The 112,303-nt window shown below is 68.4% G+C and carries 109 protein-coding genes and 1 pseudogene (2 of these 110 running past the window's edge); 62 read left to right on the forward strand and 48 right to left on the reverse strand.

Going from position 1 to position 112,303, the window contains the following annotated elements; all coding sequences use genetic code 11:
- Together PQ455_RS17570 and PQ455_RS17575 are read right to left on the reverse strand one after the other, a co-directional pair.
- On the reverse strand, positions 1–522 hold the 5' portion of the coding sequence (locus PQ455_RS17570) for an AAA family ATPase (protein WP_273687578.1). It extends 324 nt beyond the left edge of the window; 522 of the gene's 846 nt are visible here — the first part of the coding sequence; the start codon lies at positions 520–522; its stop codon lies beyond the left edge, outside the window.
- Between the two features lie 182 nt (positions 523–704).
- On the reverse strand, positions 705–1,400 hold the full coding sequence (locus PQ455_RS17575; RefSeq protein ID WP_273687579.1) for a DUF6975 family protein: 696 nt from the start codon (positions 1,398–1,400) through the stop codon (positions 705–707).
- Between the two features lie 168 nt (positions 1,401–1,568).
- On the opposite strand from PQ455_RS17575, the gene PQ455_RS17580 reads away from it, so the two are divergent.
- The gene (locus PQ455_RS17580) at positions 1,569–2,855 is read left to right on the forward strand and encodes a dicarboxylate/amino acid:cation symporter (RefSeq protein WP_273687580.1); all 1,287 of its coding nucleotides are present in this window, start codon (positions 1,569–1,571) and stop codon (positions 2,853–2,855) included.
- A 178-nt stretch (positions 2,856–3,033) separates the two neighbouring features.
- Positions 3,034–4,251: a peroxiredoxin family protein gene (locus PQ455_RS17585; protein WP_273687582.1), complete on the forward strand. Its 1,218-nt coding sequence runs from the start codon at positions 3,034–3,036 to the stop codon at positions 4,249–4,251.
- A gap of 135 nt (positions 4,252–4,386) precedes the next feature.
- On the opposite strand, the gene PQ455_RS17590 is transcribed toward PQ455_RS17585, so the two are convergent.
- Positions 4,387–4,563: a hypothetical protein gene (locus PQ455_RS17590; protein WP_273687583.1), complete on the reverse strand. Its 177-nt coding sequence runs from the start codon at positions 4,561–4,563 to the stop codon at positions 4,387–4,389.
- A gap of 101 nt (positions 4,564–4,664) precedes the next feature.
- Positions 4,665–7,088, reverse strand: a complete 2,424-nt coding sequence (locus PQ455_RS17595; RefSeq protein ID WP_273687584.1) for a ligase-associated DNA damage response DEXH box helicase — start codon at positions 7,086–7,088, stop codon at positions 4,665–4,667.
- A gap of 113 nt (positions 7,089–7,201) precedes the next feature.
- Here PQ455_RS17595 and PQ455_RS17600 point away from each other — a divergent pair, with 113 nt between their 5' ends.
- From PQ455_RS17600 to aat, 7 genes are all read left to right on the forward strand, one after another.
- Complete coding sequence (locus PQ455_RS17600) at positions 7,202–8,200, forward strand: ligase-associated DNA damage response exonuclease (protein ID WP_273687585.1); 999 nt, start codon at positions 7,202–7,204, stop codon at positions 8,198–8,200.
- Between the two features lie 190 nt (positions 8,201–8,390).
- Positions 8,391–11,171: a [protein-PII] uridylyltransferase gene (locus PQ455_RS17605; RefSeq protein WP_273687586.1), complete on the forward strand. Its 2,781-nt coding sequence runs from the start codon at positions 8,391–8,393 to the stop codon at positions 11,169–11,171.
- Positions 11,172–11,208: 37 nt separating this feature from the next.
- Positions 11,209–11,988, forward strand: coding sequence for a TSUP family transporter (locus PQ455_RS17610; protein WP_273687587.1), 780 nt, complete (start codon positions 11,209–11,211; stop codon positions 11,986–11,988).
- Between the two features lie 73 nt (positions 11,989–12,061).
- Positions 12,062–12,355 carry a YggT family protein gene (locus PQ455_RS17615; protein WP_273687589.1) on the forward strand — a complete coding sequence of 98 codons (294 nt, stop codon included), beginning with the start codon at positions 12,062–12,064 and terminating at the stop codon, positions 12,353–12,355.
- A gap of 4 nt (positions 12,356–12,359) precedes the next feature.
- Positions 12,360–13,247, forward strand: a complete 888-nt coding sequence (gene folD, locus PQ455_RS17620) for a bifunctional methylenetetrahydrofolate dehydrogenase/methenyltetrahydrofolate cyclohydrolase FolD (RefSeq protein WP_273687590.1) — start codon at positions 12,360–12,362, stop codon at positions 13,245–13,247.
- A gap of 10 nt (positions 13,248–13,257) precedes the next feature.
- A complete protein-coding gene (locus tag PQ455_RS17625; RefSeq protein ID WP_273691438.1) occupies positions 13,258–13,893 on the forward strand; it encodes a MarC family protein in 636 nt (211 codons plus the stop codon).
- 77 nt (positions 13,894–13,970) lie between these two features.
- Positions 13,971–14,693: a leucyl/phenylalanyl-tRNA--protein transferase gene (gene aat / locus PQ455_RS17630; RefSeq protein ID WP_273687593.1), complete on the forward strand. Its 723-nt coding sequence runs from the start codon at positions 13,971–13,973 to the stop codon at positions 14,691–14,693.
- Between the two features lie 35 nt (positions 14,694–14,728).
- On the opposite strand, the pseudogene PQ455_RS21015 reads toward aat, so the two are convergent.
- The 3 genes and pseudogenes from PQ455_RS21015 to PQ455_RS17645 form a co-directional block, all read right to left on the reverse strand.
- Positions 14,729–15,211 (reverse strand): annotated as a pseudogene (locus PQ455_RS21015) (DUF2155 domain-containing protein); the annotation flags it as partial.
- Positions 15,212–15,213: 2 nt separating this feature from the next.
- Positions 15,214–15,711, reverse strand: a complete 498-nt coding sequence (gene mlaD / locus PQ455_RS17640) for an outer membrane lipid asymmetry maintenance protein MlaD (RefSeq protein ID WP_273687595.1) — start codon at positions 15,709–15,711, stop codon at positions 15,214–15,216.
- A gap of 1 nt (position 15,712) precedes the next feature.
- A complete protein-coding gene (locus PQ455_RS17645) occupies positions 15,713–16,102 on the reverse strand; it encodes an NADH:ubiquinone oxidoreductase subunit NDUFA12 (protein ID WP_273687596.1) in 390 nt (129 codons plus the stop codon).
- Positions 16,103–16,236: 134 nt separating this feature from the next.
- On the opposite strand from PQ455_RS17645, the gene erpA reads away from it, so the two are divergent.
- On the forward strand, positions 16,237–16,563 hold the full coding sequence (erpA, locus tag PQ455_RS17650) for an iron-sulfur cluster insertion protein ErpA (protein ID WP_273687599.1): 327 nt from the start codon (positions 16,237–16,239) through the stop codon (positions 16,561–16,563).
- A 26-nt stretch (positions 16,564–16,589) separates the two neighbouring features.
- On the opposite strand, the gene PQ455_RS17655 is transcribed toward erpA, so the two are convergent.
- Entirely contained in the window at positions 16,590–17,510 is a 921-nt protein-coding gene (locus tag PQ455_RS17655; protein ID WP_273687602.1) for a pirin family protein, read from the reverse strand.
- Positions 17,511–17,643: 133 nt separating this feature from the next.
- Between PQ455_RS17655 and PQ455_RS17660 the strand changes: the two genes are divergently transcribed.
- Together PQ455_RS17660 and rlmN are read left to right on the forward strand one after the other, a co-directional pair.
- Positions 17,644–19,026 carry an L-serine ammonia-lyase gene (locus PQ455_RS17660; RefSeq protein WP_273687604.1) on the forward strand — a complete coding sequence of 461 codons (1,383 nt, stop codon included), beginning with the start codon at positions 17,644–17,646 and terminating at the stop codon, positions 19,024–19,026.
- Between the two features lie 164 nt (positions 19,027–19,190).
- The gene (rlmN, locus tag PQ455_RS17665; RefSeq protein ID WP_273687605.1) at positions 19,191–20,375 is read left to right on the forward strand and encodes a dual-specificity RNA methyltransferase RlmN; all 1,185 of its coding nucleotides are present in this window, start codon (positions 19,191–19,193) and stop codon (positions 20,373–20,375) included.
- Positions 20,376–20,383: 8 nt separating this feature from the next.
- On the opposite strand, the gene PQ455_RS17670 is transcribed toward rlmN, so the two are convergent.
- The 3 genes from PQ455_RS17670 to PQ455_RS17680 are packed head-to-tail and all read right to left on the reverse strand — an operon-like array spanning position 20,384 to position 23,495.
- Entirely contained in the window at positions 20,384–21,364 is a 981-nt protein-coding gene (locus PQ455_RS17670; protein ID WP_273687607.1) for a M48 family metalloprotease, read from the reverse strand.
- A gap of 18 nt (positions 21,365–21,382) precedes the next feature.
- On the reverse strand, positions 21,383–22,549 hold the full coding sequence (locus PQ455_RS17675; RefSeq protein ID WP_273687609.1) for a S41 family peptidase: 1,167 nt from the start codon (positions 22,547–22,549) through the stop codon (positions 21,383–21,385).
- A gap of 19 nt (positions 22,550–22,568) precedes the next feature.
- Positions 22,569–23,495 (reverse strand): hypothetical protein, encoded by a 927-nt coding sequence (locus PQ455_RS17680; protein ID WP_273687611.1) that lies wholly within the window; start codon positions 23,493–23,495, stop codon positions 22,569–22,571.
- A gap of 76 nt (positions 23,496–23,571) precedes the next feature.
- Between PQ455_RS17680 and PQ455_RS17685 the strand changes: the two genes are divergently transcribed.
- From PQ455_RS17685 to nagZ, 6 genes are all read left to right on the forward strand, one after another.
- The gene (locus PQ455_RS17685) at positions 23,572–24,546 is read left to right on the forward strand and encodes a quinone oxidoreductase family protein (protein WP_273687613.1); all 975 of its coding nucleotides are present in this window, start codon (positions 23,572–23,574) and stop codon (positions 24,544–24,546) included.
- Between the two features lie 26 nt (positions 24,547–24,572).
- On the forward strand, positions 24,573–25,412 hold the full coding sequence (locus PQ455_RS17690; RefSeq protein ID WP_273687614.1) for an HpcH/HpaI aldolase/citrate lyase family protein: 840 nt from the start codon (positions 24,573–24,575) through the stop codon (positions 25,410–25,412).
- A 131-nt stretch (positions 25,413–25,543) separates the two neighbouring features.
- Positions 25,544–27,268: a M20/M25/M40 family metallo-hydrolase gene (locus tag PQ455_RS17695; protein ID WP_273687615.1), complete on the forward strand. Its 1,725-nt coding sequence runs from the start codon at positions 25,544–25,546 to the stop codon at positions 27,266–27,268.
- 56 nt (positions 27,269–27,324) lie between these two features.
- Positions 27,325–29,052, forward strand: a complete 1,728-nt coding sequence (gene argS / locus PQ455_RS17700; protein WP_273687617.1) for an arginine--tRNA ligase — start codon at positions 27,325–27,327, stop codon at positions 29,050–29,052.
- A complete protein-coding gene (locus tag PQ455_RS17705) occupies positions 29,052–29,843 on the forward strand; it encodes an SPOR domain-containing protein (protein WP_273687619.1) in 792 nt (263 codons plus the stop codon). Before argS ends, PQ455_RS17705 begins: the two co-directional genes overlap by 1 nt.
- Positions 29,844–29,860: 17 nt before the next feature.
- Positions 29,861–30,868, forward strand: coding sequence for a beta-N-acetylhexosaminidase (gene nagZ / locus PQ455_RS17710; protein WP_273687621.1), 1,008 nt, complete (start codon positions 29,861–29,863; stop codon positions 30,866–30,868).
- Between the two features lie 160 nt (positions 30,869–31,028).
- Here the strand turns inward: nagZ and clpB are convergent, their stop codons facing one another.
- The gene (gene clpB / locus PQ455_RS17715; RefSeq protein ID WP_273687624.1) at positions 31,029–33,608 is read right to left on the reverse strand and encodes an ATP-dependent chaperone ClpB; all 2,580 of its coding nucleotides are present in this window, start codon (positions 33,606–33,608) and stop codon (positions 31,029–31,031) included.
- A 79-nt stretch (positions 33,609–33,687) separates the two neighbouring features.
- On the opposite strand from clpB, the gene PQ455_RS17720 reads away from it, so the two are divergent.
- Positions 33,688–34,035 (forward strand): hypothetical protein, encoded by a 348-nt coding sequence (locus PQ455_RS17720; RefSeq protein ID WP_273687625.1) that lies wholly within the window; start codon positions 33,688–33,690, stop codon positions 34,033–34,035.
- A gap of 39 nt (positions 34,036–34,074) precedes the next feature.
- Here PQ455_RS17720 and PQ455_RS17725 read toward each other — a convergent pair whose 3' ends face one another.
- The 4 genes from PQ455_RS17725 to PQ455_RS17740 all read right to left on the reverse strand — a co-directional run bounded on the left by PQ455_RS17725 (position 34,075) and on the right by PQ455_RS17740 (position 37,855).
- Entirely contained in the window at positions 34,075–34,578 is a 504-nt protein-coding gene (locus tag PQ455_RS17725) for a L,D-transpeptidase family protein (RefSeq protein ID WP_273691441.1), read from the reverse strand.
- Positions 34,572–35,642 (reverse strand): GTP cyclohydrolase II, encoded by a 1,071-nt coding sequence (gene ribA, locus PQ455_RS17730; RefSeq protein ID WP_273687627.1) that lies wholly within the window; start codon positions 35,640–35,642, stop codon positions 34,572–34,574. Before ribA ends, PQ455_RS17725 begins: the two co-directional genes overlap by 7 nt.
- Complete coding sequence (locus PQ455_RS17735; RefSeq protein WP_273687628.1) at positions 35,639–36,442, reverse strand: exodeoxyribonuclease III; 804 nt, start codon at positions 36,440–36,442, stop codon at positions 35,639–35,641. The genes ribA and PQ455_RS17735 overlap by 4 nt, the downstream gene beginning before the upstream one ends.
- Positions 36,443–36,637: 195 nt before the next feature.
- Positions 36,638–37,855: an argininosuccinate synthase gene (locus tag PQ455_RS17740; RefSeq protein ID WP_273687630.1), complete on the reverse strand. Its 1,218-nt coding sequence runs from the start codon at positions 37,853–37,855 to the stop codon at positions 36,638–36,640.
- A 128-nt stretch (positions 37,856–37,983) separates the two neighbouring features.
- Here PQ455_RS17740 and PQ455_RS17745 point away from each other — a divergent pair, with 128 nt between their 5' ends.
- Together PQ455_RS17745 and PQ455_RS17750 are read left to right on the forward strand one after the other, a co-directional pair.
- On the forward strand, positions 37,984–38,745 hold the full coding sequence (locus PQ455_RS17745; protein WP_273687632.1) for an EF-hand domain-containing protein: 762 nt from the start codon (positions 37,984–37,986) through the stop codon (positions 38,743–38,745).
- Positions 38,746–38,878: 133 nt separating this feature from the next.
- Complete coding sequence (locus PQ455_RS17750) at positions 38,879–39,358, forward strand: EF-hand domain-containing protein (protein WP_273687634.1); 480 nt, start codon at positions 38,879–38,881, stop codon at positions 39,356–39,358.
- Between the two features lie 43 nt (positions 39,359–39,401).
- On the opposite strand, the gene PQ455_RS17755 is transcribed toward PQ455_RS17750, so the two are convergent.
- The 8 genes from PQ455_RS17755 to pyrE form a co-directional block, all read right to left on the reverse strand.
- The gene (locus PQ455_RS17755) at positions 39,402–40,454 is read right to left on the reverse strand and encodes a 5-(carboxyamino)imidazole ribonucleotide synthase (protein WP_273687636.1); all 1,053 of its coding nucleotides are present in this window, start codon (positions 40,452–40,454) and stop codon (positions 39,402–39,404) included.
- A 127-nt stretch (positions 40,455–40,581) separates the two neighbouring features.
- Positions 40,582–41,070, reverse strand: a complete 489-nt coding sequence (gene purE, locus PQ455_RS17760; RefSeq protein WP_273687638.1) for a 5-(carboxyamino)imidazole ribonucleotide mutase — start codon at positions 41,068–41,070, stop codon at positions 40,582–40,584.
- A gap of 5 nt (positions 41,071–41,075) precedes the next feature.
- Positions 41,076–41,762 (reverse strand): 2,3-diphosphoglycerate-dependent phosphoglycerate mutase, encoded by a 687-nt coding sequence (gpmA, locus tag PQ455_RS17765; protein WP_273687640.1) that lies wholly within the window; start codon positions 41,760–41,762, stop codon positions 41,076–41,078.
- Positions 41,763–41,805: 43 nt separating this feature from the next.
- Complete coding sequence (locus PQ455_RS17770) at positions 41,806–42,891, reverse strand: AI-2E family transporter (RefSeq protein WP_273687642.1); 1,086 nt, start codon at positions 42,889–42,891, stop codon at positions 41,806–41,808.
- A complete protein-coding gene (lepB, locus tag PQ455_RS17775) occupies positions 42,888–43,790 on the reverse strand; it encodes a signal peptidase I (protein WP_420542806.1) in 903 nt (300 codons plus the stop codon). The genes PQ455_RS17770 and lepB overlap by 4 nt, the downstream gene beginning before the upstream one ends.
- Positions 43,787–44,215 carry a holo-ACP synthase gene (gene acpS / locus PQ455_RS17780; protein ID WP_273687643.1) on the reverse strand — a complete coding sequence of 143 codons (429 nt, stop codon included), beginning with the start codon at positions 44,213–44,215 and terminating at the stop codon, positions 43,787–43,789. Before acpS ends, lepB begins: the two co-directional genes overlap by 4 nt.
- Positions 44,216–44,372: 157 nt before the next feature.
- Positions 44,373–45,101: a pyridoxine 5'-phosphate synthase gene (locus tag PQ455_RS17785; protein WP_273687644.1), complete on the reverse strand. Its 729-nt coding sequence runs from the start codon at positions 45,099–45,101 to the stop codon at positions 44,373–44,375.
- Entirely contained in the window at positions 45,098–45,682 is a 585-nt protein-coding gene (gene pyrE / locus PQ455_RS17790; RefSeq protein WP_273687646.1) for an orotate phosphoribosyltransferase, read from the reverse strand. Before pyrE ends, PQ455_RS17785 begins: the two co-directional genes overlap by 4 nt.
- A 153-nt stretch (positions 45,683–45,835) precedes the next feature.
- Here pyrE and coxB point away from each other — a divergent pair, with 153 nt between their 5' ends.
- From coxB to rutA, 14 genes are all read left to right on the forward strand, one after another.
- Positions 45,836–46,906 carry a cytochrome c oxidase subunit II gene (gene coxB / locus PQ455_RS17795; protein ID WP_273687647.1) on the forward strand — a complete coding sequence of 357 codons (1,071 nt, stop codon included), beginning with the start codon at positions 45,836–45,838 and terminating at the stop codon, positions 46,904–46,906.
- 3 nt (positions 46,907–46,909) lie between these two features.
- Positions 46,910–48,586, forward strand: coding sequence for a cytochrome c oxidase subunit I (gene ctaD / locus PQ455_RS17800; protein ID WP_273687648.1), 1,677 nt, complete (start codon positions 46,910–46,912; stop codon positions 48,584–48,586).
- 138 nt (positions 48,587–48,724) lie between these two features.
- On the forward strand, positions 48,725–49,639 hold the full coding sequence (locus PQ455_RS17805; RefSeq protein WP_273687650.1) for a heme o synthase: 915 nt from the start codon (positions 48,725–48,727) through the stop codon (positions 49,637–49,639).
- A complete protein-coding gene (locus PQ455_RS17810) occupies positions 49,636–49,767 on the forward strand; it encodes a hypothetical protein (RefSeq protein WP_273691478.1) in 132 nt (43 codons plus the stop codon). Before PQ455_RS17805 ends, PQ455_RS17810 begins: the two co-directional genes overlap by 4 nt.
- Positions 49,768–49,786: 19 nt before the next feature.
- A complete protein-coding gene (locus PQ455_RS17815; protein WP_273687651.1) occupies positions 49,787–50,344 on the forward strand; it encodes a cytochrome c oxidase assembly protein in 558 nt (185 codons plus the stop codon).
- Between the two features lie 33 nt (positions 50,345–50,377).
- On the forward strand, positions 50,378–51,199 hold the full coding sequence (locus PQ455_RS17820; protein ID WP_273687653.1) for a cytochrome c oxidase subunit 3: 822 nt from the start codon (positions 50,378–50,380) through the stop codon (positions 51,197–51,199).
- A gap of 95 nt (positions 51,200–51,294) precedes the next feature.
- Positions 51,295–51,672, forward strand: coding sequence for a DUF983 domain-containing protein (locus PQ455_RS17825; protein WP_273687655.1), 378 nt, complete (start codon positions 51,295–51,297; stop codon positions 51,670–51,672).
- On the forward strand, positions 51,669–52,316 hold the full coding sequence (locus PQ455_RS17830) for an SURF1 family protein (RefSeq protein ID WP_273687656.1): 648 nt from the start codon (positions 51,669–51,671) through the stop codon (positions 52,314–52,316). The genes PQ455_RS17825 and PQ455_RS17830 overlap by 4 nt, the downstream gene beginning before the upstream one ends.
- A gap of 164 nt (positions 52,317–52,480) precedes the next feature.
- Positions 52,481–53,458, forward strand: a complete 978-nt coding sequence (gene glpX, locus PQ455_RS17835; RefSeq protein ID WP_273687657.1) for a class II fructose-bisphosphatase — start codon at positions 52,481–52,483, stop codon at positions 53,456–53,458.
- Between the two features lie 243 nt (positions 53,459–53,701).
- Positions 53,702–54,436 carry a pyrimidine utilization protein B gene (gene rutB / locus PQ455_RS17840; protein WP_273687659.1) on the forward strand — a complete coding sequence of 245 codons (735 nt, stop codon included), beginning with the start codon at positions 53,702–53,704 and terminating at the stop codon, positions 54,434–54,436.
- A complete protein-coding gene (locus PQ455_RS17845; protein WP_273687660.1) occupies positions 54,433–54,939 on the forward strand; it encodes a hypothetical protein in 507 nt (168 codons plus the stop codon). Before rutB ends, PQ455_RS17845 begins: the two co-directional genes overlap by 4 nt.
- Positions 54,940–54,966: 27 nt before the next feature.
- Positions 54,967–55,347, forward strand: a complete 381-nt coding sequence (gene rutC / locus PQ455_RS17850; protein ID WP_273687665.1) for a pyrimidine utilization protein C — start codon at positions 54,967–54,969, stop codon at positions 55,345–55,347.
- Between the two features lie 88 nt (positions 55,348–55,435).
- Positions 55,436–56,293 (forward strand): pyrimidine utilization protein D, encoded by an 858-nt coding sequence (gene rutD, locus PQ455_RS17855; RefSeq protein WP_273687667.1) that lies wholly within the window; start codon positions 55,436–55,438, stop codon positions 56,291–56,293.
- Positions 56,294–56,296: 3 nt separating this feature from the next.
- The gene (gene rutA, locus PQ455_RS17860; protein ID WP_273687669.1) at positions 56,297–57,355 is read left to right on the forward strand and encodes a pyrimidine utilization protein A; all 1,059 of its coding nucleotides are present in this window, start codon (positions 56,297–56,299) and stop codon (positions 57,353–57,355) included.
- Between the two features lie 2 nt (positions 57,356–57,357).
- Here rutA and PQ455_RS17865 read toward each other — a convergent pair whose 3' ends face one another.
- Positions 57,358–58,263: a diacylglycerol/lipid kinase family protein gene (locus PQ455_RS17865; RefSeq protein WP_273687670.1), complete on the reverse strand. Its 906-nt coding sequence runs from the start codon at positions 58,261–58,263 to the stop codon at positions 57,358–57,360.
- A 77-nt stretch (positions 58,264–58,340) separates the two neighbouring features.
- On the opposite strand from PQ455_RS17865, the gene hemB reads away from it, so the two are divergent.
- Entirely contained in the window at positions 58,341–59,333 is a 993-nt protein-coding gene (gene hemB, locus PQ455_RS17870) for a porphobilinogen synthase (RefSeq protein WP_273687672.1), read from the forward strand.
- A gap of 325 nt (positions 59,334–59,658) precedes the next feature.
- On the forward strand, positions 59,659–60,867 hold the full coding sequence (locus PQ455_RS17875; protein WP_273687674.1) for a glycosyltransferase: 1,209 nt from the start codon (positions 59,659–59,661) through the stop codon (positions 60,865–60,867).
- Between the two features lie 3 nt (positions 60,868–60,870).
- On the opposite strand, the gene PQ455_RS17880 is transcribed toward PQ455_RS17875, so the two are convergent.
- Entirely contained in the window at positions 60,871–62,541 is a 1,671-nt protein-coding gene (locus tag PQ455_RS17880) for an MFS transporter (protein ID WP_273687676.1), read from the reverse strand.
- Between the two features lie 316 nt (positions 62,542–62,857).
- Here PQ455_RS17880 and PQ455_RS17885 point away from each other — a divergent pair, with 316 nt between their 5' ends.
- The 4 genes from PQ455_RS17885 (at position 62,858) to PQ455_RS17900 (ending at position 67,787) form a co-directional block, all read left to right on the forward strand.
- Positions 62,858–63,685 carry a helix-turn-helix domain-containing protein gene (locus PQ455_RS17885; RefSeq protein ID WP_273687678.1) on the forward strand — a complete coding sequence of 276 codons (828 nt, stop codon included), beginning with the start codon at positions 62,858–62,860 and terminating at the stop codon, positions 63,683–63,685.
- Between the two features lie 28 nt (positions 63,686–63,713).
- Entirely contained in the window at positions 63,714–64,466 is a 753-nt protein-coding gene (locus PQ455_RS17890) for an SDR family oxidoreductase (protein ID WP_273687680.1), read from the forward strand.
- A gap of 30 nt (positions 64,467–64,496) precedes the next feature.
- A complete protein-coding gene (locus tag PQ455_RS17895; RefSeq protein WP_273687682.1) occupies positions 64,497–65,285 on the forward strand; it encodes an SDR family NAD(P)-dependent oxidoreductase in 789 nt (262 codons plus the stop codon).
- Between the two features lie 201 nt (positions 65,286–65,486).
- Positions 65,487–67,787, forward strand: coding sequence for a TonB-dependent receptor (locus tag PQ455_RS17900; RefSeq protein ID WP_273687683.1), 2,301 nt, complete (start codon positions 65,487–65,489; stop codon positions 67,785–67,787).
- A 64-nt stretch (positions 67,788–67,851) separates the two neighbouring features.
- Here PQ455_RS17900 and PQ455_RS17905 read toward each other — a convergent pair whose 3' ends face one another.
- Positions 67,852–69,171 carry a spinster family MFS transporter gene (locus PQ455_RS17905; protein WP_273687685.1) on the reverse strand — a complete coding sequence of 440 codons (1,320 nt, stop codon included), beginning with the start codon at positions 69,169–69,171 and terminating at the stop codon, positions 67,852–67,854.
- Between the two features lie 129 nt (positions 69,172–69,300).
- Here PQ455_RS17905 and PQ455_RS17910 point away from each other — a divergent pair, with 129 nt between their 5' ends.
- From PQ455_RS17910 to PQ455_RS17920, 3 genes are read left to right on the forward strand one after another with little or no spacing between them, the layout of a single operon-like run.
- Positions 69,301–70,110: an IclR family transcriptional regulator gene (locus tag PQ455_RS17910; RefSeq protein ID WP_273687687.1), complete on the forward strand. Its 810-nt coding sequence runs from the start codon at positions 69,301–69,303 to the stop codon at positions 70,108–70,110.
- 50 nt (positions 70,111–70,160) lie between these two features.
- Complete coding sequence (locus PQ455_RS17915; protein ID WP_273687689.1) at positions 70,161–70,535, forward strand: antitoxin Xre-like helix-turn-helix domain-containing protein; 375 nt, start codon at positions 70,161–70,163, stop codon at positions 70,533–70,535.
- The gene (locus tag PQ455_RS17920; protein ID WP_273687691.1) at positions 70,507–71,226 is read left to right on the forward strand and encodes an RES family NAD+ phosphorylase; all 720 of its coding nucleotides are present in this window, start codon (positions 70,507–70,509) and stop codon (positions 71,224–71,226) included. Before PQ455_RS17915 ends, PQ455_RS17920 begins: the two co-directional genes overlap by 29 nt.
- Here the strand turns inward: PQ455_RS17920 and PQ455_RS17925 are convergent.
- The 5 genes from PQ455_RS17925 to PQ455_RS17945 form a co-directional block, all read right to left on the reverse strand.
- Positions 71,192–72,796, reverse strand: coding sequence for an SMP-30/gluconolactonase/LRE family protein (locus PQ455_RS17925; RefSeq protein WP_273687692.1), 1,605 nt, complete (start codon positions 72,794–72,796; stop codon positions 71,192–71,194). The two genes, PQ455_RS17920 and PQ455_RS17925, sit on opposite strands and share 35 nt — an antisense overlap.
- Positions 72,797–72,878: 82 nt before the next feature.
- The gene (locus PQ455_RS17930; protein ID WP_273687694.1) at positions 72,879–73,646 is read right to left on the reverse strand and encodes an enoyl-CoA hydratase-related protein; all 768 of its coding nucleotides are present in this window, start codon (positions 73,644–73,646) and stop codon (positions 72,879–72,881) included.
- A gap of 10 nt (positions 73,647–73,656) precedes the next feature.
- Complete coding sequence (locus PQ455_RS17935; protein WP_273687696.1) at positions 73,657–74,928, reverse strand: acetyl-CoA hydrolase/transferase family protein; 1,272 nt, start codon at positions 74,926–74,928, stop codon at positions 73,657–73,659.
- On the reverse strand, positions 74,925–75,815 hold the full coding sequence (locus PQ455_RS17940; protein ID WP_273687697.1) for an HpcH/HpaI aldolase/citrate lyase family protein: 891 nt from the start codon (positions 75,813–75,815) through the stop codon (positions 74,925–74,927). The genes PQ455_RS17935 and PQ455_RS17940 overlap by 4 nt, the downstream gene beginning before the upstream one ends.
- A 45-nt stretch (positions 75,816–75,860) precedes the next feature.
- Positions 75,861–77,027, reverse strand: a complete 1,167-nt coding sequence (locus tag PQ455_RS17945; protein ID WP_273687699.1) for an acyl-CoA dehydrogenase family protein — start codon at positions 77,025–77,027, stop codon at positions 75,861–75,863.
- A 124-nt stretch (positions 77,028–77,151) separates the two neighbouring features.
- Here PQ455_RS17945 and PQ455_RS17950 point away from each other — a divergent pair, with 124 nt between their 5' ends.
- The 8 genes from PQ455_RS17950 to PQ455_RS17985 all read left to right on the forward strand — a co-directional run bounded on the left by PQ455_RS17950 (position 77,152) and on the right by PQ455_RS17985 (position 85,985).
- Positions 77,152–78,324 carry a CaiB/BaiF CoA transferase family protein gene (locus tag PQ455_RS17950; protein WP_273687701.1) on the forward strand — a complete coding sequence of 391 codons (1,173 nt, stop codon included), beginning with the start codon at positions 77,152–77,154 and terminating at the stop codon, positions 78,322–78,324.
- Positions 78,325–78,403: 79 nt separating this feature from the next.
- The gene (locus tag PQ455_RS17955; protein ID WP_273687702.1) at positions 78,404–79,375 is read left to right on the forward strand and encodes an acyl-CoA dehydrogenase family protein; all 972 of its coding nucleotides are present in this window, start codon (positions 78,404–78,406) and stop codon (positions 79,373–79,375) included.
- Positions 79,376–79,379: 4 nt separating this feature from the next.
- Positions 79,380–80,189 carry an enoyl-CoA hydratase/isomerase family protein gene (locus PQ455_RS17960; RefSeq protein ID WP_273687703.1) on the forward strand — a complete coding sequence of 270 codons (810 nt, stop codon included), beginning with the start codon at positions 79,380–79,382 and terminating at the stop codon, positions 80,187–80,189.
- Between the two features lie 160 nt (positions 80,190–80,349).
- On the forward strand, positions 80,350–81,135 hold the full coding sequence (locus PQ455_RS17965; RefSeq protein ID WP_273687704.1) for an SDR family NAD(P)-dependent oxidoreductase: 786 nt from the start codon (positions 80,350–80,352) through the stop codon (positions 81,133–81,135).
- 2 nt (positions 81,136–81,137) lie between these two features.
- Positions 81,138–82,772 carry an AMP-binding protein gene (locus PQ455_RS17970; RefSeq protein WP_273687706.1) on the forward strand — a complete coding sequence of 545 codons (1,635 nt, stop codon included), beginning with the start codon at positions 81,138–81,140 and terminating at the stop codon, positions 82,770–82,772.
- Positions 82,773–82,776: 4 nt separating this feature from the next.
- Complete coding sequence (locus tag PQ455_RS17975; protein ID WP_273687708.1) at positions 82,777–83,946, forward strand: acyl-CoA dehydrogenase family protein; 1,170 nt, start codon at positions 82,777–82,779, stop codon at positions 83,944–83,946.
- Complete coding sequence (locus PQ455_RS17980; RefSeq protein WP_273687710.1) at positions 83,936–84,859, forward strand: acyl-CoA dehydrogenase family protein; 924 nt, start codon at positions 83,936–83,938, stop codon at positions 84,857–84,859. The genes PQ455_RS17975 and PQ455_RS17980 overlap by 11 nt, the downstream gene beginning before the upstream one ends.
- 1 nt (position 84,860) lies before the next feature.
- Positions 84,861–85,985: an acyl-CoA dehydrogenase family protein gene (locus PQ455_RS17985; RefSeq protein WP_273687712.1), complete on the forward strand. Its 1,125-nt coding sequence runs from the start codon at positions 84,861–84,863 to the stop codon at positions 85,983–85,985.
- A gap of 9 nt (positions 85,986–85,994) precedes the next feature.
- Here PQ455_RS17985 and PQ455_RS17990 read toward each other — a convergent pair whose 3' ends face one another.
- A complete protein-coding gene (locus tag PQ455_RS17990) occupies positions 85,995–86,819 on the reverse strand; it encodes a transglutaminase family protein (RefSeq protein WP_273687715.1) in 825 nt (274 codons plus the stop codon).
- 164 nt (positions 86,820–86,983) lie between these two features.
- Between PQ455_RS17990 and PQ455_RS17995 the strand changes: the two genes are divergently transcribed.
- Entirely contained in the window at positions 86,984–88,066 is a 1,083-nt protein-coding gene (locus PQ455_RS17995) for a ferredoxin--NADP reductase (RefSeq protein WP_273687717.1), read from the forward strand.
- A 22-nt stretch (positions 88,067–88,088) separates the two neighbouring features.
- On the forward strand, positions 88,089–88,838 hold the full coding sequence (locus tag PQ455_RS18000) for an SDR family NAD(P)-dependent oxidoreductase (protein ID WP_273687719.1): 750 nt from the start codon (positions 88,089–88,091) through the stop codon (positions 88,836–88,838).
- Between the two features lie 42 nt (positions 88,839–88,880).
- Here the strand turns inward: PQ455_RS18000 and PQ455_RS18005 are convergent, their stop codons facing one another.
- The 5 genes from PQ455_RS18005 to PQ455_RS18025 all read right to left on the reverse strand — a co-directional run bounded on the left by PQ455_RS18005 (position 88,881) and on the right by PQ455_RS18025 (position 93,430).
- A complete protein-coding gene (locus PQ455_RS18005; RefSeq protein ID WP_273687720.1) occupies positions 88,881–89,228 on the reverse strand; it encodes a RidA family protein in 348 nt (115 codons plus the stop codon).
- Positions 89,229–89,260: 32 nt separating this feature from the next.
- The gene (locus tag PQ455_RS18010; RefSeq protein WP_273687721.1) at positions 89,261–90,511 is read right to left on the reverse strand and encodes a D-amino acid dehydrogenase; all 1,251 of its coding nucleotides are present in this window, start codon (positions 90,509–90,511) and stop codon (positions 89,261–89,263) included.
- Positions 90,512–90,515: 4 nt separating this feature from the next.
- Positions 90,516–91,652, reverse strand: a complete 1,137-nt coding sequence (alr, locus tag PQ455_RS18015) for an alanine racemase (RefSeq protein WP_273687722.1) — start codon at positions 91,650–91,652, stop codon at positions 90,516–90,518.
- Between the two features lie 106 nt (positions 91,653–91,758).
- Positions 91,759–92,721: a UDP-glucuronic acid decarboxylase family protein gene (locus PQ455_RS18020; RefSeq protein ID WP_273687723.1), complete on the reverse strand. Its 963-nt coding sequence runs from the start codon at positions 92,719–92,721 to the stop codon at positions 91,759–91,761.
- Positions 92,722–92,863: 142 nt separating this feature from the next.
- Positions 92,864–93,430, reverse strand: coding sequence for an LbetaH domain-containing protein (locus tag PQ455_RS18025; protein WP_273687725.1), 567 nt, complete (start codon positions 93,428–93,430; stop codon positions 92,864–92,866).
- A 249-nt stretch (positions 93,431–93,679) separates the two neighbouring features.
- Here PQ455_RS18025 and PQ455_RS18030 point away from each other — a divergent pair, with 249 nt between their 5' ends.
- From PQ455_RS18030 to PQ455_RS18045, 4 genes are all read left to right on the forward strand, one after another.
- On the forward strand, positions 93,680–95,224 hold the full coding sequence (locus PQ455_RS18030; protein WP_273687728.1) for a lipopolysaccharide biosynthesis protein: 1,545 nt from the start codon (positions 93,680–93,682) through the stop codon (positions 95,222–95,224).
- Positions 95,225–95,300: 76 nt separating this feature from the next.
- Positions 95,301–96,410 carry an acyltransferase family protein gene (locus PQ455_RS18035; protein WP_273687730.1) on the forward strand — a complete coding sequence of 370 codons (1,110 nt, stop codon included), beginning with the start codon at positions 95,301–95,303 and terminating at the stop codon, positions 96,408–96,410.
- Between the two features lie 9 nt (positions 96,411–96,419).
- Positions 96,420–97,637 carry a glycosyltransferase family 4 protein gene (locus PQ455_RS18040; protein ID WP_273687732.1) on the forward strand — a complete coding sequence of 406 codons (1,218 nt, stop codon included), beginning with the start codon at positions 96,420–96,422 and terminating at the stop codon, positions 97,635–97,637.
- Between the two features lie 32 nt (positions 97,638–97,669).
- Entirely contained in the window at positions 97,670–98,470 is an 801-nt protein-coding gene (locus tag PQ455_RS18045; RefSeq protein WP_273687734.1) for a crotonase/enoyl-CoA hydratase family protein, read from the forward strand.
- Here the strand turns inward: PQ455_RS18045 and PQ455_RS18050 are convergent.
- The 3 genes from PQ455_RS18050 to PQ455_RS18060 form a co-directional block, all read right to left on the reverse strand.
- A complete protein-coding gene (locus tag PQ455_RS18050; RefSeq protein ID WP_273687736.1) occupies positions 98,467–99,867 on the reverse strand; it encodes an amino acid permease in 1,401 nt (466 codons plus the stop codon). The genes PQ455_RS18045 and PQ455_RS18050 overlap by 4 nt on opposite strands.
- A gap of 192 nt (positions 99,868–100,059) precedes the next feature.
- Positions 100,060–100,212, reverse strand: coding sequence for a hypothetical protein (locus PQ455_RS18055; RefSeq protein WP_273687738.1), 153 nt, complete (start codon positions 100,210–100,212; stop codon positions 100,060–100,062).
- 150 nt (positions 100,213–100,362) lie between these two features.
- Entirely contained in the window at positions 100,363–101,766 is a 1,404-nt protein-coding gene (locus tag PQ455_RS18060; protein ID WP_273687740.1) for an aromatic ring-hydroxylating oxygenase subunit alpha, read from the reverse strand.
- A 235-nt stretch (positions 101,767–102,001) separates the two neighbouring features.
- Here PQ455_RS18060 and PQ455_RS18065 point away from each other — a divergent pair, with 235 nt between their 5' ends.
- Positions 102,002–102,628, forward strand: a complete 627-nt coding sequence (locus PQ455_RS18065) for a carboxymuconolactone decarboxylase family protein (RefSeq protein WP_273687741.1) — start codon at positions 102,002–102,004, stop codon at positions 102,626–102,628.
- 102 nt (positions 102,629–102,730) lie between these two features.
- Here PQ455_RS18065 and PQ455_RS18070 read toward each other — a convergent pair whose 3' ends face one another.
- Entirely contained in the window at positions 102,731–103,219 is a 489-nt protein-coding gene (locus PQ455_RS18070) for a nuclear transport factor 2 family protein (protein WP_273687742.1), read from the reverse strand.
- A 220-nt stretch (positions 103,220–103,439) separates the two neighbouring features.
- Here PQ455_RS18070 and PQ455_RS18075 point away from each other — a divergent pair, with 220 nt between their 5' ends.
- Positions 103,440–105,134, forward strand: a complete 1,695-nt coding sequence (locus PQ455_RS18075; protein ID WP_273687744.1) for a thiamine pyrophosphate-binding protein — start codon at positions 103,440–103,442, stop codon at positions 105,132–105,134.
- A gap of 36 nt (positions 105,135–105,170) precedes the next feature.
- On the opposite strand, the gene PQ455_RS18080 is transcribed toward PQ455_RS18075, so the two are convergent.
- The 3 genes from PQ455_RS18080 to PQ455_RS18090 form a co-directional block, all read right to left on the reverse strand.
- Positions 105,171–105,743 carry a carboxymuconolactone decarboxylase family protein gene (locus tag PQ455_RS18080; protein WP_273687746.1) on the reverse strand — a complete coding sequence of 191 codons (573 nt, stop codon included), beginning with the start codon at positions 105,741–105,743 and terminating at the stop codon, positions 105,171–105,173.
- Positions 105,744–105,866: 123 nt separating this feature from the next.
- The gene (locus PQ455_RS18085; protein WP_273687747.1) at positions 105,867–107,033 is read right to left on the reverse strand and encodes a hypothetical protein; all 1,167 of its coding nucleotides are present in this window, start codon (positions 107,031–107,033) and stop codon (positions 105,867–105,869) included.
- On the reverse strand, positions 107,030–107,590 hold the full coding sequence (locus PQ455_RS18090; protein WP_273687748.1) for a UGSC family (seleno)protein: 561 nt from the start codon (positions 107,588–107,590) through the stop codon (positions 107,030–107,032). Before PQ455_RS18090 ends, PQ455_RS18085 begins: the two co-directional genes overlap by 4 nt.
- Before the next feature lie 207 nt (positions 107,591–107,797).
- On the opposite strand from PQ455_RS18090, the gene PQ455_RS18095 reads away from it, so the two are divergent.
- The gene (locus tag PQ455_RS18095; protein WP_273687750.1) at positions 107,798–108,709 is read left to right on the forward strand and encodes a LysR family transcriptional regulator; all 912 of its coding nucleotides are present in this window, start codon (positions 107,798–107,800) and stop codon (positions 108,707–108,709) included.
- Between the two features lie 77 nt (positions 108,710–108,786).
- Positions 108,787–109,239 (forward strand): MaoC family dehydratase, encoded by a 453-nt coding sequence (locus PQ455_RS18100; protein WP_273687751.1) that lies wholly within the window; start codon positions 108,787–108,789, stop codon positions 109,237–109,239.
- 6 nt (positions 109,240–109,245) lie between these two features.
- Here PQ455_RS18100 and PQ455_RS18105 read toward each other — a convergent pair whose 3' ends face one another.
- The 3 genes from PQ455_RS18105 to PQ455_RS18115 all read right to left on the reverse strand — a co-directional run.
- Complete coding sequence (locus tag PQ455_RS18105; protein ID WP_273687753.1) at positions 109,246–110,163, reverse strand: SDR family NAD(P)-dependent oxidoreductase; 918 nt, start codon at positions 110,161–110,163, stop codon at positions 109,246–109,248.
- Positions 110,164–110,182: 19 nt separating this feature from the next.
- Positions 110,183–111,409, reverse strand: a complete 1,227-nt coding sequence (locus tag PQ455_RS18110; protein ID WP_273687755.1) for a CaiB/BaiF CoA transferase family protein — start codon at positions 111,407–111,409, stop codon at positions 110,183–110,185.
- A 147-nt stretch (positions 111,410–111,556) separates the two neighbouring features.
- A protein-coding gene (locus tag PQ455_RS18115) for an FAS1-like dehydratase domain-containing protein (RefSeq protein ID WP_273687757.1) crosses the window boundary here: on the reverse strand, positions 111,557–112,303 show its 3' portion. 402 nt of this gene lie beyond the right edge of the window; the window shows 747 of its 1,149 coding nt (coding positions 403–1,149); its start codon lies beyond the right edge, outside the window; the stop codon is at positions 111,557–111,559.

A 112,303-nucleotide genomic window follows, 5' to 3' on the forward strand; every position in this document is an offset into this window, starting at 1 on the left:
GAAGAAGCAGCGACGCAGGAAGGCGTCGGGCAGCTCCTTTTCGTTGTTGGAGGTGATGACGACGATCGGACGTTCCTTCGCGGCCACCGTCTCGCCCGTTTCGTAGACGTCGAAGCTCATCCGATCGAGTTCCTGCAACAGATCGTTCGGAAATTCGATGTCGGCCTTGTCGATCTCGTCGATCAGCAGCACGGGCAGCTGGGGCGCGGTGAACGCCTCCCACAGCTTGCCCTTGCGGATGTAGTTGGAAATGTCGTGGACGCGGGGATCGCCCAGCTGGCCGTCGCGCAGCCGCGCCACCGCGTCATATTCGTAGAGGCCCTGATGGGCCTTGGTGGTGGATTTCACATGCCATTCGATCAGCGGCGCGCCGGCCACCTTGGCGATCTCGTGCGCCAGCACGGTCTTGCCGGTGCCGGGCTCGCCCTTCACCAGCAGCGGGCGCCGGAGCGCGACGGCGGCGTTGACCGCGACCTTCAGATCATCGGTCGCGACATAGCCGCTGGTGCCCTCGAAGCGCATATTCCGTCTCTCCACCTCTGCCTTGGAGAGAAGGGTTAACAGGGTGAGTCTTTGTTAGGAAGGCCGCACCGGCCCACACCCCCACCCGACCTCCCAATCAGGATATGCTATGGGAGGTCGGGTGGGGGTGTGGGCCGGTGCGGCCCGGAAGGCGCCGCCGGCGCCTTCCCACAAAGACGCCCTTACAAGCCCCGGCGGGCCGAGCGGCGGGCATCCAGCAAATCCCACAGGTGGCGATGCTGGGCCAGCATCTGCTCCGCGCCGAAGCGGATCGCGCGGGCGATGGTCTGGCTGGTCGCGGCCACCGTCGTCACCGCCTCCAGCGTCTCCGCCTGCCCCGGCAGGCGATAGGGCTGGAGCGCCACGTCGAAGCGCAGCGCGACCGCGTCGAGCAAGGGGCGGATCGCCTGCCAGTCGAGCACCAGGCCGGCCGCCGCGCCCAGCGCGCAGCCGGCGCGGTCGGATCGGGCGAGCAGCTCGATCGCCTGGCGCTGGCCGGCGATCGCCGAATCGGCGCTGGCCTGCCCCGGCGTGGAGGGCATCGGCCCCGCCGCGACGACAAGGCGGGTGAGGTACAGGCGCTCGCCCTCGAACCCGGCGATCGCCTGGCCGAACCAGCGGCCGACCGGCTCGGCACCACGGCGCAGGCTCGCCATATCGACCACGCCGGGGTGGCGGCCATGCAGCGACGAGAGGTAATGCGCGGCATCGGCCAGCACCCGCGCCACGTCCAGCGCGTCGGCGGCGTCGCGGGTCGGCACCGCGCAGCGCCCGGCGCTACCGTCGGTCATCACCATCGCCGCCAGATCGGTGGCCAGATAGCGTGCGCCCGTCTCGAGGCTGTCGCGCTGCGGTTGATCGTTGGTCTGCATGGACATCGGTATAGGCAAGGGAGGTGGTCAAACCGCTCAGAAGCATGGTTTACACGCCGTTTAGGGTCCATTTTGGAAGCGGTGGAACGGGTGCCCGCGCGCGGCCGCCCGGCGTGCATTGCGCTCCCGCCGCGCCTGCCGCACAAGGGTCGGGAAACGGGGGATTTCACGGGCATGATCGTCGATACGGCACAGGCGCCGGCGGGCCGGACACCGCTCTACGCCCAGCTCTATGTGCAGGTGCTGGTCGCCATCGCGATCGGCACCGCGATCGGCCATTTCTGGCCGGAAACGGGCGCTTCGCTGAAGCCCTTGGGCGATGCCTTCATCAAGCTGGTGAAGATGGTGATCGCGCCCGTCATCTTCCTCACGGTGGTGAACGGCATTTCGGGGATGCGCGAGCTGGGCGCGCTCGGCCGGGTCGCCGCCAAGGCGTTCGCTTACTTCCTCACTTTCTCCACCTTCGCGCTGATCGTCGGGCTGATCGTCGCCAATCTGTGGCAGCCGGGCGCGGGGCTCAACATCGATCCCGCTACGCTCGATGGCGCCGCCGTCGCCGATTATGCCCACAAGGCGCACGAGGCCACGCTCGTCGCCTTCCTGATGAGCATCATCCCGACGACGATGGTGTCGGCGCTGACCGAAGGCTCGATCCTCCAGACCCTGTTCGTGGCGATCCTGTTCGGCATCGGGCTGTCGCTGGTGGGCGAGCGGGCGCAGCCGGTGGCGGATCTGATCGAGCGGGTGGCGCTGGTGGTGTTCCGCGTCGTCACCATCCTGATGCGCGCCGCGCCGATCGGCGCCTTCGGGGCGATCGCCTTCACCGTGGGAAAATATGGCGTCGGCAGCCTCGCCAACCTCGGGCAGCTGGTCGCGGCCTTCTACGTCACCTCGATCCTGTTCGTGCTGGTGGTGCTGGGCACGGTGGCGCGGCTGACCGGCTTCTCGATCATCCGCCTGCTCGTCTATCTCCGCGCCGAGCTGCTTCTGGTGCTGGGCACCTCCTCGTCCGAAGCGGCGCTGCCCGCGTTGCTCCAGAAGATGGAAAAGGCCGGCTGCGCCAAGCCGATCGTCGGCCTCGTCGTGCCGACCGGCTACAGCTTCAACCTCGACGGCACCAACATCTACATGACGTTGGCGGCGCTGTTCATCGCCCAGGCCTGCAATGTCGAGCTGACTTTGGGACAGGAGATCGCGCTGCTGGCGGTGGCGATGCTGTCGTCCAAGGGGGCGGCGGGCGTGACAGGTGCGGGGTTCATCACTCTGGCCGCGACGCTCTCGATCGTGCCGACCGTGCCGGTGGCGGGCATGGCGCTGATCCTCGGCGTCGATCGCTTCATGAGCGAATGCCGCGCGCTCACCAATTTCATCGGCAATGCGGTGGCGACGATCGTGGTGGCCCGCTGGGAAGGCGCGCTGGATCGCGAGCAGCTGAACGCGGCGCTGAACGGGAAGGGCTGACCCCCATCCTTCGCCGTTCGTGTCGAGCGAAGTCGAGACACGTTCGTACCGCTTGGGGCACGCTCCTCGACTTCGCTCGACACGAACGGAGATGATATTGCCGACGCAATAGCAGCATCATGTTGTTCCGGGCGGCCCGGCGGCCTATGCCGCCGCGACCTGCCGGAGCCTGCCCCTTATGTTGAAGCGTCTCGCCGTCATCGCCCTCGCCCTGATGGCCGCCGCCTGCAACCGCACGCCCGATCTGGCCCCCGGCCAGTATCGCGCCGTGCTGAAGCTGCCGCTGGGCGAGCTGCCGGTCGGGCTGGAGGTCGCCGCCGGCGGCAAGGTCACTTTCGTCAACGGCGCCAACAAGGTCGCGGCCGAACAGGCGACGATCGACGGCGACACGCTGAACCTCGCCTTCCCCTCCTATGATTCGACGATCAGCGCGACCCAGCAGGATGACGGCACGCTTTCCGGCGTCGCCACGCTGCGCCGCCGCACCGGGCCGGTGCAGGTGCCGTTCGTCGCCACGCCGAATACCGCCTGGCGCTTCTGGAAGGCGCCCGCCCCCGCGACCGGCAAGCTCGCCGGCACCTGGCTGGTCACCCCCGCCGATCCCAAGGACGAGCGCGGCCTGCTGATCCTCACCGACGCCGGCAACGGCGTGCTGACCGGATCGGTGCAATGGCCGAGCGGCGACGAACGCTGGCTGACGGGGCAGGTGAACGGCGCCGAATTCGCCCTTTCCACCTTCGATGGCAATCAGGGCGGCGTGTGGCGCGGCAGATTGCGCGCCGACGGCAGCATCGCCGGCGAGAGCTTCGGCGCGACCAGCACCACCCCCAGCCGCTTCACCGCCCGCCGCCAGGGCGCCGCGCCCGAGGATCAGGTGGTCGCGATCGGCGAGGAAAAGCCCCCGGTCGATCGTATCGCCTTCACCTTCCCCGACATGACCGGCAAGCCCGTCAGCCTCGCCGACGAGCGGTTCAAGGGCAAGGTCGTGGTCGTCTCGATCGGCGGCACCTGGTGCCCGAACTGCCACGACGAGAGCGCCTTCCTGTCGCCCTACGTCAAGAAGCGCCGGGCCGAAGGGCTGGAGGCGATCGCGCTGCAATTCGAATATACCGACGATCCGGCGCGCTCGGCCGCGCAGGCGAAGAAATTCGCGGCGCGCTATGCGATCGATTATCCGATGCTGATCGCCGGCAAGGCCACGCCCGAGGACAGCGCCCGCGCCTTGCCCGACATCGGCGGGGTGAAAATCTACCCCACCACCTTGTTCATCGATCGCAAGGGCAAGCTGCGCGCGATCCATACCGGCTACGCCGGCCCCGCGACGGGCGAATTGAACCGCAAGGCGGTGGCGGAATTCGACGCGCTGGTGAGCAAGCTGCTGGCGGAGCCTGCTTAACGGTCAGCCACCCAGAACCCGTACGTCCCGAGCGAAGTCGAAGGACGTGCAACGGGACGCAGCGTTTGGGGCACGCCCTTCGACTGCGCTCAGGGCGAACGGATCAAAAGGGGATGAGTTGAGGGCAGCCGCCCCTCAACAAATCTGCCACATCATCCATTTCTCGACCGCGTCGGCCAGTTTCTGCCGCCCGCCCGCGCGCCACGCCGCGATCTGGCGTTTCGCTTCATACAAGGTGATTTCCGCTGCGGTGAGCGCCGCGAGCAAGGCCATGCCGTCGCTCGCATCGATATCGGGGCCGAGCATATCCACCAAATCCTCCACGTTTCGAATCTGCGTGCCCCCCTCTCCGCATCGTCTGTGAGACGTTGCGAGAGGGCCGAATCCGCATCTCCGGCAGGCGAGAATGAGGGTTAATCGATCCGCATCGCCTCCTGCGCGAGCGCCTCGGCCTCGATCAGCAGCGCGTCGTCGGCCGTGCCGGTGGCGACTCTCTCGCGGCCGATCAGCACCAGCACCGGCACGGCCAGCGGCGACACCCTCGGCAGATCGACATGGATGATCGTCTCGGCCGCGCGATCGAGCAGGCCGGCGAGGCGGCCGACATCGGTCATCCGCGCGCGCGCATCCTCCCATGCCGCGCGCAGCAAAAGGTGGTCGGGCTCATATTTGCGCAGCACGTCGTAGATCAGGTCGGTCGAAAAGGTCACCTGCCGCCCGCTCTTGCGCTTGCCGGGATGTTGCCGCTCGACCAGCCCGCCGATCACCGCCACCTCGCGAAAAGCGCGTTTCAGGAGGTGCGATTGCTGCACCCAATCGACGAATTCATGCTCCAATATATCGCCCGAAAACAGCGCGCGGGGATCGGTGATCGGCTGGAGCGCATAACAGGCGATGGCATAATCCGAGGCGACGAACCCGAGCGGTTGCAGCCCCGAAGTCTCCATCCGCCGCGTCACCAGCATGCCCAGCGACTGGTGCGCGTTCCATCCCTCGAAACTGTAGGCGACCATATAATGGCGCCCCTGATGCGGAAAGGTTTCGACCAGCAATTGCCCCGGATCGGGCAGGATCGAGCGCGCCTGCTGCGCCTCCAGCCATTCGCGCACATCGGGGGGAAATCGCGGCCATTCCGCCGGCGTGGCGAGGAACCGCCGCACCCGATCGGCGAGGTTGGTCGACAGCGGCATCCGCGCGCCGCCATAGGTCGGGATGCGCGCGGGTTTGGAGGAGGCGCGGACATAGAGGTCCTCGCCGTCGATGCCCTGCACCTCCATGCTCATGCCGGCAAAAAAGAAGGTGTCGCCCGGCGACAGAGTGGCGGCGAACCCCTCCTCCACCTTGCCGAGATTGCGCCCGTTCCTGAAGCGCACGTTGAGCATCGTCGCCTCGACGATGATGCCCGCGTTCATGCGATGCTGCTGGATGAAACGCGGGTGGCTGACCCGCCACATGCCGTCCGGGTCGCGGGTCAGCCGCTTGAAGCGATCGTAGGCGCGCAGCGAATAGCCGCCGGTCTCGATGAAGCCCAAAACCGCCGCGAACAATTCGTCCGACAGCGCCGAATAGGCCAGCGCCGATCGCACCTCGGCCAGCATGTCGCCCTCGTCGAACGGGGCGGCGCAGGCGCAGGCCATGATATGCTGCGCCAGCACGTCGAGGCTGCCGGGGCGGAAGATGTCCACGTCCAGCTCGCCATTTTCCACCGCGTCCAGCGCGGCGCGCGCCTCGAGATATTCGAAGCGGTTGCCCGGCACGATGATCGCCTTGCTCGGCTCGTCCAGCCGGTGATTGGCGCGGCCGATCCGCTGGGTCAGCCGTGACGAGCCCTTGGGCGCGCCCATCTGGATGACGAGATCGACATTGCCCCAATCGACCCCCAGATCGAGGCTGGCGGTGGCGACCAGGGCGCGCAACCGCCCGGCCGCCATCGCCGCCTCCACCTTGCGCCGCGCCTCGATCGAGAGGGAGCCGTGATGGATGCCGATCGGCAGGGTCGCGTCGTTCACCGCCCACAGATCCTGGAAGATCAGTTCGGCCAGGCTGCGCGTGTTGCAGAAGACGATCGTGGTGCGATGCTGCGCGATTTGCTGCATCACCTGGGCCGCAGCATAGCGCCCCGAATGGCCCGACCAGGGCACCCGATCCTCGGGCAGCAGGATGCGGATATCGGGCTCCGCGCCGGGATCGCCCTGCACCAAGGTAACCGCGTTGATATCGCCGTCGGGCGCCAGCCAGGCGCGATAGGCATCCGCGTCGGCCACCGTCGCCGACAGCGCCACGCGGCGCATTTCGGGCGCGAGCGTCTGGAGGCGGGCGAGGCACAAAGACAGCAGATCGCCGCGCTTGCCGTTGGCGAAGGCGTGGACCTCGTCCACCACCACTGCCTTCAGCCCGGCGAACAGAAAAGTGGAGTCGGCGTGGCTGAGCAGCAGGCTGAGCGATTCGGGCGTCGTCAGCAGCATCTGCGGCGGCTTCACCCGCTGCCGCGCCTTGCGATCGGAGGGCGTATCGCCGGTGCGCGCCTCGACCCGGATATCCAGCCCCATCTCGCCGATCGGATCGAGCAGGTTGCGCTGCACGTCGATCGCCAGCGCCTTCAGCGGCGAGACGTAGAGCGTGTGCAGCCCCTCGGCCGGATGGTCGATCAGATCGACCAGCGAAGGCAGGAAGCCGGCGAGCGTCTTGCCCGCGCCGGTGGGCGCCACGAGCAGCCGATGCTCGCCCCGCCGCCCGGCCGCCAGCATCTCCATCTGATAGCGGCGCGGCGCCCATCCGCGCCCGGCGAACCAGCCGGCTAGAACCGGGGGAAGAAGGGGCGCGGGAAGATCAGTCACGCCCGGCCAAACCCCTGCGATATCATCCGTCCCCAACGCCCCGTTTCCGCAAAGCGATCCGCAAACCGGCGGGCGCGACGGAACCCGGTGGCCCCCCGGCCGGTATAGCCGCCATGCCCCGTCTCGCCGCCTGGATCGAACCTCATCCCCACGGCCTCTATCTGCCCGATGCCGATGCCTGGATCGACCCCTCGCGGCCGGTTGACAAGGCGCTCGTCACCCACGGCCATGCCGATCATGCGCGCGGCGGCCATGGCGCGGTGCTGGCCACGCCCGAGACGCTGGCGATCATGGCGGTGCGCTATGGCCCGCAGAACGGCCAGCCGATCGCTTATGGGGAATCGCTGCGGCTGGGCGGCATCGACGTGAGCTTCGTGCCCGCCGGCCATGTGCTGGGTTCGGCGCAGATCGTGCTGAAAAAAGGCGCCGAACGGGTCGTCGTCTCGGGCGATTACAAACGCCGTCCCGATCCCACCTGCGCGCCCTTCCAGCCGGTGCCGTGCGACATCTTCATCACCGAGGCGACCTTCGGCCTGCCCGTGTTCCGCCATCCCGATACGGGCGCGGAGATGGACAGGCTGCTGGCCGCGCTCCACGCCAATCCCGATCGCTGCGTGCTGGTCGGCGCTTATGCGCTGGGCAAGGCGCAGCGGGTGATCGCCGAGCTGCGCGGGCGCGGCCATCACGATCCGATCTTCATCCACGGGGCGATGGAGCGATTGTGCACCCTCTACCGCGATTTCGGGGTGGAACTGGGCGAGCTGATCCCCGCCACCGGCCTCAAGCCCGCCGAGATGAAGGGCGCGGTGGTGCTGGCCCCGCCCTCGGCGCTCAACGACCGCTGGTCGCGCCGCCTGCCCGATCCCATCACGGCGATGGCCTCGGGCTGGATGCGCGTCCGCCAGCGCGCCCGCCAGCGCAATGTCGAGCTGCCGCTCGTCATATCCGACCATGCCGACTGGGATGAACTGACCGGCACGCTGACCGAGATAGCCCCCGCCGAAGTCTGGGTGACGCATGGGCGGGAGGAAGCCTTGGTCCACTGGTGCATGACCCGCCAGATCAAGGCGAAGGCGCTGGCGCTGGTGGGCTATGAGGACGAGGATGATTGATCCCGGATCCTCCCCTGCAAGGGGAGGTGGCAGGCCGCAGGCCTGACGGAGGGGTGTCACCCTTTCGAGAGCGGGTCACCCCTCCACCATCCTTCGGACGGTCCCCCTCCCCTTGCAGGGGAGGATTTATGTGGCGATCCTCCCCATCTTCACTCGACGTTGACGCATTCAGCCCCCACATGAGCGCCCCATGGCGACCCGTTTCGATTCCCTGCCCCAGCGCCGCCAGCTGATCGATCGCAAGCGGCTGAGCGACGCGCTGGCCGAGCTGCTGCCCGGCACCACCGACGCCGCCAAGCTGCGGGCCGCCGCGACGCCGCTGTTGCGCGACTCGCTGGCCGAGGGGCGCGCCGAGATCGCCCGGCGCCTCGCCGCCGCGCCGATGCGGGGCAACGAGACGGCCGCCTCCTACGCCTTCCTGACCGATCAGATCCTGCGCCTCGCCTTCGATTTCGTCGTCGCCCGCGTCCATCCGCTCAACAACGCCAGCGCCGCCGAGCGGCTGACCATCGCGGCGGTCGGCGGCTATGGGCGCGGCGAGATGGCGCTCCATTCGGACGTCGATATCGCCTTCCTCACCCCTTGGAAGCAGACCGCCTGGTCCGAGCAGGTCATCGAGTCGCTCCTGTACATATTGTGGGATCTCGGGCTGAAGGTCGGCCATTCGAGCCGCTCGCTCGACGATATGGTCCGCATGGCCAAGTCCGATCTCACGATCCGCACCGCGCTGCTCGAGGCGCGCTATGTGTGGGGCGACCAGGACTTGTACGACGAGGCGGCGCGCCGCTTCGATCGCGAGGTGCAGACCGGCAGCGGGCCTTTGTTCGCCGCCGAGAAGCTGGCCGAGCGGCAGGCGCGGCACGAGCGGATGGGCGACAGCCGCTATGTCGTCGAGCCCAATCTCAAGGAGGGCAAGGGCGGGCTGCGCGACCTGCATACGCTCTTCTGGATCGGCAAATATGTCCACCGCGTCCGCTCGGTGCCCGAACTCGTCGATGCCGGGCTTCTGACCCGCGAGGAATTGCGCCGTTTCCAGCGCGCCGAGAATTTCCTGTGGGCGGTGCGCTGCCACCTCCACATCCTCTCGCGCCGGCCCGAGGATCGCCTGACATTCGACGTTCAGACCGAGATCGCCGTGCGGATGGGCTATGCCGCCCGCCCCGGCCGCTCCCCGGTCGAGCGGTTCATGAAGCATTATTTCCTCACCGCGAAGCAGGTCGGCGACCTGACCGGGCTGTTCCTCGCCCACCTCGACGAGACGCTCGCCAAGCGCGGCCGCCGCTTCGGCCTTACCAATCTCGCCGGGGGCCTGCGCCGCCGCGCGCCGCGCAAGCTCGACGGCTTCATCCTCGATCGCGGCCGGCTGGCGACACCCGGCGAGGATTTCTTCGCCGAGGATCCGGTGCGCCTGCTCCAGCTGTTCGCGCTGGCCGATCGGCACGAGATCGAGATCCACCCCCTCACGCTCCGCCAGGCCGGGCGCGACGCGCGGCTGATCGGCGGCAAGGTGCGCGCCGACATCCGCGCCAACGCCTTCTTCATGGACGTGCTGACCAGCCCCCGCGATCCGGAGACGGTGCTGCGCTGGATGAACGAGGCGGGCGTGTTCGGCCGCTTCGTGCCCGATTTCGGCCGCGTCGTGGCGCAGATGCAGTTCGATATGTACCACCATTATACGGTGGACGAGCATACCGTGCGCGCCGTGGGCCTGCTGGCCAGGATCGAGCGCGGCGACCTGGGCGACACCCTGCCACTGCCGACCGCCGTGTTCGGCCAGCTCGTGTCGCGCCGCGCGCTCTACGTCTCGGTGCTGCTCCACGATATCGCCAAGGGGCGCGGCGGCGACCATAGCGTGATCGGCGCCGAGATCGCGATGAAGCTGTGCCCGCGCTTCGGCATCACCCCGGCCGAGACCGAGACCGTCGCCTGGCTGGTGCGCTGGCACCTCCTCATGTCCGACACCGCGTTCAAGCGCGACCTGTCGGACTTCAAGACGATGATCGATTTCGCCGAGAAGGTGCAGAGCCCCGAGCGGCTGCGGCTGCTGTTCCTGCTCACCGTCGTCGATATCGCCGCGGTCGGCCCCGGCGTGTGGAACGACTGGAAGCGCCAGCTGCTCGGCGAACTCTACAATGGCGCGGAGGAGGTGCTGCGCCTCGGCCACAAGCAGCGCGGCCGGCGCGAGCGGATCGAGATCAAGCAGGCCGATCTGAAGGCCCGCCTCGGCTGGAGCGACGCGGTTTTCGCCGCCCACGTCGCGCGCCTGCCCGAAGCCTATTGGGTCGCCGAAAGCCTCGACATCCTCGAAAGCAACGCCCGCACGATCGCGGCGGCCGATGGCGACCAACAGGCGCTGGCGATCGCGACCCAGGCCGATGGGTCGCGCGGCGCCACGCTCGTCACGCTCTACGCCGGCGACCACCCCGGCCTGTTCTACCGCATCGCCGGCGCCATCCATCTGGCTGGCGGCAACATCATCGACGCGCGCATCCACACCACGCGCGACGGCATGGCGGTCGACAATTTCCTGGTGCAGGATCCCTTCGGCCTGCCGTTCGACGACATGCACCGGCTGGAGCGGCTGAAGACCGCGATCGAGGATGCGCTCGCCAATCGCAACCGCATGGCCGATCGGCTGGCGGCCAAGAAATCCGCCCGCACCCGCGCCGACGCCTTCACGATCGAGCCCAACGTGCTGATCGACAACCGCGCCTCGAACCGCTTCACCGTGGTCGAGATCAACGCGCAGGACCGACCGGCCCTGCTCAACGCGCTCGCGCAGGCGCTGTTCGAATCGCGCGTGACGATCCACTCCGCCCACATCGCCACCTATGGCGAGCGCGCGGTCGACACTTTCTACCTGACCGATTTGACGGGCGACAAGATCACCGCCACCGCGCGGCTCAAGACGCTCGAACGGCTGCTGCTGCTGGCCGCCGGGCGGGAGCCGGAGAAGAAGCGGGCGGCGTGATGATTGCCGCGCGGGGCGGCGCTGCTAAAGGCGGGCGATGCACCTCACGCCCGACATCATCGCCTTGCTCGCGCTCGTCGCCTTCGTGGCGGGATTCATCGATGCGCTGGCGGGTGGTGGTGGGCTGCTGACCCTGCCGGCCCTGCTCGCGGCAGGCATTCCGCCGGTCGCGGCGATCGCGACCAACAAATTGCAGAGCACCTTCGGCACGGGCGGCGCTTTCCTGGCCTTCGCGCGCAAGGGCCACATCGATTTCCGCCGCTTCGCGCTGCCGGGGCTGGCCGCGCTGATCGGATCGGCGGGGGGCGCCTTCACGCTCACGATGGTCGATCCCACTTTCCTGAAGGCGTTCATCCCGCTGCTGCTGATCGCGATGGCGATCTACTTCGTCGCCGCGCCCAAGATGAGCGACGTCGATCGCCATGCGCGGCTGGGGCAGGCCGGGCTGTGCGCGGCGATCGCGGTGATCGGTTTCTACGACGGCTTCTTCGGGCCGGGCACGGGATCGTTCTTCACCACCCTGCTGGTGGCGGCGGGCGGCCTCGGGCTGGTGCGCGCCATCGCCCACACCAAATTCCTGAACTTCACCACCAACGTGGCGGCGGTGATGCTGATGATCGCGGGCGGCCATGTCATCTGGCTGCTGGGTGGGGCGATGGCGGTGGCGAGCGTCGCCGGCAACCAGGCCGGCGCGCTGGCGGCGATGCGCTTTGGCGGCAAGGGGGTACGGCCGTTGCTGGTGGTGATGTCGCTGGCGCTGACGGTGAAACTGCTGTCCGACCCGGCGAACCCGCTGCGGACGATGGTCTTCGGATAGGCAGGCCACGCCCCTTCTGGCCCTCCCCCCGCACATCGGCTAGGGGCGACACTCATTTCCTATCGAGGCCCGCATGATCGCCATCATCCAGATCATCAGTCTGCTGCTGAACGTGCTGTCCTGGATCATCATCATCCAGGCGATCCTGTCGTGGCTGGTCGCGTTCAACGTGGTCAACACGCACAATGATTTCGTGCGGCAGGTGCTGTACGCGCTCGATCGCATCACCGAGCCCTTGTACCGGCCGATCCGCCGCATCCTGCCCGATTTCGGGGCGATCGATCTGTCGCCGTTCGTGGTGCTGCTGCTGATCGTGATCCTGCGCCAGATCGTGCTGCCCCACCTCGCGGTCGCGATCGCGAACTGAGGCTGTGGGTGCGGCGCTGATCGACGGCAAGGCGTTCGCCGCCGGCCTGCGCGGCCGCGTGGCCGATGCCGTGCCCGCCTTCGCGGCCGCCGCCGGCCGCGCGCCGGGGCTGGCGGTGGTGCTGGTGGGGGAAGACCCGGCAAGCGCGGTCTATGTCCGATCGAAGGGCCGCGCGGTCGAGGAGGCCGGCATGGCGGGCTTCGAGCATCGCCTGCCCGCCGACACGACGCAGGCCGATCTGCTGGCGCTGGTTGCCACGCTCAACGCCGATCCGGCGGTGGACGGCATCCTCGTCCAGCTCCCCCTTCCGCCGCAGATCGCCGAGGATGCGGTGATCGCCGCGATCGACCCCGACAAGGATGTCGACGGTTTCCATGTCGTCAACGCCGGGCGGCTGGCGACGGGGCAGGCGGGCTTCGTGCCCTGCACCCCGCTCGGCTGCCTGATGCTGTTGCAGGATCGCCTGGGCAGCCTGAAGGGGCTGGAGGCGGTGGTGATCGGCCGATCGAACATCGTCGGCAAGCCGATGGCGGCGATGCTGACCCAGGCGGATTGCACCGTGACGATCGCCCACAGCCGCACGCGCGACCTGCCCGGCATCGTGCGCCGCGCGGATATCGTCGTCGCCGCCGTCGGCCGCGCGGAGATGGTAAGGGCCGAGTGGATCAAGCCGGGCGCCACCGTGATCGACGTGGGCATCAACCGTATCGATGCGGGCGCGGGCAAGACGAAGCTCGTCGGCGACGTCGCGTATTCCGAAGTGGTCGACGTGGCGGGCGCGATTACGCCGGTGCCCGGTGGAGTCGGGCCGATGACGATCGCCTGCCTGCTGCGCAACACGCTCGTCGCCGCCTGCCGGCGCGCGGGGCTGGCGGCGCCCGAGGGGCTGTGACGTGACGCCGATCCTCAGCCTCTTCCTCTCCTCCTTCATCACGCTCTTCGTGGTGATCGATCCGCCGGGCTGCGCGCCGATCTTCGCCAGCCTGACGCAAGGGGGCTCGGCCGCGCATCGCCGCGCCATGGCGATCCGCTCGGTCCTGATCGCGGGCGGCATCTTGCTGGTGTTCGGGCTGTTCGGCCGGACCCTGCTGGACGCGATCGGCATCAGCCTGGGCGCCTTCCGCATCGCCGGCGGCCTGTTCCTGTTCCTGATCGCGCTGGAGATGGTGTTCGAAAAGCGCACCCAGCGCCGCGAGGAGCGCGCCGAGAAGATCAACCGCGAGGCGGCCGAGAAGCATGTGCCGATGGAGGACATCTCGGTCTTCCCGATGGCGCTGCCGATGATCGCCGGGCCGGGATCGATCGCGACCGTGATGCTGCTCGCCCAGCGCGCGCACGGGCCGACCGAACTGGCGGTGTCGTTCGCGGCGCTGGCGGTGGTGCTGATCCTCAGCCTGCTCTCGCTGCTGGCGGCGGGCGCCATCATGCGCGCGCTGGGGCCGAAGATCGAGGCGGCGATCACCCGGCTGCTCGGCGTGCTGCTGGGCGCGCTGGCGGCGCAATTCGTGATCGACGGGCTGAAGGCCAGCTTCGGCTGATCGGTCGTTCAAGAAAACTTACACGAAGATGAACGAATCTCTTCGCGGCAGCGCAGCGAAGGGTTAGCATCGCGGCCATGTCGCCGATCGATCCCGATCTGCTGCTCAGGGCCTATTCCGTCGGCGTGTTTCCGATGGCGGACAGCCGCGCCGCGCGGGACATCTTCTGGGTCGAACCCAAGAAGCGGGGCGTGTTGCCGCTCGATCGCTTCCATCTGTCACGCTCGCTCGCCAAGCGGCTGCGATCCGATCATTTCACGGTCACGGCGGACACCGCCTTCGGGGAGACGGTGGCAGCCTGTGCCGAGCCGACCCAGCGCCGCCACGATACCTGGATCAATCCGCAGATCGAGGCGGCCTATGCCGAGCTGCACCAGCGCGGTTACGCCCATTCGGTCGAATGCTGGCGCGGGGGCGAGCTGGTCGGCGGCCTCTATGGCGTGATGCTGGGCGCGGCCTTCTTCGGGGAGAGCATGTTCAGCCGCGAGCGTGACGCCTCGAAAGTGGCGCTGGCGCATCTGGTCGCGCGGCTGAAGGTGGGCGGCTTCCGCCTGCTCGATTGCCAGTTCATCACCGATCACCTCGCGTCGCTGGGCGCGGTGGAGATCGACCGGACGGCCTATGCCGGATTGTTGGACGAGGCGTTGGGGATGGGCGCGGCCACCGGCGCGGCATCGCCCTCGCCGGTCGATTTCTTCGCGCTCGACCGGCGCGGCGCGCCCGACGGGGCGGAGGCCGAGACGGTATCCGGGCCGATATCGGGATGCGTCATCGCGCAGCTCTTGGGCCAGACGTCATAGAGCGGGCTCTGCACCGCGTTCAATGACGGGCTCTCCTTGTAGAGCCAGCCCGAGAAGATCCGCCGCCACGCCGCGTCGCGGCCCTGCACGTCGGCCTGGACGAAGGCGCCGGTGAGCTGTTCGGGCTCGATCGGATCGGTCGTCTCGCAGGCGCGCAGGCGGACGATGAGGTTGCCCAGCTTGATCGCCTGCCCCGGCTTCAGCGTCACGTCGCGCGAGACGCCGCTGCGCTTGTTGAGCACGCCCAGCACCGCGACCCGCTCGGCCATCGGCGTCTCGTCCTTGACGAGCGGGGCGAGCGGGGCGAGCGGCGCGGCCTTGGGCTTGTCGGAGGCGGTGGACGTGGGCGCGTCGGCCGCTTCGGAGGTCGCCTGGGTGAGCGCGGAGACCGCCTCGGGCGGCACGGCGCGGTCGCTGTCGGGGATGACGAGCGTGCCGTTCTGGATCGCGGTGCCGACCGCGGCGCCGGAGGCCAGCAGCACCGCCCCGCCGATCAGGGCGAGGCGCGCGCGGGGCATCGTCACGGGGCGGGTGCCGGGGCCGGAGCGGGCGTGGCGCCCGATCCCTTGCTGCCGTTGATGAACTGGCCGATCAGCGCCATCAGGTCCATCGAACCCTGCGTGTCGGTGATGACGTCACCGCTCTTGAGCGCGACCTCGCTGCCGCCGGGCGTGAAGCTGACGAAGGTGCTGCCGAGCAGCCCTTCAGAGGTGACGATGGCGGTGCTGTCCGACGGCAGCTTGACGGCGGGATCGAGCGCCATCTTCACCGCGACCTGAAAGCTCTTGGGATCGAGCGTCTGTTCGGTGACGCTGCCGATCTTGAGGCCGGAGACCTTCACGTCGGTGCCGACGTTCACGCCGCTGGCGTTGGGGAACATGGCGGTCACCTCGATGGCGTTCGCTTTCTGCCCGCCGCCGGTGCGCGCCCAGGCCGAGGCGACGAACCACACCGCCAGGATGACGACGGCGAGGCCCAGCACCGCCTCGCCGATATTCTCGCGCAGCAGGCTCTTCATGTCAGTTGGGGCTCCACGCCTCGTAATCGCCCGTCGCCGCCGCGCGATGGCCGCCGCGCGCGATGGCGCCGGCCGGCACATAGGCGTCGACCCGGCCGGTCAGGTTCGGCACGGGCGGCTTTTCCCAGACGCGGGCGGGGGGCAGATCGTCGGGAATCAGATCGGTCGTGTTGTGCAGCCAGCCATGCCATTCGGGCGGCACGCGGCTCGCGTCGTTGGCGCCCGAATAGATCACCCAGCGACGGGTGCGCCCGTCGATCGGCTTCTTCGATTCGAAATAGACGTTGCCGAGCGTATCGGTGCCGACCTTCGCGCCGTTGCGGGACGAGAAGATGCGGGTGCCGTATGTGGCACCGTTCCACCAGGTGAAGATGTTCATAAGCAGGCCCATGGCAACCGCTTAGCCGCTCGGGGTGCGGCAGCGCAACGCCCTTGGCGGGAATGAAATGGCTTCGTGATGCGATTCGGCGACAGGATCGAGCCGGCGCCATTGCCGCAGCCGGCCCCGGCGCCTATCTTCGCGACATGACCATGCTGGCTCTCACTCCTTCCGCCGCCCGCCGCGTGGCGGCGATCGCGGCGAAGCAGGGCAAGCCCGCCATCCTGCGGCTGGCCGTCGATGGCGGCGGATGCGCCGGCTTCCAGTACAAATTCGGGCTGGCCGAGGCGATCGACGCCGATGATTCCGTCGCCGAACAGGATGGCGTGCGGCTGGTGGTCGATCCGGTCAGCCTCGATCTCGTGCAGGGCGCGGAGGTCGATTTCGTCGAATCGCTGGGCGGCGCCGCGTTCAAGGTGGCCAATCCCAATGCTGCCAGCGGCTGTGGTTGCGGGACCAGCTTTTCCGTCTGATGACGTGATGCGCCCCGGGTGGCACATCAGGGATAGCGCACCGGCTTCGGCTCGTCCGGCAGCGGGATGAACTCGCTCTCGCCCGGCACCTCCGCGAACAGCCGATCGCGCCAGTCCGCCTTCGCCTGCTCGATCCGGTCCGCGCGGCTCGACACGAAATTCCAGTAGATGGTGCGCTTCTCGGGGAAGGGCTCGCCGCCCGCCAGCATCAGTCGCGCCGGCCGTTCGCTGGTCAGCACGATCTCCGCGCCCGGCTTCAGCACGATCAGTTCGTGCTGCGTGAACACGCCCGTCTGCCCGACGACCGCGACCTCGCCATCGAGCACGTAGAAGGCGCGCTCGACATGTTCGGGGCTCACCCGCCAGCGCGCGCCGGCGGCGAGGCGCACGTCGGCATAGACCATCGCCGACAGGGTCGCGACCGGCGACACCAGCCCGTCCAGCGAGCCGGCGATCAGCGTGACGGTCACGCCGTCGGCGCTCTCGGTGGGGATCGCGTCGGCGGGATAATGGGTGAAGGCTGGGGCGACCTCCTCCTGATCGGCCGGCAGCGCCACCCAAGTCTGGAGCCCATAGAGCGGCCCGCCCGCCGCGCGCACCTCCGGGCTGGAGCGTTCGGAATGGACGATGCCCGATCCCGCCGTCATCCAGTTGACCGCGCCCGGCCGGATCGCCTGCGCCGATCCCAGGCTGTCGCGGTGGAAGATCTCGCCCTCGATCAGATAGGTCACCGTCGCCAGTCCGATATGCGGGTGGGGCCGCACGTCGAGGCCGTGGCCGGCGTCCATCACCGTCGGCCCCATCTGGTCGAAGAACACGAACGGCCCGACCATCCGGCGATGCGCCGAGGGCAGCGCGCGGCGCACCCGGAAGCCGTCGCCCAGATCGCGCACCGGCGGCAGGATCACCATCTCGACCCCGTCCACATCGCTGTCCCGCATCGTCATGCTCTGTCTCCTCTGATCCGCTCACGCGGATGGCCGGTGCCGCTCCTGATCCGGCAAAGCCGGATCAGGCACAAGCCGCACTGACCGCAACAGCGCGTTGCCCAACGGGCGCGACCAAGCGTAAGGCTGGACGATGAAATCGATCGACGCCGCCGCCGCGATCAGCGTGATGGATCTCTTCACCATCGGCATCGGCCCCTCCTCCTCGCACACCGTCGGCCCGATGCGCGCGGCGCTGATGTTCGTGGAGGCCGTCGCCGCCGCCGGCCTCACGCCGACCCGGCTGCTGACCGATCTCTACGGGTCGCTGGCGCTCACCGGGCGCGGCCATGCCACCGACAGCGCGATCCTGCTGGGGCTTTCCGGCCACCGCCCCGAAACGGTCGATCCCGAGGCGATGGGCGCGATCGTCGCCGCGATCCGCGAGCAGGGCCGCCTCACCGGTCCCGCCGGCACCGTCGCCTTCGACGAGGCGACCGACCTGCTGCTTCACATGGGCACCTTCCTCGAAGGCCACAGCAACGCGATGCGCTTCACCGCCTTTGTCGGCGACGAGGCGGTGATGGCGCGGGAATATTGGTCGATCGGCGGCGGCGCGGTGGTGGAGGCCGGGGTCGATCCCGCCGCGATCGGGCCGGGGCACAATCATGTCCAGCCGCTGCCTTTCTCTTCCGGCGCCGAGATGCTGGCGGCGGGTGAGGAGACGGGGCTTTCCATCGCCGCGATCGTGCTGGCCAACGAGCGCGCGTGGCGCCCGCCGGCCGAAACCGCCGCCTTCCTCGATTCGGTGGCGGCGGCGATGAGCGCATCGATCGATCGCGGCGTGCGGCAGGAGGGCATCCTCCCCGGCGGCCTCAAGGTGAAGCGCCGCGCCCGCGCGATCCACGCCCGCCTCCGCTCGCAGCCCGCTTCCGAACAGGCGGCGCGGGTGTTCGAATGGGTCAGCCTGTTCGCGCTGGCGGTGAACGAGGAGAATGCCGCCGGCGGCCGGGTCGTCACCGCCCCCACCAACGGCGCGGCCGGCGTGATCCCCGCCGTGATCCGTTACTATGAGAAATTCGTTCCCGGCGCCGATGCCGAAGGGGTGCGCAGCTTCCTCCTCACCGCCGCCGCGATCGGCTTTCTCTACAAGAAGCGCGCGTCGATCTCGGCCGCCGAAATGGGGTGTCAGGGCGAAGTCGGCGTCGCCTGCTCGATGGCGGCGGCGGGGCTGGCGGCGGTGCTGGGCGCCACCAACCAGCAGATCGAGAATGCCGCCGAGATCGGCATGGAGCATAACCTCGGCCTCACCTGCGACCCGATCGGCGGGCTGGTGCAGATCCCCTGCATCGAGCGCAACACGATGGGCGCGGTGAAGGCGATCAACGCCGCCTATCTGGCGATGCAGGGCGACGGCCGCCACATCGTGAGCCTCGACGCGGTGATCGAGACGATGCGCCAGACCGGCGAGGATATGCAGAGCCGGTACAAGGAAACGAGCCTGGGCGGGCTGGCGGTGAACGTGGTGGAGTGTTGAAGTGCCGGCCGCCATCGGCGAGCGCAGCGAAGGAATCCAGCGCCACCCTCCACCGCTGAATTGCGTCGCCGCCAGGCGCCCCGCAAGGACGTGGCGGGGCTTGAAGCCACCGCTGGAAAAATCCCGCGCCTTCCGCTATATCGCGCGCCTCCATGAACGCTCTGATGCCCATCCCCGGCCACATCGATCCGGTGCCCGTCGCCCGCGCGCTCACGCCGCGCGCCGATGGCCGCACCGATCTGCTCGGCTTGTCCCGCGACCAGATCCGCGCCGCCCTCGCCGACGCCGGCCTTGAGCCGAAGCAGGCCAAGCTGCGCGCCAAGCAATTGTGGCACTGGATCTACAATCGCGGCGCCACCGATTTCGCGGTGATGACCGACATCGCCAAGACCATGCACCCGTGGCTCGCCGAGCGGTTCGCGATCGGCCGGCCCGAGGTCATCGAGGCGCAGGTCTCGACCGACGGCACGCGCAAATGGCTGCTGCGATCGGGCGACGGCCAGGATTATGAGATGGTCTTCATCCCCGACGCGGATCGGGGCACGCTCTGCGTCTCCAGCCAGGTTGGCTGCACGCTCAACTGCCGCTTCTGCCACACCGGCACGATGCGCCTCGTCCGCAACCTCACCGCAGGCGAGATCGTCAGCCAGGTCATGTTGGCGCGCGATGCGCTCGGCGAATGGCCGTCGCAGCCCGAGGGGCGGATGCTCACCAACATCGTGATGATGGGCATGGGCGAGCCGCTCTACAATTTCGACAATGTCCGCGATGCGCTGGATATCGTGATGGACGGCGACGGCCTCGCGCTCTCCAAGCGCCGCATCACCCTTTCCACGGCCGGCGTGATCCCGATGATGGAGCGCGCCGGGCGCGAGATCGGCGTCAACCTCGCCGTGTCGCTCCATGCAGTCACCAAGGACGTGCGCGACGAGATCGTGCCGCTGAACCGCAAATACGGCATCGAGGAATTGCTCGCCGCCTGCGCGGCCTATCCCGGCGCCAACAACGCGCGCCGCATCACCTTCGAATATGTGATGCTGAAGGATCGCAACGACAGCGACGCCGACGCCCACGAGCTGGTCCGGCTGCTCAAGCACTATAAGCTGCCCGCCAAGGTGAACCTGATCCCGTTCAACCCCTGGCCCGGCGCGCCCTATGAATGTTCGACGCCGGATCGGGTTCGGTCCTTCTCCAACATCGTGTTCGAGGGCGGCATCTCCGCCCCCGTCCGCACCCCGCGCGGCCGCGATATCGAAGCCGCCTGCGGCCAGCTGAAAACGGCGGCGGAGAAGAAGAGCCGGGCGGAACTGGATCGCATCGCCGAGGCGAAGCAGGCGGCGCTGGGCTGAGGCCCGCTCTACCTCGCGACGATCAGCTTCACGAGCCTGCCGGGCGCCAGCGCCTCGCCCGCCGCCAGCCCGTTGAGCGTGAGGAAGCGTTCCAGCTTCAAGGTCGGCAACGCCATGCGCGCGGCGAGCGAATCGGGCGTGTCACCTCTGCCGACCGTCACCAGCCGCACCACCGTGCCGTCCTTCGCCGCGCCATAGGGCAGGCCGTCGAGCATCATCAGGAAGGGCCGATCCTGCTCCGGCCCCGGCTCGGGCTTGCCGGTCGAGGCGGCGAGGCCGGCGGCGCGCTCGACTCGGGCGGCCGAATTGGGATGGGTCGACATCCAGGTCGGGACATTCTGCGCGGCCTGCCCCGCCGCCTGCGCCGACAGCCGCGTCGATCGATCGAGCGCGCCCAAGATTTCGGGCGAGGCATAGGGATTGTAGCCGGCCGACGTCATGTAGCGGATGCCGAGCGCGTCGGCCTGATATTCCTGATCACGGCCATATTTGAGCGTGTAGAGTTGCGCGCCGGTATTCACCATGCGCCCGGCCGCGTCGCTTCCCGTCGCCAGGGTCGCGCCGGCGGCGAGGATGGCGCCGATGATGGTGCGGCTGTTGCGCCCGGCGGCGTGGCGCGCGGCGACATGGCCCACCTCATGCCCCAGCACCGAGGCCAGCTCATCTTCCGAATTCATCAGCGCGAGCAGCTGGCGGGTGATGTAGATATAGCCGCCGGGAATCGCGAAGGCGTTCTCCACCGGCGAATCGAGCGTCGTCACGGTGAAGTCCGATCCGTCACGAGACAGGCCGGACTGCACCGCAACCTTGCGCCCAACCACTTCGACCAGCTCGTGCTGCCGCCCCGTATAGGCCCCGCCGAACTCCTCGATCAGCTTGGGGTTGGCGGCGGTGCCCTGCTTCCTGTCCGATGCCGAAATGGACTGGGCCTGGGCCGATGCCGCACCGGTGGTCGCCAGCAGCAGGCTCAGGATGATCGTCCGTATCATGCAGGTCTCCCGTTCCGGTCACCCCTCCTGCAACAGCGCGACCGCTTTCTCCAGCACCGGATCGCGGCCGGCGCGCAGATCGGCCACCGTGGGGCGGACGACGTAGCGCGGGGTGAAGCCGCGCCCCTCGATGCGCTGGCCGGAGGGCGTGCGGATGTCGAACACCGCGACCGAGAGCATTCCGCCATCGGGCAGGTCGATCTCGTCGGCGCCGGTGAGCGCGCCCGATGTCTTGTCGCCCACCGTCAGCCCGCGCCCCGATTCGTCGATCATCGCGGCGATCGCCTCGGCCCCGCTCGCGCTGCGCGGGCCGACGAGCACGGCGAGCGGCCCGCCATAAGCGCGGCGGCCGGCGCCGGCGATCGGCACATCCTCGAATCCGTCGCGGTGGGTGCGGCGGAGCAGCGTCTGCTTCTCGAGGAAGAAGCGGCCGGCGACGCGGGCGATGGCGTCGGCGTCGCCGCCCTCATTCTCGCGCAGGTCGAGGATCACCCCGGCGGGCGGCGGACCGTCGCGCAGTTGATCGCCCACCCAGCGTTCGGCGCCGGGCGAAAAGACGTCGAGCGCGAGGTGGAGGATGCCGCCGGGGAGACGCTCGGCGCGGCGCTCGGGCTCGGGCGCGATCAACGCACCGCGCAGAGTGAGGCTGCGCGGGCGGCCGCCATCGTCGAGGAACAGCAGCTTCGAATCGCGATCCAGCGAGGAGCGGAAATCCGATCCGGCGGGCTCGCCGTCGATCGACACGAGCTGCCAGCCGATCTGGATGCCCGCGCGCGCGGCGGGGCTGCCGGGTTTGACCGAGAGGATGCGCCACGCCGCGCCGTCGCGCCAGAAGGAGAAGCCGAAGCTCGACCCCGCCTCGCCGGCGGCGCGCGCCTTGTCGAGCGCGACGGTGGCCGGGCCGACGGCATAGACATGGCTGTCGCCGATGGTGGTGAGCATCGCCTGCACCGCGCCGTAGAAGTCGCGCGGGTTGCGCGCCGCGATGGCCCTGGCGCGGTTGCGCTCCACCGCGTCGGCCCAGTTCGGCCCCAGCCGCGCCTTGTCCCAATAGAGCCGGTCCACGTCGGAAACGATGCGGTCGTACAGCTCGGCCCGATCATAAACTTCCGGGGCGCCCGCCGGCGCGGCCGCGATCAGCGCCAGCGGCAGGAAGGGCAAGGTGAGGCGGAGGAGGCGTCGCATCCCTTGAAGGGTGGGGAGGCTATCCCGCCGCCGCAAGGGGCGGCAGGCAGGAGAGGGTCACCCGGTCGGGCTTGCGGCGGAAGCTGATCTCGCTGCACTTCGCCAGCCGGTCGCGACCGACATAGATCACCGGCCAGGCGAATTGATCGGCCTTGCGCCGCCCTTCGACGAGGATGTCGTCGCTGTCGCTTTCGGAGACGGCGGGTTGGTTGAGGTTGCCGCGAAAGTCGCCCAGCCGCATCGCCAGCTGATCGAAGCGGAAGCCGCCCAGCTTGACGGGCTGGCCGAGCTTCAGCAGGCGCGAGGGGCGATCGATACCGAACGGGCCGGGCGTGTTGAACACCGCGCCGGTCAGCCGCCCCTCGCCCATCTGCGCCAGCCGCGCGCCGGCGGCGGCGGTGGCGATGCTGCGGCTCTGCCACAGCGCCAGTTGCAGCCGCATCGGCCCCTTGGGGGTGGAGAGCAGCAAATTGAGGCCGGTGCCGTCCGCATTGTCCAGCCGCTGCTCGCTCACCACCTCGCCGGGGGCGGGGCCGGCGGCGCGGACGAGGCGGACGGTGCGATAGGGCAGCATGTCCGGCGCGATCATCCCGTCCGCGCCGATGCAGCAGTCGCGCTTGTGGTTGGAGACCTGCACCTTGGCCGAATAGCCGCCCGTCTCGATCACCCCGCGCGCCATGATGCCGGGCAGGCTGATCGGGCCGATCACCGCCTCGAACCCGTTCTCGAACGGCAGGCCGGTGCGAATCGCGGCGGGGGTGTTGAGTTCGACCACGTCTTTGGACGCGAAATCCACCCGCAGCAGCAGGGTCGCCTGCCCGATCTTGGCGGTGACATAGGGCTTGTCGATATCCAGCACGAGTTCGTCGCCGATCCGGTCGCGCGGCGCGGCGGGCGCGGTGGTCGCCGCGCCGATAAGCAGCAGACAGAGGGTGGCAAGCCGCATCGTCATCCTTATGTGCCGTGCCGTTTCAAGTCGGCGGGCGAAGTAACGCCCCATTTCGCATTCGGGAGCAACGATCATGGCACGCGCAGCGAAAATCGAGGCCATCGGCGGGCCGGAGGTGATCCGCATCGTCGATGTCGAGGTGGGCCAGCCCGGCCCCGGCGAGGTGCGGGTGCGGCACACCGCGATCGGCGTGAACTTCATCGATACCTATCATCGCGGCGGCGTCTATCCCGTGCCGCTGCCCAGCGGGATCGGCATGGAGGCGGTCGGCGTGGTCGAGGCGGTCGGGCCGGACGTGACCGCGTTCAAGATCGGCGACCGGGTGACGACCTTCGGCCCGAAGATCGGCAGCTACGCGACCGAGCGGCTGGTGCCGGCCGATTCGCTGTTCCTGGTGCCCGACGATATCGACGACGAGACCGTCGCCGCCTCCCTGCTGAAGGGCCTGACGACCGAGGCGCTGGTGGAGCGCGCCGCCAGGGTGCAGGCGGGCTGGACGGTGCTGGTCCATGCGGCGGCGGGCGGGGTCGGGCTGATCCTGACGCAATGGCTGAAGGCGATCGGCGCGACGGTGATCGGCACGGCGGGGTCGGCGGCCAAGGCCGAGCGCGCCACGGCGGCCGGCGCGGATCATATCATCCTCTACGACGAGGAGGATGTCGCGGCGCGCGTGCGCGAGATCACCGGCGGCGCGGGCGTGCCGGTGGTTTTCGACGGCGTCGGCGCCGCGACGTGGGAAGCGAGCCTCGCCAGCCTCGCCCGGCGTGGTCTGGTGGTGAGCTTCGGCAACGCATCGGGCGTGGTGACCGGCGTGGCGCTGGGCAGCCTCACCCAGGCGGGCTCGGCCTTCGTCACCCGGCCCAAATTGTTCGATTATTATGTCGAACCGGAAGAGCGGGCGGCGGGGGCGGCACGGCTGTTCGCGCTGATCCGCGACGGCAGCATCACGGTGGAGATCGGCCAGCGATTCCCGCTGGAGCAGGCGGCCGACGCCCATCGCGCGCTCGAATCGCGGGCGACCACGGGCTCGACGATCCTGTTGCCCTGATGCGGCGCCCGCCGCATGAAGGGGGCATGATCCGCCCCCGTCGCAGTGCGCTGTTCCTCCCCGCCTCCAACGCCCGCGCGATCGAGAAGGCGCGCGGGCTCGACAGCGATGTGGTGATCCTCGATCTGGAGGATGCCGTCGCGCCCGAGGAGAAGGCCGCCGCGCGCGCCCGAGCGGTGGAGACGGTGAAGGCCGGCGGCTTCGGCCATCGCGAGCTGGTGGTGCGGGTCAACGGGCTGGGAAGCCCGTGGGTCGAGGAGGATCTGGCGGCGCTGCGCACGGTGGCGCCCGACGCGATCCTCGCCCCCAAGATCGGCTGCGTGGCCGAGGTGAAGGCGCTGGCGCTGCGGCTCAATCCGGGCGTGCCCTTGTGGGCGATGATCGAGAGCTGCGCCGCGATCCTGCATATCGACGCCATCGCCGCCACCCGGCCGCTGGCGGCGCTGATCGTCGGCGCGAACGATCTGGCCAAGGAGATGCGCTGCACCCCCGGCGCCGATCGCGCGCCGCTCCACGCCGCGCTGGCGATGACGGTGATGGCGGCGCGCGCCCACGGGCTGGTCGCGTTCGACAGCGTGAGCAACGATCTGTCGGGCGGGGACGCCTTTGCGGCGCTGTGCGATCAGGGCGCCCGCTTCGGTTTCGACGGCAAGACGCTGATCCACCCCAATCAGATCGCCCCCTGCAACGCGGCCTTCTCTCCCTCCGAGGACGCCATCGCGGAGGCCGAGGCGATCGTGGCAGGCTTTGCCGCCCCCGAGGCGGCGGGCAAGGGCGCGATCCGGGTGAACGGCAAGATGGTCGAGCTACTCCATCTCGACGAGGCCAAGCAGCTGCTCGCGCTGGCGGAGGCGATACGCCGCTGACGGGCCTCTGGCCGCGCCTCGTCGCGCTGCTGCTGGCGCTGGCCGCGGGGCTGGCGCTGGCCGTCTGGTCCGCCCGGCCCGCGCAGGAGGGTGCCCGCACCCCGCCCGCCGCTTTCTCCGGCCGCCGGGCGATGGCCGATCTCGCCGCCGTCTCGGCCCGGCCGCATATCGTCGGCTCGCCCGAGGATGCGAAGGTCCGCGCCTATCTGGCGCGGCGCATGGCGGCGCTGGGCCTCACCGTGTCTACCCAGAATTTCCCCTTGCCCGAAGCCGCGCGCAAGGAGGTGGCCGGCTGGATCGGGCGCGATGTAGATGCGCTGACCGGCACCAATGTGATCGGCGTGATGGCCGGGCGCGACCGGGCGGCGCCCGCGCTGCTGTTGATGGCGCATCACGATACCGTCTGGGGATCGCCGGGCGCGGGGGACGACGGCTTCGGCGTGGCGGCCCTGCTGGAGATCGCCCGCGCGCTCAAGGCCGGGCCGCAGCCGGCCCGCGACGTGATCCTGCTGTTCACCGATGCCGAGGAGGTCGGGCTCGTCGGCGCGAAGGCGTGGTTCGCCGATCCGGCCAACGCCGCGCGGGTGGGCGCGATCGTCAATTTCGAGGCGCGCGGCGGCGGTGGCCGCGTCTCCATGTTCGAGACCTCGCCCGGCAATGGCGCGGCGATGCGGCTGTTCGCGCGGGTCGTGCCGCACCCGTCCGCCCAGTCGATCGCGGTGTCGGTCTATCGGCTGATGCCCAATTCGACCGACCTGACCGTGGCGCTGCCGCATGGCGCCACCGCCTTCAATTTCGCGCCGGTCGGCCGCGCCGGCCTCTATCATTCGCCGCTGGCGACGCCGGCCAATATCGATCCCGCTACGCTGCACGACATGGGGTTGCAGGGCCTCGGGCTGACGCGCGCGCTGGCGATGGCGCCGGCCCTGCCGCCGCGCACCGCCGATGCGGCGTTCGGCGACGTGTTCGGGCTGGGGCTGCTGGTCTATCCCGCCTGGGCCGGCTGGATCGTGCTGGCGGTGGCGGCCGGGCTGTTCGCGCTGGCGATCGGGCGGGTCAGGCCGGGCTGGGGCGGGATCGGCCGGGGCCTCGTCGCGGCGCTGTGGCTGGTGCCGCACGGCGCGCTGCTGCTGCTCCTCGTCAACCATGTCTCGGGCGTCGACTGGAATTATTACGACCGGCTCGCGGCTCTGCCCCGGCTGGAGGTGCAGGCGGCGCTGCTGGCGCTGGCCGCGATCGCGCTGTCGCTGGCCGTCACACGCCCGCTCTGGCCGACGCCGCGCTGGGCCGGACTGATCCCCGCCCTGCTGCTGTCGGCCGCCGCGCTGCTGCTGGGCGACGATCCGCTGGTGGTGGCGATCCTCGGCGGGCTCGGCCTCGCCACCGGCTGGTTCGTCCACCGCACGGGCCTGTGGGAAGGCTGGCTCGGCGCGATCCTGCTGGTGCTGCTGCTCGTCGCGCTGGTGCAGGCGCTGTTGCCGACCGCCGCGCCGCCCTTCGCCTGGGGCCTGCTGCTGGCGAGCCTCGCCGCCGCGCTGACGGCGTGGGTCGATCGCGACTTCACGGGTGGCGCCGGGGTGATCGCGGCCGCCATCGTCGCCGCGCTGGCGCTGGGCAACCTCTTGCCCTTCGCCCATTTCCTGTTCCTGAGCGTCGGCGCCGACCGGGCCGAGGTGACGATCCTGTTCGCGCTGATGGCGCTGATGCTGCTCCGCCCGCTGATCGCGCTGCCGCCGCGCGCGCTGCTGATCGGTGGCGCGGCGCTCGGCGTCGTGGCGACGGGGATCGCCTTGTCGGTGCTGCTCGACCCGATGGCCCCCTCCGTCGCCACCTACAGCCTCCGTCCGAGGGGATGACGTAAGCGGCGCGATCCGGTAAGCGCCCGCCATTCCCTCGACAGCCGGACATTGCCTTGAGCACGCTCTACGCCCGTTTCGCCGCCGATCTCGATGCGATCCTCGATGGCCTCGTCGCCGCCGGCACCTTGCCGGCCGATCTCGATCGCCGCGCCATCACCGTCGAGCCGCCGCGCGATCCGTCCCATGGCGACATGGCGACCAACGCCGCGATGGTGCTGTCCAAGGCCGCGAAGATGCCGCCGCGCGCGCTGGCCGAGGCGCTGCTGCCGGGCCTGACGGCGCTCGATCAGGTGGCCGAAGCCTCGATCGCCGGCCCCGGCTTCCTCAACGTGCGGCTGGTGGACGATGCCTGGCGCGGCGAACTCGCCCGCATCGCCGATCTGGGCGACGATTACGGCCGCTCGACCCTGGGCGGCGGCAAGCGGGTCAATGTCGAATATGTCTCGGCCAACCCGACCGGGCCGATGCACATGGGCCATTGCCGGGGCGCGGTGGTGGGCGACGCACTCGCCGGCCTGCTCGCCTTCGCCGGCTACGACGTGACCCGCGAATATTATATCAACGACGCGGGCGGGCAGGTCGACGTCCTCGCCCGCTCGGCGCACATGCGCTACCGCGAGGCGCTGGGCGAGGCGATCGAGATCCCCGAGGGACTCTATCCGGGCGGCTATCTGGTGCCCGTCGGGCAGGCGCTCGCCGCCGAATTTGGCGACACCTATGTCGGCAAGCCCGAGAGCGAATGGCTCGCGCTGTTCCGTACCAAAGCGGTCGACGCGATGATGGTGATGATCCGCGCCGATCTCGCTTTGCTCGGCATCCACCACGACATCTTCTCGTCCGAAGCCGCGCTCCAGAAGGCCGGCACCGTCGATGCGGCGATCGACCGCCTGCGCGCCGATGGCCTGATCTACGAGGGCACGCTGGAGGCCCCCAAGGGCGAGACGCCCGACGATTGGGAGCCGGTCGACCTCACCCTGTTCCGCGCCAGCCAGTTCGGCGACGATCAGGACCGGCCGGTGAAGAAATCCAACGGCAGCTACACCTATTTCGGCGCCGATCTCGCCTATCACGCCGAAAAGGCGGCGCGCGCCGATCGGCTGATCGATATCTGGGGCGCCGACCATGCCGGCACCGTCAAGCGCATCCAGGCGGCGGTGAAGGCGCTGACCGGCGGCACCGTGCCGTTCGACGTGAAGCTGGTGCAGATGGTGCGCCTGCTGCGCGGCGGCGAGCCGGTGAAGATGTCGAAGCGGTCGGGCAGCTTCGTCACCCTCGCCGACGTGGTGGAGGAGGTCGGCAAGGATGTCGTCCGCTTCACCATGCTGACGCGCAAGGCCGACGCGCAGATGGATTTCGATTTCGCCAAGGTGGTCGAGGCGTCGAAGGACAATCCGGTCTTCTACGTCCAATATGCCCACGCACGGGGCAAGTCGCTGCATCGCCGCGCGGTGGAGGCGGGGATCGATCTGCCCGCCGCCGATCTGGCGCTGCTCGATGCCGAGGAGCTGGTGCTGGTGAAGCTCGCCGCGCAATTCCCGCGCATCGTCGAGGCGGCGGCGATCGCCGGTGAACCGCACCGCATCGCTTTCTATCTCTATGATCTGGCCGCCACCTTCCATGCGCTGTGGAATCGCGGCAACGACGATCCCGGCCGTCGCTTCCTGATCGCGGACCGGCCCGATTTGACCGCCGCGAGGCTGGCGTTGAGCGACGCGATCGGGCAAATCATCCGCAACGGCCTGGCCCTGATGGGGGTCGCCGCTGCCGAGGAGATGCATTGATGTCGGACATGCGGGGCAGGGGCGAGGAGCGGCTTCCCTGGTTGCAGGAAGCGGCCACGCAGGACGATGACGATCGCGGCGGCTTCCGCACGATGCTCGTCACGCTCGGCGCTTTGTTCGCCGGCGCGGTCCTCGTCGTGGCGATCCTGTGGTTCTTCCTGTTCCGCGAGGGTGCGATCTTCGGTTCGGGCCAGACGATCGAGGCGCCCGCCCAACCCTATCGCCAGAAGCCGGCCGAGCCGGGCGGCATGAAGGTGGAGGGCACGGGCGACGTTTCCTATGGCGCGAGCGAAGGGCAGGAGATCGACAGCACGATCGACCTGAACGCGCTGCCCGAAACGCCCGTCACCGCCCCCGGCAACGCCACCGCGCCCGGCGCCGCCACCGCGAGCGCCGACGCGATCACCATCCCCGGCCCGGCGGCCAGGCCGCGCGTCGTCGCCGCGACGCCGCCCCCGGCTCCGGCGAATCCGGCTGCCGCCACCCTGCGCGAACTCGCCGCGCGCCCGGTTGCGGCGCCCGCCGCTCCGGCGGCGGCCCCCGCGCCCGCTGCCCTCTCGGGCGGCGGCACGGTCCAGCTCGGCGCCTTCTCCACCCAGGCCAAGGCGCAGGCGGCGTGGAAATCGCTGTCGGGCCGCTTCCCCTTCCTCACCCCGCTGGGCTCCAGCGTGCTGGAGGTGAAGACCGGCACCCAGACGCTCTACCGCCTGCGCGCGGCGGCCGGCGGCGAGGCGCAGAGCATCTGCCAGCGATTGAAGGTCGCCGGCGAAACCTGCTCGGTCGTGGGCTGAAGGGGCCGGTTGCGACGATGACGCCGCTCATTCTCGGCCTGTCCGGCACCGCCCTCACCCAAGCCGAAGCCGATTTCTTCCGCGCGGTCGACCCCGCCGGGTTCATCCTGTTCAAGCGCAACGTCGTCGATCCGGTGCAATTGCGCGCGCTGACCGATTCGCTGCGGACCATCTCTGGCCGCGACGATCTGCCGATCCTGATCGATCAGGAAGGCGGCCGGGTCGCGCGGATGCAGCCGCCTTACTGGCCCGCCTTTCCGCCCGGCGAGATGTTCGCCGGCCTCTACCGCAAGGCGCCGATGACGGCGATCGAGGCGATGCGCGCCAACGCCCAGGCGATCGCGGTGATGCTGCGCGAGGCCGGCATCAATGTCGATTGCCTGCCTTTGCTCGACGTGCGGCAGGAAGGCGCGCACGACATCATCGGCGATCGCGCGCTGGGGCATGAACCGTTGCAGGTGGCGGCGCTGGGCCGCGCCACGCTCGACGGGCTGCGACTGGGCGGCGTGGTCGGCGTGGTCAAGCATGTGCCGGGCCACGGCCGGGCCTTTTCGGACAGCCATGTCGAGCTGCCGGTGGTGGACTCGCCGATCGAGGCGCTGGACCTCGACATCGATCCCTTCATCCGCCTCAACAACGCGCCGATGGCGATGACCGCGCACGTCCTCTACACCGCGTGGGACGCCGAGCGCTGCGCCAGCCTGTCGCCGACGATCATCACCGAGATCATCCGTGGCCGCATCGCCTTCGACGGGCTGCTGATGTCCGACGATCTCGGGATGCATGCCCTCAAGGGCAGCTTCGCGGAGCGGACGGCGGGCGTGCTGGCGGCGGGCTGCGACGTGGCGCTGCATTGTTCGGGCGACATGGCCGAGATGGAGCAATGCGCGAGCGCGGTCGGCCCGATCGGGGATCGCGCCGCCGAGCGGCTGGCCCGCGCGATGGCGACCATCGCGGCCGAGCCGGACGAGGCGCGGCTGGACGATCTGATCGCCAAGCGGGATGCGTTGCTGGCCTACGCTTGAATTCCCCCGTCACCCTACCCCAAAACCGTTCATCCTGAGTAGCCATTGAGCTTGTCGAAATGGCGTATCGAAGGACCAGCGCAGGTCCTTCGATAAGGGCCTTCGACTGCGCTCAGTCCCTACTCAGGATGAACGGTTTTGGGTGGGGCGACGAAGTGGCTCACACCACCGTCAGCGCCAGTTTCCCGTCGCCCTCGTCCACCGTCACCATCGACCCGTCCGGTATCTGGCCGCGCAGGATTTCCTCCGCGAGCGGGTCTTGCAGATATTTCTGCACCGCGCGCTTCAGCGGCCGGGCGCCATAGACCGGATCGTAGCCGACCCGCCCCAGCCACGCCCGCGCCGCGTCGCTCAGCGACAGCGCCACCTTGCGGTCGCGCAGCAGCTTCTGGACGCGCGCCACCTGGATATCCACGATCGGCGCCATGTGGGCGATGCCGAGGCGATGGAACAGGATGATCTCGTCCAGCCGATTGAGGAATTCCGGGCGGAAGTGCGCGCGCACCACCTCCATCACCGCCGGCTCGACGCTCTCGGTTGAGGCGTCCTCGGGCAGGTTCGCCAGATATTGCGAGCCGAGGTTCGAGGTGAGGATGATGAGCGTGTTGGCGAAATCGACCGTGCGGCCCTGCCCGTCGGTCAGGCGCCCGTCGTCCAGCACCTGGAGGAGGATGTTGAACACGTCGCCGTGCGCTTTCTCCACCTCGTCGAACAGGATCACCTGATAGGGCCGGCGCCGGACAGCCTCGGTCAGCACGCCGCCTTCCTCATAGCCGACATAGCCCGGAGGGGCGCCGACCAGCCGGGAAACGGCGTGCTTCTCCATATATTCGCTCATGTCGATGCGCACCATCGCGGCGGGATCGTCGAACAGGAATTCGGCGAGCGCCTTGGTCAGCTCGGTCTTGCCGACGCCGGTCGGCCCCAGGAACAGGAAGGAGCCCAACGGCCGCCCCGGATCCTGTAGCCCCGCCCGCGCGCGGCGGACGGCGGAGGACACGGCCTTCACCGCATCGGCCTGCCCGATCACGCGCTTGCCCAGCCATTCCTCCATCTTGAGCAATTTGTCGCGCTCGCCCTGGAGCATCCGCTCGACCGGCACGCCGGTCCAGCGGCTGACGACCGAGGCGATATCCTCGCTGGTCACCTCCTCGCGCAGCATCGCGCCGGCCGACGCCTGCTGCGCCTCCGCCAATTGCCGTTCGAGGCCGGGGATCACGCCGTAGGAGAGTTCGCCCGCCTTGCCGAGATCGCCGGTGCGCTGCGCCTGCTCCAGCGCGATGCGCGCCTGATCCAGCTGTTCCTTCAGCTTGGCCTCGGCGTTGATCTTGTCCTTCTCGCCCTGCCAGCGCGTGGTCAGTTCGGCCGATTGCTCCTCGAGCTGCGCCAGATCATGTTCCAGATTGGCGAGGCGATCGATCGAGGCGGTGTCGGTCTCCTTCTTCAGCGCCTCGCGCTCGATCTTGAGCTGGATGATACGCCGGTCGAGATTTTCGATTTCCTCGGGCTTGGATTCCACCTCCATCCGCAGCCGGCTGGCGGCTTCGTCCATCAAGTCGATCGCCTTGTCGGGCAGGAAGCGATCGGTGATGTAGCGGTTGGAGAGGGTCGCCGCCGCGACCAGCGCGCCATCGGTGATCCGCACGCCATGGTGCAGTTCGTACTTCTCCTTCAGCCCGCGCAGGATCGAGATCGTGTCCTCCACGGTCGGCTCGCCGACGAACACCGGCTGGAACCGCCGCTGGAGCGCGGGATCCTTCTCGACATATTTCCGATATTCATCGAGCGTGGTGGCGCCGATGCAATGCAGTTCGCCGCGCGCCAGCGCGGGTTTCAGCAGATTGCCCGCGTCCATCGCCCCTTCGGATTTGCCCGCGCCGATCAGCGTGTGCATCTCGTCGATGAAGAGGATGATGTCGCCCGCCCCGGCCTTGACCTCGTCGAGCACGCCCTTCAGGCGTTCTTCAAATTCGCCGCGATACTTCGCGCCCGCGATCAGCGAACCCATGTCGAGCGACATGAGGGTGCGGCCCTTGAGGCCATCGGGCACGTCGCCGTTGGCGATGCGCAGCGCCAGCCCCTCGGCGATGGCGGTCTTGCCGACGCCGGGTTCGCCGATCAGCGCCGGATTGTTCTTGGTGCGGCGCGCCAGGATCTGGATGGTGCGGCGGATTTCCTCGTCGCGGCCGATCACCGGATCGAGCTTGCCCTCGCGCGCCGCATCGGTGAGATCACGGGCGAATTTCTTGAGCGCGTCATAGCGATCCTCGGCGCCCACCGTATCGGCGGTGCGGCCGCCGCGCAGCGCGTCGATCGCCGCATTGATCCCCTGCGGCGTCACCCCGGCCTCGGCCAGCGCCTTGCCGGCCGCCGTGGTGGTGGCGAGCGTGAGGGCGAGCAGCATCCGCTCGACCGTGACGAAGCTGTCCCCGGCCTTGGCCGCGATCTGCTGCGCCTGATCGAGCGTGCGGATCAAGTCGTTGTCGAAGCCCGGCTGGGTCTGCGCGCCGGAACCCGACACCGCCGGCGTCTTGGCGAGCGCCGCATCGGTCGCGCGCGTGGCCAGCGCGACATTGCCGCCGGCCTTGCCGATCAGCCCGGACACCATCCCCTCGCGATCGTCGATCAGCGCCTTCAGAAGATGCTCGGTGCCGACCCGCTGGTGGCTGTTGCGGATGGCCACGGTCTGCGCCGCCTGGAGAAAGCCCTTGGCGCGATCGGTGAATTTCTCGAAATCCATGAAAGTCCCCTGTCAGTCCCGGCGCATATGGTGTGACAAAATGGCAACACAAGAGGGTATCGCAGTTGATTGTGTCGATGTGGCCAACGCCTATATCGCGACACCCGGCTTCAAGGAGAATGGCGTGTCCGAAGTGGATGGCAATTGGGATTGCGTGGTGGAATCGCCGCTGGGCGAACAGAGCTTCACCTTCACGATCACGACGGCGGGTGACCGCTTCTCCGGCCACGCCAAAGGCACGCTGGGCTCGATCGACATCCCCGACGGCCTGGTGACGGGCAACCAGCTCGCCTGGTCGATGCCCGTGCCAAAGCCCATGCCACTGACGCTGCGCTGCAAGGCGCGGGTGGATGGCGATACGCTGGAGGGCGAGGTGAGCGCGGGGATTTTCGGGACGTTCCCGGTGCGGGGCACGCGGGTGGCTTAATGCCGTCACCCCGGCACAAGGCCGGGGTGACGATCGAGCTTAGATAATCTCCACCATGCTCCCCGGCCGCAGCCGGGGCAGCCAGTCCGCCAGCACGCGCCGCTCCACCGCGACGCACCCTTCGGTCGGCGCTCCGTCGCGCCAGCAGTGGAGGAAGATCGCGCTGCCCGCGCCGGGCACCGGCGGGGTGTCGTTGTGGGCCAGGGTCACGACGATGTCGTACAGGCCGTCATGGCGCAGCATCCGCTCGGCGGACCAGCGGTGGGGCCACATCACGGGGCGGTTGTAGGCGGGATCGGCGGGCGCGTCGGACCAGCCGTCCTCGGGGGAGATCCAGCGCCACGGCAGGGCCGGGGCCTCGGCGATCGTCACGCTCGGTTTCAGCAGCGCGGTCCGCAGCGCCCAGGTGCCCAGCGGCGTGCGGCCGTCGCCTTCCCGCTTGTCCTCTGCCGTGCAGGCGCCGCCGCGCCCGATCGCGCAGGGCACGGTCGCCCCGAAGGCGGTGACGGTCTGTGCGGTCGTATCGACCAGCAGGCTCACAATATATGCCCGGTGCGGTCGCGCTTGGTATCGAGATAGCCGGCGTTGTGCAGGTTTAGCCCGGCCTTGTGCGCGACCCGCTCGGCGACGGTGATGCCCGCCGTCTCCAGCCCGGCCACCTTGGCGGGATTGTTGGTCATCAGCCGCACTTCGATCTGGCCGATCAGCTCCAGCATCCGCGCCGCCACCGCGAAATCGCGCGCGTCGATCGCGAAGCCGAGGCGCAGATTGGCGTCCACCGTGTCGAACCCCTGATCCTGAAGTGCATAGGCGCGCAGCTTGTTGACGAGGCCGATGCCGCGCCCCTCTTGCCGCAGATAGAGCAGGATGCCCCAGCCGGCCCCCGCCATCTCGGCCAGCGCGCGGCGCAGTTGCGGCCCGCAATCGCATTTGAGCGAGCCCAGCGCATCGCCGGTGAGGCATTCGGAATGGATGCGGACGAGCGGCGGACGGCCATCGGGCGAGCCGATGACGAGCGCGACATGCTCGACCGCGTCGGCCGCACCCCGAAAGGCGATGATCTCGGCGGCCTCGCTCGCCTCGACCGGCAGGCGCGCGCGGGAGGCGATCGCGAGCGTGGCGGGCGCGTCATGCGCGGCGATCGCGTCGGCGGGCAGGGTGACGGCGGGATCGGCGGTGGCGGGGGCGATGAAGAAGGCCGGCAGCAGCCCGGCGAGTCGCGCCAGCCGCAGCGCCGCCTCGGCCGCGTCGGTCTCGGGCAGCGGCCCGGCGATCCACGGCCCCGCCAGCGGCCGGGCGAGATCAAGCGCGGGATCGGCCAGCGCCACGGCGGCGGGCAGATCGAGCCAGTCGACCCGGCGGACGCGCACCGGCACCTGCGGCACGGCGGCCGCGATCTGGTTGGCGAGCTTCAGGGTCGCGGCGCGGGTGGGCGAGAGCAGCACGTCGGCGCGGCCATCGGGGTCGAACGCCGCCAGCCGGCCATCGTCGGCCGTCTCGATCGCCAGCGCCGCCAGCGTGCCATTCGTGCCCGCGATCGTCACCGGCCAGCCGCGCCGGATCGCATCGATCGCGCGCGCGGCGTCACGGGGGTCAGCTGGCCTCAAAGGGCGAAGTCCGTGATGAGGGGGACGTGATCCGAGGGCTTGAGCCACGCGCGGCACGGCTCGCACACCTTGTGGGCGGTGGCGCGCGGGGCGAGATCGGGGCTGGCCCACATATGATCGAGCCGGCGGCCGCGATCGTTCACCGTCCAGTCGGGCGATCGATAGCTCCACCAGGTATGCAGCCGCGCCGGGGCGGGATGGAAATGGCGGCCGAGATCGACCCAGCCGTGCGCCGCCTGCAACGCATCGAGCGCCGCCACCTCGACCGGCGTATGGCTGACCACGCCGAGCAACGCCTTGTGATTCCACACGTCGCTCGGCAGCGGCGCGACATTGAAATCGCCGACGATGAGCGTGGGTGTGGTGAGCGTCTCAGACCATTCGGTCATGCGCTTCAGGAAAGCGAGCTTCTGCGCGAATTTCGGGTTCAGCTCGACATCGGGAATGTCGCCGCCCGCCGGCACATAGACATTCTCGAGGTGGAAGCCCTGTTCCAGCCGCACGCCGACATGGCGCGCCTCGCCATTGGCCTGCCAGTCATGCTTCCAGATGCCGGGCTCGTCGTCGATCAGCGGCACCCGGCTGAGGATCGCGACGCCATGGTGCATCCGCTGGCCGTTGAGCCGCTGGTGGACGTAGCCCAGCTTGCGGAAGGCATCGGCCGGAAACACGTCGTCGGCCGCCTTGGTCTCCTGAAGGCACAGGATGTCCGGCTGCTCCTCGCGCAGGAACTGCTCGACGATCCCGATGCGGGCACGGACGGAATTGATGTTCCAGGAGGCAATACGGAGCGTCGACATGGAGGCGCGATGTAGCGACGGGGCGCGGCTTGCGCCAGCGCCGAACCTGTTCCCCTGATCCTCCCCGGCACGGGGAGGGGGACCGCCGCCGAAGGCGGTGGTGGAGGGGGTTCTCCACGGATGCTGCGCTTCGTGGCGCTCCCCCTCCGTCAGCCCTTTGGGCTGCCACCTCCCCGTACCGGGGAGGAACAGCCCTTATCGCCCGTCGCGGCTGCCGAGCAGGCGCAGGCGCAGCGCGTTGAGCTTGATGAAGCCCGCCGCGTCGCGCTGGTCGTAGGCGCCGGCGTCGTCCTCGAAGGTGACGACCTTTTCCGAATAGAGCGTGTTGGGCGACTTGCGGCCGACCACGATCACGCTGCCCTTGTAGAGCTTCAGGCGGACGGTGCCGGCCACCTTCTCCTGGCTGTGGTCGATCGCCGCCTGCAACATCTCGCGCTCAGGGCTGAACCAGAAGCCGTTGTAGATCAGTTCGGCATAGCGCGGGGCCAACTCGTCCTTCAGATGGGCGGCGCCGCGATCGAGCGTGATCTGCTCGATCCCGCGATGGGCGAGGTGATAGATGGTCCCGCCCGGCGTCTCGTACATGCCGCGCGATTTCATGCCGACGAAGCGGTTCTCGACCAGATCGAGCCGGCCGATGCCATGCTTGCGGCCGAGGTCGTTGAGCGCGGTGAGGAGCGTGGCGGGGCTCATGCCGACGCCGTTCAGCGCGACGCCGTCGCCCTTCTCGAAATCGATCGTGATATATTCCGGCACGTCGGGCGCGTCCTCGGGATTCACCGTGCGCGAATAGACGTAGTCGGGCACCTCCTCCCACGGGTCTTCCAGCACCTTGCCCTCGGACGAGGTGTGGAGGAGGTTCGCGTCGGTCGAGAAGGGGCTCTCGCCGCGCTTGTCCTTGGAGACGGGGATCTGGTGCTGCTCGGCGAATTCGATCAGGCGGGTGCGGCTGGTGAGATCCCACTCGCGCCACGGCGCGATCACCTTGATGTCGGGCGCGAGCGCATAATAGCCGAGTTCGAAGCGGACCTGATCGTTGCCCTTGCCGGTGGCGCCATGGCTGACGGCATCGGCGCCGACCATCCGCGCGATCTCGATCTGGCGCTTGGCGATCAGCGGCCGGGCGATCGAGGTGCCGAGCAGGTAGAGGCCCTCGTACAGCGCGTTCGAGCGCATCATCGGGAAGACGTAATCCGCCACGAATTCCTCGCGCAGATCGTCGATGAAGATATGCTCAGGGCGAACGCCCATCAGCTCGGCCTTGGCGCGGGCCGGCTCCAGCTCCTCGCCCTGGCCCAGATCGGCGGTGAAGGTGACGACCTCGCAATTGTAGGTCTCCTTCAGCCATTTCAGGATGACGCTGGTGTCGAGGCCGCCCGAATAGGCCAGCACGACGCGCTTGATCTCGCTCATCCCGAAAACTCCGACAGACAGGGAAACGCGCGCGCCTTAGCCCCCGTGTCGCGGCCGTTCAACCCGCATACAGTTTCGGCGGCGCATCGATCGGCCCCGCCCCGTCAGCGGGCGAGAGGAGGAACCCCATGCGTAACCCTTATCTGTTCGCCACGGCGGCCCTCGTGGTGGCCGGGGCGGCGTGCGCCGTCGCGCCCGCGAAGGATGCCCAGGCGCCCGACCAGCCCGGCATGAAGCGGATCGAGCGCCGTATGATCGTGAAAGGCCCGGACACGCTGGCCGAGGCCGAGACGCGCGCCAAAGCGATGTTCGCCCAGGCCGACACCAACAAGGACGGCGTCGTCACCCGCGAGGAGGCCGAGGCGCCGATGATCGCGTTCCGCGCGCGGATGGATGCCGATCGCAAGGAAATGGCCGCCAAGCGATTCGATGCGCTCGACACCAACAAGGACGGCCAGCTTTCGCGTGACGAATATGTCGCCGGCGTCCAGACGCGGATGGTGATGCGGATGGGCGGGCCGGGCGACATGCCCCCGCCGCCTCCTCCGCCCGGCGCCCCGACACCGCCCCCGCCGCCCGGCAAGGCGATGGCCGGTGGCGCGATGCCCCCGCCGCCTCCGCCGGGCGCGCCGGACATGCCCCCGCCGCCGCACGAGGGCATGATGATGATGGCGATGTTCGACCGGATCGACGCCGACAAGGACGGCAAGGTCACCGAAGCCGAGGCGGTCGCCGCCGCCCGCGCCCGCTTCGCCAAGATCGATACCGATGGCGACGGCAAGCTGAGCGAGGCCGAGCGCATGGCCGCGCGTCCGATGCAGGTGCACATCATGCGGCGCGACCTGCGTGGCGATGCACCCCCGCCGCCGCCCACCCCGCCGATGATGTGAAAACCGACGGATTGGGAATGCAGCTACGTTTCAAACCGGAAACATCACTGCATTCCCGACCTACCGGGGCAATATGACTCGGCCAGACGGGCATCATCGAGAGTTTGAGACGATTTTCAGGAGCCCGTTTGCCATGCCCACCTTCACCGAGCGTTACACCGCCGGCCTCGCGGCCCTGCTCGCCACCACCATCTCGGTCGGCATCTTCCAGGGGCCGCTGTACGCGCAGGAAGGCCCCTCGCTGACCCGCAGCGAATCGATCGAGCGGTCGGTCGCGCGCTTCCAGGCGATGGATGCCAACAAGGACGGCAAGGTCACCGAGAAGGAGTTCACCGCCGCGATGGAGGCCGCCATGGCCGCGCGCGGCGACGGTGGCGGCCCGCGCCGGGGCGGCGGCGGTGGCCGCGGGATGGGCATGGGCATGTTCGACCGGATGGACACGAACGAGGACGGCGTCGTCTCGCTCCAGGAAGCGCGCAACGCGGCCGAGGCCATGTTCGACCGGCTCGACGCCAACAAGGACGGCGTCGTCAGCCCCGAGGAGCGTGCCGCGATGCGCGGTTTCGGCGGCCCGCGCGGTGACGCGCCCCCGCCGCCGCCGCCGTCGAAATAATCACGATGGTCCGGTGCAGGTGCGAATGCCCCTGCACCGGATCTCAGAATTCCAGCCGCGTCACATGGCCCATCTTGCGGCCGGGGCGGCTCTCGGTCTTGCCGTAGAGGTGGAGGTGGGCCTTGCCCTCCGCCAATATCGCCGGCCAGGCATCGGCCTGATCGCCGACGAGATTGTCCATCGTGACCGCGCGGGCGGCGAGCGCGGTGTCGCCCAAAGGCAACCCGCAGATGGCGCGGATGTGATTCTCGAATTGCGAGGTGATCGCGCCCTCGCTGGTCCAGTGGCCGCTGTTGTGGACGCGGGGGGCCATTTCGTTGAACACCGGGCCGTCCACCCCACAGAAATATTCCACCGCCAGCACGCCGACATAATCGAGCGCCTCGGCGATGCGGCCGGTGAGCGCGCGGGCGGCTTCGGCCTGTTCGGCGACGACGCCGGTGGCGGGCACGGTCGTGCGGGCGAGGATGCCGGCGTCGTGCACGTTGGTGCAGGCGTCCCAGTATACGATCGCGCCATCGGCCCCGCGCGCGGCGATGATCGAAAATTCGGCGTCGAAGCGGACGAAGCCTTCGAGGATCGCGGGCTGGCCGCCGATCGATCCCCACGCGGCGGCGGCATCGGCGGTGTCCATCAGCCGCGCCTGCCCCTTGCCGTCATAGCCGAAGCGGCGGGTCTTGAGGATCGCGGGGGTGCCGATCCCGGCCAGCGCCGCCTCCAGATCGGCGAGGCTGTCGACCGCGCGGAAGGGGGCGGTGGTGCCGCCGAGGCCCGCGACGAAGCGTTTCTCGGCCAGCCGGTCCTGCGCCACATCGAGCGCGGCGGGGGAGGGCAGCACGGGCAGGCCCGCCAGCGCGGCCACGCCGACATTCTCGAACTCGTAGGTCACGATCGCGACCTGCGCCGCGAAGGCGGCGACGGCGGCGGCATCGTCATAGGCCCCCTTGGTCCAGCGCGCCGAGACTTCGGTGGCGGGGCCGCTCTCGCCGGGGGCGTAGATGTGGCTGCGGTAGCCGAGATTGGCGGCGGCCATCGCCAGCATCCGGCCGAGCTGGCCGCCGCCGAGGATGCCGATCGTGGCGCCGGGGGGGATCATCGCTGGGGGCCTGCTCACCAACTCAAACCGTTCGTGTCGAGCGAAGTCGAGACACATTGCTCACCGCTTGGGGCACGTCCCTCGACTGCGCTCGGGATGAACGGATTGGGTCAGGCCGGCGCATCCGTCACTCGGGATCGAAGGCGACCGAGGCGGTCTGGCGGGCACGCCAGGCGTCGAGCCGCTCGGCCAGCGCCGGATCCGCCGTGGCGACGATCGCGGCGGCCAGCAGCCCCGCGTTGATCGCGCCGGGCTTGCCGATGGCCAGCGTGCCGACAGGAATGCCGCCGGGCATCTGCACGATCGACAGCAGGCTATCCATGCCCTTCAGCGCCTTCGATTCGACCGGCACGCCCAGCACCGGCACGCGCGTCATCGAAGCGACCATGCCGGGCAGGTGGGCCGCGCCGCCCGCGCCCGCGATCACCACCGCCAGCCCGCGCCGCGCGGCCGACTTGGCATATTCGTACAGCCGTTCGGGCGTGCGGTGGGCCGAGACGACCTTGGTCTCATAAGGCACGCCCAGATCGGCGAGGATGTCGGCGGCGTGGCGCATCGTGTCCCAATCGGAGCGCGAGCCCATGATGATGCCGATGCGGGGTTCGGCGGCGCCCATCGGCCTTACCGTTCGCTGAGATAATAGCGATCGGTCGCGGCGAGGCTGTCGTCCAGCTCGTACACGATCGGCTGGCCGGTCGGGATCTCCAGTTCGGTGATCTCGTCGTCGGGGATGTTCGACATATGCTTCACCAGCGCGCGCAGCGAATTGCCGTGCGCCGAGATGACGACCCGCTTGCCGGCCTTCAGCTCGGGCACGATCCGCGCTTCCCAATAGGGCAGGACGCGGGCGATCGTGTCCTTCAGGCTTTCGGTATCGGGGATGGCGATGCCGGCGTAACGGCGATCGGCGGTCAGGTCGAATTCGCCGCCGGCCTCCAGCACGGGGGGCGGGATGTCGAAGCTGCGGCGCCACACCTTCACCTGATCGTCGCCATGCTTGGCCGCCGTCTCGGCCTTGTTGAGCCCGGTCAGTCCGCCATAATGGCGCTCGTTCAGCCGCCAGTCCTTCTCGACCGGCAGCCACAGCCGGCCCATCGCCTCGAGCGCCAGGTTGAGCGTCTTGATCGCGCGGGTCTGGAAGCTGGTGAAGGCGATGTCGAAATCGAGGCCCTTGGCGGCCATAAGCTCGCCGGCCGCCGTCGCCTCGGCGATGCCCTGATCGGTGAGGTTCACGTCCCACCAGCCGGTGAAGCGGTTCTCGAGATTCCAGGCGGACTGGCCGTGGCGGATCAGGACGAGCGTCGGCATCGGGGCTCCCTCGGGTTTTTCGATGCCGACGCCTTTAGCGCCTTCAGCCTGTCTGGCCAGCCTGTTCCGCATCCTCGGCGGCATTGATCGAGCGGCGCTCCAGCAGCACCTTGATCATCGCCACCATCGGATCGGCGAGCGCCAGCCCCATGATGCCGAACAGCGCGCCGAACAGAAGCTGCGCGCCCAGCACCAGCGCGGGGGCCAGATCGACCGAGCGCTTGGCGACCATCGGCACGATCAGATAGCCGTCGATCGTCTGCACCGCCACGTAGATCACGATCGCCCAGATGCCGGTGTCGAACCCGGCCGAGAAGCCGACCAGCACGATCAGCACGCCGGACACGATCGCGCCGATATTGGGCAGGAAAGCGAGCAGGCCGGTGATGATGCCGATCAGCGCCGCCATCGGGATGCCGACGATGCCGGCGAAGATGCCGGTGAACACGCCTTCCACCGCCATGCCGAGCAGACGCCCGGCCATCAGCCGGCGCAGCGTGAAGCCCATCTTCTCGGCGGTGACGTAGAAATCCGCGCGCTTTTCCAGCGGCAGCATCCAGGCGACGCCGCGTTCGTAGAGGCGCGGCTCGATCGCGACGAACACGCCGATGACGACGATCATCGCCATGCTGGAAACCGCGCCCAGCGCCGAGCCGACCCAGGCGGTGACGCGGCCGAGCGAGCCCATGATCTGCTTGCCGATCTCGCCCACGCCGCCCGCGCCGGGCGGGACGAGGCCGGTGTCGTGGACCCAGCCGAGCAGACGGTTGAGCTGCGCGCTGATGACGATCTGGAGCGCTTCGGCCTGGCCCGCCAGCTGCGATCCGGCGAGCCAGAAAGTGCCCACCAGAAAGGCGAGGACGGCGAGGCAGACGATGGTGAGGCGCAGGCCCCGCCCGATCGGCAGCACCCGGCCCAGCAGCCGCGTGCCGCCATCCAGCATCGCCGCGAAGACGATGCCGCCGAAGATCAGCAGCAGCGGCTGCCACGTCAGCCACAGCAGGACGAAGGCGACCACCACGCACGCCCAGACGAGCGCCTTGTGCAGCTCGCGCTCGGTGATCGGGTTGCGGAAATCCGAAGGCCCCGGCACCTCCGCCGGGCGGGGGGGAGGTGCGTCGTCGCTCATTTCGCGGGGGCTGCCTTGCTCGGGTGGAGGCTCATCCCCGCCCGGCCGCCGCGCAGCGCGGTGAACCAGCTGATCGGGTTGAACCATTGCGAGGTGCCGTCGAGCGAGAAGGTGATGAATTCCGCCCGCCCGCCGAGATTCTCGACCGGCAGCGGCCCACCGAGCCCGCTTTCGAGGATCGAATAACGGCTGTCGGCCGATTCGTCGCGATTGTCGCCCATCAGGAAGACATGGCCGGCGGGCACCACCACCGGGCCGTAATCGTCGCCCTGGCTGGCGTGGGGGCCGAAATCAATCGTGTCGTAGCTGCGGCCGTTGGGCAGCGTCTCGCGGAACACCGGCAGCGCGCAGAGGCGCTTGCCGTCCGGCGTGACGACCGCATGGTCGATCTCGTTATCGGTCAGGCAGGTGACGTTGGCGTCGATCGGGATCATCGCCTCGCCCTTGGCCTCGCGCTTCACCGGCACGCCGTTCAGGATCAACACGCTGCGGCGCACCTCGATCCGGTCGCCGGGCAGGCCGATGACGCGCTTGATGTAATCGCTGTCGGCCTGCGGCGGCTTGGCGATCACCACGTCGCCGCGTTCGGGCAGCTGCCCGAACAGCCGGCCCTTGATGAAGGGCAGGACGTGGAAGGAGGGCGAGACGTAGGACCAGCCGTAGGGATATTTGGTCACGACCAGCCGATCGCCCTTGATGAGCGTCGGCATCATCGATTCGCTGGGAATGTAGAAGGGCTTGGCGATCAGGCTGTGGAAGGCGAGGACCGCCAGCAGCAGCCATACCATGCCCTTGGCCTCGGCCCACCAGTCGGTGCCCTTGCGCAGGCCGGCGTCGGGCTGCGGCACCTCCTTGGGGGGAAGCGCGTCTGTGGAAAGTGTCGCCGGGTGATCGCTCACGCGATCTCTCCTTCTGGTAAGTCGTTGGTCGGGCGCGCTTCGAGGATGACGAAGGCCTGCGCCCAGGGGTGATCGTCGGTCAAGGTCAGATGAATGACCATCGCGTGGCCGGGCGGGGTCAGCGCGTCAAGCCGCGCCTTCGCGCCACCCGTGAGATGGAGGGTCGGCGCGCCGCTGGGGGCATTGACCACGCCGATGTCGCGCATGAACACGCCCGCCTTGAAACCGGTTCCCACCGCCTTGGAGAAAGCCTCCTTGGCGGCGAATCGCTTGGCGTAGGTGCCGGCGCGGGTGAACGGCCGCCGCTCGGCCTTGGCCTGCTCGATCGCGGTGAACACCCGATTCGTGAAGCGATCACCGAATCGGTCGAGCGATTGCTGGATTCGCTCGATATTGCAGAGATCGGAGCCAAGACCGACGATCACAGGCAGTTCCTCCCTGTCCGAAGGACGGGGAGGGGGACCGCGCGCGCAGCGCGGGGTGGAGGGGTCTGCGCAACGCTCGCTGCGCTCGCACCCCTCCACCATGCTGCGCATGGTCCCCCTCCCCGAGCAAGCTCAGGGAGGAATGATGGCGTCACCCTCACCGCGCCGCGTCCATCAGGGCGCGCATCCGGCCGACGCTGGCCTCCAGCCCGGTGAAGATCGCCTCGCCGATCAGGAAATGGCCGATGTTGAGTTCCGCGATCTGGGGGATCGCCGCGATCGGCGTGACGTTGTCGAAGGTGAGGCCGTGCCCCGCGTGCGGCTCTATGCCGTTCTTGGCGGCGAGCGCGGCGGCTTCGGCGATGCGCCGCAATTCCTTCACCTGATCCTCCCCCTCCGCATGGGCATAAGCGCCGGTGTGGAATTCGACCACGGGGGCGCCGAGCGCAATGGCGGCTTCGATCTGCCGCGCATCGGGTTCGATGAACAGCGAGACGCGGATGCCGGCCTCGCCCAGACGGGTGATGAGCGGCTTCAGGTGATTGTGCTGGCCGGCCGCGTTGAGACCGCCCTCGGTCGTCACCTCCTCGCGCCGTTCGGGCACGATGCACACGGCGTGGGGGCGGTGGCGCAGCGCGATCGCCACCATCTCCTCGTTGGCGGCCATCTCCATGTTGAGGGGGAGCGAGATGGCGCCGATCAGCCGGCCGATATCCTCGTCGATGATGTGGCGCCGGTCCTCGCGCAGGTGCGCGGTGATGCCGTCGGCGCCGGCCGCCTGCGCGATCTCCGCCGCGCGGATCGGATCGGGGTGGAGCCCGCCGCGCGCGTTGCGGATGGTGGCGACATGATCGATGTTGACGCCCAGGCGCAGCGGCAGGGTCATGGCTTGGCCCGGCTGCCCGGCTTGATCGCGGGAATCGCCGCCAGTTCGGGCGGAAGGGCATCGGCCGGATAGGCCTCCACCTTCATGCCGATCAGCGGATAGAAAGGCACGCCGAGATCGACCTCGCCGTCCGATCGATCGACCAGCGAGCAGGCCGCGATCACCTCGCCGCCCGCCGCCTCGACCGCCCTGATCGCCTCGCGCGAGGAGAGCCCGGTGGTGACGACATCCTCGACCAGCAGCACCTTCTCGCCCGGTTCCAGCCCGAATCCCCGGCGGAAGGTGAAGATGCCGTCGGGCCGCTCCACGAACATCGCGGGCAGGCCGAGCGCGCGGCCCATCTCATGCCCGATGATGACCCCGCCCATCGCCGGCGAGACGACGGCGCCCAGCCGCAATTTGATCTTGTCGGGAATCTTGAGGGCGAGGGCGGCGGCCAGCCGCCCGGCGCGCGCGCCATCCATCAGCACGCGGGCGCATTGCAGGTAGCGCGCCGAATGCAGGCCGGAGGAAAGGATGAAATGCCCCTCCAGCAAGGCCTCGGCCTGCCGGAATTCGGCGAGTATCTCCGCGTCGGTCATGGTCGCCGTGCCCCCTGGAAACGATGCGGCGCGCGATACGCGCCCAGAGCCCTCGCTTCAACCGCTTGCAAAAGACGGCGTAAAGGTGTTGAGACGCGCTGCGATGCGGTAATAGCCGCACGGTGACGTACGCCGGATCTCCTTGGGGGTAAGATGGGACGGTTGAAGACGATTTTCGTGGGCCTCGGCCTGGGCCTGATGGGGCTCGCGGCCACGCCCGCGCCCGGACTGGCGGCGGTGCCCGCCCCGGTCGTGCAGAGCGGCGCCGCGGATGGCGTCGGCCCGGCATCGCCGGCCGCGCCGACTCCGGCGCCGGCCGCCTTCCCGAAGCTGGCGCCTGAGCCCGGCATCGGCATGCCGACCGACCAGATCCACATCCAGCCGCAGGTGACGGAACTGGGCCAGGAGGCCCTGTGGATGCACAATTGGATCCTCATGCCGGTGATGACCGCCATGTGCATCCTCGTGCTGGTCCTGCTCGGCTATGTGGCGATCCGCTTCCGCGCGAGCGCCAATCCGGTGCCGTCGAAGACCAGTCACAACACGATGATCGAGGTGATCTGGACGCTCTTCCCCGTCCTGATCCTGCTCGGCATCGCGCTGCCCTCGATCCAGCTGCTCGCCCGCCAATATTCGCCGCCCAAGGCCGACATCACCATCAAGGCGATCGGCAACCAATGGTATTGGACCTACCAATATCCGGATAACGGCGATTTCGAGATCGTCTCGAACATGCTGGGCGAGGACAAGCGCACCCCTGCCGACGGCCCCCGCCTCCTCGCGGTGGACGAGCGCATGGTCGTTCCCGCCGGCGCGGTCGTGAAGATCATCACCACGTCCAACGACGTGATCCACTCGTTCGCCGTCCCCGCTTTCTGGGTGAAGGAGGATGCGGTTCCGGGTCGCCTGAACGAGACGTGGTTCAAGGTCGACAAGCCCGGCGTCTATTTCGGCCAGTGTTCGGAGCTTTGCGGCGCCCGCCACGGCTTCATGCCGATCGCGGTCGAGGTGCTGCCCAAGGCGCAGTTCGCCGCCTGGGTCGCCTCGAAGGGTGGCACGATGCCGGGCGCCAAGCCCGTCGCCAACCCGGATGCGACCAGCCCGGCCTCGCCCGCCGTCGCCGGATCGACCGCGACCCCGGCGCCCGCGCCGGCCGCCGTTCCCGCCACCACCGCCACGCCGCCCGCCTCGACGCAGGGCGCGACCGCCAACGAGGGCGCCTGAGCCATGACCGACACCACCGCAGACGCGGCGCACTTCCACGCGCACGACGATCACGGGCATCATCATGATGCCGATCACAAGCCGGGCTTCTTCGCCCGCTGGTTCATGTCCACCAACCACAAGGACATCGGCACCCTCTACCTGATCTTCGCGATCATCGCGGGCATCATCGGTGGCGGCATTTCGGGCCTGATGCGCGCCGAACTGATGCACCCCGGCATCCAGTATCTGGAAAGCTGGGCGGGCATCATGGGCGACGCCCCCGGCCTGGATACGGCCTATCATCTGTGGAACGTGCTCATCACCGCGCACGGCCTCATCATGGTCTTCTTCATGGTGATGCCGGCGATGATCGGCGGCTTCGGCAACTGGTTCGTCCCGATCATGATCGGCGCGCCGGACATGGCCTTCCCGCGGATGAACAACATCTCGTTCTGGCTGCTCGTCCCCGCCTTCGTACTGCTGCTCGGATCGACCTTCGTGTCGGGCGGCACCGGTCTGGGCGCCGGCACGGGCTGGACGGTCTACGCCCCGCTGTCGACCAGCGGCTCGGCCGGCCCCGCCGTGGACATGGCGATCCTGTCGCTCCACATCGCGGGCGCCTCGTCGATCATGGGCGCGATCAACTTCATCACCACCATCCTCAACATGCGCGCGCCGGGCATGACCCTGCACAAGATGCCGCTGTTCGTCTGGTCGGTGCTGGTCACCGCCTTCCTGCTGCTGCTCGCCCTCCCGGTGCTGGCCGCCGCGATCACGATGCTGCTCACCGATCGCAACTTCGGCACCGCTTTCTACGACGCGGCCGGCGGCGGCGATCCGATCCTGTACCAGCATCTCTTCTGGTTCTTCGGTCACCCCGAAGTGTACATCATGATCCTGCCGGGCTTCGGCATCGTCAGCCAGATCATCTCGACCTTCTCGAAGAAGCCGGTTTTCGGCTATCTCGGCATGGCCTACGCCATGGTCGCGATCGGCGTGGTCGGCTTCGTCGTGTGGGCGCACCACATGTTCACGACCGGCCTCAGCGTGAACACCAAGATGTACTTCACCGCCGCGACGATGATCATCGCCGTGCCGACGGGCATCAAGATCTTCTCCTGGATCGCGACGATGTGGGGGGGCTCGCTCACCTTCAAGACGCCGATGCTGTGGTCGATCGGCTTCATCTTCATGTTCACCGTGGGTGGCGTCACCGGCGTGCTGCTCGCCAACGGCGGCATCGATAATTATTTCCACGACGCTTATTACGTGGTGGCGCACTTCCACTACGTGCTGTCGCTGGGCGCCGTGTTCTCGCTGTTCGCGGGCTTCTATTACTGGTTCGGCAAGATGTTCGGCCGCCAGTATAACGAGTTCCTCGGCCAGCTGCACTTCTGGGTGTTCTTCGTCGGCGTGAACCTGCTGTTCTTCCCGATGCACTTCCTGGGTCTCCAGGGCATGCCGCGCCGCTACCCAGACTATCCGGACGCCTTCGAGCATTACAACATGCTGGCGACCTACGGGTATATGGTGATGGCTGCCGGCATGGGCATCTTCTTCATCAACCTGATCTGGTCGCTGGTCGCCGGCAAGAAGGCCGAAGCCAATCCCTGGGGCGAGGGTGCCACCACGCTCGAGTGGACGCTGTCGAGCCCGCCGCCGTACCACCAGTTCGAGACGCTGCCGGTCATCGACTGACCGGCCGCCCCCTCGGGCCGGCACCAACACCATCGCCGGGGTCGGATGAGGTCGCACGATCTGATCCGACCCCGGCTCGGTTTCAGCCGCGACGCTTCGGCCCGCGCGCGTAACGAACGAGAGTGACGAGACACCGCCATGGCGAGCGCCCCTTCGATCCCCGTGACCGCCGGCCTGCCGGCCGAGTGGCGCGACTTTCTGGCGCTGACCAAGCCGAGGGTTATGACGCTCGTGGTCTTCACCGCGCTGTGCGGGCTGCTGGCGGCGCCGGGCCATGTGAACCCGGTGATCGGCTTCACCGCCATCCTGTGCATCGCGCTCGGTGCCGGGGCCTCGGGCGCGCTCAACCAATGGTATGAAGCGGGCATCGACGCCAAGATGAAGCGCACCGCCGGCCGCCCGCTGCCGGCCGGCCGGATGGAGCGCGAATCGGCGCTGCACTTCGGCGTCGGCCTCGCCGCTTTCTCGGTGATCGCGATGGGGCTGTTCGTGAACCTGCTCTCGGCGGCGATCCTCACCGTCTCGATCCTGTTCTACGTCATCGTCTATACCATGTGGCTGAAGCCGCGCACGCCGCAGAATATCGTGATCGGCGGCGCCGCTGGCGCCTTTCCGCCGTTGCTCGGCTGGGCGGCGGCGACCGGCCGGGTCGAGCTGCTGCCCGTGCTGCTGTTCGCGCTGATCTTCCTGTGGACCCCGCCGCATTTCTGGGCGCTCTCGCTGTTCGTCCGCACCGATTATGCCGCCGCCGGCATCCCGATGCTGCCGGTCGTCGCCGGCAACAAGGCGACCCGCACGCAGGTACTGATCTATTCGGTGCCTTTGGCGCTCTGCGCGGTCGCGCCGTGGCCGCTGGGCCTGACCGGCGCGATCTATGGCGTGACGGCGGCGCTGCTCTCGGCTTGGTTCCTGCTGCTTGCCGCCCGCGTCGCCACCAATCGCGAGCAGATCCAGGAATTGATGAAGCCCGAGCGGCAGCTGTTCCGCTTCTCGATCCTCTACCTCTTCGTGCTGTTCGGCGCGCTCGTGATCGATCGGATGGTGTTCGCGTGACCGATCTGCCGCCGCTCGACCAGGCCGAAGTCCGCCGCCGCCAGCGCAGCCGCGCGCTCGTCACCGCGCTGATCCTCGGCGGGCTCGTCGTGCTGTTCTACGCGATCTCGATCGCCAAGATGCTCTGATCGCGGGCGGACGGCACCCATGGCGACCCTCTCGCATCGCAACCGCCGCACGAGCGGCGTCATGGCGCTGGTCGCGGTGGCGATGCTGGCGCTGGGCTTCGCCGCCGTGCCGCTCTACCGCATGTTCTGCCAGGCGACCGGTTTCGAGGGCACCACGATCCGCGCCGCCGCCGGCGCGGACGCGCCGGGCGAGGTGATCGGCAAGATCGTCAACGTCCGCTTCGACGCCAATGTCGCCCACGGCCTCGGCTGGACCTTCGAGCCCGAGAAGAAGGTCGCCCGCGTCGCCGTCGGCGCGCGCCAGATGGCCTTCTACACCGCCACCAACAACACCGATCATCCGATCACGGGGCAGGCCAGCTACAATGTCACGCCCGACGAGGCGGGGCGGTTCTTCACCAAGATCCAATGCTTCTGCTTCACCGAACAGACGCTGCGCCCGCATGAGACGGTGCGGATGCCGGTGATCTATTATGTCGATCCGAAGCTGCTCGACGACGCTGATGCGAAGCAGATCAGCGAAATCACGCTTTCCTACACATTCTTCCCGGTGGATTCGGAAAAAACACCGGGCTAAGGCTGTCGGCAAACAAGGGGACAGGGACGAACCATGGCCGGTGCGAAGAACCACGATTATCATATCCTGCCGCCGAGCCCGTGGCCGTTCCTCGGCTCGGCCGCCGCGCTGCTGCTGGCCGTGGGTGGCATCCGCTACATGCACAGCATGGCGTTCGGCGGGACGACGCTGATCCTCGGCGTGCTCGCCATCCTCGGCGTGATGGCCGGCTGGTGGGGTCAGGTGATCCGCGAAGGCAAGCATGGCGATCATACGCCGGTGGTTCAGCTCCACTTCCGCTACGGCATGATCCTGTTCATCGCCTCCGAAGTGATGTTCTTCGTCGGCTGGTTCTGGTCGTGGTTCGATTTCTCGCTCTTCCCCTCGACGGCCGAGGCGGTGGGCGGCGTGTGGCCGCCCAAGGGGATCGAGGTGATCGATCCCTTCCACTTCCCGCTGCTCAACACGCTGATCCTGCTCTGCTCGGGCACCACCGTGACCTGGGCGCACCACGCGCTGATCCACAATGATCGCAAGGGCCTCATCAACGGCCTGTGGTGCACGATCATCCTGGGCCTCGTGTTCAGCTGCATCCAGGCCTATGAATATGCCCACGCTCCGTTCGCGTTTAAGGGCCTGAACTATGGCGCGGCCTTCTTCATGGCGACCGGCTTCCACGGCTTCCACGTCATCGTCGGCACGATCTTCCTGATCGTCTGCCTGGTGCGCGCCTATAAGGGCGATTTCACCCCGAAGGCCCATTTCGGCTTCGAGGCGGCCGCCTGGTACTGGCATTTCGTCGACGTGGTGTGGCTCTTCCTCTTCCTCTCCATCTACATCTGGGGCGGCTGGGGCGCGACGATCCACGCGGGTTAAGCGGCATGGCGGCCTCCGGGTCGCTCGGCTAAGGCGTTCACGGCCGGTTCGCCTTCGGGCGGGCCGGCCGTCCTCGTTTCGGAGTAAGGCGTGCCATGCCCATCGCTGTCGAGCCGCCGCCCGCCTCCTGCGGCATCAAGGGCATCTGCCCGCGCTGCGGCGCCAGGACGCTGTACGACGGGCTGCTCGCCTTCGCGCCGCGCTGCACGGCGTGCGGGCTGGATTTCTCCGGCTTCAACGTGGGGGACGGGCCGGCCGCCTTCCTGACGACGATCATCGGCACGCTCGTCTGCATCGGCGCGATCGCGCTGGCGTTGACGGTGAACCCGCCGCTCTGGGTCCACGCCCTGCTGTGGGTGCCGATCGCCACCGTCGCCACGATCGGATCGCTGCGCGTCACCAAGGGCTGGCTGCTCGCGCTGGAATATCGCAACGCCGCGCGTGAAGGGCGGATCGCGGGGAACGAGCCATGATCCTGCGCCGCGCCGCCCGCCTGCCCTTGCTGCCCACCGTCATCGTCGCGCTGGCGGTGGGGGCGATGATCGCGCTCGGCCTGTGGCAGCTGCGCCGCGCCGAGTGGAAGGAGGCGCTGCTCGTCCTCTACACGCAGAACAGCCGGCGCCCGGCGGTCACCTTCCCGCTGGTCGGCGACGAATCCTACCTGTTCCGCCGCTCCTCGCTGATGTGTCTCGAGGCGAGCGGCTGGACGATCGAATCGGGCATCAACCGCGCCGGCCAATCCGGCTGGCGCCACCTCGCCCGCTGCCGCACCGGGATCGAGGGGCCGGGCGCGCTGGTCGATCTCGGCTGGTCGAAGGGCTTCGACGTGAAGCCGGCGTGGGGCGGGGGCCGCATCACCGGATCGATCGCCAGCAAGCCCGATCACCGCAGCCTGATCGCGTCCTTCACCGGCGAGAAAGCCGAACCCGGCCTGATGCTCATCGCCGACCAGGCCGCGCCGGGGCTGGAACCCAGCGGCCGCCCCTCGGTGGCGGATATCCCCAACAACCATCGCGCCTATGCCGTGCAATGGTTCATCTTCGCCGCGCTGGCGGTGGTGATCTATGGCATCGCGCTCAGGCGGCGGGGCAACAAGCGCACCGTTCGTGCTGAGTAGCCGCTTCGACAAGCTCAGTCCCTACTCAGGGCGAACGGATAAGGGGAACGGCCGTCCTCCAAATCCCGCGTTCCCACCCTTTCGGCGGCGATCCATTCTCGACAATGTCACCTTGGCGACCTATCGCCGGTGACGCTCACGAACAGACTAAGGATGGCGGCGATATGGTGCAGGCTTCGAAGGCGCTCGATCGGGTACTCGTGCTCGAAATGGTCCGCGTGACCGAGGCCGCCGCCATCGCCGCCTCCACCCTTGTCGGCCGTGGCGACGAGAAGGCCGCCGATCATGTCGCGGTGGAAGCCATGCGCGCCGCCTTCAACGAGCTGGACTTCGACGGCACCGTCGTGATCGGCGAGGGCGAGCGCGACGAGGCGCCGATGCTCTACATCGGCGAAAAGGTCGGCAAGGCGAGCCCCGGCAGCCCCAAGATCGACATCGCGCTCGATCCGCTGGAAGGCACCACCCTCACCGCCAAGGCCTTCCCCAACGCGCTCGCCGTGCTGGCGATCGCCGAGGAGGGCGGGCTGCTCAACGCGCCCGACGTCTATATGGACAAGCTCGCGATCGGGCCGGGCTACGAGGCCGGCCTCGTCAGCCTCGACAAGAGCCCCAGCGAGAACGTCAAGGCGCTGGCCGCCGCCAAGGGCGTGAAGCCCGACGAGATCATGGCCTGCGTGCTCGATCGCCCGCGCCACGAGAAGATGATCGCCGAACTGCGCGCCACCGGCTGCGGCATCGTGCTGATCCCGGACGGCGACGTGGCGGGCGTGATCGCGGTCACCAACCCCGACACGACGATCGACATCTACATGGGATCGGGCGGGGCGCCGGAAGGCGTGCTGGCGGCGGCCGCGCTCAAGTGCGTCGGCGGCCAGTTCCAGGGCCGGCTCCTCTTCCGTAACGACGACGAGAAGAGCCGCGCCGCCAAGTGGGGCGTCACCGATCTCGACCGGATCTACAATCTCGACGATCTCGTCCCCGGCGACGCGATCTTCGCCGCGACCGGCGTGACCGACGGGTCGCTGCTGGAAGGCGTGAAGCGCCTCAAGGGCGGCTGCATGACAACCGAGAGCGTCGTGATGCGCGCCTCGTCGGGCACGGTGCGCTGGGTGAAGGGCGAGCACGGCAAGGGCAAGTGCTGATCGCGCGGGGCGGCTGACGCCGCCCCGAACCTTGGCCGTCGCCCCGGCGCAGGCCGGGGCCTCCGGCGGTGCGCGCATCGGGCTCACCGAGGCGCGACCGTCGCATTTCTGTTAGCGCGCTACCAGCCTCCCGAGGCCCCGGCCTGCGCCGGGGCGACGCGGCAGCCTGGCGCGCCGCCGCACCCGACATTGACAGCCGCGCGCCGCCTCGCCACCCTCGCCTTTTAGGGATGGGGCGCGAACATGGCCGAAGCATCTCCCGTGATCGTCGAGCGGCCGGGGCAGGCCGCGACCCGCAGCGTCGTGCTGCCCGCCCGGCCCGAGCCGATCCGCGTCTCGGCGGACGACACCGCGATCGTCGTGATCGACATGCAGAACGCCTATGCCAGCGAGGGCGGATACGTCGATCTGGCGGGCTTCGACATTTCCGGCGCGCGCGGCACGATCGGGGCGATCACCAAGGTGCTGGAAACCGCGCGCGGCGCGGGGATGCCGGTCATCTACCTGCAAAACGGCTGGGACGCCGACTATGTCGAGGCGGGCGGCCCCGGTAGCCCGAATTGGCACAAGTCCAATGCGCTCAAGACGATGCGCGCCCGGCCCGAGCTGAAGGGGCAGCTGCTGGCGCGCGGCGGCTGGGATTATGAGCTGGTCGATGCGCTGGCGCCGCAGCCCGGCGACATCCGCCTCCACAAGACGCGCTATTCGGCCTTCTTCAACAGCCAGCTCGATAGCGTGCTGCGCGCGCGCGGTATCAGGATGATCGTGTTCGTCGGCATCGCCACCAACGTCTGCGTCGAATCGACGCTGCGCGACGGCTTCCACCTCGAATATTTCGGCATCATGCTGGAGGATGCGACCCACCACCTCGGCCCGCCCGCGATGCAGGAGGCGACCGTCTACAATGTCGAGAAATTCTTCGGCTGGGTCGCCACGGTGAACGATTTCTGCGGCGCCATCGGCCAGATGCCCGAATGAGCGGATCGGCTGTTCGTCTCGTCGCTATCGGGGCGGCGCTGGTCGTTGCCGGGCCGGCCGAGGCGGTGGATAACACGTTGCCTGGCGCCTGCGCGTTCGTCGCCCATCTCTATACGATTTTGCCGGCGGCCGGGCGTGACATGACGCCTTACGCACCGCCTTTGCGTGCGCTGATGGCGCGCGATGCGGCCTATTCCGAGACGTCGGGCGATGTGGGGGCGCTCGACGCCATGCCACTGTGCGACTGTCAGGACATGGCGGCGGATTATCGCGTGACGACCCTACGCGCCACGGCGCCCGCCCGGAACCGGGCTACCGTCGTCGTGTCTCTGCGTAACGGCGGGATCCGACGGTTCCGCCTCGATCTGTCGTGGGGCGGCAAGGAATGGCTGGTCGAGGACATCCATGGCCCCACCATCCCCAGCCTTCTCGCCCATCTGACCCGTGAGGTGCCCGCCGAGGAGGCCCGCTTGCGGCAGCAATCGAAGCGCCGCACATCCTGAAATCACAGACCCATCCGAGGACCATCCATGCCCTTCGAGCCGATCAACCCGCCGCAATTCCCCACCCCGATCGCGCCATACTCGGCCGGGGCGAAGGCGGGGAATGTCGTCTATGTCTCGGGCGTGCTGGCGCTGGGCGAGGGCGGGGTAGTGCTGCATGTCGGCGATGCGGCGGCGCAGACGCGGGCCGTGCTGGAGGTCATCAAGACCACCTTGGAGGCGGCCGGGGCGACGATGGCGGATGTGGCGATGAACCACATCTTCCTGAAGGATCTGGCCGATTATGCCGCGTTCAACGCGGTCTATGCGGAGTATTTTCCGGGCGCCAAGCCCGCGCGCTATTGCATCAAGACAGAGCTGGTGAAGCCCGACTGCCTCGTCGAGATGGCCAGCGTCGCGCATCTGTGAGGATGGCGCGGGTCCGGCCTTTTAGTCGTCATCGCGAGCGTAGCGTGGCGATCCAGTCGCGACGCTGGTTGCTTGAGGCGAGGCTGGATTGCTTCGCTACCCTCGCAATGACGAAGCGGGCCATCCGCGCATGATCGCCGGGCTGCACTACGAACTTGGCGGGCGGGAGGACGGCCCGGTGGTGCTGTTCTCCTCCGGGCTCGGCGGATCGGGCGGCTATTGGGCGCCCAACCTGCCCGCCTTCGCCCGCGATTATCGCACCCTCACCTACGATCAGCGCGGCACCGGCCGGTCGGATCGCGTGCTTCAGGATCCGTTGTCGATCGAGGCGATGGCGGACGATATCCTTGCCCTGCTCGACGGGCTCGGCATCGAAAAGGTCCATCTCGTCGGCCATGCGCTGGGCGGGATCATCGGCCTCGCGCTGGCGCTGAAGGCGCCCGAGCGGCTCGACAAACTGGTCGTCATCAACGGCTGGGCGACGCCCGATCCGCATCTGCTGCGCTGTTTCGAAACGCGGCTGGCGCTGCTGGCGGATAGTGGCCCGCGCGCCTTCCTGCGCGCCCAGCCGATCTTCCTCTACCCCGCCACCTGGATCTCGCAGAACAGCGCGCAGATCGAGGCGGAGGAGCCGCACCATCTGGCGGCGATGCCCACCCCCGCCGCGATCGCCCGGCGCATCCAGGCGCTGCTCGCGTTCGACAGCTCGGCCCGGCTGCGCGACATTCCCCACCCCGTGCTGGCGGTGGCGGCGGCGGACGACATGCTGACCCCGGCCACCACCTCGGCCCGTCTCGCCGAGGGGCTGCCCCATGGCAAGCTCGTGACGATGCCGTGGGGCGGCCACGCCTGCAACATCACCCATCCCGCGCATTTCGACCGGCTGGTGCTGGATTTCCTCCGCATCGCCGCCCCGCGCAGACAACGTTTCAAGGGAGTGTCCTGAACCATGCAGGTCGGCGTTTTCGTGCCCATCAACAACAATGGCTGGCTGATCTCGGAGAATGCGCCGCAGTACAAGCCGAGCTTCGACCTGAACAAGGAGATCGCGATCCGCGCCGAAAAGCACGGCCTCGATTTCCTGCTCTCGATGATCAAGCTGCGCGGCTTCGGCGGGAAGACCGAATTCTGGGAATATGGGCTGGAGAGCTTCACCCTGATGGCCGGGCTGGCGGCGGTGACGGAGAAGATCAAGATCTTCGCCACCTGCCCGACGCTCGTCATCCCGCCGGCCTTCGCCGCGCGGATGTGCAACACGATCGATTCGATCAGCCACGGCCGCTTCGGGCTCAACCTCATCACCGGCTGGCAGCCGCCCGAATATACCCAGATGGGCCTGTGGCCGGGCGACGAGCATTTCCGCAGCCGCTACAAGGTGCTCGACGAATATGCCCACATCCTGCGCGAGCTGTGGGAAACCGGCACGTCGGACTTCAAGGGGCAATATTACCAGATGGACGATTGCCGCGTGTGGCCGAAGCCCACAGCGGACATGAAGATCATCTGCGCGGGCTCGTCGGACGAGGGCCTCGCTTTCTCGGCCAAATGGGCGGATTATGCCTTCTGCCTCGGCAAGGGCGTCAACACGCCGACCGCCTTCGCCTTCAACAACGACCGGCTGGCCAAGGCGACGGCGGTGACGGGCCGCGATGTGTCGGTCTTCGTCCTCATCATGGTGATCGCCGCCGAGACCGACGAGGAGGCCATGGCCAAGTGGAAGAGCTATAACGACGGGGTCGATATCGACGCCATATCGTGGCTCGCCGAACAGGGCGCCAAGGACAAGGTCAACACCGACACCAATGTCCGCCAGTTGGCCGCACCCGAAGGGGCGGTGAACATCAATATGGGCACATTGGTGGGCAGCTACGAAAGCGTCGCGCGGATGCTGGACGAAATGGCCGAGGTGCCGAACACCGGCGGCGTGCTGCTCACCTTCGACGATTTCGTCGAAGGGGTGGAGAATTTCGGGACGCGGATCCAGCCGCTGATGAGGAGCCGGCGGTAGTATCAGACCGGACAATCCTCCTGCTCATCCCGTGGCGCCGCGACCTCGATCACGCCGCGCGCCACCTTGGCCGTCACCGGCGTGTTGACGGTCACCTCGCCGTCGATCGAGATGGGGAGCGGCGGGATGGTCTCGATCCGCATTTCCCGGCCGCGATATTCGACGACCGTGTCCTTCATGCTGCGGTGGCGCAGGATCGCGAGCAGCCAGCTCCACGCCAGGCGGCGCTTCACCTTGCCGACGACGACCTGCACCACGATCTCGCCGCTGTCGACCTGCGCGTCGACCAGTTCGGTGCCGCCATGATAGGCGCCGTTGGCGATTCGCACCTCGAGCGCCTCGGTCTCGCTGCGGGTATGGCCGTCGTCAACGATCAGGTGGAAGGGCTTGAAGCGGAAGGACTGGATCGCCGCCCAGGTGAGATAGCCGGGCCGCCCGGCGACCTTCTTCAGATTGTGCGGCACCGTCTGCGCGATGAGCGGCGAGATGCCGATCGCGGCGCAATTGGCGTAATAATCGCCGTCGATCATGCCGAGATCGATGCGGCGGCGCTGGCCGGTCGCGATCACGTCGATCGCGCCATCGATGTCGAGCGGGATGCACAAAGATCGGGCGAAGCTGTTGGCGGTGCCGAACGGCAGCAGCGCGAAGACGCAATCGGTGCCGACCAGATAATCGACCGAGGAGGAAAGCGATCCGTCGCCGCCGCCGACGATCACCATCGGCGCGCCGTCCGCCACGGCCTGCTTGACGGTGGGCACCAGCTGGTCGGGATCGGTCAACGCGTGGGTGGCGATCAGGTCGATGCCCGCCGCCTTCAGCTTGGTGCACGCCTCGCGGAACAGCTTCTGCCCGCGCCGCGCCTTGGCGTTGACGATCAGGACGGCGGAGCGGGGCAGATCGGACATGGTGACGGTAACGCAACAATCGCGCTTTGGTCCCGCATGCTCGACAAAATCGGGGGCGGGGGCGTAGGGCGGCAGGCATGACCGCCAGCTTCCCCGCCCTCCGCCTCCGCCGTACCCGCCGCACCGCCTGGAGCCGGGCGATGGTCGCCGAGACACATCTGTCGCCCGCGAACCTCATCTGGCCCCTGTTCGTGACCGAGGGGCGCGACGTGGAGGAGCCGATCGCGACCCTGCCCGGCGTGTCGCGCTGGTCGATCGACCGGGTGGGCGCGCGCGCGAAGGAAGCCGAGGCGCTCGGCATCCCGTGCATCGCGCTGTTCCCCAACACGCCGCGCGAACTGCGGACCGAGCGGGGTGAGGAAGCGCTCAATCCCAACAATCTGATGTGCCGCGCGATCCGGGCGATCAAGGATGCGGCGCCGGGCGTGGGGATCCTCACCGACGTGGCGCTCGACCCTTATACGGCGCACGGGCACGACGGGCTGGTGGACGCGGCCGGTTACGTCCTCAACGACGAGACGAGCGAACTGCTGGTCGAGCAGGCGCTGGTGCAGGCGCGGGCGGGGGCGGATATCGTGGCGCCGTCGGACATGATGGACGGGCGGGTCGGCGCGATCCGCGCGGCGCTGGAGGGCGAGGGGCTCGGCCATGTCCAGATCATGGCCTATGCCGCCAAATATGCCTCGGCCTTCTACGGCCCGTTCCGCGACGCGGTGGGCTCGCGTGGGCTGCTCAAGGGCGACAAGCGCGGTTACCAGATGGACCCGGCCAATGCCGAGGAAGCGCTGCGCGAGGTGGCGCTCGATCTGGCTGAGGGCGCGGACAGCGTGATGGTGAAGCCTGGGCTGCCCTATCTCGACATCGTCGCCCGCGTGAAGGCGCGGTTCGAGGTGCCGGTGTTCGCCTATCAGGTGTCGGGCGAATATGCGATGATCGAGGCGGCGGTCGCGGCGGGCGCGGGCGATCGCGACGCGCTGGTGCTGGAGACGCTGATGGCCTTCCGCCGCGCCGGCTGTTCGGGCGTGCTGACCTATCATGCGGCGCATGCGGCGCGACTGATGCGGGGCTGATCGCAGCCGGTTAACCATTCCGCATTTATTGCATAATATGTGACGGCCCGGCTGTGGCCCCGCACGTCGCGTGGCGTCTTCGCAGAGAAGGGGACGGGGCGACATGCGGACCAGTGGGGCGGCCATCATGGGGTCGGAGGCGACTTATCCCCCGATTTTGCACCCAATCCCATCCATAATGGAGCAAATCATTCGCCCGGCGGTTGACCGTGCGGCGGCTCTGCGCCTGCATCCAAGGCACTGGCTCATCCGGGAACATCGTGCCTCGCACCTGCATTCCATGTCTGCCCTCGCTCCGCGAGACAGAGAGCGGGTGGAGCGCAAATTGAGCATTTTGCACATAATTGCATCCGCCGATCCGGCCGATGGCGGCCCGATCGAGGCGATCCGCCGGCAGGAGGAAGCGACCGGCGCGGGGGCACCCGACGCGCCGTTGCGCGAACTGGTGACGCTCGACCGGCCCGACGCGCCCTTCCTCGCCGACTTCCCGATCCCGATCCACGCGCTCGGCCGCCCCGGCGCCAAAAAGGTGACGGGCTGGCGCCATCCGTTCGATCGGTTGCGCTATTCGCCCGATTACGTGCCGTGGCTGCGCGCCAACATCCATCGCTTCGATGCGGTGGTGGTGCATGGCCTGTGGAATTATTCGGTCTTCGCCGCCTCGCGCGTGCTGCCGGGATCGGGCGTGCCCTATTTCGTCTTCACCCACGGCATGATGGACCCCTATTTCCGGCGGCAATATCCGCTCAAGCATGTCGCCAAGCAGGCGCTGTGGCTGGGTGCCGAGGGACGGCTGCTGGAGGGCGCGTCGAGCGTATTCTTCACTTGCGAGGAGGAACGCCGCCTCGCCCGCACCTCCTTCTTCGGGCATCGTTATCGCGAGACGGTGGTAGGCTTCGGCACGGCCGAGCCGCCGGCCGCCGACCCGACCGACGGCGCGGCGCTGGAGGAGGCCGTGTCGGGTCTCGACGGCTCGCCCTTCCTGCTGTTCCTCAGCCGCATCCATCCCAAGAAGGGCTGCGACGATCTGATCGCGGGTTTCGCCAGGGTCGCCGGGATGCGACCCGAACTGAAGCTGGTGGTCGCCGGGCCGGACGCGACCAACTGGCGGCCCGCGCTGGAGGCGCGGGCGGCGGCGGCGGGTGTCGCGCATCGCATCCTGTGGCCGGGTCCGCTCTACGACCAGGCGAAATGGGCGGCGATGCGCGCGGCCGAAGCCTTCATCCTGCCCTCGCATCAGGAGAATTTCGGCATCGCCGTGGCGGAGGCGCTGGCCTGCGCCACGCCGGTGCTCATCACCGATCAGGTCAATATCTGGCGCGAGATCGACGAGGCCGGCGCGGGTTTCATCACGAGTGACGATGTCGGCGGGGTTGCCCGCGTGTTGCGGCGCTGGTTTGCACTGGACGAGGCCAAGCGCGCGGAGATGCGCGCGGCGGCGCGGCATCTGTTCATCGATCGCTTCAGCGTGGCGGAGACGGCGCCGCAATTGCTGCGCACGATGGCGGCGATGGCGGGCCACGCCCGCATCTGACTTTCAGGGGGAGATGAGGCCGATCGCGGTATCGTTGCGTGGATCTGGCGTCTCGGCCCGCCAGCGCACCGACCCCAGCGGGCGCTCGAGACGGCGGCGGACGCGGCCCGGCCCAGTCAGGCTGTTGTAGCGATCGGCTACCGCCTGGATCGTGCGATCGGCATGGGTGAAGCGGGTGCGCTGGCGGAGATAATCCTGCCACGTGGGGAAATGAAATCGCTCGGTCCATAGCGCCGCATCGGCGATGTCGCGGGCGATCGACCAGTCGAACGCACCGTTGCGCAGCCGTACCCCCTGTAGGCCCAACATCGCATCATAGAAGATGCGTGCTTCGTCCGGATCGACGCGATAGTCGATCTCGACGATCACCGGGCCGCTGCGGGCGGTGATCGCCAGCGCCACCTCGGGCTCGTGGCTGATCTCGACGATGCCGGTGTCGTCGCCCATCGGCTTGGCGATGGGGATGACGAGGCCCAGCAGCGGCAGCAGGAGCATGCCGACGCCGGAGCCCATCAGGGCGATGCCGACGCCGTGGTCGGCGGTGACGGCGCCCCAGGCCCAAGATCCGAAGGCGATGCCGCCGGTCAGCGAGGATTGATACCAGGCGAGCGAGCGCGCCGCGACCCAGCGTGGTACGGAGAGCTGCACCGAGACGTTGAGCATCGAGATGGTCAGCATGCTCGCCGCGCCGGCGATGGCGAGCGCGGCGGCGGTGAGCAGCAGATGATGGCTGAGCCCCGCGACCACCGCCATCGCCCCCATCACCGCCATGGCGATACGGACGGCGGCCTCGGGCGAAAGCCGCTCGCGCACGTCGCTCACCATCAGCGCGCCGCCGACCGAGCCGATCCCGGTCGCGCCCAGCAGAAGGCCGTAGGTGCCGGCATTGCCGTGGAGCAGATCGCGCGCGACGAGCGGGGTCAATGCGGCGATGCCGGCGCTCATCGTGCCGAAGGCGGCGGCGCGCACCATCACCACCCTCACCGAAGGGGCATGGAGGGCGTAGCGCAGGCCGGAGACGATCGCCCGGTGAAGCCGCTCGGGCGGCAGGCGTGGAGTCGCGTGCTGACGCCGCCATAAATAGAAGGCGCCCAGCAGCGGCAGGTACATCAGCGCATTGGTGGCGAAGGCGGCCTTCGCCCCGAAGGCGAGCACGACCGCGCCGCCCACCGCCGGGCCGAAACTGCGCGCGATATTGTAGCTGACCGCGCCCAGCGAGACCGCCGCCGGCAGATGGGCGGCCGGCACCTGCTCGCTGATCGAACTCTGCCAGGCCGGGCTGTAGAGCGCCACGCCGCCACCGATCAGGAAGCAGAAGGCGAGCAGCACCCATGGGCCGGCGAGGCCGAGCGTCGCCAGCACGGTCAGCGTCGCGGCGGCCAGGGTGGAGAAGGCGAGGCCGGCCATGGCGATCTTGCGGCGATCGAACATGTCGGCGATGGCGCCGGCGGGCACCGCGACCAGCATCAGCGGCAGCATCAAGGCGGTCTGCACCAGCGCCACCATCTCGGGCGAGGCGAGCCGCGTCATCTCCCACGCCGCCGCGACGCCCAGCACGAGCTGGCCGAAGTTCGACAGGACGCTGGCCGACCAGATGCTGCGGAAGGTCTTGTCGCGCAGCGGCTGGAGCGCGGCCCAGCCCGTCGTCGATTGCCCGTGCGCGGCGTCGCCCATGCCGTCCCCTCTTGCGTCTTTGCACCGGACCTATCGCCGCCGCAGGACGATGGCCAGTTCCGTCGCCAAATGTTGCCTGCAAAACGTGCGGGCGTTACGAACCGAAAGATATTACTTTCATAGTATAACCCTATGCAATTTAGACATACCGATCATGTTGCAATTCAAAAGAAAAGTCGGTTTTTCATTCGGCTAATTGAATACTTCAGCATGTTGAATATCGATCGCTATCGGGCTGCGATTAGTCTCAAAAATGGCCAATCCGTCCGAAAAATTGGCGGCATTCTTGTTGACTCTCTCCAGGGGTTCCGTGAGCATGCCGGAAAAGATGGAGGAGATGATGGCGATGCTCAGGAAGCCGGCGAAGGCGAAAGCCGCACAACGCGTGATCGAGGTTCTCGATTTTTTCGACGAGCAGCACCGGCAGGCGTCCGTGATGGACATCGCCCGGAAGTATAATCGCCCGCAGTCCAGCACGTCCGAGCTGCTGGCGAGTCTCGTCGATCTCGGCCTGCTCTACAAGGATGCCGCCTCGCGCTCCTACACGCTCACGCCGCGCGCCGCGATCATCGGATCGCTGTCGCAGCCGCGCCTCGTTCGGGACGGCTCGCTGGCGCGGCTGGTCGACGATCTGCGCAGCCAGACGGGCCATGGCGTGGTGGTGATCGGCATGGTCGGCCCCAACGCGCAGCTCTTCCGCTGGAAGCCGGGCGTGGTGTCGCAGGAAGCTGTGCCGGGCAGTGGGCTGGCGGGCGGCGCGCAGGATCGCCTCTGTTCCACCGCGGCCGGCTGGCTGCTGCTCTCGACCCTGCCGACCCAGCGCCGCGAAGGGCTGCTGCGCCGGCTGAACGCAGAGGCCGCCGACGAGGACAAATTCCACCACGGCGAGATGAGCGCCCGGATCGAGGAATGCGGCCGCCAGGGCTTCGCGATCGGCCCGGCGGGCTTCGGCGAGGATGCCTCGCTGGTCACGATCCTGCTGCCGGGCGAGCCGCATGACCGGCCGATGGCGATCGGTTTTGTCTATCGCCCGTCCGACATGATCGACGCCAAGGCGCTGGCCGCCGTGCTGCAACGATCGGTGCAGCATCGCATGACGGCGGCGAGCGATATCGGCGCGCTCTCGATCGCCAACGCGGCCTGATCTTCACGCCGCGATCTCGGGGGACGGAATGACGACATCTCTGGCGGGCCGCGTGGCCCTGGTGACCGGCGCCTCGTCGGGCATCGGCGCGGCGGCGGCGCTCGCCCTGGCCGAAGCGGGCGCGCGCGTCGCCATGTCGGCGCGGCGCGGCGACCGGCTGGCGGCGCTGGTCGCGCGGATCGAGGCGGCCGGGGGCGAGGCGCTCGCCATCACCAGCGACGTCGCCGACGAGGCCTCGGCGACAGGCGCGGTCGAGGCGACGATCGCGCATTTCGGGCGGATCGACATCCTCGTCAATTCGGCGGGCATCATCCAGGCAGGCGGGATCGAGGGCACCAATCTCGACGAATATCGCCGGGTGATGGACGTAAATCTGATGGGCACGGTCTATAGCTGCCGCGCGGCGATCCCGGCGATGAAGGCGCAAGGGTTCGGCGACATCATCAACATCTCGTCGCAGGCGGGGCGCAAGTCGGCGTCGGTGTTCAACGCCTATTCGGCCAGCAAGCATGCGCTGAATTCGATGTCGGACGCGATGCGGCAGGAAGTCGGCCAATCCGGCATCCGCGTCTGCGTGCTGATGCCGGGCGCCACCAGCACCGATGTCGCCGACGGGATGAGCGATCCGGCGATGCGCGACATGATGAAGGCGCACGTCACCAAGGACGGCGCGGTGTCGCCCGCCGAGATCGCCGCCGGCGTGGTGTTCGTCGCCGCCCTGCCGCCGCATGTGAACGTCGATCTCTTCTCCATCCGCCCGACGATCGACACCTCCGCCTGACCCAAAGGCACTCCGGCACGAAGGATCGGTATGCGACTGAAGGACAAGATCGCCGTCATCACCGGCGCGGGATCGGGCATGGGCCGCGCGATGGCGCAATTGTTCGCGGCCGAAGGCGCGCGGCTGGTGCTGGCCGATATCAGCGGCGGGCAGAATGCGGTGGCCGAGGCAATCGGCGCGGCGGCGATCGCGGTCCACGCCGATGTCGCGGTCGAGAGTGACGTTCAGGCGATGATCGCCACCGGCGAGGCGAAATTCGGGCGGATCGACGTGCTGTGCAACAATGCCGGCTTCGGCGGCGGCATGGCCCCGCTCCACGAACAGACGACCGAGGCGTGGGATCGGGTGCATTCGGTCAATCTGCGCGGCGTGTTCTTCGGGATGAAGCATGGCGTGATCTCCATGCTGAAGACGGGCGGCGGATCGATCGTGAACACCACCTCGGCCTCGGGCATCGTCGGCTGGAAGGGACACAGCATCTATGGCGCGGCCAAGGCCGGGGTGAACCATCTCACCAGGGCGGCCGCGCTCGATTATGCCGCCGATGGCATACGGGCGAACGCCGTCGCGCCCGGCACGATCTGGACCGGGCTGGTGCCCGCCTCGCGTGAGTATCCCGTGCCGCCTCCGGGCGCGCGCCGCCTGCCCGGCATCCCGATCGACCGCTGGGGCCTCGCCACCGAGATCGCCTCGGCCGCCTTGTTCTTCGCCAGCGACGAATCGGCCTATGTCACCGGCACGGTGCTGCCGGTCGATGGGGGATATTCGATCGGTTTTTCCGGCATGGGCGCGGCCCATTCGGGCGTTTCGGAGGGCTGATCGTCCGGCTGTTCGCCCCGGCGATATCGCGGCCGCGGACCATCTTTGGACTGCCTCCCACGGCGCCGGCAGCATAGGGTTGAAATGGCTTTCGTTTCGGATGCGTCTATAACCACGTCATCCGGGGCGACGGATCAAGCACACACAGCGCCACCGGGTGGACCCCGCATAAAAACAGGGCGCGATTTTGGGGAGAATGACATGACCGGCATTGCCGTCGACCGTTCGCGCGTCCGCCACGCCATCGCCGCCAAGGCCTTGCTGCGCCTGGGTGTCGCCGTCGCCACCATCACCGCATCGGGCACGGGCTGGGCGCAGACGGCGCGCCCGGCGCCCACGCCACAGGCCGAACCGGACCCGACCACCGAGATCGTCGTCACCGCGCAGCGCCGCGCCGAGCGGCTCGAGAATGTGCCGATGTCGGTGACGGCCATCAACAGCGCGATCATCGAGCGGGCCGGCGTGTCCGATCTGCGCGACATCGGCAAGATCGCCTCGGGCGTGCAGGTCAACCTGTCGGGCGCCTTCACCCAGCCCGCCATTCGCGGCGTCACCACGCTCATCAACGGCAACGGCACCGAGAATAACGTCGCCATCTATGTCGATGGTTTCTACGAGCCCAACACCGTCGCGATCGGCATGGAACTGGCCAATCTGGCGGGCATCGAGGTGCTGAAGGGGCCGCAGGGCACGCTCTACGGCCGCAACGCCACCGGCGGCGCGATCCTCGTCAACACGCTGGCCCCCTCGGCCACCTTCACCGGCAAGGCCGACATCAGCTACGCCACCTTCGACGACAAGCGCGCCAGCGCCTTCGTGTCGGGGCCGCTGAGCGACGCCATCCGCTTCAGCGTGGCGGGCTCCTACCGCAAGCGCGACGGCTATCTGAAGCTGGTCGATCCCAATGCCGCCGGCCAGTTCGTCGGCCATTCCAACGGCGTGTCGCAGCGGGCGGTGCGCACCAAGCTGGAAGTCGATCTGACGAGCAATCTCGTCGCGACCTTGGCCTATAATTATTCCTATTCGAACGACACCAGCGGGCACGTCTATACGCCTTACACCTATGTGCCGAGCTTCATCCCCGGCCCGCCGCGCCGCGCGACCCGGCTGGGTGAGGTCTCCCACGACACCGATCCGAAACTCGCGAATACCACGCATCAGGGCACGCTGAAGGTGCGGCTGGACACGGGCTTCGGCAACGTCACGACCTATACCGGCTACACCAGCCGCAAGGATCGCTCGGTTCTCGACTTCGACGGCACCTACAGCGCGATCTCGACGCTGATTTCCGATTTCGACCAGGATACCTGGCAGCACACCGTCGACGTCAACGTCACGAGCATCGATCGGCTGAACCTGATCGTCGGCGGCAATTATTATCACGATTATACGCGGTCGCCGGACGATTCGGGCACGCTGAACCTCGGCACCAACAACACGCTGACCGCGATCGCGAAGGCCGGGTCGAAGACGAAGGCCTATTCCTTCTACGCCGACGCCACCTATTCGCTGACCGACGCGCTGAGCCTCAACGTCGGCGGCCGCTACAGCCATGACGTGAAGACGATCGACTATCGCGCGCAGACCGGCGCCGGCGTGGTGACCTTCGTGCCGACGCACAAGGAAGCGACGTTCCAGAAGTTCACGCCGCGCGCCTCGATCCGCTACGAGCTGGCGCCGCGCACCAACGTCTATGCGTCGATCTCGCGTGGTTTCCGCAGCGGATCGTACAATCTGGGCGGGGCCGGTTCGCCCGCGCTGCTCACCAACACGAAGCCCGAGACGATCACCGCCTACGAAATCGGCTTCAAGACGGCGCGCCGGCTGGTCCGCTTCGACATCGCCGGCTTCTATTATGATTACAAGGATTTGCAGGTGTCGGTGGCGTTGCCGAACCTGAACTGCCCGGCCGGCACGACCTGCGTGCCGATCCCGCAATTCGCCAACGCGCCCAAGGCCGAAATCTATGGCATCGACGGCAAGATCGACATCAATCCGTCCTCGCGCCTCAATTTCGGGATCGGCGCGGCATGGCTGCACGCCCGCTACAAGGATTTCGCGACCGCGACCGGCCTCGGCCTCAACGCGGCGACCGGGCTCAACGTCACCCAGTCGCAGGACTGGAAAGGCCAGCAGATGGCGCGGGCGCCCGATTTCACCGTCAATGTCAGCAGCGCCTACACCGTGCCGGTCGCGGGCGGCGCGCTGATGCTGAGCTCCAATCTCGCGTTCAGCGACAGCTATGTGATCTCCAACCCGTCGCTCTACGGGCCGCTGGCCGGCGCCTTCGCCAACAAACAGCGCTATCGGCAGGAGGCGTTCACCCTGATCGGCGGCAACGCCACCTGGACGGACGCCTCCAAGCATTTCTCGCTCGGCGTGTTCGGCACCAACCTGACCAACAAGCGCTACCGCGTGACCTATAATGGCGCGGCGCTGGGCGATTACAGCGCGATGGGCATGCCGCGCCAGATCGGGGTGCGAGCCGGCTATAAGTTCTGATCCGCTTTTCGTCGGAAGGTATCGGGGCCGGCGGCTGCGACCGCCGGCCCCTTTTTCGTATGCCCTATCGGATCGCAGCCTTCGCCCGCCCGATGTGGACGATGGCGCGCGCGATCAGGGCCGCGCCGATCAGCTCGGCGGGGACGATCGCAAGCATGGCATGGCGCAGGCTTTCCGGCCCGCCGCCTGCCGCCATCCAGTGATCGCTGAGCAGGCCGACGGCCAGCGGCCCGACGCCAAGGCCGATCAGGTTGACCGCCAGCATGATCATCGCCGAGGCCGAGGCGCGCAGATTCGCCGGCATCATCGAATGGGCGGCGGCGATGCAGGGCGCGAGATAGCCGCCGGCGAAGAAAAAGGCGCCCGCCAGCGTGACCAGCGAGACCAGCCGGTGCGGCGCGAGGAAGGCCGCAAGTTCGAACGGGATGATGAGCAGCATGCAGCCCATCGCCGTCTCCAGCCGGCCGTTGGGCCGTCGTCTGGCGAGCCAGTCCGAGAAATAGCCGGCGGAGAGCATGCCGATCAGGCCGGGGCCGACCGACAGCAGCGCCAGCCAGGTGCCGATCTCGCCGCTCGTCATGCCGTGCAGCCGGCCATAGAAGGGCGGGGTCCAATTGCCCTGCCCGAAATTGACGAACGTGTGGAAGCCGCAGGCCAGCGCGATGCAGCGGAAGGCGGGATTGCGGGCGAGCGCCAGCAGCGCGCTGCCGCTGCCGGCATCATGCGCGGCCGCCTGCCCCGGCAGGCTGTCGAACTGGCCGCGCCGGGGTTCGCGCAGGGTGAGCCATACCAGCGCCGCCAGCACGAGACCGGGCACGCCGACCACCAGGATCGCGGCGCGCCAGCCGAAGAACTGGTTGATCCAGCCGCCGGCGAGGAAGCCGACCATCAGCCCCACCGTGCCCGCCGCCGAATATATCGCCAGCGCGCCGCCGCGCCGCTCGGGCTCATAATAATCGGAGATCAGCGAATGGGCCGGCGGGGTCAGCCCGGCCTCGCCCACGCCCACGCCGATCCGGCAGAGCAGCAGCGTCACGAAGCTGTTGGCGGCCCCGCACAGCGCGGTCATGAAGCTCCACAGCACCATCGCGACCGAGATGATCGTCTTGCGCGATCGCACGTCCGCCAGACGCGCGATCGGCACGCCCATCGCGGCATAGAAAAGCGCGAAGCTGAGGCCCGTCAGCAGGCCCAGTTGCGTGTCGCTGAGGCCCAGTTCGCGCTTGATCGGATCCTGGAGGATCGCGACGACCTGGCGGTCGACATAATTGACGACATAGGCGCTGAACAACAGGATCAGCGCCCAGCGCCGCGCCGCCGGCGATACGAGCGGCGGGGGCATCGAGGATGTCGTGGCGGTGTCGGCCGCGATCGGCGTGCTCATGGCGACCTTCTCCGGAATGGCGTGTGTTTTTTGAGGATCAGAAGTCCCCGTGCGAAGCCCCAAGTCAAGGCGGACGGGACAAAGGATCGCGCCCGCGTTTTGCGCGCCCGCTTCCCCCGCCGGGCCATCGTGGCCTATGCCGGTGCCATGCCCCATGCCGAGGATCGCCGGACCCAATCGCCCCAGTCGGTCACGCGCGTCATCCATATCCTGGAGGCGCTGGCACGGGCGCCGGGCGCGGTGGGCCTGGCCGATCTCAGCCGGATGCTGGGCAGCCCCAAGAGCAGCCTCGCCGCGCTGCTGCGGGGGCTGGCCGAGATCGATTTCGTGATCGTCGCGGAGGGCGCCTATCGGCTCGGGCCGGGGGCGTTCGGGCTGGGCAGCGCGCTGATGGAGGCGCGGCGCCATCTGCAATCCTCGGATCTGGTGCGGCAGGGAATGCGCCGGCTGGCGGAGCGATCGGGCGAGACGGTGCTGTTCGCGGTGCGCGCCGATGCCGACACGATCACCTATGTCGATGCGGTCGAAAGCCGCAACGCGGTGCGCTTCGCGGTGGCGGTGGGCGATCGCCGCCCGCTCTACAGCACCGCCGGGGGGCGGATGCTGCTGGCGACGGGGCCGCAGGAGGAGGTGCCGCGCTATCTCGATCGGGTGAAACCGGTCAGCTACACGCCGGAGACGATCACGGCCAAGCGCGCGCTGGCCGACGCGGTGGCGGCCGCGCGGGACGCGGGCGTAGCGCAGACGGTGGGCCAGTCGGGCGAGGGCATCACCGGCACCGCCGCCCCGATCCACGACGCGACCGGCACGGTGCTGGGCGCGCTGGTCGTGGCGGCGCCCTCGTCGCGCTCGCAGGACCGGCTGGCCGAACTGGTCGCGCTGGTGACGGGCGAGGCGGCGGCGATCTCGCGCAGCCTGGGCTATCGTGCGCCGCTCTGATTGTTCCATGGAGCGATAAGGGCTATATATCGTTCCAAGGAGCGATGACGATGCAGCCGCAAGCCCAGAGCGATCCCGATGCGCCGCGCGTGCTGAGCGAGGCGGTCGGCCGCATAGGGGATTTCTGGGATCTGTCCAACGCGCGGCTCGGCGCGATCCTCGGCCTGTCCCCGGCGACGGTGTCGCGGCTGCGATCGGGGCAGTATCGGCTGGAACCGGGTGGCAAGCCGTTCGAGCTGGCGCAGCATCTCGTCCGCCTGTTCCGCTCGCTGGATAGCTGGCTGGGGCAGGATGATGCGGCGGCGCGATCGTGGCTGACGACGCGCAACCTCGATCTGGGCGACCGCCCGCTCGCGCTGCTGGCGACGGTGCGGGGGCTGTTGCGGACGAGCGACTATGTCGATGCCCTCCGCGCTCGCGTCTGAGGCGGTCGCCTATCGCGGCGAGGTGGTCCGCATCGTCGAGGCGCAGCATCGCATCTCGACCAACCGGCTGGCGGCGAACCGCGCCGATCAGGCGCTGCTGGAGGCGCTGGCCGATGAGGTAAAGCCCGATCTGCCTGACGCGGCGCGGCATCTGCCGTGGCTGCTCGCCTCGCCCTTTCGCTATGGGTATGGCCGCCCCTCGCGCTTCCGTGCGCCGACCGAGCGGCCGGGCATCTTCTATGCCTCCGAGACGATCCTGACGGCCGTGACCGAGGCGGCCTATTGGCGTCTCACCGCCTTTGCCCGCTCGCCCGGCTTCGCGCGGCCGCGCACGCCGACGCCGATGTCCGCCTTCGCGGTCGATGTCCGCACCGATCATGCGCTCGACCTGACGACGGGGTCGCTCGCCGAGCCGCCGGGGCGCTGGACCCATCCGGACGATTATACCGCGACGCAGGCCCTGGCTGCCGATGCGCGGCGCGCGGGCATCGCGGCGATCCGGGCGCCCTCGGCGCGCGATGCGGGCGGCGTCAACCTCGCCGTGCTCGATCCGGCGGCGCTGGTGCCGCCGCCGCGCGCGCACTCAAGCTGGGCCTTCCTCGCCATCGACGACGGCCTGCTTGCCGCGCGCGAGATGAGCGACGAGGCGCTGCGCTTCACGCCGGAAGATTTGGGAGTCGCAGCGCCATGATGCTGCCCTCGCCATCGGCGGAGAGGTAGAGGGTGCCGTCGGGGCCGGCGGAGAGGCCGGCGAACGGCCCCATTGGCCCGGACAGCGGCGGGAAGCCGCGCAGGAATTTGGGGGTGACGCCGGGGGGCGGGCCGATCGCGAGGTCGGCGGCGATGGTGCGGCGGGCGCCCGTCGCCAGATCGACCGCGATCACCGCCTTCAGGCCGACATCGGCGATGTAGAGCGTCTCGCCCAGCACGACGATGCCGTGGGGCGTGCCGAGGCCGTCCACGACCGTCTCGGTACCGCCCCGCACCGCCTTCACGACCCGGCCGGCACTCGCTTCGGCGATCAGGCAGATGCCGTCGGCGGTGACGGCGACGTCGATCGGTTGCGACAGGCCGGTGGCGAGCGCCTCGCTTTGGCCGCCCCGGATCGCCACCACGCGGCCGGCGCCCAGCTCGGCCACGATCACGTCGCCGCCCGGCGCGATGGCCACGCCGTAGAGCTGGTCGAACCCGTCGGCGAGGATGTCGCTGTGCTGTTCGACCGGCCGGTACAGCGCCACCGCGCCCGCCGAGGTGGTGACGATAAAGCCGTTGCCGTCGGCGGTGGCGAGGCCGCGCATGTAGCCGGGGCAGCCGGGGGTGAAGAGCATGCCGACCGTGTGCAGACCGCCGTCCGGCAGCAGCCGCTGCATCTTGGGGCCATCGGCGATGTAGACTTCGCCATCGTTGCCCACCGTCAGCCCGAACGGGCCGTTGAAGCCGCCGGCGAGCAGGTCACGTGTCCTGCCGTCGCCGAGCAGCTCGACGATCCGGCCGGCGAATTCGGAGACGAAGATCCGCTCGCCGTGGAAGACGACATTGTCGAGGCCGGGCTCGAGCTGCGCCAGCAGCTCGCGCGCGCCGGTGCGCGGATCGATCCGCAGCACCTGCCCGCTGGCGACCTGGGTGGAGACGATGAACCCCCTGGCATCGAACTTCACCGAATCGGGCACGCCGAGATCGCCCGCCACCTTCTCCGGCGCGCCGCCCGCCGGGTCGATCCGCCAGATTTCGTTGGCGCCCATCACCGGGAAATAGAGCTTGCCGTCCGGCCCCATCTCCAGCGCGTTGGGCATGGGGATATCCTCCAGCAGCAGGCGCGGCGCGCCGCCATCGAGGTCCAGCTCCATCAGCCGGCCGCCGATGCGGCATTCGTCCACGAACAGCCGGCCCTGATGCATGGTGATGCCGTTCACCATCGGCAGATCGTCGCGCAGCACGCGGGTGGTGCCGTCGGGCGCGCGCACGCCGACCCGCTCGTTCATCACCTCGGTCGCGTAGAGATTGCCGCGCGCGTCGAACACGAGATCGTCGGGCGCGACGATGTCACCGCCCAGGGGGCTGATCGCCTCGACCGCGCCGGTCGCGATGTCGATCGCGCTGATCTGGCTGCCGGAAACCTGCGCGACATGGATGCGCCCGTCCGGCCCGATCCGCATGCCCGCCGCGCCGAACAGATGGCTGACGGGAGTGAGCCGCTCGAGCGTCCAGCCTTCGGCGAGGCTGGGATGGGTTTCGATGCGGTAGCGGCTCGGTTGCGGCATGGCGGCGGTCCTCTCTTATCCGACACCGCTGTCTATTATGCTTTGCCCGGCCGCCGGAGGGCTTTCCACGACGCCGGGGCGATCATTCGCCGCGCCACACGGGCCTGCGCTTCTCGGCGAAGGCGCGGGGGCCTTCCTGTGCGTCGGCGCTGCGGTACATCGCCTCGCTGGCGTCGCGGGCGGCCTCCAGCGCGGCGGCACGGCCCATTTCGGTCGCCAGCATCACCGTGTCGCGCCCGGCCTGTACCGAGAGCGGCGCGCCCTCCAGGATTTCGGCAGCGAGCGCGAGGGCGGTATCCAGCAACGCCTCGGGCGCGGCGAGGCGGTTGACCAGCCCGATCTCATAGGCGCGCTGGGCGGTGATCGCTTTGCCGGTGAGGATCAGCTCCATCATGATCCGCTGCGGGATCATATGGATCAGCGGCGAGGCCCAGGGGCTGCCGCGCCCGACCTTCACCTCGGTGATGGCGAAGCGCGCGGCGGTGCTGGCGACGCACAGGTCGCACGCCTGCGCGATCATCCACCCGCCCGCGAACGCCACGCCGTTGACGGCGGCGATGGTCGGCTTGCTCAGGTGGATCGTGTCGTAGGGCAAAGCGAACATGTCGCGCGGCGGCACCTGCATGCCGTTCTCGACCATCTCCTTCAGGTCGCCGCCCGCGCAGAAGGCCTTGTCGCCGCTGGCGGTGAGGATGGCGATGCGCAGCGCGGGATCGCGCTCGAACCGGTCCCACGCGGCGGCCAGCCCCTCGCGCACCTCGCGGGTGAGGGCGTTGCGGCTCTCCGGGCGATCGATGGTGAGAATGGCGATGCCGTCGGGCCGGGCATCGAACAGGACGGCTTCGGTCATGACGGCCTCCTCAAAACCCCCGCCGCGCGATGTCGAAGGCGGTGCGGTCCAGTTCGTCGCGGAAATCGGGGTGGGCGATGGCGACCATGCGGCGGGCCCGCTCGGCGAGCGGCTGGCCCTTCAGTTCGGCCGCGCCATATTCGGTGACGATCACGTCCACGTCGCTGCGGGCGGTGGTGACCGGGCCGGACAGCGCGGGGACGATCTTGCTGAGGGTGCCCCCCTTGGCGGTGGCCGACAGCGCGATGATCGCATGGCCGCCGATCGAGCGCGCGCCCGCGCGGACGAAATCGACCTGCCCCCCCGTCCCGCCGAGATAGACCGATCCGCTCTGCTCCGCATTCACCTGCCCGGTCAGATCGACCTCCAGCGCGGAATTGATCGTCACCAGCCGGTCGAGCCGCGTCAGCACGGCGGCGTCATGGGTGTAGCCGGTCGCGCACATGCGGATCGCCGGGTTGCGATCGGCCCAGCGATAGAGCCGTTCGGTGCCGATCAGCGCGCCGTTGATCGAGACGCCGGTGTCGATCGCCTTGCGCGCGTTGGTGACGACGCCGGCCTCGACCAGATCGACCAGCCCGTCGCCCAGCATTCCCGAATGGACGCCGAGGTCGCGGCGATCCAGCAGCAGCCGCAGCAGCGCGTCGGGCACCGCGCCCACCCCGGTCTGCAACACCGCGCCGTCGCCGATATAGGCCGCCGCATGCGCCGCGATCGCCTCGTCGGTCGGCGTGATCCGGGCGGGCGCTACCTCGACCGGCGGGCGCGAAACCGGGACGGCGACGTGGATACGCGAGGCATGCAGCATCTCGCCCGGCGTGAAGGGCACGCGATCGTTGACCTCCGCGATCACGACCCGCGCCTTGGCCACCGCCGCCTGCCCGTAATCGCCGATCAGCCCGAAGCTGTGGTTGCCCTCCGCATCCGCCGGGCTGACCTGCACGAAGGCCACGTCGCAGCGCAGGATGTCGCCCGCGATCATCGGCGCGATCTGGCTGACATGGGCGGGGATCACCGCGAGGCGATTGGCCCTGGCCATCGTCCGCAACGCGCCGATCGCGCCCATGCTGGAGAGCGCGAAGCTGTCGGCGGTCTCCGGCGTGAACAGCCCGGAGAAACTGGTGGCGATGAAGGCGGAGAGGTCGCCGATGCCCGCCCCTTGCGCGATCAGCGCCTCGACGAGCGTGGTCGGCTCGCCGCACGCCTGCCCCATCACGATATGGTCGCCGCGCCGCAGGAATCGGCCGAGATCGAGCCCCGCGGCATCGGCGACGATCGTCATCCCCGGCCGGCCAGCTTCAGCAGCGTCTGGGCGCGGGCGAGATAGGGGCGATCGAGCATCCCGCCCTTGAAGCCGATCGTGCCGACGCCGGGATTGGCGGCGAACAGATCGACGATCTCCTGCGCCTCGGCCAGTTCGTCCTCGCTAGGCATGAAGGCGGCGTTGATGACGTCGACCTGCGCGGGGTGGATGGCGAGCATGCCGCGATAGCCGTCGCGCCGCACCTTCTCGGCCCGCGCGCGCAGCCCGTCGAGATCGCGGAAGTCGCCCTGGATCGTCTCGACCGGCGCCACGCCGGCGGTCACCGCACCCAGCAGGGTGAGGCTGCGCGCCAGTTCGTAGGTGAAGCCGTAGCTGCCATCGGGATTGCGATTGGTGCTGGCGCCGATCGAATCCGCCAGATCCTCCGCCCCCCAGGTCAGCGCCACCACGCGCGGCGCGCCGGCATAATCGCCGGTGGTGAACATCGCCGCCGCCGTCTCGGTGATGAGGACGATCACCCTGGTCGATCCGATCGCGATGCCGTTGGCGGCCTCCAGCGCGGAGAGATAATGGTCGAGCCTATCGACATCGGGCCGGCCATAGACCTTGGGCAGCATGATCCCGCCGGGCCGGCCTGGCATGATCGCGACCAGATCATCGAGCGTGTGCGGCCCGTCCATCGGGTTGATCCGCACCCACAGGCGATCGAGGCCGCCCGCCTGCCGCTGGAGGAATTCGCGCACCATCGTGCGGGCGGTGGGCTTTTCGGATTCGGCGACCGCGTCCTCTAGATCGATCAGCACGATATCGGCGGCGCCGCCGGCGGCTTTCTCCATCTTCTTGTCGCTGTCGCCGGGCGCGAACAGCCAGGATCGCGCGCTGAATATCTCGCCGCCTGCGGCCATCTTGCTTGCTCCTCTCGGGGGTTTCTGTGTCCCGTCCTGCCGCGCTCAATAGGATTTGGGAAGTTCGAGCACCTTCTCGGCGATGAAGTTCAGGATCATGTGCGGGCTGACCGGCGCGGTACGCGGGATCAGCACTTCGCGCAGCAATCGCTCGACATGATATTCCTGCGCATAGCCCATGCCGCCCAGGGTCAGCATCGCGGTGTGGCACGCCTCGAACGCGCTTTCGGCCGCCAGATACTTGCCGGCATTGGCCTCGACCCCGCAGTCCTCGCCCTTGTCGAACAGGGTGGCGGCCTTCATCACCATCAGATTGGCGGCTTCCAGCTGCATCCAGCATTTGGCGAGCGGGTGCTGGATACCCTGGTTCATGCCGATCGGCCGATCGAACACGATCCGCTCGCGGGCGTAGCGGGCGGCCAGCTTGATCGCGAGGCGGCCGATGCCCACCGCCTCGGCGGCGAGCAGCACCCGCTCGGGATTGAGGCCCTTAAGGATGATCCTGAAGCCCTGCCCCTCGGCGCCGATCCGGTCCTCTTCCGGGATGAAGAGATCGTTGATGAACAGCATGTTCGATCCGACCGCATGGCGCCCCATCTTGGGGATGATGCGATGCTCGATATGGGCGCGATCGAGTTTCGTGAAGAACAGCGAGAGGCCGTCGGTCTTCTTCGACACAGCCTCCAGCGGCGTGGTGCGCGCGAGCAGCATCATCCGGTCGGCGACATGGGCGTTGGTGATCCAGATCTTCTCGCCGTTGACGAGATAGCCGCCGTCGCGCCGTTCGGCCCGCGTCTTGAGCTTGGTCGTGTCCAGCCCGGTATTGGGTTCGGTCACGGCGAAGCAGATCTTCTCCGCGCCCGACAGGACCGGCGGGATCATGCGCTGCTGCTGTTCCTCGGTGCCGAACAGGGCGATCGGCTCCAGGCTGAAGACGGGGCCGTGGATGGCGGACGCCGCCGTCATGCCGCCGCCCGCCTCGGCCACGGCCTGCATCATGATCGCCGCTTCGGTGATGCCCAGCCCCGCTCCGCCGACCCCTTCGGGCATCGCCACGCCCAGCCAGCCGGCCTCGGCCATGGAGGCGTAAAAGTCGGTGGGGAAATCGCCCGCGCGATCCCGATCGAGCCAATAATCTTCGCTGAAGCGCGCGCAATGCTTGAGGATGGCCTCGCGGATATTGGCCTGATCGCCGGTCAATCCGAAGTCCATCGCGGCGATCCCTCCACCCAAATCCGGGGCCGGCCTAGCAACCGGCCGGGGTTGCGACAATTGCCAACCGTGCCGATAATCGTTCAATAGGCGGAAATCGGTATAGCGATGAAGGGGTGCGGCGATGGTCGAACGGCAGGGCGCGGGGCGGGCGGGGCCGTTGGCCGGCATCCGCGTGATCGATCTGACAGCGATGGTGATGGGCCCCTATTGCACCCAGATCATGGCCGACATGGGCGCCGACGTCATCAAGGTGGAGACCCCCGCCGGCGACAACACCCGCTACATTTCGGTCGGCCCGGCGCCGGGCATGGCGGGCGTGTTCGCCAACGTGAATCGCGGCAAGCGCAGCATCGTGCTCGATCTGCGGACCGAGGCGGACAAGGCGACCCTGCGCGCATTGATCGCCACCGCCGACGTGTTCATCCATTCGATGCGCGCCAGGGCGGTCGGCCGGCTCGGGTTCGATTATGCGGCGGTGTCGGCCATCCGGCCGGACATCGTCTACGCCAATTGCTACGGCTATGGCCGGCGCGGGCCGAGCGCCGATCTGCCCGCCTATGACGATACGATCCAGGCCGAATGCGGCCTGCCCCATGTGCAGCAATTGATGACCGGCCAGGCCGATTTCGTCGGCACGATCATGGCCGACAAGGTCGCCGGGCTCACCGCGCTCTATGCGACGACGATGGCGCTGTTCCACCGCGCCCGCACCGGGGAGGGGCAGGAGGTGGAGGTCGGCATGTTCGAGACGATGGCGTCGTTCATGCTGGTCGAACATGCCAATGGCGCGATGTTCGACCCGCCCTTGGGCGCCGCGCATTACCCCCGCGCGGTGGCGCCCAATCGCCGGCCCTATGCCACTAAGGACGGCCACGTCGCCGCGCTGATCTATAACGACAAGCATTGGGCGGCCTTCGTGGAGGCGGTGCGCCCGCCCTGGGCCGGGCCGAACCTCGCCACACTGCCGCAGCGCGCCGCGCGGATCGACGAGGTCTATGGCCGGCTGGCCGAGGTGTTCGCCGGGCGGACGACGGCGGAATGGCTCGATCTGCTGCGCAGCCTCCACATCCCCTGCGCGGCGCTGCGGACGACCGACGAACTGTTCGACGATCCGCACCTGAACGCGGTCGGCTTCTTCGAGACGGTCGAGTCGCGCCATGGCCCGGTGCGCTTTCCCGGCGTCCCCGCCTGGCTGTCGCGCACGCCGGGGCGGATCGCCGCCGCCGCGCCGATGCTGGGCGAGCATGGCGCCGAGATACTGGCGGAACTGCGCGGGGATGCGGCCGCCGCCTGAAGCCGTCCCCGGCGCCCACATATCGCTCGGGCGTCGTGGCCGGCGATGACATGCTGCCGCCGGATGGTAAGGAAAGGCCATGACCTTCCATCCCGATGCCGACCAGCGCGCTCTCATCGAGGACGCCTTTTCCCGACCGCTCGACGAGCTTCTTCCGCTCGCCCGGCTGCACGCGGCGGAGGCGGCGGAGCCGTGGGAGGCGATCGCCGGGCTCGGCATCTTCGGTGTCGCGGCGGACCCGGATATCGGCGGCGTCGGCCTCGGCCCGGTCGAGGAGGCTCTGGTCGCGATGGAATTGGGGCGCCGGCTGGCGGGCGCGCAGATTCTGACCACCCTGATGGCCTATCATTGCGCCGACGAGGCGCTGCGCGCGCGTCTGGTGACCGGCGAGGCGCGAGTCGCGCCCGCCACGCTGACCGGCGGCAGCCTGTGCGTGATCGATGGCGACGGGGCCGATCACGTCCTGCTGCGCCGCGACGGCCGCGCCAGCCTCGTGCCGATCGGGGCGCTGGCCGATCGCAAGACGGTCGACGACCATCATTGGACGGCGACCCTGGCCGATGCCGGGCAGGCACCCGCCGGACTCGTCTGGGCGGACGATGTGGCGCTCACCCGCGTGCGGCTGATCGAGGCGGCGGCGCTCAGCGGCATGGCGGCCTGCGCCACCACGATGGCGGTGGATTATGCCAAGCTGCGCGAACAGTTCGGTCATGCGATCGGCGGCTTCCAGGCGGTGAAGCACCAGTGCGCCAACATGGCGATGGCGGCGATGGCGGCGCGCGACCAGACGAGCTTCGCCTCGGTCGCGCTGGAACAGGGCCGCGCCGACGCCGCCTTCCAGGTCGAATCGGCGCTGCTGCTGGCGATCGACGCCGCGCTCGCCAATAGCCGTCGGAACGTGCAGGTCCATGGCGGCATCGGCTTCAGCGAGGAGGCCGATCCGCATCTGGTGGTGAAGCGCGCCCATCTGCTGATCGAGGCGGCGGGCGGCGCCGACGCGGCGGCCGATCGGGTCGCCGGGGCCGAGGCCGCCATGATCCGGCAGGGCTGATCCCATGAGCGAGACCGCCGGGCCGCTGCTGTTCACCGTCGAGGACGGCATCGCCCTCCTCACGCTCCACCGCCCGCACGAGGGCAATTCGCTCTCGCCCGACCTGCTGGTCGCGCTGGAGGCGGCCTGGGCGCGGGTGGAGAGCGATGCCGCGATCCGGGTGGTGGTGTTGACCGGCGCGGGCGAGCGGCATTTCTGTACCGGTGCGGCGGTCGGCGAACTGGCGGTCGGCAAGGGCGGGTTGCAGAACATTCCCTACCACGCCGCCAACCGCTTCTCGCCGCGCCAGTGCGCCGTCACCAAGCCGGTGATCTGCGTGCTCAACGGGCTGGTGAACGGTGGCGGCCTGCATTTCGTGGCCGATTCGGACATCGTGATCGGCTGCGCCAAGGCGGCGCTGATGGATTCGCACGTCAACGTCGGCCAGGTCTCCGCGCTGGAATCGCAGGGCCTTGCGCGGCGCGCCGGGCTGGGCGCGGCGCTGCTGCTGTCGCTGGCGGGCAAGGCCTATCGGATGCCGGCCGAGCGGGCGTATCAGCTGGGCGCGATCGACCTGCTGGAGCCGACCGCCGAGGCGGCGATGGCGCGGGCGATGGATCTGGCGCGGGCGATGACCGCCAATTCGCCGCAGGCGATGGCGCTCAGCAAGCGCGCGATCTGGGCCGCGACCGAGATGAATGAGCCGGCGTCGCTCAGCTACGGATGGGAATTGCTCAAGTCGCACTGGGCGCACCCCGATTTCCGCGAAGGCCCCGCCTCCTTCCAGGAAAAGCGCGCGCCCGACTGGAATCCCGACCCCAACGCGCGCGGCTGATGCGAACGCCGACATCGCCATGGCGATGTCGCGGGTTCTTGCCGCCGAATGGATGCCAAGCGGCCGGCGAAGCGCCTAATGGTCAAAGCGTATAGAGGTTACCGTTGAGTAGATATCCGGGCGAACCGGATGACGTGAAACGATCAGGACGAGGTTCATCATGCAGCAGCGCAAGGTCGCCATCGTTACCGGCGCCGGTTCGGGCATCGGCCAGGCGTTGTCGCGCATCCTCGCGCGGGAGGGCATCGCGATCGTCGCGCTCGGGCGCTCGATCGAGCCGCTGGAGGCGCTGAAGGCCGAGTTGGCGGACCTGACCGATGTGGTCACCGTATCCGCCGACATCACCGACGACGACGCCCCGGCGCGCGCGGTGCAGGCGGCGGTCGACCACTTCGGCCGGCTCGATTATCTCGTCAACAATGCCGGCGTCGGCAAACCCTTCCCGGTCGACGAGACGACCGACGAGGTGCTCGATTTCTTTCTCAACGTGCATCTGCGCGCGCCCTTCCGCTTCTGTCGCGAGGCGCTGGGCGCGATGGCCGACGGCGGGGCGATCGTGAACATCGCCTCGACCTTCGCGGTCATCGGCGGGTTGCGCGGCGGGGCCTATTCGGCCGCCAAGACGGGCATCGTCGGCCTCTCCCAGCATATGGCCGCGCAATATGGCGTGCGCGGCATCCGCACAAACGTGGTGGCGCCCGGCGTGCTGGAAACGCCGATGACGGCCTATGCGTGGGAAAACGCCCGCTTCCGCCGGATGAATTTCGACATGACGCCCCTGAACCGCACGGGCACCGCCGAGGATGCGGCCGAGGCTATCGCCTTTCTGCTGTCGGACAAGGCGCGCTTCATCACCGGGCAGACCCTGGTGGTGGACGGCGGCTGGTCCTCGACCAAGTTCCTGGCGGAATCGGCGATCACCGCCGTCCCGGTGGACGGCGGCTGAGCATGGTCGAGCGGCGTACCCTCCACGGCTGGTCGATCCGTTGGGATGCGGCGCGCGCCGCCGATGCGCGGGCGCGGGGCCTGTGGATCGACGAGACGATCGCCGAGATCGCCGCGCGCAAGGCGGCGGACGAGCCGACCGCCGAACTGATCGTCGATGGCGACCGGCGGCTCGACGCGGCGACGCTCCATGCCGAGGCGGGGGCGGTGGCGCAGGCGATGATCGCGCGCGGCTTCGTTCCGGGCGACACCATCTCCTTCATGCTGCCCAACTGGCATGAGGCGGCGGTGATCTATCTGGCGGCGACCCTGGCGGGGCTGGTCGCCCAGCCGATCGTGCCGGCGCTGCGCGACCATGAGGTGAGCTTCCAGCTTCAGGACAGCCGCAGCCGGATGCTCTTCATCCCGGCCGATTTCCGCAAGTTCGACTATCGCGAGATGATGCGGCGGGTGAGGCCGGGCCTCGCCGCGCCGGTCGAGGTGGTCGTGCTGCGCGGCGATGCGGGCGAATTCACCGCTTACGACACGCTGCTGGCGCATCGCGGCGATGCGCCGCTGCCCACGGTCGATCCCGATAGCGTGAAGATGGTGATGTACACGTCGGGAACGACGGGGCGGCCCAAGGGCGTGCTGCACACCCACAATTCGCTCCACGCCCTGGTGACGCAGCTCCACCAGCACTGGCGCGCGGGGACGGGCGATGCCTTCTTCGTGCCCTCGCCGATCAGCCATATCGGCGGATCGATCTACGCCTTTGAATTTCCGCTGCTGTTCGGCACGCGCGCGGTGCTTCAGGATATGTGGGAGCCGGACGCGGCGGTCGATATCATGCTGCGCGAACGCTGCACCCATATGGCGGGGGCGACACCCTTCCTGGAGGCGACCCTGGCGGCCGCCCGTGCGCGCGGCACGGACATGCCCGATCTGTCGGTGTTCATCTGCGGCGGCGCGTCGGTGCCGCCGGTGCTGATCCGCGAGGCGAACGGCTATTTCGCGAAAGCCGTCGTCAGCCGCGTGTTCGGATCGACCGAGGTGCCCGTCACCACCGTGGGCTCGATGACCCCCGGCGACATCGAGCATGCCGCCGAGACCGACGGCCGCATCGGCATCGCCGAGGTGCGGCTGGTCGACGGCGAGGGCATGGTCGGCGACGAGGGCGAAGTGCGCGCCATGGGGCCGCAGATGCTGGCGGGCTACCTCGCCGTCGAGCAGGAAGAGGATGCGTTCGACGCCGAGGGCTATTTCCGCATGGGCGATCTCGCCCGGCGGGTGGATGGCGATTATCTCGTCATCACCGGCCGCGCCAAGGACATCATCATCCGCAACGGCGAGAATATCGCGCCCAAGGAGATCGAGGATCTGCTGGTGCAGCATCCCGACATCGCCGACGTCACCATCGTAGGCCTGCCCGATGCCAAGACCGGCGAGCGATGCTGCGCGGTGATCGTGCCGCGCAACGGCGCCCGGCCCGACGTGGCCGCGCTCAAGATCTTCCTCGACGGCCACAAGCTCGCCCGGTTCAAGATTCCCGAGCAGGTCGCGCTGGCCGACGCGCTGCCGCGCAACGCGGCGGGCAAGGTGATGAAGCATATCGTGCGGGCCGGGCTGCTGCCCCCCGCCCCCGAACAGAAGGCCTGAGGCGATGGAATTCGGCTGGAGCGACGCGCATGAAGCCTATCGGGCGAAGATCACGGCCTTCCTGAAGAAGACCCTGCCCGCCGATTGGGACCAGATCGCCCTGCACGGCCCCGGTAGCGATGCGCAGACCGACTATTCCAGGCATTTCTGCAAGCTGCTCAACGACGAGGGGATGCTGATCCCGCACTGGCCGGCCGAATATGGCGGCGAGGATCTCGATCCGTGGCAGCAATATGTGCTGGGCGAGGAATTGTGGGCGGTCGGCGAGCCGCGCGGCGGCCAGTATATGAACGTCAACTGGGTCGGCCCGGTGCTGATGAAATATGGCACGGCGGCGCAGCGCGAGAAATATTTCCCGCCGATCAAGGCCGGGGAGGCCCTGTGGTGCCAGGGCTTTTCGGAGCCCTCGGCCGGCTCCGACCTCGCCTCGCTGCGGACGTTGGCGGTGCCGGCGGACGGCGGCTACCGCGTCACCGGCGCCAAGGTGTGGACATCCTACGCCGGCCATGCCGATCGCTGTTTCCTGCTGGCCCGCGTGCCCGCGCGGGACGGCGGACCGGCCGGCAAGGCGGGCATCGTCATCCTGCTCACCGACATGGCCTCGCCCGGCATCCAGGTGAAGCAGATCCCCGCGCTCATCGGCGAGGGCGACATCCATGAAGTATTCTTCGACGACGTGTTCGTGCCCGCCGAGGACCGGCTGGGCGCCGAAGGGCAGGCGTGGGAGATCATCAACTACGCGCTCCAGAACGAGCGGGTCGGCATTCCGCGCTACGCCTTCTCGCGGCGCATCCTCGACAGCACGGTGGCGCAATTGCAGGAGGATGGGCGGTTCGACGATCCCGTGTTCCAGGATCGCGCCGGCCGCGCGCTGGCGCTGACCGAGGCGGCGCGGATGCTGGTCTATCGCGTGGTGGACAGCCGGGCGCACAACCTGCCGCCCGACGCCTTCGGCAATCTCGCGCGCTGGGCGACGGTCAATTCGGACAATGGCGTCAACAATCTGCTGACCGAATATCGCCCCGAAGGGCTGCTGGGCGCCGATCCGATGCAGCAGGCGCACCACCAGCGCGCCATCGCGGCAGGCGTCGCCTCGGGCGCGGCCGAGATCCAGCTCAACCTGGCGGCGCGGCGCTATCTCGACCTTCCGAGCGGAGAGCAACGTGGACTTTGAGCTGAGCGACGACCAGGCGAGCATCCTCGACGGGCTCGACAAATTGCTCGACTCGTTTGGCAAGGAGCCACCGAAGCATCCGATCTTCTCGGCCTATGCCGCCGATGTCGACGCCGCGCTGGCCGAGAACGGCTATCTCGATATCGCGCGCGAGGAGGGCTTCGGCCCGCTCGACGGTGCGCTGATCGTCGAACAGATCGCGCGCTACCCGCGCGCGATCGAGGCGGCGGCGACGATCCTGATCGCGCCGGCGCTCGGCATCAATCCCGGCATCCGCCCGATCGCGCTATCGGCCCGCATCGACGCCCCCGCCCGCTATCTGCCGATGGCCGGGCTTCTGCTGGTGCTGGACGGCGATGCCGTCCGCATGATCGAGGTGACGCCCGACCGGGTGGAGGAGGTCGAGACGTTGTTCGCTTACCCCTACGGCCGGCTGCGCGATCCCGCCGCCGCTGCGGGCACGCTACTCGGGGGCGATGCCGCGCGGACGCTGACCCGCAAATGGCGGCTGGCGATCGCGGCGGAGAGCGCCGGTCTGATGCAGTCGGCACTGGATGTCGTGCTGGAGCATGTGAAGACGCGCGTCGCCTTCGGCCGCCCGCTCGGGGCCTTCCAGGCGATCCAGCACCGCCTCGCCATGGCGGCGGAGACGGTGCAATCGACCAAATGGCTGGCGCTGCGCGCGGCCTATACGGATAGCGAGCAGGATTGCGCGGTCGCCGCCTGTTTCGCGCAGGACCGCATTCCGCAATTCACCTATGATCTGCATCAGTTTTCGGGTGCGATGGGGCTGACCTTGGAATATCCGCTGCATTATTGGAGCTATCGCCTGCGGGCTTTGCTCGGCGAGCTGGGCGGCAGCAGCGCGCAGGCGCGGGCCGCGGCGCAGGCGGCGTGGGGAAAGGCGGCCTGAGATGAGCGAGATCGACAGCTTCCGCGCCCACGCCCGCGCCTGGTTGCAGGCCAACGTACCGGCCGACAGGAGCCCGCCCGACGGCCCCGCCTCGCGCGATTATGTCCTCGGCTGGCAGCGCAAGCTGGCCTCGGGCGGCTGGACCGGCATCACCTGGCCGACGGCCTATGGCGGGCGCGGGCTCAGCACGATCGAACAGATCGTCTGGTGGGAGGAATATGCCCTCGCCAACGGCCCGACGACGCTCGACGCCTCGTTCGTGGGCCTCAACCATGCCGGGCCGACCCTGATCGCCTGCGGCACCGAGGCGCAAAAAGCGGAATATCTGCCCAAGATCCTCGCCGGGGAATCGATCTGGTGCCAGGGCTTTTCGGAACCGGGCGCGGGATCGGACCTCGCCGCGCTGCGCACGCGCGGGCGGGTCGAGGGCGACGAACTGGTGATCGACGGCCACAAGATCTGGTCGAGCTTCGCCGACATCGCCGACGTGCAGGAACTGGTGATCCGCACCGATCCCTCGGCCAAGCCCCATGCGGGCCTGAGCTGGGTGATCTGCCCGATGGACGCCCCCGGTATAACGGTGCGGCCGATCGCGACGATGGCCGGGCCGAAGAAGTTCTGCGAAATCTTCTACGACAATGTGCGCATCCCGCTGGCGAACGTGGTGGGCGGGCTCAACAAGGGCTGGGCGACGGCGATGTCGACGCTCAGCTTCGAGCGCGGCACGGCGGCGCTGGCGCTCCAGATCAGCCTGCTCCTGAAGGTCGAGGATCTGATCGCCGATTGCCCCGCCGACAAGCCCGTGCTGCGCGCACGGCTGGGCCGGCTGCGCGCCGAGGCGGCGGCGATGCGGGCGATGGTCTATCGCTTCGCGGTGGAGGCCGAAACGGGCGTGCCGGGGCCGGAGGGATCGATCATCCGTCTCTATTTCGCCGAACTCTCGCAGCGGGTCGGCGCGGCGGCGATCGACCTCTACGGCCTGTCCGCGCCCGAGGCGCTGGGCGACCATGGCTGGGCCCACGAATATCTCGACGCTTTCTCGGAAACGATCGCGGGCGGCACCGCCGAAATCCAGCGCAACATCATCGGCGAACGCGTCCTGGGGCTGCCGCGCGGGCCGCGCTGACGGCTCGCGCTACTGCCCCACGCGCCCCTGCACCGCCGGCAGCACCGCGACATCCACCGCCAGATGCTCGTGCCCGCCGCCCGTGCGCTGGCCCGACAGCGGCGCCGCCTCGCGATGGTCCAGGCCGATCGCGACGCGAACATAGGCGTCGGTCGGGCACATGTCATGGGCCGGATCGAAGCCGACCCAGCCATAGCCCTCGACATACACTTCCGCCCAGGCATGGCCCGAATGGCTCGTCGCCTCGGTTGCATCGGGGTCGTAGCGATGGCCCGAGACGTAGCGCGCCGGGAAGCCCGCGACCCGCGCGACGGCGATGAAGCAATGAACCAGATCGCGGGCGATGCCCTCGCCGGCGGCGAAGGCCTCGGCGGCGGTCGGCTCGCCCTCGGCGGCGAAGTCGAGCAGGGTCATCCGCTCGTGCAGCAGGGTGTTGAGCGCATGGGCCTTCGCCAGCGGCTCGCCCTCGCCGATCTCCCCGGCGAGCGCGACCAGTTCGGGGGACGGCGCCGTCAGCACGGTGGTCTGGGTGAAGTAGAGCGGCGACAGCGTCTCCGCCTCGCCCGCCAGCACGCCCGCCCGATCCTCGGTCACGACCTCGCCCGTCACCGTCAGGGTCAGTTCGGTCAGCGGCCCTTCGACATACAGCATCGTCACGAGATTGCCGTAGCCGTCGCGCTGGCGCTTCATCCGCGCGTCGCGGCAGGCGTCGATCCGCCACGACACGACATTCTGCCCCTCGTGGCTGGCCGGCGTCAGCCGCAGCAGCTGGACGAGCCGCGCCTGCGGCTGGGAGAAGACATAATGGGTGCGATGATGGACCTGGAGGCGCATCGGGCGATTTAGCCGGGCCGGGGCGGGTGAGTCGAGCGCCGTGCATGCTCCGCCCGCCCGAATTTGCCGAAAAGCACCGCCGATACAGCACCCCCGCGATATCCGGGGCCGCCCGACCGGCAAATTCTTGACGCGCGCACGGGCGATTGTCGATCCACTGGGCGATGAGCCTCCTATCCGACAGCCCGGCCGGGGACGGCATCACCGCCGATGCCGATGGCTATCATGCGCTGCGGATCGGCGCGGTGGTGCGCGAGGCGGCCGATATCGTATCGCTGGTGATCGACGTGCCGGGCGCGTTGGCGGAGCGCTTTCGCTATCGCGCGGGGCAATATGTGACGCTGCGGGTGGCGATCGGCGGCCAGCGGCTGGCGCGCTGCTATTCGATGTCCACCGCGCCCGAAAGCGATGCGGGCCTGCGCGTCACCATCAAGCGCATCGCCGGGGGCCGGGTGTCGCGCTGGGCGGTGGAGGAGGCGGCGGCCGGCGCGGCGATCTCGGTCATGCCCCCGGCGGGCCGCTTCTGCCTGCGCCCGCACGACGGGCCGCTGCGGCTGTTCGCGGGCGGCATCGGCATCACCCCGATCCTTTCGCTCGCCAAGGCGGCGCTCGCGACGACCGCGCGCGCGGTGACCCTGATCCATGCCAACCACGATCGCGCGGGCATCGCCTTCGCGGGCGAACTGGCGGCGCTGGCGGCGGCCTATCCCGGCCGCTTCACCCTGATCGACTGGATCGACGCCGAACGTGGCCTGATCGATCCGGCGGCGGTGCGATCGATCGCGCCCTTCGCCCCCAATGCCGATCATTACATCTGTGGCCCGGCGCCCTTCATGGCGATGATCGAGGCGACCCTGATCGCCGACGGCGCCGATCGCGAGCATGTGTTCATCGAACGCTTCGTCTCGCCGCCCGACGCTATCGACGATGCGGCGGACGCCTCGCCCGCGCAGGCGGCCGACAGCGCGGTCTGCGAGGCGATCATCCTCGTGCTGCGCGGGCAGAGCCACATGATCGATCACGCCCCCGGCGAGACGATCGTGCAGGCCGCCTATCGCAACGATATCCGCGTGCCGATCTCCTGCCTGGAGGGCGCCTGCGCGACCTGCGTGGCGCGAGTGACCGAGGGCCGGGTGGAGATGATCGCCAATTCGGCGCTGACGCTGCGCGAGGTGGAGCAGGGCTATGCCCTCACCTGCCAGGCGTTGCCGACCGCGCGCAGCGTGACCGTGATCTACGACGAGTGAATGACACCGGAGGGGACTGAACATGGCAGACAAAGTGGCATTGGTGACGGGCGCGGCGGCCGGCATCGGCAAGGCGTGCAGCGTGCGGCTGGCCAAGGAGGGCGTCGCGGTCGGCGTGCTCGATCTGAAGCTGGCGGACGCCGAGGCGGTCGCCGCCGAGATCGTGGCGGCCGGCGGCAAGGCGATCGGGCTGGAGGCCGACATCTCCAAGACCGCTCAGGTCGAGGCGGCCGTCGCCAAGCTGCGCGAGGCGTTCGGCCCGGTGACGATCGTGGTCAACAATGCCGGCATCTCGAACTTCTTCCCCTTCGAGGAACTGACCGAGAAGCATTGGGACGACATGTACGAGATCAACGTGAAGGGCACCTTCATCGTCACCCGCGCGGTGGTGCCCGACATGAAGGCAGCCGGCTGGGGCCGGGTCGTCAACATCTCCTCGTCCAGCGTGCAGAGCGGCAGCGTCGATCAGATCCATTACGCCGCCTCGAAGGGGGCGGTCGTGGCGATGACGCGGTCGCTGGCGCAGGCGCTCGGGCCGCACGGCATCACCGTCAACAATATCCCGCCGGGTTCGGTGATGGGCACGATCATGTCGGAAGCGAACAAGCATCGCTTTCCGATCCCGTTCGAGCAGATCGCGCAGATGCTGCCCGTCCGCCGGCTGGGCATCCCCGAGGATATCGCCAACGCCTGCGCGTGGCTCTGTTCGGAGGATACGGGCTACGTCACCGGCCAGACGATCGGCGTCAACGGCGGGCGCGTGATGTCCTGATCGGTCGCCCGGCCGCCGCGATCCGGCGGCCGGGCGCCACGTTCACGCCCTGGCGGCGACGATGATGATCTCGACCCGGTAATCGGGCGTGGCCAGCTTGGCCTCGCCGGTGGCGCGGGTCGGGGCGCCATGGCCCGCGATCCAGGCGTCCCATTCCGCGTTCATCTCGGCGAAGTCGGCCATGTCGGCCAGCCAGATCTGCGCGGAGAGCAGGTGATCCCTGTCGCTGCCGGTCTGCGCGAGCAGATCGTCGATCTCGGCCAGCACCGCGCGGGTCTGCTTGGAAACGCTCTCGCCCGGCGCGCCGACCTGGCCAGCCAGATAGATGGTGTCGTTGTGGATCACGGCCTGGCTCATGCGCGGGCCGGTGTCGATGCGGGTGATGGTCATGGGATGTCCTTAGGCGTTGTGAAACGTCGCGCTCAATAGCGGCTGAGCGCCAGATCGGCCGTCTCGATCGCGGGCGTCTTGCCCGAAATGAGATCGGCGATGACATGGCCGGAACCGCAGGCCATCGTCCAGCCGAGCGTGCCGTGGCCGGTGTTGAGATACAGGTTGGGGATGCGCGTCGGCCCCAGGATCGGCGTACTGTCCGGCGTCATCGGCCGCAGCCCGGACCAGAAGGTCGCCGCCGCCAGATCGCCGGCCTGCGGGAACAGGCTGCCCACCGAATATTCGAGCGTCCGCCGCCGCTCCGGCGGCAGATCGCGGCTGTAGCCCGAGATTTCGGCCATGCCGCCCACGCGGATGCGGTCGCCCAGCCGGGTGATCGCCACCTTGTAGCTTTCGTCGAGCAGCGTGCTGACCGGTGCGCGGGCCGCGTCCACGATCGGCGCGGTGATCGAATAGCCCTTCACCGGATAGACCGGCAGGGTGAGGCCGAGCGGCGCCAGCATCAGCGGCGAATAGCTGCCGAGCGCGACCAGATAGGCGTCGGCCGTCACCCGGCCCGCATCGGTCTCGACCCCTGCGATCCGCCCGCCTTCCTTGACGAGGCGCAGGATCGTGCGGCCGTAATCGAACCGCACGCCTTTCGCCTCGGCCAGCGCCGCCAGCGCATTGGTGAATTTGAAACAGTCGCCGGTCTCGTCGTGCGGCAGGCGCAGCCCGCCGACGAAGGGCTCCTCGCTGAAAGCGAGGCCGGGTTCGGCGGCGATGCAGCCGGCGCGGTCGAGCACCTCGAAGGGCACGTCGTCCGCCTCCAGCACGGCGATATCCTTGCCGATGCCGTCCATCTGCTGCTGCTTGCGGAACAGCTGAAGCGTGCCCTGCGACCGCTCGTCATAGGCGATGCCGGTGGCGCCGCGCAGCTCGATCAGCCGGTCGCGGCTATATTCGGCCAGCCGCACCATCCGGCCCTTGTTGATCTTGTAGCGTTCGGCGGTGCAATTGCCGAGCATCGCCGTCAGCCAGCGCAGCATCGCCATGTCCGGCTTGGGCCGCAGCACCAGCGGGGCATGGTGCATGAACAGCCAGCGCAGCGCTTTCATCGGAATGCCGGGCGCCGCCCAGGGCGAGGCATAGCCGGGCGAAATCTCCCCGGCATTGGCGAAGCTGGTTTCGAGCGCCGGGCCGGGCTGGCGCTCGATCACCACCACCTCATGCCCCGCCTCCGCCAGATACCAGGCCGAGGCGACACCGATCACGCCGCTGCCGAGGATCGCGACCTTCATGGCATCAGCCTCCCTTCACCGGCAGATAGTCGCGGGCATAGCGCGTCCCCAACTGCGTCAGTATCTCATAGGCGATCGTCTCGGCATCGCGCGCGACATCGTCGATCGTCTGGTGCGGGCCGATCAGCTCGACCGGCGCGCCATAACCGAGCGCGGCCGGCGGTACATCGGTCACATCGAGCGTCATGCTGTCCATCGAAACCCGCCCGGCGATCGGCACGCGCTGTCCGGCGATGAAGGCCGATCCCCGCCCGCCCAGCCGGCGCGGCCAGCCATCGGCATAGCCCACGCCGATCGTGGCGATGCGGCGCGGATGATCGGCCACCGAGGTGAGGCCATAGCCGACGCCCACGCCCGGCGGCACGTCGCGCACCTGCACGATCCGCGCCTCCAGCGCGACGACCGGCCACATCGGATTGGCCAGCCCCTCCTGCGGCGCGCCGCCATAGAGCGCGATCCCGGGCCGGACGAGATCATATTTACCCAGACCGGGAAGGAACGCTCCGCCCGAATTGGCCAGCGAGCGGGGCACGCCGGGAAACAGCGCCGCCAGCCGCGCGAACGCCGCGCCCTGCGCGGCATTGGCGGGCGAGGCGGGCTCGTCGCCGCAGGCGAGGTGGCTCATTACCAGGGTGACGTCGATCCCCGCCAGCCGCGCCGGATCGGCCGCCAGCGTCTCGGCATCGGCGGGCGGCAGGCCGAGGCGGGACATGCCGCTGTCGATCTGCATCACCGCCGGCAGGCTTCGCCCGATCCGCCGCGCCGCGCGCGCCCAGCCCTCGACCTGATCGAGTGAATTGAGCACCGGGATCGCGCCCAGCGCCACGCACGCCGCCTCCGCGCCCGGCATCAGGCCGTTGAGGATGTGGAGGCGCGAGGGTGGGGGCAGCACGGGCGCCAGCAGCGCCGCCTCGCCCAGATGCGCGACGAAGAAGTCCCGCGCGCCGGCCCGCCACAGCGCCGGCGCGACGATCGCGGCGCCCAGCCCATAAGCATCGGCCTTCACCACCGCCGCGACCCGTGCGGGCGCGACCTGTGCGGCCAGGATCCGGTAATTGGCGACGAGCGCGTCGAGATCGATCGTCAGCCGCGCGCCCGCGCCATCGGCGATGTCCGGTATCAGGATCTGCGCCGCCGCCACCCATCACTCCTGCTCACACGCCAAACCGATGGCGGCCGATCGGGGCAATATGGGGCCGGCGGCGCCAATCCTCAACGGGCGCGCATCGGCCCGCGCGGTCGCGCGCTTATTCCTTCAGGAGCCCGTCGAAATAGGCGATGGTCTTCTTCAGGCCCTCGCGCAGCGGCACTTCCGGTTCCCAGCCGAAGCGTTCGCGCGCCTGATCGATGTTGGGCTGGCGCTGGCGGGGGTCGTCCTGCGGCAGCGGGCGATAGACGATCTGCGACTTGGAGCCGGTCAGCTCGATCACCTGTTCGGCCAACTGCATCATCGTGAATTCGCCGGGATTGCCCAGGTTCATCGGGCCGGTGAAATCGTCCGGTCCGGCCATCATCGCCATGAAGCCGCGCACCAGATCGTCGACGTAGCAGAAGGAACGGGTCTGGAGGCCGTCGCCATAGATCGTGATGTCCTCGCCCTTCAGCGCCTGGACGATGAAGTTGGAGACCACGCGCCCGTCGGCCGGGTGCATGTTCGGGCCATAGGTGTTGAAGATGCGGATGACTTTGATCTTCACGCCATGCTGGCGGTAATAATCGAAGAACAGGGTCTCGGCGCAGCGCTTGCCCTCGTCATAACAGGAGCGCGGGCCGATCGGGTTGACGTTGCCCCAATAATCCTCGGTTTGCGGATGGACGTGCGGATCGCCATACACTTCGGACGTGGAGGCCTGGAACACGGGGATCTTCAGCCGCTTGGCCAGACCCAGCATGTTGATCGCGCCGACGACGCTGGTCTTGGTCGTCTGCACCGGATCGAACTGATAATGGACCGGGGAGGCCGGGCAGGCGAGATTGTAGATCTCGTCCACCTCCGCATAGAGCGGGAAGGTCACGTCGTGGCGCAGCAGCTCGAAGCCGGCATAATCGAACAGCTTGACGACGTTGCGGCGGCGGCCGGTGAAGAAATTGTCCACGCACAGGACTTCGTTGCCCTGCTCCAGCAGTCGCTCGCACAGATGCGAGCCGATGAAGCCCGCGCCGCCGGTCACGAGGATACGCTTGGCCGAGCCCGAAATCTTGGTCGTCATGTTGCCCCCAACTTGATGTCGCCCGTCCTCGGGCCTGTCTCCTGAACCCCGGATGCCTGTCCGCCCGCACGGAACGCCGCCTTCACCTATTGCAGCTTATGTGTAACCGCCAGTCCCTTTCGCAGGTGCAACGACGGGGATCTCACTCTGCGCGCAGCACCCGTTCGCCGAGCGGCCGGGCCGGATTTCCGCCATAGATCGTCCAAGGCCGCAACCGGCCCACCGCACATCCCCGCGCGCCCAGCACCACTCCGTCGGGGATCACGCAGCCCGGTGCCACGAAGGCTTCGGCCGCAATCCACACCCGGTCGCCGATATGGATCGGGCGGCTCTGGATCTGGAAATGCGGATCGCGGAAATCGTGCGTGCCGGCGCACAGGTGCGCGCCCTGCGAGACGATCGTGTCGCGCCCGATGTGGATCGCCCCCATCGAGTAGCAATTCACCCCCGGCCCCATCGACGATCCGGTGCCGATCGTCAGGTTGCTCGGCAGCCAGATCCGCACGCTGCCATAGATCATTGCCCCCGGCGCCACCTTCGCCCCGAAGCGGCGCGCGAGGAAGCAGCGCCAGCCGTTGAGCTTCTTGGGCGTCCAGCGCGCGAGCAGCAGCCAGGTGACGATCCACGCCAGCCGCGTCAGCCGGTTGGCCAGCGAGAAGCTCGGCCCGCCCTCACTCGGCCGCGTCTTGCGCGCATCCAATATCGTCATCGCTTCGCCTGCCCCCGCGATATGCCCAGCCTGTCCATCTGCATCGGCGCGCGCGCCGTCAAGCGCGGCGCCACCTCGGGTCATCCCTTGATTTGCCGCAGCATCGATTCCGCATTGCATCATCGTCGTAGGCGATCGATTAGGTCGCATTCGTGGGGCGACTAGGGTGCGGGGCGTTCATGATCGATTTCCTGACGCTTTCCTGTGTCGCGTCGGCGCGCCCGGCCGCCGAAAAGGTGGCCCGCTGACATGTCGATCGCGCGCCGGATGCTGTCCGGCAATCTGGCCGGGCTGGCCTCGATCGGCATCAATCTGGGTGGGCAGATCGCGCTCGTGCCGATCTTCCTCCAGCATTGGAGCGCCGCGCAATATGGCGTGTGGCTGGGGCTGGTGACGGCGCTGGCGATGATCCAGATCGCCGACAACGCCCATCTCGACTATCTCGGCTTCGAATGCATGAAGCTGCCTTCGGGCGATCGGGCGCAGCGCAGCCAGATCCTGTGGGACACCTTGCCCGCGCTCGGCCTATCGGCCATCGCCGAGCTGATCCTGCTGGCGTCGCTGCTGCTGTCGCCGTTGACGGCAGCCCTGTTCAGCCTGTCGGCGGGCTCCGCCGACCTGCCGGTGCTGCAACTCGCCCTCGGGGGGCTCGCGCTCCTCTGGTATGTCGTGCAGTTCCCGGTGCAATTGGGCGGCCGCGTCCTGGCGTCGATCGGCCATTATCCCAAGACGGCCTGGTGGTATGTCGTCAACCAGTCGGCGCAGGCTTTTGCGCCCGCCATCGCCGTGATCTTCGGCGGCGGGCTGGCCGAGGCGGCGCTCGCTTATGCCGGCGGGGTGCTGCTGGTGCAGATCGTCTGCGGCGCCCATTATGCGCGGGTAGCGCGGGCCGAGGGGCTGGAATTGCGCCGACCGAACGCGGGGGCGGGCATCGCGCGGCTCGGCGGCGGCATGATGCTGGGCTTCGGATCGCTGCTGGAAAATATGCAGCTCGCCGGCTTCCGCCTGATCCTGCTACCCTTCCTCGGCCCGGTGCGGCTGGTGCAATTCTCGACGATGCGCACCGTTGCCAATGTCGTGCAGCAGGGGCTGATCGTGCTGGTCAATCCCTCGATCCCCGAACTGATGCGCTTCGTCGGCGATCGCGATGCGACGCGCGCGCGGATGGTGATGACGGGCATGATCTACGTCGCGGTGCTGGCGATGTGCCCCGGTTTCGTATTGCTGCAGGCGGTGGTGCGGCCGCTGTTCCGCGTCTGGACCCTGGGCAAGGTGGCGTTCGATCCGCTCGCCTTCGTCGCCCTGTCGGCGAGCGTGTTGTTCATGGGGCTGGCGCAATCGAGCCGGGCGATCGCGCGTGGCAACAATCTGGTCGGCACGCAGACCGGCGCGTCCTTCCTGTCAGGCGTGATCCTGCTCGGCCTGACCTTTCTGACGGCGCCGCGCATCGGGCTGTTCGGCGTCGCGATCAGCGTGGCGACGGCGGAAGCGGTGCGATCGGGCCTGTTTGTACTGGCCGCCCGGCGCTGGGCCTGCCGCAACGATTTCGTCTTTCCGTTGCGACCGCTGCTGCTCGCGACTGGATGCGTCGGCATAACGATCGCGGTGATGGTGGCGATCGCGCTGCTGCCACGCCTCGGACTGCTGCTGGCCGGACTTTATGTTCCCTTATGGGGGGCGATGAACGTCGCCTTCTGGGGCACGATCGACGAAGCGGAGCGCGAGGGGTTGCGGCGCATGGCGGGCAAGCTGACGCGCCGCTTTGGGCGGGGCGGGCGGCCCGTCATCGAATAGCCGGGGCTGCGACGGAATCGGTCGATCGGCCGTGCCCCATGCGCTAAGGGGCAATAGGGACTTCGGGGGGCGAAGCATGACGACGGACACTGTGGCACGCAGGCCGGTGCTGCATGGGCTGACGGGGCTGCGCTTCGTCGCCGCTCTGCTGGTTCTGCTCTTCCATTATGGCGCGGGTTTTGCGGACAAGGCGGGGCTGCCCTGGCCGGTCGTCACTTTGCTCCACAACGGCTATCTCGGCGTCAGCTTGTTCTTCATGCTGTCGGGCTTCATCATCACCTACACCTATGACGGACGGATCGGGTCGCGCCGGGCCTTCCGCGACTATGCTGTCGCCCGTTTCGCACGTCTGTATCCGGTCTATCTGCTGGCGTTGCTGATGGCGTTGCCCTTCGCGATGGCGAAGCTGACCGCCGGTCAGGCGATCGCGGTTATGGCCATGCTGCAATCCTGGACATTGCCGGCCTCGGGTCTTGGGCTGAGCTGGGTAATGCAGGCTTGGACGCTCTCGGTCGAGCTGTTCTTCTACCTCGCGGCACCGCTTCTGCTGATCCTCGTGCGACCCTTGCAATCGCGTGGGTTGCTGGCGCTGGCGGCAGTGCTTGCCGTGGCGATCGCCATGCTATGGGTGCCGAGCATCCCACCGGGAACGAAGGAATTGCCTTTCGCGTGGCAGGCGTGGGTTCCCATCCCCCTACTCCGGCTGATCGAATTCGCCTTCGGCATGATATTGTGCAAGCTCTTCATCCGCCATCCCGGTGCTGCCGCGCGTCTTGCCGCGCCGGCGATCGTCGCCGCGAATATTCTGATCATCCTCGCCCTCGTGATGACGACGCAGGATCGGGCCGTGACCGGCGCCGCGATGGTGCTGGGCGGGCTGCTGATGGTGCAGCTCGCCGCGCGAGACACCTTCGCTTCCAGGCTACTCTCCACGAAGCCGATGCTGCTGCTGGGGGCTTCCTCCTATGCGCTCTACCTGATCCAGTGGCCGGTGCGCGAATGGCTGCGGCTGCTGCCGTCGGCGGGGCTGGCGCAATTGCTCAATCCGTTCGTGGCGATCGGCCTGTCGATCCTGATCTTTCTTTATTGGGAGGAGCCGGCGCGGCGCTGGCTGCGCGATCGGCTGACCGGTGGGCGCGGCGCGCGGGTCGGCCGCCCCGCCACCCAGCCCGATATCGGCTGCTGATCCGCGCCGATGGCCGACAAGGGGGCGCCGGCCCCGCGCCGCTATATCGCCGCGCACAATCGCGATCGGGATTTCTACCAGCTCGCCGTCGCCCTGGCCGAGAAGGACGCGCTGTTCCGCCTGATCACCGATTACCATATCGACGAAGGGTCGTTGGCCTATCGCGCGCTGCTGCGCCGGGTGATCCGCAACCGCGCCACCTCCCCCCTCGACCGGACGCTGATCGACAATGACTGGGCGGCGGTGGCGTGGCAGATGGCGGCGACACGGCTGTTTCCCGCCGACTATGATTGGGGCAATCGCTGCGACAAGATCCTCGCCGCCCACGTCCGCCGGTTGGCGCGGCGCAATCCGAGCGTCGGCCTGTTCCTCTACCACAATCTCGCCTTCGAGGCGTTCACCGATCCGGCGCTGGCCGATCGCGCCAAGGCGCTGTTCGTCTTCCACCCCCATTCGCGCTACAACCATGCCATCCTGAAGGCGGACTACGACCTCTACGGCATCGGCGCTTACTCGCTGACCGAGGAAGCCCCCGTCAGCGAGCGGATGGACCGGCTGGATACCGAGATCGCCCTCGCCGATCATGTCCTGTGCGCCAGTTCCTTCACCGCCCGCTCGATCGCCGCGTCGAACGTGAACCACCGCCCCGTCACGGTCGTGCCCTACGGCGCGGTGCCGGGCCGCTCGGCCTATCGCCCCCGCGAAGGCGACGCCGGCCCGGTGCGCTTCCTGTTCGTGGGGCAGGCGGTGCAGCGCAAGGGCATCCACCATCTGCTCAAGGTGTGGCGCGGCCTGCCGACAGCCGGGATCGAACTCACCCTCGTCTGCTCCAACGATCGCGAGAATATCCTTCACGATCTGCCGCCCAACGTGATCGTGAAAAGCCATTTGCCAATCGACGCACTGATCCGCGAATTCCAGACCGCGCACTGCTTCCTGCTGCCCGCGCTGGTCGAGGGGTTCGGGCTTGTGCTGCTGGAGGCGTTGCAGGCCGGCTGCTACACCATCTTCAGCGACGCCACCGGCCTCGCCGACTGCGCGGTGCCCGATTACGCGGGGCAGGAGGTGGCGGCCGGCGATCTCGACGGGCTGGCGGCGGCGATCGAGCAGGCCGTCGATCGCGTCGCCACCGGCCGCGTCGATCATCGCGCCATCGCCGATTTCGCCGACACATTATCGGCCGACGCCTTCCGGCGCGGCATTCAAGCGGTGCTGGAAACGCTATAGGCTTCGCGACGATACCGGGAGGCAAGGGCGCGATGACCGACATTCTGCTGCAGGAGCGCGACGGCGCCGTCCTCACGCTCACGCTCAACATGCCCGAGCGGCGCAATCCCATCACCGATCCGCCGATGATCGACGCGCTGTGCGATGCGCTGCAGGCGGCCGACGCGGATATCGGCGTGCGCGCGGTGATCCTTACCGGCGCGGGCGGGGCCTTCTCCTCGGGTGGCGACGTCAAGAAGATGGTGCCCGGCGGCGGGCTGCGCGATGCGCTGCCGGCGCAGACGCGGCGCAATTACAAGGCGGGCATCCAGCGCCTGCCGATCCTATTCCAGGCGCTCGAGGTGCCGGTGATCGCCGCGATCGACGGGCCGGCGATCGGCGCGGGCTGCGATCTCGCCTGCATGTGCGACATCCGCATCGCCGCCGATACCGCGAAGTTCGCCGAGAGCTTCGTCAAGCTCGGCATCATCCCCGGCGACGGCGGGGCGTGGCTGCTCCAGCGCATCGTCGGCATCTCCAAGGCGACCGAGATGACCCTGACCGGCGCGATGATCGATGCCGCCGAGGCGCTGGAGTGCCGTCTCGTGTCGAAGGTGGTGCCCGTCGCCGATCTGATGCCCGCCGCCCACGCTATGGCGCAGCGGATCGCCGCCAACCCGCCCCACGCCGTCCGCATGGCCAAACGGCTGTTGCGGCAGGCGCAGGACGCCAGCCTGTCCGCCGTCCTCGAAATGTCGGCGGCGATGCAGGCGCTGGGCCACGCCACGGCGGATCATGGCGAGGCGGTCGCGGCCTTCACCGAACGGCGCGCGCCCACCTTCCGGGGCGACTAGGCCCGGCGCGCCAGCAGGCTGCGGTGGCGGCCATAGGCGAGATAGACGATCAGCCCGATCGCATTCCAAGCGAGGCACCACAGCAACGTCTTGGTCGGCAGGCTGAGGAACAGATAGGCGCAGCCGGCGATGGCGCCGATGCCGACCAGTACGCCCAGCGGCGCACGGAACGGGCGGGGCAGTTCGGGCGCGCGGCGGCGCATCACGATCAGGCACAGGCCGACGGCGGCGAAGGCGATCAGGGTGCCGGCATTGGCGAGCGCCGCGATCTCGTCGATCGGCAGCACGCCCGCGATCACCGCCACCACGATCGCGGTGAAGATCACGATCCGCGCCGGCGTGCCGCGCTTCGACACCTGCGCCAGCCCGGCCGGCAGGAAACCGTCGCGCGCCATCACCAGGAAGATGCGGCTCTGGCCGAACAGGAAGCCCAGCAACACCGTCGGCAGCGCGATCACGGCGGCGATGGCGACGATGCGCGCGACCCCGCCTTGCCCCATTTCGCGCAGGATCAGCGCCAGCGGCTCGGGGCTGTCGGCGAAGCGGGTGAAGGGCAACGCGCCGATCGCGGCGGCGGCCACCAGCACGTAGATGAGCGTGCAGATGAGCAGCGAACCGATGATGCCGATCGCCAGATCGCGCTCGGGCCGTTTGGCCTCCTCGGCGGCGGTGGAGATGGCGTCGAAGCCGTAGAAGGCGAAGAAGATGATCGCGGCCGCCGCCATCACCCCACGCGCCACGCCGTCCGGCCCGGTCTCTTTGGCGAAGCCGAAGGGCATGAAGGGGTGGAGGTTTGCCGCGTCGAACGTGGGCAATGCCACGCCGACGAACAAAGCGAGCGTGGCGATCTTGATGAGGACGAGGATGGTGTTGAGCCGCGCGCTTTCCCGCGTGCCGAAGCACAGCAGCCCCGCCACCACGGCGATGATGAAGATCGCGGGCAGGTTGATGAGCCCGCCCAGTTCCGGCCCCTGCGTCAGCGCCACGGGGAAGCCTATGCCCGTCAGCAGCGGCGCGGCATAGCCCGACCAGCCGACCGCCACCGTCGAGACGACCAGCGAATATTCGAGGATCAGGCTCCAGCCGACGACCCACGCCACCAGCTCGCCCAGCACGGCATAGCTATAGGCATAGGCGCTGCCCGCCGCCGGCATCATCGTCGACAGCTCGGCATAGGCGAGCGCGGCGCAGGCGCAGATGGCGCCGGCGATGGCGAACGACAGCAGCACCGCCGGCCCCGCCCGATCCGCGCCGACCCCGATCAGGGTGAGGATGCCGGTCCCGACGATCGCGCCGACGCCGAGCGCCAGCAGGTGCGGCCAGGAGAGGGTGCGCGGCAGATCGGATTCGGCGGGCGCCGCGACCCCGAAGGGCTTGCGCCGGTTCCAGCTCGCCATGGCTCCATTCCCCTCGTTCGGAACATCGTGTCGGCGCGAGGATAGGATCGTTCGTGGCGGATGGCGAACCGAAATCGATCGGCGATTCGTACGCCGGCGAAGGCCGGAGCCCAGGGCAACAGGGCGAACCGCTTGCCGCCCTGGGCTCCGGCCTTCGCCGGAGCACCGCAACGCGGGTGTCAGTCGCGCCGCTTAAGGCCGCGCCAGACTGCTCAGTTCGCGGATCGAGATGCCGTAGGTGCGGCAGATATGGTCGCGCAGCGCCGCCTTGGCGGTCGCCATCTCCGCATAGGCCTGCTCCTCGGCCTCCTCATGATCGAGGTCGACCTGAAAGCTGGTCGGCACGAGCGCTTCCCATGTGCTGTTATGCCGAAGCGCGGCTTCGCGTACCGCCGTGACGAGTTGCTTGCCATCCATCATGCCGGGGGAAACGAGCGAGGTGGAATGCGGTGCCCGAAGGTTCGTGCGGGTGCGCGAGCGCTCCTGCTCGGACGGTCAGCTCTCCCACGGCATCGGCTTGATCGGCCCGTCGAAATTGCCGCTCAGCAAGGCCATGCTGGCCCCCAGCGTCTTCATGTCGACCCCGCCCAGATAGCCGTCGAGCAGGCGGTTGTAATTGCTGATGAGCCCTTCGATCCTGTGCGACAGGCGCATGAAATCGAAGCCGGCGGCGCGCAGGCCGACCTGCTGGAGCGGGATATTCTCATAATCCTGCTGCGGGATCGGCGGAAATTCCTTGCTGTCATAGGGCAGCACGACCGGCTCCATCACCACCGGTGGCGCCTGCCCCTCCGGGAAATTGGTGAGCGACCAGATTTCGAACTGGCAGCTTTCCGGCCCCAGCGGGCGGATGCGATAGGCTGCCATGCTTGAGAGGAACGGCAGCAGGAAATAGTGCGGGAAGAGAAATTCCACCGCCTTCACCGGCGAATTGACCGCGATATGGTTGAGATCGGCGACCGGCTCGCCCCGCGCGCGGCCGGCTTCGGTGACCTGATGGTTGAGCATGCCGAACCACGCCATGATCGCCTGCATCGGATCGTCCGGCAGATCGACGTCGATCATGGTGCGGGCGACCGCGACATCCTTTTCATGGCACATGCCGGCCATGCCCTCGCTCAGCAATTCGATATGGCGAACCTGCGCGGCGATATTGTCGCGGATGCTCAGGTTCGGGTTGATCGGCTGGCCGATGCCGCCAGTGTCCTGCCCATACATGCTGTTGTACAGCATCGGCACCGCCTGCTGGAGCTGCGGGTGGGTGCGCATGACATGATAGCCTTCCATGAAGGCTTCCATCGCGACCTTCCAATTGGCCGGCACCACCGTGCTGTACCACCATTCGGCGCGCATCGTATCAGCCTGATAGGCGTCCAGCCCGTCGGCGAGCGGCCCGACGGCCTCGCGCAGCGGCACGGCATCGTCGTCGAAATTGATGAAGGCGCAGCCGATGAAGGTTTCGACCCGGCAGGGCTTCAGCGCGAGATCGGCCTCGTCCAGCTGCCCTTCGCTGAACATGTGGCGGCCGTAGACGAAGGTGTTCTTGCCCTCCATGTTCCAGCGCCAGCCGTGAAAGGGGCAGATGAAGCCCTTGCCCTTGCAATTGCCGCTGCCCTTGGCGAGCGCGACGCCGCGATGACGGCAGGCGTTGTGAAAGGCCTTCACCCCGTCCCTGGTGCGGACCACGATGACCGATCGGCCAAGGTTGGAATATTCGACATAATCGCCGATCTCGGGGATCAACTCCAGCCGGCAGGCCATCTGCCAGACGTGCGGCCACAGCCGCTCCTTCTCCAGCTCGTAGAAGGTCTCGTCATGATAGCGCGGCGTGGGAATGCGCTCGGGATCGGTCACCCGGAACGGCAGGGGCCGCAGGGCGGCGGGGTCGGCTTCGGCCATCGGGACACCTCTTCGCTTTTGTCTTTCGCGGGCGCCCCCGTGACGGCGACCGCTGGACGCAAAGTGTATCATCGCGGCGGTAGCCATGCGACGCGATGACCTCTCTGGGGGCCCACTCCGGCCGATGATCGCCATGGCGATGGCTGCCGCGACATCGCCGGGGCGGGGAGCGCGCCGTTCTGCGGCCTGCGCGGCGACGCTATAGCCGACCGACCGGAATATGAAGGGAGCGAGTATGGCGGATCAGGACGCGGCGCGGATCGAGGCGCGCGAGGCGCGCATCATGGGCCATCCGCCGCGCATCGCGCCGATGACGCCGGACGAATTCACCGACGAGGCGCGCGAGTCGGTCCGGGCGTTGCGCCGCGCGGTCGGCCTGGCCGACGACGCCACCGCCCCCGTTCCCGAATATGTCGCGACGACATTGCGTCATCCGGCTCTCTACACGGCGCACACGACCCTCGCGCTGCATCTGATGCGGGGCGCGCTGGCGGACCGTGATCGCGAACTGGCCATCCTCCGCACCGGCTGGCTGTGCCAGGCCCCGTTCGAATTCGGCGAGCATGTGAAGATCGGCCGCCGTACCGCCAACCTGACGCCCGTCGAGGTCGAATGGGTGACGATCGGATCCGCCGCGCCCGGCTGGGGCGATCATGACCGCGCCATCATCCGCGCGGTCGAGGAACTGCATGCCGACGCGATGATTTCGGATGAGACGTGGGCCGTTCTGGCGCGTCGGCTCGACGACAGGCAGTTGCTGGAGCTACCGATCCTCGTCGGCCAATATATGGGGGTCGCCTTCCAGCAGAATTCGCTGCGGGTGCGGATGATGCCCGGCAACGTCGGCCTGATGGCCCGCTGACCCCGCTTTTGCTGCGGGCTTTCGCCGCAGCATTTTCGGCGATCGAAACCCGAAATTGCCGTTTTGCTGCGCCAGATCGGGTGCAGCAAAATAAGATGCGCGTTATTTCGGAACGACCGACGCGTTGAGAAACGGATCGTTGCCGATGAAGATCGGAATGCTGTCGAACAGGGAAATCCGCCATTCGCCATCGGCCTCGCGGCGGATTTCCATCGTGACGTCGGCGACGATCGTCGGCCCGACGAGGTCGAGCGCGGGGGGCGGGCCTTCCCTGGAATAATTGACCAGCGTGTAGCGCACCGTCGCCGCATCGTGCGCGGCGAAAGAATAGAGAAAATTGGAAATGGTGTGGCGCTGGGTGCGGACGCCATCCTTTTGCAGACTCGCGACCCGCGCGTTACGCGCGGCGTAAAAGCCACGGATCGCGTCATGCCCCTGATGCACCCGCCCACCGACGAGATAGGTGCAATCCTCGGTGCAGAGCGACGCGATGTCGGCGCCGCCATTCATGTCGAGTTCGGTGCACCAGAGGGCGAGGAGCTGGTTCAGCTCGATCACCGATGCGGCATCTTCCTTGGCGAACCGGGGCATCGCCCTCTCCTCACAAGCCTCTTGTCGGGCCGGTGATGCCGCCATTTCCGGGGCGGCGGCAACCGCGCCGGGGCCACCCATCGCCGGTGCGATCACATCCTGATCGGGTATCCGAAACCCAAGGATTTCCGGGCTTTCCACTCACCCCAAATCTATGGTGTGGCAGCAAGATCGCGGGCCGGGGAGTGATCCGCGACAGACCATCTGGGGAGAATCGACGGTGGCCGTTCCGGTGTACGAGCGTATCCTGCGATTGCTGGAAGCCGAGGGTATCAAGACGCTGTTCGGCATCCCCGATCCGGGCTTCGTGCACATGGCCGTCGCCGCCGAAACCGCCGGTTGGGAGGTGATCGCCCCGCACCACGAACAGTCGGGGGCTTTCATGGCCGATGCCTGGTCGCGGATGACCGGCAAGCCCGGCGTCTGCTTCGGCACGATGGGGCCGGGCGTCGCCAACCTGGCCGCCGCCGCGATCGTGGCCGCCAAGGAAAATTCGCCGACGATCTTCCTGGCGGGCAACCGCGGGCGCGAGGCGGAGCATCGAGTGAAGCGCGGCCGTATCCAGTACATCAGCCAGCCTAAATATTTCGAGGCGGCGATGAAATATGTCGGCGTGATCGAATATGCCCATCAGGCCGACGAAGTTATCCGCGAGGCGCTGCGCGTCTGCCAGTCGGGCAAGCCCGGCCCGGTCTATGTCGAAATCCCGATGCATGTGCTGCACGAGACGCCCGACTGGGGGCCCATCCAGCCGCCCGGCGAATATCGCCTGATCCATCAGGCCGCGAGCGCGCCGGCCTTGGCCGAGGCGATGGCGCTGATCGGCGCGGCGAAAAGCCCGATCATCCTGGCCGGCCACGGCATCTTCACCGCCCGCGCCCATGCCCAGGTCGGCGAACTGGCGGGGGCGATGGGCTGCCCGATCATCCAGACATCGGGCGGCACCGCCTTCATCGAAGGGTATGAGGACCGCACCTTCTCCTACGGTTTCTCGCCGGTGGCGATCGAGGCCGTCGAGCAATCCGATCTCGTCATCGCGATCGGCACCGAATTGGGCGAGCCGCTGCATTTCGGGCTCAACCGGCATTGGGCGGCGGGCGACGCGAAACGCAAGTGGATCCACATCGAGCGCGATCCGCTGTCGTTCGGCGTCAACCGCAAGATCCATGTGCCGCTGCTCGGCGACCTGCGCGACATCGTGCCGCAACTGGTGGCCGCGCTGAAGGATGCGCCGCGCGGCCCGTCGCCGAAACTGGCGGAATGGATCGCGGCGCAGGCGGCGTTCAAGGCCGATCTCGCCGACAGCGCGCCGCGCGGCATGGTGCCGGTCCACACCGCGCGGCTGGTGGTCGAGGCGACGAAGGCACTGCCCGCCGACGGAATCATGGTGCGCGACGGCGGATCGATCACGATCTTCGGCTGGACCTATTCGCAGGCGACGCCGCACGACGTGATGTGGAACCAGAATCTCGGCCATCTCGGCACCGGCCTGCCCTATGCGATCGGCGCCAAGCTCGCCGCGCGCGACCGGCCGGTGATGCTGCTCACCGGTGACAGTTCGATCATGTTCCACATCTCCGAACTCGAGACCGCCGTCCGCAAGAAACTGCCGGTCATCGTCGTCATCAGTTCGGATTATGCCTGGGGGCTGGAGGTGGGCGTCTACCGCCGCGCGATGGGCGAGCAATCGCCCGAGACCGAGGCGCATTGGAGCAAGGAAGTGCGCTTCGACATCATCGCCAAGGGCTTCGGCGCCTATGGCGAATTCGTCGAGCGTGACGAGGATATCGGCCCGGCCATCCAGCGCGCCTTCGCAAGCGGAAAGCCGGCGCTGATCCAGGTGCCGGTCGATGCGGATGTGAACGCGACGCAGGCGCCGAACTATCAGGAATATTCGACCTGGGCGGCCTATTGATCGGGCCGGGTTGATCGGGCCGGGCGGCCCGCCGCGTCAGGCGGCGGGCTCGCCTTCGGGCCGCACCGCGTTCAGGATCATCGCCCAGGCCGACCAGATGGCGACGACGCTGGTGAATTCGATCGCGCCCCGCTCGCCATAGGTGTCGACAACCGTGGCGAAGAGCGCGGCGGAGACGTCGCCGCTCGCCACCGCCTCGCTATATTCGATCACCAGTTTCTGTTCGGCATCGAACAGGTCGGATGTCTGCCATTCGGCCAGCAGATCCAGCTGTTCGTCGCTGATGCCCATGGCCTTCGCGATCGGGCGGCGCGTCTCGAACGAATAATCCGATCGGAAATTGATGTTGGCGGTCTGGATCGCCAGCTCGCGCAAATCGGCGCGCTTGCTCCAGCCGGCATCCACCGCGAGGAATTTGCTGAGCGCGGCCAGTTGCAGCGCGAGCCTGGGATTATAGGCCGCGACCGCGAGCCCCAGATGCCCCTCGTCGATCCGCGGATCGGCGACGCCGGGGAAGAGCGTGGCAAACATATCGACGATCGCCGGATCGGTCGGGCCGCCATATTCGGACGGATAATCGGCGGGCTTGCGGACACCTTTGACGCGCATGGGGCTGGTCCTCTCTCGGTTCGGGATCGGGCGGCTTGGCGGCCGTCTCTGACGCAAAAACCCTCCCCCGGTTTGCCGGGAGAGGGTCTGCTGTAACCCGACGATCGCGCCTCTGTCGCGGCGCTACTCGGCGGCGATGCTATGTTCCGCCGGGACGATTTCTGCGACCGGCTTGGTCTGCGCCAGCGACGTGCCGAAGGTGTGGAAACCGGCGGCATGGAGCCCGCCGAGCCCACCCGCCACGAACACCAGAATGTCCTTCGGCTCGGGCGCGGCATAGATGCGGCCGTCGGCGCGCACCCGGCCCTGCCCGGCCAGCTGGTCGCGATGCTGCGCGTTCAGGTCGTTCGCATCGACGCTGGCGAACTTCCACAACGTCTCCTGCACATCCTCGATATTCGGCATCTCGCGCGCGACGATCTCCGCGCAGATCGGGTTGATCGCGATCAGCGCCTCGCCGAACGGCACCGCGCCCGAGAAATTGTTGCAGCCGGCATAAGCATAGGATTTGCCGATCATCTCGAGGAAATCGCTGGCGCTGTGCGATGTCGTGTCGAGCACGTTCATCGTGCCCATCGTGCCGAACGAGGTGACGGCATTGCCGCTGACCCCGCGCCGTTCGCCGAGCGGCGCCCAGGGGGATTTCTCCTCCCATTCGCCGGTGACGATGCCGGCGACACGCCCCGGCGAGCCGAACGTCGTCTGCGAGGTCACCCCCGCGACCTGCCCCGCGACGTTGCGCATGATGAGCCGGATCGCCCGGCCGATCGGCGCAGACACACCCGGCACGCCACCCAGGCAGCCATAGCTGTAAGGGATATCCAGCGCCTGCCGGATCGGCCCGTTCACCACGAAGGCCGGATAGACCGACGCGGTCGTGGCGTTGACGCCGTACAGCTCGAAATCGGGATCGGCGATCGACGAGATCATCGCGATCAGCAGTTCCAGCGATTCCGCCGGCGCGCCCGCCATCACCGCGTTGATGACGATCTTCTCGACCGTGCATTCGACGTTGCCGGGCATCATCCCGATCACCTCGTCGGGATAGCGATCATTCTCCGACAGGAAGGTGCGGACCCGCGCGTCGGTCGGCGGGATCAGCGGCAGGCCGTCGCCCCAGCCCATTTCCAGCGAGAAGCGGGTGAAGGCCTCGACATCCAGCTCCGCCTCGACCCGGCGGCTGGCGAGCCAGTCGACCTCGCAGCCCTCCGGCCCGCAATCGCGGCTGACGAGCGGCTTGGGGGCGGGCGCGATGCGGTTGCGGCCGGGGCGGATCAGCTCGATCGTCATGCCGCCTGCTCCCGCGCGGTCAGGCTCGCGCCCATCGTCTGGAGGACGGGCAGGAAATGCGCCTCGCCGATCGGCAGCACATCTTCCTTCAACTGCTCGTTGAGCGGATAGGGCAGGACGTGGACGCGCAGGCCCGAACGGCCGCCGCGCGCCGCGATCTCATGCGCGAAGGTCTCGAAATTGGCGGTGGCAATGGCGGTCGTCGGCAGGCCGGTGTTGGCCGCCGTGATCGCGTCGCGCACCGTCCAGCCGGTGCAGGAGCCGCAATTGGCGAGGCCGACGACGGCCACGTCGATCGATTCCAGAAACGCCTTATATTCGCGTTCGCACCGCTCGCCCTCGTCGCCCGAGCGGCCGGCGGAGCGCCAGAAGGAGACTTCGGCGCCGGCCTCGCGGAATTTCTCCGCCCAAAGCTCGCTGATCCAGTCCCACGCGCGCCACATGCGATCGACGCGGAAGCCCACGCGCTTACCGATCAGCGAGCCCGCGTCGGGGCCGGGGCTGGTAATGTCGTCCGCGCGTCGCGCGGTCGGGTCGAGGACGAAACCGGTCGCCATAATCGCCTCCTGTGCTGCCGGCGGATCGCGCACGCGGCGATCGGCGGGCAGAAAGATTGCATCCACTCCGCCAGCGCCCCGCCGCCTCGTCGGGCGGTCGGCGCGATGGCCGCCGACTCCCCGCTGGGAGCCGATGGCCCAAGGTTGCAGAGGGGCCTTCGACCGTCCAATGCATATCGAAGCGGTTTTTGATGAGTCGAACGCATCATGCTCCATCTGCGCAGCCTCACCCACCTCGTCACCCTCGCCGAACGGCTGAACTTCGCGCGGGCGGCGGAGGATCTGGGCCTGTCGCAGTCGGCGCTCAGCCGGTCGATCCAGGCGCTGGAGCGGCAGCTCGGCATGACCCTGTTCGATCGCGACCGATCGGGCGTGGCGCTGACCCCACAGGGCGCCCGCGCGGTGGCGCGCGCCGCGATCCTGCTGGCCGATGCCGAGGATTGCGAGCGCGAACTGACGCTCAACGCCAGCGCCGATGCGGGGCGGGTGCGCTTCGGCATGGCGCCGATGCCCGCCCGCGCCCTGCTGCCCGCCGTCGTCGCCGAACGGCTGCGCGTCGCGCCCGAGGCGGTCAACGAAGTGGTGGTGCGCGACGGTGACGCCCTGTGGGCGCTGCTATTGACCGGCGAGATCGAATTCTTCGTCTGCAACGAGGGTTTCGCCTTCGATACGCCCACGCCGCGCGTCGAGCGGCTCGGCCTGTTTCCACTGAGCGCCATCGTGCGCGCCGGCCATCCGCTGCTGCACGGCGACTGCCCCGGCGCGACCTTCCCGGTGCTGCGATCGAGCTGGACCGGCGTGCCGCTGCCGCGCGAGATCGGCGAGCGGATGGAGTGCGCGCCCAACGTGATCGAGGATTTCGGCTCGCTTGCCGCGATCACCGCCGCCTCGGACGCGATCTGGTTCTCCTCCTCCTACGCCGCGCTGCCGGAACTGGCGGACGGATCGCTGTGCCAGCTGCCCCATCGCGAGCCGCGCCATGTCGGCGTATCCCTCTATTCGCTCGAGCGCCGCTCGCCCTCGCCGCTGGCCCGCTCGCTCAAGCAATTGCTGCGCGCCCGCATCCGCGCGCTCACACGGGCGCAGGATGGCGAAGCGGTGGCGGCATCGCCGGTGTGATGCCCGGCCGCACCCCTTGCCCCTCGCCCGCCCGGCGATAGAGACGAGCGCGACAGACCAAGCGGGGAGGACCGGACATGGCGGGGCGGCATTTCGACGAATGGCAGGTCGGCGACCGGATCGAGCATGAGATCCGCCGCACGGTGACCGAGACGGACAATCTCCTCTTCTCGGTGATGACGCACAATCCGCAGCCGCTGCACATCGATGTAGAGGCGGCCAAGGCGAGCGAATTCGGCCAGATCCTCGTCAACGGCACCTTCACCTTCGCGCTGATGATCGGCCTCACCATCAGCGACACGACGCTCGGCACGCTCGTCGCCAACCTCAACTACGACAAGCTCGTCATGCCGAAGCCGGTGTTCATCGGCGATACGATGCGCGCCACCAGCGAGATCAGCGAATTGCGCGAGTCCAAGTCGCGGCCCAACGCCGGATTGGTCACCTTCACCCACGAACTCATCAACCAGCGCGGCGAAGTCGTCTGCCGCTGCCTGCGCACCGCCCTGCTGTCACGCAAGGCGGCCTGACCCGCCTCAGCCACCGTGTTCGCGCGCCATGGCGAAGCCGTAGAGCAGATGATCGAGCTGCCCGTCGGGTAGCGGGGTGAAGATCAGGGGGTCTTCGGTGCCGCGGATCGCATCGATATCGGCGGCGACCTGCTCGATCGTCCAGTCGCGGTGGAACACGCCCTTGCTCTCGGCCAGGAAGGCGCGCGCGACCCGGCCGCCCATCGCCGCCAGCATCTCGCCGGAGACCGAGCAATCCTCATGCGCCAGCCAGGCGACGGCGGGGGCCACCATGTCCGGGTCCATCGGCGGGAAGGCGCTGGTATCGACCCCTTCGGACATGCGCGTCACGGCGGCGGGCACGATGATGTTGCTCTTCACCCCGCTCGCGGCGCCCTCTATCGCGGCGGTCTGCGACAGGCCGAGCATGCCCGATTTCGAGATGGCGTAATTGACGTTGTTGGCCTTGCCGTAGAGGCCGTTGATCGACGAGGTCAGCACGATCCGGCCATAGCCCTGCGCGCACATCAGCGGAAACGCCTCGCGCACGACATGGAAGGCGCCACGCAGGTGGACGCCCAGCACCAGCTCGAAATCGGCGTAAGACATTTCGGCAAGCGGCGCGCGGCGGACGTTGCCGGCGCTGTGGATCAGGATGTCGATCCGCCCGAAGCTGTCGGTCGCCGCCCGGATGATGGCCTGCGCGCCCTCGACCGTGGCGACCGAATCGGTGCAGGCGATCGCCTCACCCCCGGCCGCGCGAATTTCCTGCACCACCGCCTCGGCGGGGCTGGCGTCGGCGCCGTCGCCCGTCATGCTGGCGCCGATGTCGTTGACGACGATCCTGGCGCCGCGTGCCGCCAGCAGCAGCGCATAGGCCCGGCCGAGGCCGCGCCCGCCGCCGGTGATGACGGCGACCCGGCCGTCGAAACGCATCTCCGTCATCCCCTGCTCCTTCTGTCGGTCAGGCGACGATGCCGTCGCCGCGCAGCCCCGCGATCCGCCCCGTGTCGAGGCCGAGGATGCCGCGCAATATCTCGTCGGTATGCTGCCCCAGCACCGGCGGCGCGGTCGGCACCGGCTGGCGGTTCTCGGGGAATTTGATCGGGCGATTGACGATCGGGATAGGCCCCAGCGTCCGGTGCTCGGTCTCGACCACCAGTTCGCGCGCCACCGCCTGCGGCTGCGCCAGCGCGTCGCGCACGCCCAGGATCGGGGCGTGCGGCACCTGATAGTCGGTGAACAGCGCGACCAGCTCGTCCACCGTCCTTTGCTCGGTGCATTCGCAGATGCGCGCGTTGACGATCGCGCGGGCATCGCGCCGTTTCTCGATCGAGGCGAAGCGCGGATCGTCGATCCAGTCGTCCAGCCCCAGCGCGCGGCAGATGCGGCTCCAGAAGCTGTTGGTGAGGCAGCCGACCACGACCGATCCGTCGCTCGCCGGGAAGATGCCGTAGGGCACCAGATTGGGGTGCTGCGCGCCCTGCGGCACAGGGTCTTCCCCGGTGAAGAAAGCAAGCTGCGGCAGATAGGCGAGCAGGCCGATCAGCCCGTCCATCAGCGCCACGTCGATCAGCCGCCCGCGCTCGGTGACGCTGCGTTCGTAGAGCGCGGCGAGGATGCCGATCGGGCCGTTGATGCCGCCCACCAGATCGCCCATCGGAATGCCGAGCTTGGTCGGGCGCTGGCCCTGTTCGCCATTGACGCTGAGCGCGCCCGACATGGCCTGCAACACGATATCGAAGCTGGGCCGATCGCGCAGCGGCCCGGTCATGCCGTAACCCGATATCGCGCAATAGATCAGGCGCGGGTTGATCGCCGACAGCGCCTCATACCCCAGACCCAGCCGGTCCATCACGCCCGGCCGGTAATTTTCGACGAGGATGTCGCTGTGCGCCGCCAGATCGCGCGCCAGCGCCACGCCGGCCTCGCTCTTGAGATCGATGACGATGCTCTTCTTGCCGCGATTGACGCTCAGGAAATAATGGCTCTCGCCATTGCGCAGCGGGGGGAAGTCGCGCGTCTCGTCGCCCGAACCCGGCGGCTCGACCTTGATGACCTCGGCCCCCAGATCGGCCAGCGCCAGCGCGGCGGACGGACCGGCCAGGACGCGCGTGAAATCCAGCACGCGCACGCCCTGTAGCGGGCCGGCCCATTCGGGCGCCGATGTCTCGCTCACAGCCACGGCCATGGTCTATTGCCTCTCCTGTCGGCCCTCAATGCCGTGACCCGGCTCCGGCCGGTGCCCGCGCGATTGATCGCCCCCGCGTCATAACGCGAAATCCCGGCCGCGCCCCGAAAGGCACGGCCGGGATCGTTTCAGCCCCTGTGGATGGGCTCAGCCGCGGCTCGGCAGTTCGGCGATCGAGGTGCCGAAGGCCGAAACCTCGCCGCGATGCGTTTCCGCCCGCTGGCTGATCTCGACATATTTCTTGCCATTCTCCTCGAACTTGCGGACCACTTCGCCGTCGATGAAGATCACGTCGCCATCGGGATTGTGGCGGCGGATCTGGCACTTGGACTTGTGCAGGAAGCCGTCGTCGCCGATCCAGTTGGTGACCTGATGGGTCAGCCAGCTGCACCGCTCGGGGCCGTAATCATAGGCGCCGGGCGCCCCCACCTCGAGCGCGAACGCCTCGTCCCAATGCACCCGCTCGGGGCAGTCCGGCACGTTGAAGCGGTTCTTGATGCCGGTGCCGGGGTGCTTCTGCTGCATCTTCCACGCCAGCTTGTTGGCGCGGATGTAGAGGCCGCCCCAGCCCTGCGCGTAGCAGATGAAGCCCGTGACCGTCATCGGCCCCTTCATCATGCGCGGCAGCTGGTCGCCCTCCTGCACATCCTCCCAGTAGCGCGGGGTGGCGCCACGGATCTCTTCCTTCTCGTACAATTTGTACATTTCGGCGAGCTGCTCGTCGGTGAAGGGCTCCACCCGGCCGCGTGCCTCGGTATATTTGGTGCCACGCTCGCGCGCCTCGTCGCGATCGGTGCGGAACACCCAGCTCTCGGCCTCGCAGACCTTGTCGCCATGCTGGTTGAAGAAATCGACATGGTAGATCTGCTGGAACGAGCGGCCGGCGAAGCGGGT

Source organism: Sphingomonas naphthae (assembly GCF_028607085.1).
GTDB classification, from domain to species: Bacteria; Pseudomonadota; Alphaproteobacteria; order Sphingomonadales; family Sphingomonadaceae; genus Sphingomonas_Q; species Sphingomonas_Q naphthae.

Excerpts from the sequence above, each read along its gene's own strand:
- PQ455_RS17575 (WP_273687579.1), bottom strand. The coding sequence starts at position 1,400 with ATGTCCATGCAGACCAACGATCAACCGCAGCGCGACAGCCTCGAGACG.
- PQ455_RS17580 (WP_273687580.1), top strand. The coding sequence starts at position 1,569 with ATGATCGTCGATACGGCACAGGCGCCGGCGGGCCGGACACCGCTCTAC.
- PQ455_RS17585 (WP_273687582.1), top strand. The coding sequence starts at position 3,034 with ATGTTGAAGCGTCTCGCCGTCATCGCCCTCGCCCTGATGGCCGCCGCC.
- PQ455_RS17600 (WP_273687585.1), top strand. The coding sequence starts at position 7,202 with ATGCCCCGTCTCGCCGCCTGGATCGAACCTCATCCCCACGGCCTCTAT.
- PQ455_RS17605 (WP_273687586.1), top strand. The coding sequence starts at position 8,391 with ATGGCGACCCGTTTCGATTCCCTGCCCCAGCGCCGCCAGCTGATCGAT.
- PQ455_RS17610 (WP_273687587.1), top strand. The coding sequence starts at position 11,209 with ATGCACCTCACGCCCGACATCATCGCCTTGCTCGCGCTCGTCGCCTTC.
- PQ455_RS17615 (WP_273687589.1), top strand. The coding sequence starts at position 12,062 with ATGATCGCCATCATCCAGATCATCAGTCTGCTGCTGAACGTGCTGTCC.
- aat (WP_273687593.1), top strand. The coding sequence starts at position 13,971 with ATGTCGCCGATCGATCCCGATCTGCTGCTCAGGGCCTATTCCGTCGGC.
- mlaD (WP_273687595.1), bottom strand. The coding sequence starts at position 15,711 with ATGAAGAGCCTGCTGCGCGAGAATATCGGCGAGGCGGTGCTGGGCCTC.
- PQ455_RS17645 (WP_273687596.1), bottom strand. The coding sequence starts at position 16,102 with ATGGGCCTGCTTATGAACATCTTCACCTGGTGGAACGGTGCCACATAC.
- erpA (WP_273687599.1), top strand. The coding sequence starts at position 16,237 with ATGACCATGCTGGCTCTCACTCCTTCCGCCGCCCGCCGCGTGGCGGCG.
- PQ455_RS17655 (WP_273687602.1), bottom strand. The coding sequence starts at position 17,510 with ATGACGATGCGGGACAGCGATGTGGACGGGGTCGAGATGGTGATCCTG.
- PQ455_RS17660 (WP_273687604.1), top strand. The coding sequence starts at position 17,644 with ATGAAATCGATCGACGCCGCCGCCGCGATCAGCGTGATGGATCTCTTC.
- rlmN (WP_273687605.1), top strand. The coding sequence starts at position 19,191 with ATGCCCATCCCCGGCCACATCGATCCGGTGCCCGTCGCCCGCGCGCTC.
- PQ455_RS17670 (WP_273687607.1), bottom strand. The coding sequence starts at position 21,364 with ATGATACGGACGATCATCCTGAGCCTGCTGCTGGCGACCACCGGTGCG.
- PQ455_RS17675 (WP_273687609.1), bottom strand. The coding sequence starts at position 22,549 with ATGCGACGCCTCCTCCGCCTCACCTTGCCCTTCCTGCCGCTGGCGCTG.
- PQ455_RS17680 (WP_273687611.1), bottom strand. The coding sequence starts at position 23,495 with ATGCGGCTTGCCACCCTCTGTCTGCTGCTTATCGGCGCGGCGACCACC.
- PQ455_RS17685 (WP_273687613.1), top strand. The coding sequence starts at position 23,572 with ATGGCACGCGCAGCGAAAATCGAGGCCATCGGCGGGCCGGAGGTGATC.
- PQ455_RS17690 (WP_273687614.1), top strand. The coding sequence starts at position 24,573 with ATGATCCGCCCCCGTCGCAGTGCGCTGTTCCTCCCCGCCTCCAACGCC.
- PQ455_RS17695 (WP_273687615.1), top strand. The coding sequence starts at position 25,544 with ATGGCCGATCTCGCCGCCGTCTCGGCCCGGCCGCATATCGTCGGCTCG.
- PQ455_RS17705 (WP_273687619.1), top strand. The coding sequence starts at position 29,052 with ATGTCGGACATGCGGGGCAGGGGCGAGGAGCGGCTTCCCTGGTTGCAG.
- nagZ (WP_273687621.1), top strand. The coding sequence starts at position 29,861 with ATGACGCCGCTCATTCTCGGCCTGTCCGGCACCGCCCTCACCCAAGCC.
- clpB (WP_273687624.1), bottom strand. The coding sequence starts at position 33,608 with ATGGATTTCGAGAAATTCACCGATCGCGCCAAGGGCTTTCTCCAGGCG.
- PQ455_RS17735 (WP_273687628.1), bottom strand. The coding sequence starts at position 36,442 with ATGTCGACGCTCCGTATTGCCTCCTGGAACATCAATTCCGTCCGTGCC.
- PQ455_RS17740 (WP_273687630.1), bottom strand. The coding sequence starts at position 37,855 with ATGAGCGAGATCAAGCGCGTCGTGCTGGCCTATTCGGGCGGCCTCGAC.
- PQ455_RS17745 (WP_273687632.1), top strand. The coding sequence starts at position 37,984 with ATGCGTAACCCTTATCTGTTCGCCACGGCGGCCCTCGTGGTGGCCGGG.
- PQ455_RS17750 (WP_273687634.1), top strand. The coding sequence starts at position 38,879 with ATGCCCACCTTCACCGAGCGTTACACCGCCGGCCTCGCGGCCCTGCTC.
- PQ455_RS17755 (WP_273687636.1), bottom strand. The coding sequence starts at position 40,454 with ATGATCCCCCCCGGCGCCACGATCGGCATCCTCGGCGGCGGCCAGCTC.
- purE (WP_273687638.1), bottom strand. The coding sequence starts at position 41,070 with ATGGGCGCCGCCGAACCCCGCATCGGCATCATCATGGGCTCGCGCTCC.
- gpmA (WP_273687640.1), bottom strand. The coding sequence starts at position 41,762 with ATGCCGACGCTCGTCCTGATCCGCCACGGCCAGTCCGCCTGGAATCTC.
- PQ455_RS17770 (WP_273687642.1), bottom strand. The coding sequence starts at position 42,891 with ATGAGCGACGACGCACCTCCCCCCCGCCCGGCGGAGGTGCCGGGGCCT.
- PQ455_RS17785 (WP_273687644.1), bottom strand. The coding sequence starts at position 45,101 with ATGACCCTGCCGCTGCGCCTGGGCGTCAACATCGATCATGTCGCCACC.
- pyrE (WP_273687646.1), bottom strand. The coding sequence starts at position 45,682 with ATGACCGACGCGGAGATACTCGCCGAATTCCGGCAGGCCGAGGCCTTG.
- coxB (WP_273687647.1), top strand. The coding sequence starts at position 45,836 with ATGGGACGGTTGAAGACGATTTTCGTGGGCCTCGGCCTGGGCCTGATG.
- ctaD (WP_273687648.1), top strand. The coding sequence starts at position 46,910 with ATGACCGACACCACCGCAGACGCGGCGCACTTCCACGCGCACGACGAT.
- PQ455_RS17805 (WP_273687650.1), top strand. The coding sequence starts at position 48,725 with ATGGCGAGCGCCCCTTCGATCCCCGTGACCGCCGGCCTGCCGGCCGAG.
- PQ455_RS17815 (WP_273687651.1), top strand. The coding sequence starts at position 49,787 with ATGGCGACCCTCTCGCATCGCAACCGCCGCACGAGCGGCGTCATGGCG.
- PQ455_RS17820 (WP_273687653.1), top strand. The coding sequence starts at position 50,378 with ATGGCCGGTGCGAAGAACCACGATTATCATATCCTGCCGCCGAGCCCG.
- PQ455_RS17825 (WP_273687655.1), top strand. The coding sequence starts at position 51,295 with ATGCCCATCGCTGTCGAGCCGCCGCCCGCCTCCTGCGGCATCAAGGGC.
- PQ455_RS17830 (WP_273687656.1), top strand. The coding sequence starts at position 51,669 with ATGATCCTGCGCCGCGCCGCCCGCCTGCCCTTGCTGCCCACCGTCATC.
- glpX (WP_273687657.1), top strand. The coding sequence starts at position 52,481 with ATGGTGCAGGCTTCGAAGGCGCTCGATCGGGTACTCGTGCTCGAAATG.
- rutB (WP_273687659.1), top strand. The coding sequence starts at position 53,702 with ATGGCCGAAGCATCTCCCGTGATCGTCGAGCGGCCGGGGCAGGCCGCG.
- PQ455_RS17845 (WP_273687660.1), top strand. The coding sequence starts at position 54,433 with ATGAGCGGATCGGCTGTTCGTCTCGTCGCTATCGGGGCGGCGCTGGTC.
- rutC (WP_273687665.1), top strand. The coding sequence starts at position 54,967 with ATGCCCTTCGAGCCGATCAACCCGCCGCAATTCCCCACCCCGATCGCG.
- rutA (WP_273687669.1), top strand. The coding sequence starts at position 56,297 with ATGCAGGTCGGCGTTTTCGTGCCCATCAACAACAATGGCTGGCTGATC.
- PQ455_RS17865 (WP_273687670.1), bottom strand. The coding sequence starts at position 58,263 with ATGTCCGATCTGCCCCGCTCCGCCGTCCTGATCGTCAACGCCAAGGCG.
- hemB (WP_273687672.1), top strand. The coding sequence starts at position 58,341 with ATGACCGCCAGCTTCCCCGCCCTCCGCCTCCGCCGTACCCGCCGCACC.
- PQ455_RS17880 (WP_273687676.1), bottom strand. The coding sequence starts at position 62,541 with ATGGGCGACGCCGCGCACGGGCAATCGACGACGGGCTGGGCCGCGCTC.
- PQ455_RS17885 (WP_273687678.1), top strand. The coding sequence starts at position 62,858 with ATGCCGGAAAAGATGGAGGAGATGATGGCGATGCTCAGGAAGCCGGCG.
- PQ455_RS17890 (WP_273687680.1), top strand. The coding sequence starts at position 63,714 with ATGACGACATCTCTGGCGGGCCGCGTGGCCCTGGTGACCGGCGCCTCG.
- PQ455_RS17895 (WP_273687682.1), top strand. The coding sequence starts at position 64,497 with ATGCGACTGAAGGACAAGATCGCCGTCATCACCGGCGCGGGATCGGGC.
- PQ455_RS17900 (WP_273687683.1), top strand. The coding sequence starts at position 65,487 with ATGACCGGCATTGCCGTCGACCGTTCGCGCGTCCGCCACGCCATCGCC.
- PQ455_RS17905 (WP_273687685.1), bottom strand. The coding sequence starts at position 69,171 with ATGAGCACGCCGATCGCGGCCGACACCGCCACGACATCCTCGATGCCC.
- PQ455_RS17915 (WP_273687689.1), top strand. The coding sequence starts at position 70,161 with ATGCAGCCGCAAGCCCAGAGCGATCCCGATGCGCCGCGCGTGCTGAGC.
- PQ455_RS17920 (WP_273687691.1), top strand. The coding sequence starts at position 70,507 with ATGTCGATGCCCTCCGCGCTCGCGTCTGAGGCGGTCGCCTATCGCGGC.
- PQ455_RS17925 (WP_273687692.1), bottom strand. The coding sequence starts at position 72,796 with ATGCCGCAACCGAGCCGCTACCGCATCGAAACCCATCCCAGCCTCGCC.
- PQ455_RS17930 (WP_273687694.1), bottom strand. The coding sequence starts at position 73,646 with ATGACCGAAGCCGTCCTGTTCGATGCCCGGCCCGACGGCATCGCCATT.
- PQ455_RS17935 (WP_273687696.1), bottom strand. The coding sequence starts at position 74,928 with ATGACGATCGTCGCCGATGCCGCGGGGCTCGATCTCGGCCGATTCCTG.
- PQ455_RS17940 (WP_273687697.1), bottom strand. The coding sequence starts at position 75,815 with ATGGCCGCAGGCGGCGAGATATTCAGCGCGCGATCCTGGCTGTTCGCG.
- PQ455_RS17945 (WP_273687699.1), bottom strand. The coding sequence starts at position 77,027 with ATGGACTTCGGATTGACCGGCGATCAGGCCAATATCCGCGAGGCCATC.
- PQ455_RS17950 (WP_273687701.1), top strand. The coding sequence starts at position 77,152 with ATGGTCGAACGGCAGGGCGCGGGGCGGGCGGGGCCGTTGGCCGGCATC.
- PQ455_RS17955 (WP_273687702.1), top strand. The coding sequence starts at position 78,404 with ATGACCTTCCATCCCGATGCCGACCAGCGCGCTCTCATCGAGGACGCC.
- PQ455_RS17960 (WP_273687703.1), top strand. The coding sequence starts at position 79,380 with ATGAGCGAGACCGCCGGGCCGCTGCTGTTCACCGTCGAGGACGGCATC.
- PQ455_RS17965 (WP_273687704.1), top strand. The coding sequence starts at position 80,350 with ATGCAGCAGCGCAAGGTCGCCATCGTTACCGGCGCCGGTTCGGGCATC.
- PQ455_RS17970 (WP_273687706.1), top strand. The coding sequence starts at position 81,138 with ATGGTCGAGCGGCGTACCCTCCACGGCTGGTCGATCCGTTGGGATGCG.
- PQ455_RS17975 (WP_273687708.1), top strand. The coding sequence starts at position 82,777 with ATGGAATTCGGCTGGAGCGACGCGCATGAAGCCTATCGGGCGAAGATC.
- PQ455_RS17985 (WP_273687712.1), top strand. The coding sequence starts at position 84,861 with ATGAGCGAGATCGACAGCTTCCGCGCCCACGCCCGCGCCTGGTTGCAG.
- PQ455_RS17990 (WP_273687715.1), bottom strand. The coding sequence starts at position 86,819 with ATGCGCCTCCAGGTCCATCATCGCACCCATTATGTCTTCTCCCAGCCG.
- PQ455_RS17995 (WP_273687717.1), top strand. The coding sequence starts at position 86,984 with ATGAGCCTCCTATCCGACAGCCCGGCCGGGGACGGCATCACCGCCGAT.
- PQ455_RS18000 (WP_273687719.1), top strand. The coding sequence starts at position 88,089 with ATGGCAGACAAAGTGGCATTGGTGACGGGCGCGGCGGCCGGCATCGGC.
- PQ455_RS18005 (WP_273687720.1), bottom strand. The coding sequence starts at position 89,228 with ATGACCATCACCCGCATCGACACCGGCCCGCGCATGAGCCAGGCCGTG.
- PQ455_RS18010 (WP_273687721.1), bottom strand. The coding sequence starts at position 90,511 with ATGAAGGTCGCGATCCTCGGCAGCGGCGTGATCGGTGTCGCCTCGGCC.
- PQ455_RS18020 (WP_273687723.1), bottom strand. The coding sequence starts at position 92,721 with ATGACGACCAAGATTTCGGGCTCGGCCAAGCGTATCCTCGTGACCGGC.
- PQ455_RS18025 (WP_273687725.1), bottom strand. The coding sequence starts at position 93,430 with ATGACGATATTGGATGCGCGCAAGACGCGGCCGAGTGAGGGCGGGCCG.
- PQ455_RS18030 (WP_273687728.1), top strand. The coding sequence starts at position 93,680 with ATGTCGATCGCGCGCCGGATGCTGTCCGGCAATCTGGCCGGGCTGGCC.
- PQ455_RS18035 (WP_273687730.1), top strand. The coding sequence starts at position 95,301 with ATGACGACGGACACTGTGGCACGCAGGCCGGTGCTGCATGGGCTGACG.
- PQ455_RS18040 (WP_273687732.1), top strand. The coding sequence starts at position 96,420 with ATGGCCGACAAGGGGGCGCCGGCCCCGCGCCGCTATATCGCCGCGCAC.
- PQ455_RS18045 (WP_273687734.1), top strand. The coding sequence starts at position 97,670 with ATGACCGACATTCTGCTGCAGGAGCGCGACGGCGCCGTCCTCACGCTC.
- PQ455_RS18050 (WP_273687736.1), bottom strand. The coding sequence starts at position 99,867 with ATGGCGAGCTGGAACCGGCGCAAGCCCTTCGGGGTCGCGGCGCCCGCC.
- PQ455_RS18060 (WP_273687740.1), bottom strand. The coding sequence starts at position 101,766 with ATGGCCGAAGCCGACCCCGCCGCCCTGCGGCCCCTGCCGTTCCGGGTG.
- PQ455_RS18065 (WP_273687741.1), top strand. The coding sequence starts at position 102,002 with ATGGCGGATCAGGACGCGGCGCGGATCGAGGCGCGCGAGGCGCGCATC.
- PQ455_RS18070 (WP_273687742.1), bottom strand. The coding sequence starts at position 103,219 with ATGCCCCGGTTCGCCAAGGAAGATGCCGCATCGGTGATCGAGCTGAAC.
- PQ455_RS18080 (WP_273687746.1), bottom strand. The coding sequence starts at position 105,743 with ATGCGCGTCAAAGGTGTCCGCAAGCCCGCCGATTATCCGTCCGAATAT.
- PQ455_RS18085 (WP_273687747.1), bottom strand. The coding sequence starts at position 107,033 with ATGACGATCGAGCTGATCCGCCCCGGCCGCAACCGCATCGCGCCCGCC.
- PQ455_RS18090 (WP_273687748.1), bottom strand. The coding sequence starts at position 107,590 with ATGGCGACCGGTTTCGTCCTCGACCCGACCGCGCGACGCGCGGACGAC.
- PQ455_RS18095 (WP_273687750.1), top strand. The coding sequence starts at position 107,798 with ATGCTCCATCTGCGCAGCCTCACCCACCTCGTCACCCTCGCCGAACGG.
- PQ455_RS18100 (WP_273687751.1), top strand. The coding sequence starts at position 108,787 with ATGGCGGGGCGGCATTTCGACGAATGGCAGGTCGGCGACCGGATCGAG.
- PQ455_RS18105 (WP_273687753.1), bottom strand. The coding sequence starts at position 110,163 with ATGACGGAGATGCGTTTCGACGGCCGGGTCGCCGTCATCACCGGCGGC.
- PQ455_RS18110 (WP_273687755.1), bottom strand. The coding sequence starts at position 111,409 with ATGGCCGTGGCTGTGAGCGAGACATCGGCGCCCGAATGGGCCGGCCCG.